The organism is Pseudomonas ogarae (genome assembly GCF_014268695.2).
GTDB lineage: Bacteria > Pseudomonadota > Gammaproteobacteria > Pseudomonadales > Pseudomonadaceae > Aquipseudomonas > Aquipseudomonas kilonensis.
On the sequence record NZ_CP077086.1, the window covers coordinates 2,602,031 to 2,717,373 of the forward strand.

At 58.2% G+C, this 115,343-nt stretch carries 98 protein-coding genes, 1 tRNA gene and 3 pseudogenes (1 of these 102 cut by a window edge); 53 read left to right on the forward strand and 49 right to left on the reverse strand.

The window, feature by feature from the left end; translation table 11 throughout:
- From HU749_RS11580 to HU749_RS11635, 12 genes are all read left to right on the forward strand, one after another.
- On the forward strand, nt 1-1,313 hold the 3' portion of the coding sequence (locus HU749_RS11580) for a phospholipase D-like domain-containing protein (protein ID WP_095963081.1). The gene continues 334 nt to the left of window position 1, outside the view; 1,313 of the gene's 1,647 nt are visible here — the last part of the coding sequence; the start codon falls outside the window, past its left edge; it ends in the stop codon at nt 1,311-1,313.
- Between the two features lie 66 nt (nt 1,314-1,379).
- On the forward strand, nt 1,380-1,628 hold the full coding sequence (locus tag HU749_RS11585) for a type II toxin-antitoxin system Phd/YefM family antitoxin (RefSeq protein ID WP_024616638.1): 249 nt from the start codon (nt 1,380-1,382) through the stop codon (nt 1,626-1,628).
- Nucleotides 1,618-1,899 carry a type II toxin-antitoxin system RelE family toxin gene (locus HU749_RS11590; protein WP_186650661.1) on the forward strand — a complete coding sequence of 94 codons (282 nt, stop codon included), beginning with the start codon at nt 1,618-1,620 and terminating at the stop codon, nt 1,897-1,899. The genes HU749_RS11585 and HU749_RS11590 overlap by 11 nt, the downstream gene beginning before the upstream one ends.
- Before the next feature lie 108 nt (nt 1,900-2,007).
- Complete coding sequence (locus HU749_RS11595) at nt 2,008-2,349, forward strand: YdcA family protein (protein ID WP_079302489.1); 342 nt, start codon at nt 2,008-2,010, stop codon at nt 2,347-2,349.
- 338 nt (nt 2,350-2,687) lie between these two features.
- Nucleotides 2,688-3,536 (forward strand): transporter substrate-binding protein, encoded by an 849-nt coding sequence (locus HU749_RS11600; protein ID WP_003200222.1) that lies wholly within the window; start codon nt 2,688-2,690, stop codon nt 3,534-3,536.
- A 54-nt stretch (nt 3,537-3,590) separates the two neighbouring features.
- Complete coding sequence (locus HU749_RS11605) at nt 3,591-4,253, forward strand: amino acid ABC transporter permease (RefSeq protein ID WP_186650663.1); 663 nt, start codon at nt 3,591-3,593, stop codon at nt 4,251-4,253.
- A gap of 9 nt (nt 4,254-4,262) precedes the next feature.
- Nucleotides 4,263-4,925 (forward strand): amino acid ABC transporter permease, encoded by a 663-nt coding sequence (locus HU749_RS11610; protein ID WP_186650665.1) that lies wholly within the window; start codon nt 4,263-4,265, stop codon nt 4,923-4,925.
- Complete coding sequence (locus tag HU749_RS11615) at nt 4,922-5,728, forward strand: amino acid ABC transporter ATP-binding protein (protein WP_046062045.1); 807 nt, start codon at nt 4,922-4,924, stop codon at nt 5,726-5,728. Before HU749_RS11610 ends, HU749_RS11615 begins: the two co-directional genes overlap by 4 nt.
- A gap of 39 nt (nt 5,729-5,767) precedes the next feature.
- Nucleotides 5,768-6,154, forward strand: a complete 387-nt coding sequence (locus tag HU749_RS11620; protein ID WP_134923748.1) for a RidA family protein — start codon at nt 5,768-5,770, stop codon at nt 6,152-6,154.
- Nucleotides 6,155-6,354: 200 nt separating this feature from the next.
- The gene (locus HU749_RS11625) at nt 6,355-7,119 is read left to right on the forward strand and encodes an IclR family transcriptional regulator (protein WP_186650667.1); all 765 of its coding nucleotides are present in this window, start codon (nt 6,355-6,357) and stop codon (nt 7,117-7,119) included.
- A 40-nt stretch (nt 7,120-7,159) separates the two neighbouring features.
- A complete protein-coding gene (locus tag HU749_RS11630; RefSeq protein ID WP_186650669.1) occupies nt 7,160-8,377 on the forward strand; it encodes an amino acid deaminase in 1,218 nt (405 codons plus the stop codon).
- Nucleotides 8,378-8,531: 154 nt separating this feature from the next.
- Nucleotides 8,532-9,449 carry a sugar kinase gene (locus HU749_RS11635; protein WP_186650671.1) on the forward strand — a complete coding sequence of 306 codons (918 nt, stop codon included), beginning with the start codon at nt 8,532-8,534 and terminating at the stop codon, nt 9,447-9,449.
- 154 nt (nt 9,450-9,603) lie between these two features.
- On the opposite strand, the gene HU749_RS11640 is transcribed toward HU749_RS11635, so the two are convergent.
- Complete coding sequence (locus HU749_RS11640; RefSeq protein ID WP_003182808.1) at nt 9,604-9,879, reverse strand: peptidylprolyl isomerase; 276 nt, start codon at nt 9,877-9,879, stop codon at nt 9,604-9,606.
- Nucleotides 9,880-9,927: 48 nt separating this feature from the next.
- Nucleotides 9,928-12,465, reverse strand: coding sequence for a PAS domain-containing hybrid sensor histidine kinase/response regulator family protein (locus HU749_RS11645; RefSeq protein WP_079302495.1), 2,538 nt, complete (start codon nt 12,463-12,465; stop codon nt 9,928-9,930).
- A gap of 132 nt (nt 12,466-12,597) precedes the next feature.
- Between HU749_RS11645 and HU749_RS11650 the strand changes: the two genes are divergently transcribed.
- Nucleotides 12,598-13,716, forward strand: a complete 1,119-nt coding sequence (locus tag HU749_RS11650) for a PilT/PilU family type 4a pilus ATPase (protein ID WP_079302516.1) — start codon at nt 12,598-12,600, stop codon at nt 13,714-13,716.
- Between the two features lie 112 nt (nt 13,717-13,828).
- Here HU749_RS11650 and HU749_RS11655 read toward each other — a convergent pair whose 3' ends face one another.
- The 10 genes from HU749_RS11655 to HU749_RS11700 all read right to left on the reverse strand — a co-directional run bounded on the left by HU749_RS11655 (nt 13,829) and on the right by HU749_RS11700 (nt 27,110).
- Nucleotides 13,829-15,784: an acetoacetate--CoA ligase gene (locus tag HU749_RS11655; RefSeq protein WP_079302496.1), complete on the reverse strand. Its 1,956-nt coding sequence runs from the start codon at nt 15,782-15,784 to the stop codon at nt 13,829-13,831.
- Nucleotides 15,785-16,011: 227 nt separating this feature from the next.
- Entirely contained in the window at nt 16,012-16,788 is a 777-nt protein-coding gene (locus HU749_RS11660) for a 3-hydroxybutyrate dehydrogenase (RefSeq protein ID WP_186650673.1), read from the reverse strand.
- Nucleotides 16,789-16,795: 7 nt separating this feature from the next.
- Nucleotides 16,796-18,187, reverse strand: a complete 1,392-nt coding sequence (locus HU749_RS11665) for a GntP family permease (RefSeq protein WP_014338695.1) — start codon at nt 18,185-18,187, stop codon at nt 16,796-16,798.
- Between the two features lie 302 nt (nt 18,188-18,489).
- Nucleotides 18,490-19,905 carry a sigma-54 interaction domain-containing protein gene (locus HU749_RS11670; RefSeq protein ID WP_046062039.1) on the reverse strand — a complete coding sequence of 472 codons (1,416 nt, stop codon included), beginning with the start codon at nt 19,903-19,905 and terminating at the stop codon, nt 18,490-18,492.
- A 144-nt stretch (nt 19,906-20,049) separates the two neighbouring features.
- On the reverse strand, nt 20,050-21,630 hold the full coding sequence (locus tag HU749_RS11675) for an ABC transporter ATP-binding protein (RefSeq protein WP_079302517.1): 1,581 nt from the start codon (nt 21,628-21,630) through the stop codon (nt 20,050-20,052).
- A 25-nt stretch (nt 21,631-21,655) separates the two neighbouring features.
- On the reverse strand, nt 21,656-22,678 hold the full coding sequence (locus HU749_RS11680; RefSeq protein ID WP_014338698.1) for an ABC transporter permease: 1,023 nt from the start codon (nt 22,676-22,678) through the stop codon (nt 21,656-21,658).
- The gene (locus HU749_RS11685; RefSeq protein WP_046062038.1) at nt 22,678-23,736 is read right to left on the reverse strand and encodes a microcin C ABC transporter permease YejB; all 1,059 of its coding nucleotides are present in this window, start codon (nt 23,734-23,736) and stop codon (nt 22,678-22,680) included. The genes HU749_RS11680 and HU749_RS11685 overlap by 1 nt, the downstream gene beginning before the upstream one ends.
- On the reverse strand, nt 23,736-25,604 hold the full coding sequence (locus HU749_RS11690; protein WP_186650675.1) for an extracellular solute-binding protein: 1,869 nt from the start codon (nt 25,602-25,604) through the stop codon (nt 23,736-23,738). Before HU749_RS11690 ends, HU749_RS11685 begins: the two co-directional genes overlap by 1 nt.
- A 258-nt stretch (nt 25,605-25,862) precedes the next feature.
- A complete protein-coding gene (locus HU749_RS11695) occupies nt 25,863-26,144 on the reverse strand; it encodes a peptidylprolyl isomerase (protein ID WP_003200262.1) in 282 nt (93 codons plus the stop codon).
- Between the two features lie 96 nt (nt 26,145-26,240).
- Nucleotides 26,241-27,110 carry an esterase/lipase family protein gene (locus HU749_RS11700; RefSeq protein ID WP_046062134.1) on the reverse strand — a complete coding sequence of 290 codons (870 nt, stop codon included), beginning with the start codon at nt 27,108-27,110 and terminating at the stop codon, nt 26,241-26,243.
- Between the two features lie 323 nt (nt 27,111-27,433).
- Here HU749_RS11700 and HU749_RS11705 point away from each other — a divergent pair, with 323 nt between their 5' ends.
- Nucleotides 27,434-28,495 carry a hypothetical protein gene (locus HU749_RS11705; RefSeq protein WP_225919155.1) on the forward strand — a complete coding sequence of 354 codons (1,062 nt, stop codon included), beginning with the start codon at nt 27,434-27,436 and terminating at the stop codon, nt 28,493-28,495.
- 159 nt (nt 28,496-28,654) lie between these two features.
- Here HU749_RS11705 and HU749_RS11710 read toward each other — a convergent pair whose 3' ends face one another.
- Nucleotides 28,655-29,725: a 3-deoxy-7-phosphoheptulonate synthase gene (locus HU749_RS11710; protein ID WP_186650677.1), complete on the reverse strand. Its 1,071-nt coding sequence runs from the start codon at nt 29,723-29,725 to the stop codon at nt 28,655-28,657.
- Between the two features lie 616 nt (nt 29,726-30,341).
- Here HU749_RS11710 and HU749_RS11715 point away from each other — a divergent pair.
- The 7 genes and pseudogenes from HU749_RS11715 (at nt 30,342) to HU749_RS11745 (ending at nt 36,935) form a co-directional block, all read left to right on the forward strand.
- On the forward strand, nt 30,342-31,103 hold the full coding sequence (locus HU749_RS11715) for a carbon-nitrogen hydrolase family protein (RefSeq protein ID WP_186650679.1): 762 nt from the start codon (nt 30,342-30,344) through the stop codon (nt 31,101-31,103).
- Between the two features lie 7 nt (nt 31,104-31,110).
- Nucleotides 31,111-31,545 carry a GNAT family N-acetyltransferase gene (locus tag HU749_RS11720; protein ID WP_186650681.1) on the forward strand — a complete coding sequence of 145 codons (435 nt, stop codon included), beginning with the start codon at nt 31,111-31,113 and terminating at the stop codon, nt 31,543-31,545.
- A gap of 126 nt (nt 31,546-31,671) precedes the next feature.
- A pseudogene (gacA, locus tag HU749_RS11725) lies at nt 31,672-32,313 on the forward strand (response regulator transcription factor GacA).
- Between the two features lie 2 nt (nt 32,314-32,315).
- On the forward strand, nt 32,316-34,139 hold the full coding sequence (uvrC, locus tag HU749_RS11730) for an excinuclease ABC subunit UvrC (RefSeq protein WP_013692725.1): 1,824 nt from the start codon (nt 32,316-32,318) through the stop codon (nt 34,137-34,139).
- 32 nt (nt 34,140-34,171) lie between these two features.
- A complete protein-coding gene (pgsA, locus tag HU749_RS11735) occupies nt 34,172-34,732 on the forward strand; it encodes a CDP-diacylglycerol--glycerol-3-phosphate 3-phosphatidyltransferase (RefSeq protein WP_014338708.1) in 561 nt (186 codons plus the stop codon).
- Between the two features lie 63 nt (nt 34,733-34,795).
- Nucleotides 34,796-34,871, forward strand: a tRNA-Gly gene (locus HU749_RS11740).
- A gap of 222 nt (nt 34,872-35,093) precedes the next feature.
- Nucleotides 35,094-36,935, forward strand: a complete 1,842-nt coding sequence (locus HU749_RS11745; RefSeq protein ID WP_186650683.1) for a tyrosine-type recombinase/integrase — start codon at nt 35,094-35,096, stop codon at nt 36,933-36,935.
- Between the two features lie 389 nt (nt 36,936-37,324).
- Here the strand turns inward: HU749_RS11745 and HU749_RS11750 are convergent, their stop codons facing one another.
- The 5 genes from HU749_RS11750 to HU749_RS11770 form a co-directional block, all read right to left on the reverse strand.
- On the reverse strand, nt 37,325-38,005 hold the full coding sequence (locus HU749_RS11750; RefSeq protein WP_079302504.1) for a class I SAM-dependent methyltransferase: 681 nt from the start codon (nt 38,003-38,005) through the stop codon (nt 37,325-37,327).
- A gap of 714 nt (nt 38,006-38,719) precedes the next feature.
- Nucleotides 38,720-39,010 carry a hypothetical protein gene (locus tag HU749_RS11755; protein ID WP_013692777.1) on the reverse strand — a complete coding sequence of 97 codons (291 nt, stop codon included), beginning with the start codon at nt 39,008-39,010 and terminating at the stop codon, nt 38,720-38,722.
- A gap of 68 nt (nt 39,011-39,078) precedes the next feature.
- A complete protein-coding gene (locus HU749_RS11760; RefSeq protein WP_060738042.1) occupies nt 39,079-40,380 on the reverse strand; it encodes an NAD(P)/FAD-dependent oxidoreductase in 1,302 nt (433 codons plus the stop codon).
- Nucleotides 40,381-40,391: 11 nt separating this feature from the next.
- Nucleotides 40,392-41,135 carry an HAD-IA family hydrolase gene (locus HU749_RS11765; protein WP_079302505.1) on the reverse strand — a complete coding sequence of 248 codons (744 nt, stop codon included), beginning with the start codon at nt 41,133-41,135 and terminating at the stop codon, nt 40,392-40,394.
- Nucleotides 41,136-41,283: 148 nt separating this feature from the next.
- Complete coding sequence (locus tag HU749_RS11770; RefSeq protein WP_079302506.1) at nt 41,284-42,147, reverse strand: glycine betaine ABC transporter substrate-binding protein; 864 nt, start codon at nt 42,145-42,147, stop codon at nt 41,284-41,286.
- Nucleotides 42,148-42,315: 168 nt separating this feature from the next.
- On the opposite strand from HU749_RS11770, the pseudogene HU749_RS29585 reads away from it, so the two are divergent.
- Together HU749_RS29585 and HU749_RS11775 are read left to right on the forward strand one after the other, a co-directional pair.
- Nucleotides 42,316-42,465, forward strand: a pseudogene (locus HU749_RS29585) (LysR family transcriptional regulator); the annotation flags it as partial.
- Nucleotides 42,466-42,552: 87 nt separating this feature from the next.
- Entirely contained in the window at nt 42,553-43,233 is a 681-nt protein-coding gene (locus tag HU749_RS11775; protein ID WP_223473194.1) for a LysR substrate-binding domain-containing protein, read from the forward strand.
- A 208-nt stretch (nt 43,234-43,441) separates the two neighbouring features.
- On the opposite strand, the gene HU749_RS11780 is transcribed toward HU749_RS11775, so the two are convergent.
- Together HU749_RS11780 and HU749_RS11785 are read right to left on the reverse strand one after the other, a co-directional pair.
- Nucleotides 43,442-44,356, reverse strand: coding sequence for a carbohydrate kinase family protein (locus HU749_RS11780; protein ID WP_041931136.1), 915 nt, complete (start codon nt 44,354-44,356; stop codon nt 43,442-43,444).
- A gap of 61 nt (nt 44,357-44,417) precedes the next feature.
- Entirely contained in the window at nt 44,418-45,368 is a 951-nt protein-coding gene (locus HU749_RS11785; RefSeq protein ID WP_013692783.1) for an AraC family transcriptional regulator, read from the reverse strand.
- Nucleotides 45,369-45,660: 292 nt separating this feature from the next.
- On the opposite strand from HU749_RS11785, the gene HU749_RS11790 reads away from it, so the two are divergent.
- Genes HU749_RS11790 through HU749_RS11810 form a run of 5 tightly spaced genes read left to right on the forward strand, consistent with a single transcriptional unit; the run spans nt 45,661 to nt 50,787 of the window.
- A complete protein-coding gene (locus tag HU749_RS11790) occupies nt 45,661-46,971 on the forward strand; it encodes an ABC transporter substrate-binding protein (RefSeq protein WP_079302507.1) in 1,311 nt (436 codons plus the stop codon).
- Nucleotides 46,972-47,030: 59 nt separating this feature from the next.
- Entirely contained in the window at nt 47,031-47,957 is a 927-nt protein-coding gene (locus HU749_RS11795; RefSeq protein ID WP_186650685.1) for a carbohydrate ABC transporter permease, read from the forward strand.
- 10 nt (nt 47,958-47,967) lie between these two features.
- Nucleotides 47,968-48,801, forward strand: a complete 834-nt coding sequence (locus HU749_RS11800) for a carbohydrate ABC transporter permease (protein ID WP_013692786.1) — start codon at nt 47,968-47,970, stop codon at nt 48,799-48,801.
- A 57-nt stretch (nt 48,802-48,858) separates the two neighbouring features.
- Nucleotides 48,859-49,956, forward strand: a complete 1,098-nt coding sequence (locus HU749_RS11805; protein ID WP_013692787.1) for an ABC transporter ATP-binding protein — start codon at nt 48,859-48,861, stop codon at nt 49,954-49,956.
- 57 nt (nt 49,957-50,013) lie between these two features.
- On the forward strand, nt 50,014-50,787 hold the full coding sequence (locus HU749_RS11810; RefSeq protein ID WP_013692788.1) for an L-iditol 2-dehydrogenase: 774 nt from the start codon (nt 50,014-50,016) through the stop codon (nt 50,785-50,787).
- A gap of 189 nt (nt 50,788-50,976) precedes the next feature.
- Here the strand turns inward: HU749_RS11810 and HU749_RS11815 are convergent, their stop codons facing one another.
- The 4 genes from HU749_RS11815 to HU749_RS11830 all read right to left on the reverse strand — a co-directional run bounded on the left by HU749_RS11815 (nt 50,977) and on the right by HU749_RS11830 (nt 55,086).
- Complete coding sequence (locus HU749_RS11815; protein ID WP_176167048.1) at nt 50,977-51,693, reverse strand: NADPH-dependent F420 reductase; 717 nt, start codon at nt 51,691-51,693, stop codon at nt 50,977-50,979.
- Nucleotides 51,690-52,931, reverse strand: coding sequence for an NTP/NDP exchange transporter (locus HU749_RS11820; RefSeq protein ID WP_225919158.1), 1,242 nt, complete (start codon nt 52,929-52,931; stop codon nt 51,690-51,692). The genes HU749_RS11815 and HU749_RS11820 overlap by 4 nt, the downstream gene beginning before the upstream one ends.
- 78 nt (nt 52,932-53,009) lie before the next feature.
- A complete protein-coding gene (locus HU749_RS11825) occupies nt 53,010-54,173 on the reverse strand; it encodes an MBL fold metallo-hydrolase (protein ID WP_223473159.1) in 1,164 nt (387 codons plus the stop codon).
- A 22-nt stretch (nt 54,174-54,195) separates the two neighbouring features.
- The gene (locus tag HU749_RS11830) at nt 54,196-55,086 is read right to left on the reverse strand and encodes an SDR family NAD(P)-dependent oxidoreductase (protein ID WP_186650687.1); all 891 of its coding nucleotides are present in this window, start codon (nt 55,084-55,086) and stop codon (nt 54,196-54,198) included.
- A gap of 188 nt (nt 55,087-55,274) precedes the next feature.
- Here HU749_RS11830 and HU749_RS11835 point away from each other — a divergent pair, with 188 nt between their 5' ends.
- The 7 genes from HU749_RS11835 to adeC all read left to right on the forward strand — a co-directional run bounded on the left by HU749_RS11835 (nt 55,275) and on the right by adeC (nt 65,074).
- Nucleotides 55,275-56,162, forward strand: coding sequence for a LysR family transcriptional regulator (locus HU749_RS11835; protein ID WP_013692793.1), 888 nt, complete (start codon nt 55,275-55,277; stop codon nt 56,160-56,162).
- Nucleotides 56,163-56,322: 160 nt separating this feature from the next.
- Nucleotides 56,323-56,676 (forward strand): cyclophilin-like fold protein, encoded by a 354-nt coding sequence (locus tag HU749_RS11840; RefSeq protein WP_079302510.1) that lies wholly within the window; start codon nt 56,323-56,325, stop codon nt 56,674-56,676.
- A 102-nt stretch (nt 56,677-56,778) separates the two neighbouring features.
- Nucleotides 56,779-57,684 carry a LysR family transcriptional regulator gene (locus HU749_RS11845; protein ID WP_013692795.1) on the forward strand — a complete coding sequence of 302 codons (906 nt, stop codon included), beginning with the start codon at nt 56,779-56,781 and terminating at the stop codon, nt 57,682-57,684.
- 51 nt (nt 57,685-57,735) lie between these two features.
- A complete protein-coding gene (locus HU749_RS11850) occupies nt 57,736-58,914 on the forward strand; it encodes an XdhC family protein (protein WP_079302520.1) in 1,179 nt (392 codons plus the stop codon).
- 431 nt (nt 58,915-59,345) lie between these two features.
- Nucleotides 59,346-60,494 (forward strand): efflux RND transporter periplasmic adaptor subunit, encoded by a 1,149-nt coding sequence (locus tag HU749_RS11855; RefSeq protein ID WP_186650697.1) that lies wholly within the window; start codon nt 59,346-59,348, stop codon nt 60,492-60,494.
- Nucleotides 60,495-60,497: 3 nt separating this feature from the next.
- Complete coding sequence (locus HU749_RS11860; RefSeq protein ID WP_186650689.1) at nt 60,498-63,653, forward strand: efflux RND transporter permease subunit; 3,156 nt, start codon at nt 60,498-60,500, stop codon at nt 63,651-63,653.
- Nucleotides 63,650-65,074 carry an AdeC/AdeK/OprM family multidrug efflux complex outer membrane factor gene (gene adeC, locus HU749_RS11865; protein WP_186650691.1) on the forward strand — a complete coding sequence of 475 codons (1,425 nt, stop codon included), beginning with the start codon at nt 63,650-63,652 and terminating at the stop codon, nt 65,072-65,074. The genes HU749_RS11860 and adeC overlap by 4 nt, the downstream gene beginning before the upstream one ends.
- A gap of 122 nt (nt 65,075-65,196) precedes the next feature.
- On the opposite strand, the gene HU749_RS11870 is transcribed toward adeC, so the two are convergent.
- The 12 genes from HU749_RS11870 to HU749_RS11925 all read right to left on the reverse strand — a co-directional run bounded on the left by HU749_RS11870 (nt 65,197) and on the right by HU749_RS11925 (nt 78,555).
- Nucleotides 65,197-65,592, reverse strand: a complete 396-nt coding sequence (locus HU749_RS11870; RefSeq protein ID WP_013692800.1) for a PA0061/PA0062 family lipoprotein — start codon at nt 65,590-65,592, stop codon at nt 65,197-65,199.
- Between the two features lie 393 nt (nt 65,593-65,985).
- Complete coding sequence (gene pqqE, locus HU749_RS11875; protein WP_217870571.1) at nt 65,986-67,155, reverse strand: pyrroloquinoline quinone biosynthesis protein PqqE; 1,170 nt, start codon at nt 67,153-67,155, stop codon at nt 65,986-65,988.
- A complete protein-coding gene (gene pqqD / locus HU749_RS11880; protein WP_014340539.1) occupies nt 67,127-67,402 on the reverse strand; it encodes a pyrroloquinoline quinone biosynthesis peptide chaperone PqqD in 276 nt (91 codons plus the stop codon). The genes pqqE and pqqD overlap by 29 nt, the downstream gene beginning before the upstream one ends.
- Entirely contained in the window at nt 67,399-68,151 is a 753-nt protein-coding gene (gene pqqC / locus HU749_RS11885; RefSeq protein ID WP_217870573.1) for a pyrroloquinoline-quinone synthase PqqC, read from the reverse strand. The genes pqqD and pqqC overlap by 4 nt, the downstream gene beginning before the upstream one ends.
- Nucleotides 68,152-68,162: 11 nt before the next feature.
- The gene (gene pqqB, locus HU749_RS11890; RefSeq protein ID WP_217870575.1) at nt 68,163-69,074 is read right to left on the reverse strand and encodes a pyrroloquinoline quinone biosynthesis protein PqqB; all 912 of its coding nucleotides are present in this window, start codon (nt 69,072-69,074) and stop codon (nt 68,163-68,165) included.
- Nucleotides 69,075-69,146: 72 nt separating this feature from the next.
- Nucleotides 69,147-69,221, reverse strand: coding sequence for a pyrroloquinoline quinone precursor peptide PqqA (pqqA, locus tag HU749_RS11895; protein WP_020295432.1), 75 nt, complete (start codon nt 69,219-69,221; stop codon nt 69,147-69,149).
- A gap of 323 nt (nt 69,222-69,544) precedes the next feature.
- The gene (locus tag HU749_RS11900; protein WP_186652237.1) at nt 69,545-70,873 is read right to left on the reverse strand and encodes a carbohydrate porin; all 1,329 of its coding nucleotides are present in this window, start codon (nt 70,871-70,873) and stop codon (nt 69,545-69,547) included.
- 325 nt (nt 70,874-71,198) lie between these two features.
- Nucleotides 71,199-72,356, reverse strand: coding sequence for a tricarballylate utilization 4Fe-4S protein TcuB (gene tcuB / locus HU749_RS11905; protein ID WP_013692805.1), 1,158 nt, complete (start codon nt 72,354-72,356; stop codon nt 71,199-71,201).
- Nucleotides 72,343-73,797, reverse strand: coding sequence for an FAD-dependent tricarballylate dehydrogenase TcuA (tcuA, locus tag HU749_RS11910; RefSeq protein ID WP_186652239.1), 1,455 nt, complete (start codon nt 73,795-73,797; stop codon nt 72,343-72,345). The genes tcuB and tcuA overlap by 14 nt, the downstream gene beginning before the upstream one ends.
- Before the next feature lie 321 nt (nt 73,798-74,118).
- Nucleotides 74,119-76,554, reverse strand: a complete 2,436-nt coding sequence (locus HU749_RS11915) for a pyrroloquinoline quinone-dependent dehydrogenase (RefSeq protein WP_186652241.1) — start codon at nt 76,552-76,554, stop codon at nt 74,119-74,121.
- Between the two features lie 58 nt (nt 76,555-76,612).
- On the reverse strand, nt 76,613-77,854 hold the full coding sequence (locus HU749_RS11920; protein WP_013692808.1) for an SMP-30/gluconolactonase/LRE family protein: 1,242 nt from the start codon (nt 77,852-77,854) through the stop codon (nt 76,613-76,615).
- Between the two features lie 143 nt (nt 77,855-77,997).
- The gene (locus HU749_RS11925) at nt 77,998-78,555 is read right to left on the reverse strand and encodes a hypothetical protein (protein WP_013692809.1); all 558 of its coding nucleotides are present in this window, start codon (nt 78,553-78,555) and stop codon (nt 77,998-78,000) included.
- A gap of 555 nt (nt 78,556-79,110) precedes the next feature.
- Between HU749_RS11925 and HU749_RS11930 the strand changes: the two genes are divergently transcribed.
- From HU749_RS11930 to HU749_RS11955, 6 genes are all read left to right on the forward strand, one after another.
- On the forward strand, nt 79,111-81,225 hold the full coding sequence (locus tag HU749_RS11930; RefSeq protein ID WP_186652243.1) for an acetate--CoA ligase family protein: 2,115 nt from the start codon (nt 79,111-79,113) through the stop codon (nt 81,223-81,225).
- Between the two features lie 68 nt (nt 81,226-81,293).
- Nucleotides 81,294-82,334, forward strand: coding sequence for a CDP-6-deoxy-delta-3,4-glucoseen reductase (locus tag HU749_RS11935; RefSeq protein WP_186652245.1), 1,041 nt, complete (start codon nt 81,294-81,296; stop codon nt 82,332-82,334).
- 49 nt (nt 82,335-82,383) lie between these two features.
- On the forward strand, nt 82,384-83,121 hold the full coding sequence (locus HU749_RS11940; protein WP_041931140.1) for an enoyl-CoA hydratase/isomerase family protein: 738 nt from the start codon (nt 82,384-82,386) through the stop codon (nt 83,119-83,121).
- A 63-nt stretch (nt 83,122-83,184) separates the two neighbouring features.
- On the forward strand, nt 83,185-83,979 hold the full coding sequence (locus tag HU749_RS11945; RefSeq protein WP_013692813.1) for an enoyl-CoA hydratase/isomerase family protein: 795 nt from the start codon (nt 83,185-83,187) through the stop codon (nt 83,977-83,979).
- A gap of 55 nt (nt 83,980-84,034) precedes the next feature.
- Nucleotides 84,035-84,967, forward strand: coding sequence for a LysR family transcriptional regulator (locus tag HU749_RS11950; protein WP_013692814.1), 933 nt, complete (start codon nt 84,035-84,037; stop codon nt 84,965-84,967).
- Between the two features lie 193 nt (nt 84,968-85,160).
- Nucleotides 85,161-85,913 carry an IclR family transcriptional regulator gene (locus tag HU749_RS11955; RefSeq protein WP_013692815.1) on the forward strand — a complete coding sequence of 251 codons (753 nt, stop codon included), beginning with the start codon at nt 85,161-85,163 and terminating at the stop codon, nt 85,911-85,913.
- A 121-nt stretch (nt 85,914-86,034) separates the two neighbouring features.
- Here HU749_RS11955 and HU749_RS29590 read toward each other — a convergent pair whose 3' ends face one another.
- The 6 genes and pseudogenes from HU749_RS29590 to HU749_RS11980 all read right to left on the reverse strand — a co-directional run bounded on the left by HU749_RS29590 (nt 86,035) and on the right by HU749_RS11980 (nt 93,295).
- Nucleotides 86,035-86,802, reverse strand: a complete 768-nt coding sequence (locus HU749_RS29590; RefSeq protein ID WP_371856347.1) for a methyl-accepting chemotaxis protein — start codon at nt 86,800-86,802, stop codon at nt 86,035-86,037.
- Nucleotides 86,803-86,889: 87 nt separating this feature from the next.
- Nucleotides 86,890-87,999 (reverse strand): annotated as a pseudogene (locus HU749_RS29595) (cache domain-containing sensor histidine kinase); the annotation flags it as partial.
- 161 nt (nt 88,000-88,160) lie between these two features.
- Nucleotides 88,161-89,531 (reverse strand): MFS transporter, encoded by a 1,371-nt coding sequence (locus tag HU749_RS11965; protein WP_013692817.1) that lies wholly within the window; start codon nt 89,529-89,531, stop codon nt 88,161-88,163.
- A gap of 423 nt (nt 89,532-89,954) precedes the next feature.
- On the reverse strand, nt 89,955-91,289 hold the full coding sequence (locus tag HU749_RS11970) for an NAD(P)-dependent oxidoreductase (protein ID WP_013692818.1): 1,335 nt from the start codon (nt 91,287-91,289) through the stop codon (nt 89,955-89,957).
- A 110-nt stretch (nt 91,290-91,399) separates the two neighbouring features.
- Nucleotides 91,400-92,176, reverse strand: a complete 777-nt coding sequence (locus tag HU749_RS11975) for an SDR family oxidoreductase (protein WP_095058152.1) — start codon at nt 92,174-92,176, stop codon at nt 91,400-91,402.
- Nucleotides 92,177-92,179: 3 nt separating this feature from the next.
- Nucleotides 92,180-93,295, reverse strand: a complete 1,116-nt coding sequence (locus HU749_RS11980) for a CapA family protein (RefSeq protein ID WP_186652247.1) — start codon at nt 93,293-93,295, stop codon at nt 92,180-92,182.
- A 361-nt stretch (nt 93,296-93,656) separates the two neighbouring features.
- On the opposite strand from HU749_RS11980, the gene HU749_RS11985 reads away from it, so the two are divergent.
- Nucleotides 93,657-94,496, forward strand: coding sequence for an SDR family NAD(P)-dependent oxidoreductase (locus tag HU749_RS11985; protein WP_013692821.1), 840 nt, complete (start codon nt 93,657-93,659; stop codon nt 94,494-94,496).
- Nucleotides 94,497-94,548: 52 nt separating this feature from the next.
- Here the strand turns inward: HU749_RS11985 and HU749_RS11990 are convergent, their stop codons facing one another.
- The 3 genes from HU749_RS11990 to HU749_RS12000 are packed head-to-tail and all read right to left on the reverse strand — an operon-like array spanning nt 94,549 to nt 97,309.
- Nucleotides 94,549-95,721: a lactonase family protein gene (locus HU749_RS11990; RefSeq protein ID WP_079302880.1), complete on the reverse strand. Its 1,173-nt coding sequence runs from the start codon at nt 95,719-95,721 to the stop codon at nt 94,549-94,551.
- A complete protein-coding gene (locus HU749_RS11995; RefSeq protein ID WP_013692823.1) occupies nt 95,722-96,135 on the reverse strand; it encodes a Zn-ribbon domain-containing OB-fold protein in 414 nt (137 codons plus the stop codon).
- Between the two features lie 4 nt (nt 96,136-96,139).
- Nucleotides 96,140-97,309, reverse strand: coding sequence for a thiolase family protein (locus tag HU749_RS12000; RefSeq protein ID WP_013692824.1), 1,170 nt, complete (start codon nt 97,307-97,309; stop codon nt 96,140-96,142).
- 282 nt (nt 97,310-97,591) lie between these two features.
- On the opposite strand from HU749_RS12000, the gene HU749_RS12005 reads away from it, so the two are divergent.
- The 7 genes from HU749_RS12005 (at nt 97,592) to HU749_RS12035 (ending at nt 105,553) form a co-directional block, all read left to right on the forward strand.
- Nucleotides 97,592-99,703 (forward strand): 3-hydroxyacyl-CoA dehydrogenase NAD-binding domain-containing protein, encoded by a 2,112-nt coding sequence (locus tag HU749_RS12005; RefSeq protein WP_079302879.1) that lies wholly within the window; start codon nt 97,592-97,594, stop codon nt 99,701-99,703.
- A 184-nt stretch (nt 99,704-99,887) separates the two neighbouring features.
- Nucleotides 99,888-100,067 (forward strand): rubredoxin, encoded by a 180-nt coding sequence (locus HU749_RS12010; protein ID WP_343226763.1) that lies wholly within the window; start codon nt 99,888-99,890, stop codon nt 100,065-100,067.
- A gap of 87 nt (nt 100,068-100,154) precedes the next feature.
- Nucleotides 100,155-101,627, forward strand: a complete 1,473-nt coding sequence (locus HU749_RS12015; protein WP_079302878.1) for an NAD-dependent succinate-semialdehyde dehydrogenase — start codon at nt 100,155-100,157, stop codon at nt 101,625-101,627.
- A 205-nt stretch (nt 101,628-101,832) separates the two neighbouring features.
- Nucleotides 101,833-102,993, forward strand: a complete 1,161-nt coding sequence (locus tag HU749_RS12020) for an MFS transporter (RefSeq protein WP_186652249.1) — start codon at nt 101,833-101,835, stop codon at nt 102,991-102,993.
- 462 nt (nt 102,994-103,455) lie between these two features.
- On the forward strand, nt 103,456-103,773 hold the full coding sequence (locus tag HU749_RS12025) for an antibiotic biosynthesis monooxygenase family protein (protein WP_013692829.1): 318 nt from the start codon (nt 103,456-103,458) through the stop codon (nt 103,771-103,773).
- A complete protein-coding gene (locus HU749_RS12030; protein WP_013692830.1) occupies nt 103,763-104,047 on the forward strand; it encodes a LysR family transcriptional regulator in 285 nt (94 codons plus the stop codon). The genes HU749_RS12025 and HU749_RS12030 overlap by 11 nt, the downstream gene beginning before the upstream one ends.
- Before the next feature lie 477 nt (nt 104,048-104,524).
- The gene (locus HU749_RS12035; RefSeq protein ID WP_139381092.1) at nt 104,525-105,553 is read left to right on the forward strand and encodes an alpha/beta hydrolase; all 1,029 of its coding nucleotides are present in this window, start codon (nt 104,525-104,527) and stop codon (nt 105,551-105,553) included.
- Between the two features lie 167 nt (nt 105,554-105,720).
- Here the strand turns inward: HU749_RS12035 and HU749_RS12040 are convergent, their stop codons facing one another.
- Together HU749_RS12040 and HU749_RS12045 are read right to left on the reverse strand one after the other, a co-directional pair.
- Nucleotides 105,721-106,626 carry a LysR family transcriptional regulator gene (locus tag HU749_RS12040; protein WP_079302874.1) on the reverse strand — a complete coding sequence of 302 codons (906 nt, stop codon included), beginning with the start codon at nt 106,624-106,626 and terminating at the stop codon, nt 105,721-105,723.
- 171 nt (nt 106,627-106,797) lie between these two features.
- On the reverse strand, nt 106,798-107,880 hold the full coding sequence (locus tag HU749_RS12045) for an AbrB family transcriptional regulator (protein WP_079302873.1): 1,083 nt from the start codon (nt 107,878-107,880) through the stop codon (nt 106,798-106,800).
- A gap of 129 nt (nt 107,881-108,009) precedes the next feature.
- On the opposite strand from HU749_RS12045, the gene HU749_RS12050 reads away from it, so the two are divergent.
- Nucleotides 108,010-108,906: a LysR family transcriptional regulator gene (locus HU749_RS12050; RefSeq protein WP_186652251.1), complete on the forward strand. Its 897-nt coding sequence runs from the start codon at nt 108,010-108,012 to the stop codon at nt 108,904-108,906.
- 32 nt (nt 108,907-108,938) lie between these two features.
- Here HU749_RS12050 and HU749_RS12055 read toward each other — a convergent pair whose 3' ends face one another.
- Nucleotides 108,939-110,135: an MFS transporter gene (locus HU749_RS12055; RefSeq protein WP_176167050.1), complete on the reverse strand. Its 1,197-nt coding sequence runs from the start codon at nt 110,133-110,135 to the stop codon at nt 108,939-108,941.
- Nucleotides 110,136-110,386: 251 nt separating this feature from the next.
- Nucleotides 110,387-111,280 carry a LysR family transcriptional regulator gene (locus HU749_RS12060; protein WP_079302871.1) on the reverse strand — a complete coding sequence of 298 codons (894 nt, stop codon included), beginning with the start codon at nt 111,278-111,280 and terminating at the stop codon, nt 110,387-110,389.
- A gap of 189 nt (nt 111,281-111,469) precedes the next feature.
- Between HU749_RS12060 and HU749_RS12065 the strand changes: the two genes are divergently transcribed.
- The 3 genes from HU749_RS12065 (at nt 111,470) to HU749_RS12075 (ending at nt 115,325) form a co-directional block, all read left to right on the forward strand.
- Nucleotides 111,470-112,144, forward strand: a complete 675-nt coding sequence (locus HU749_RS12065) for an NADPH-dependent F420 reductase (protein WP_079302870.1) — start codon at nt 111,470-111,472, stop codon at nt 112,142-112,144.
- A gap of 16 nt (nt 112,145-112,160) precedes the next feature.
- The gene (locus HU749_RS12070) at nt 112,161-113,801 is read left to right on the forward strand and encodes a GMC family oxidoreductase (RefSeq protein WP_079302869.1); all 1,641 of its coding nucleotides are present in this window, start codon (nt 112,161-112,163) and stop codon (nt 113,799-113,801) included.
- Between the two features lie 72 nt (nt 113,802-113,873).
- A complete protein-coding gene (locus HU749_RS12075) occupies nt 113,874-115,325 on the forward strand; it encodes an aldehyde dehydrogenase family protein (protein WP_079302868.1) in 1,452 nt (483 codons plus the stop codon).
- Nucleotides 115,326-115,343: the final 18 nt, after the last annotated feature.

Sequence of the window (115,343 nt, forward strand, 5' to 3'; positions counted from 1 at the left end):
TGGGCGAATCCCTGGCCGTCACCGTCACCAGCGATGACGGGCAGCCGGCCAACCAGCGGGTGATCTTCAACCGTGCCGTGGCCGCCAGCCAGGCGTTCCAGCGCAAGTTTCCTGAAGTGGACGCGCTGATCGGCGCCAACAAGCACCTGTCCATCGATGACTGGCCCGACGCCCCGCGTCGCTGGTTGGAAAATGGCCTGCTGGGGCGCCTGACCGGTTTTATCGATCGGGCACTGGATGCCCACTGGGCCCTGGACGTCGCCATTTATGAATACGAACTGCCGGTGATCGTCGATGCGGTGACTGCCGCTCACGCTCGCGGCGCCCAAGTACGAGTGCTGTACCACGCCGAGCCGGGCGACGACACCACGGCGCGTAACGAAGCCAGCCTCGAAAAAATGCCAGCAGCCAACAAGCGCGGACGAGTCACCCATAACATTTTCCACAACAAGTTCATTGTGCTGAGCAAGGTGGATGGCAACGGTTCCTTGCAACCAGAGGCGGTGCTGTGCGGCAGCACCAACTTCACCGCCAACGGTGTCTACCGCCAGGCCAACGTGGTCCATGTGCTGGACGACCCTCGGGTGAGCGGCAGCTACTTCCAGGTGTTCGAGCAGATCTGGGCCGAACCCCAGGACGTCGGTGCCACTCGCCAGTGGCTGACCGACAACAATGCCATGGATCCGCAGGAGGCATTGTTCGCCGGATTCTCGCCGCGCACCGGGGAGGGCGACCTGGATCGCTTCGTCGACATCATCAAGGGCGCGCGAAAGGACCTGTTGTTCGTCACCGCCTTTGTGTTGCCCGAGCGCATCCTCGACGCCTTGCTCGGCGCACCCAATGACGACGTGTTGCGCTATGGCCTGCAAAACACCAAGAGCCGCATCACCGGCTTTCACGCCGACCGCACCGCCGAATTCGCCGCCACCGCGTTGCTCAACACCGGTCTTGAAGGCTGGCTGCGGGAAAACATGAAAGGCCAGAAGGGCAACCTGCTGGTGCACACCAAAGCCATCGTCACCGACTTCACCAGCGACACGCCGACCATCCTCAGCGGCAGCCACAACCTGAGCGCCGCGGCCAGCAGCGGCAACGACGAGAATTACCTGATCATCCAGGGCGACACCGACCTGGCCGACCGTTACGGGTTGGAACTGTTGCGCTTTTATGAGCATTACCGCTTTCGCTACTTCGCGAAAAAGCTCGCCCTCAAGCAGGTCAAGCCACTGGCGGTGGATGACAGCTGGAGTGATGACTATTACCGCGAGGGGGATTTGCGGATGTTATCCAGGGTGAGGTTTTGCGGGCGTTGAACGGTGGTAAGAGATGTTTTAGGGTGCTATTTTTAGTGCCATTAAGAGTGCTTAAGGACTCATCTCATGACACATATCGTGCTTTCTCAGGTTGTAGCCAGTATTTCCGAGCTTAAGAAAAATCCGATGGGCACTGTCGCTGCCGGGGGAGGGTTATCTGTAGCGATCCTCAACCGCAACGAGCCGGCTTTTTATTGCGTCCCTGCTAGGGAGTATGAAGCCATGATGGATCGGCTTGAAGACATGGAGTTGGTCGCTCTCTGCCGCGAGCGTGAAAATGATCCAACGATCAAGGTTTCTCTTGATGACCTATGAGTTGGAGTTTTCCGATAAGGCATGGAAGGAATGGCAAAAGCTGGGAGCAACACTCAAGGAGCAATTCAAGAAAAAGCTTGAAGAGCGACTGGTAAATCCGCATGTCCAGGCAGACCGACTGCACGGATTGGGCAATGCCTATAAAATCAAGTTGCGTAACGCCGGCTATCGATTGGTTTATCGGGTAGTAGATGATTTGCTGGTTGTCACGGTAATCGCAGTGGGTAAGCGCGAGCGCGGCCAAGTGTATGACGAGGCTGCCAAGCGATAAAATAGACACCCCTTGCGGGATGTTATCCAGGGTGAGGTTTTGCGGGCGTTAGGTGCCGTAGATTATCCGGTGCTAGCATAGGGCCATCTAATCAGCCTGGAAGCTGCCATGAAGCGCTGTCACGGAACGTCCGCCTTACTTCGCGCCTGTGTCGCGATCCTGTTGTTGGCCCTGGGCACTTCGGCCCTTGCCGCCAATCAACCGTGTTCCGGGCGCAAGGGCGGGATTGCCGGGTGTGACGGCGATACCTTCCTGTGCAATGACGGTTCCATCAGTGCTTCGAAGAAGTCCTGTTCCGCTGTGCTGGGGCTTCGGAACGAGGCCCGGCCGCAGCCGTTGCTCAAGTCCGCCGACGGTTGCCAGTGCGGCAGTGGCAATTACTGCGTTGGTCCCCGGGGCGGGGTCTATTGCCTCACGCCTGGTGGCAACAAGAGCTACAAGCGCAAATAGACCAGGCACCCCGCCGAACCATTGTGGGAGCGAGCTTGCTCGCTCCCACAGGGTATCCATTTATACATTCCAGAGTGGCTCCGTTTCGGTGCGCCGGGGGTGCCGAGTACCCGGTTTTGGGGCCTTGTTACCCGTGCGTCGTGGCCAACGGTAGCAACAGCGTTCGCACATGGACGCCACCGTCCGGGGCGCCTGTTTTCCCCATCTCCCTGATTTCCCTCAATTTCCATTTTTCTCTCCCAGGGCCGTCGAGCCTGTGGCACACTTTCTGCTGTCTATTCCGTTGTTACATACCATGTTCCGGTATAGCGGAATAAACTCATTCTGGAGTGCTTGCCATGCAACGCCGACCTTCCTTGTTCAAAGCGTGTGTTTTTCTCTTCGCGGCCACGACGGCTGCCATGGGGGTCGCTCAGGCGGCCGACAGCAAGCTGGACAGCGTGCTGCAGCGGGGGAAATTGATCGTGGGCACGGGCAGTACCAATGCGCCGTGGCACTTCCAGGGAGCGGATGGCAAGTTGCAGGGCTTTGATATCGATATCGCGCGGATGGTCGCCAAGGGCCTGTTCAACGACCCGGAGAAAGTCGAGTTCGTGGTGCAGTCGTCCGATGCGCGCATACCCAACCTGTTGACCGACAAGGTCGACATGAGCTGCCAGTTCATCACCGTCACCGCCAGCCGCGCCCAACAAGTGGCGTTCACCCTGCCGTACTACCGTGAAGGCGTGGGTCTGCTGCTGCCGGCCAACAGCAAGTACAAGGAAATCGAAGACCTCAAGGCCGCCGGCGACGGTGTCACCGTGGCGGTGCTGCAGAACGTCTACGCCGAGGAACTGGTGCACCAGGCGCTGCCCAAGGCCAAGGTCGACCAGTACGACAGCGTCGACCTGATGTACCAGGCGGTGAACTCCGGTCGTGCCGATGCCGCCGCCACCGACCAGTCCTCGGTCAAGTACCTGATGGTGCAGAACCCTGGCCGCTACCGCAGCCCGGCCTATGCCTGGAGCCCGCAAACCTACGCTTGTGCGGTCAAGCGCGGCGACCAGGACTGGCTGAACTTCGTCAACACCACCTTGCATGAAGCCATGACCGGCGTGGAGTTCCCCACCTATGCGGCCTCCTTCAAGCAGTGGTTCGGTGTCGAGCTGCCGTCGCCAGCGATCGGTTTCCCTGTTGAATTCAAATGACCCTGTGAGCCCGGGGCGCCACTTGCGGGCGCTCCGTCGAAGGTACTGCCGACCATGAATTATCAGTTGAACTTTGCCGCCGTCTGGCGCGATTTCGACACCCTGCTGGCGGGGCTTGGCCTTGGGCTTTCCCTGGCGCTGGTGTCGATCGCCATCGGTTGCGTGATCGGCCTGGCGATGGCGTTCGCGTTGCTGAGCAAACATCGGGTCCTGCGGGTGCTGGCGTCGGTGTATGTCACGGTGATCCGCAATACGCCGATCCTGGTGTTGATCCTGCTGATCTACTTCGCCTTGCCGAGCCTGGGCATCCGCCTGGACAAGCTGCCGTCGTTCGTCATCACCCTCTCGCTGTACGCCGGGGCCTACCTGACCGAAGTGTTTCGCGGCGGGTTGTTGAGCATTCACAAGGGACAGCGTGAAGCCGGGCTGGCCATCGGCCTGGGCGAGTGGCAGGTGAAGGCCTACGTCACCGTGCCGGTGATGCTGCGCAACGTGTTGCCGGCCTTGTCGAACAACTTCATTTCGCTGTTCAAGGACACCTCCCTGGCGGCGGCGATTGCCGTGCCGGAGCTGACCTATTACGCCCGCAAGATCAACGTGGAGAGCTACCGGGTGATCGAAACCTGGCTGGTGACCACGGCCCTGTATGTCGCGGCCTGTTACCTCATTGCCATGCTGCTGCGGTATTTCGAGCTGCGCCTGGCGATCCGCCGTTAGGAGTGTCCCATGTACGAATCACCCAGTTGGTTGCATGAGTTATGGGTTGCCCGCGAGACCCTGTGGGCCGGCTTCCTGACCAGTGTGCAGTGTTCGCTGCTGGCGATTGTGTTGGGTACGCTGATCGGCCTGGTTGCCGGGCTCGTGCTGACCTATGGCCGGACCTGGATGCGCGCGCCGTTTCGCTTCTACGTCGACCTGATTCGCGGCACGCCGGTGTTCGTGCTGGTGCTGGCCTGCTTCTACATGGCCCCGGCCCTGGGCTGGCAGATCGGCGCGTTCCAGGCCGGCGTGCTGGGCTTGACGCTGTTTTGTGGCTCCCATGTGGCCGAGATCGTGCGCGGGGCCTTGCAGGCATTGCCCCGTGGGCAGATGGAAGCGAGCCAGGCCATTGGCCTGACGTTCTTCCAGGCGCTGGTTTATGTGCTGTTGCCCCAGGCGTTGCGGCAGATCCTGCCGACCTGGGTCAATTCCTCCACGGAAATCGTCAAGGCCTCGACCCTGCTGTCGGTGATCGGCGTTGCCGAACTGCTGCTCAGCACCCAGCAGATCATCGCCCGGACCTTCATGACCCTGGAGTTTTACCTGTTCGCCGGTTTTCTCTTTTTCATCATCAATTACGCCATCGAATTGCTCGGGCGACACATTGAAAAGCGGGTGGCCTTGCCATGACTGACGTCTCGAATCTTTCCAACACAAATCTCTCCAACGCCCAGCCGCTGCTGGACATTCGCGGCCTGCGCAAACAATACGGCCCGCTGGAAGTGCTCAAGGGCGTGGACCTGAGCATGCAGCGCGGCAACGTGGTCACGCTGATCGGCTCCAGCGGTTCGGGCAAGACCACGCTGCTGCGCTGCATCAACATGCTGGAGGAATTCCAGGGCGGGCAGATTGTGCTCGACGGCGAGTCCATCGGTTACGACGACATCGACGGCAAGCGCGTGCGCCACGCCGAAAAAGTCATCGCCCGGCACCGGGCCATGACCGGCATGGCCTTCCAGCAATTCAATCTGTTCCCGCATTTGACCGCGTTGCAGAACGTGACCCTGGGCCTGCTCAAAGTGAAAAAGCTGCCCAAGGACGAGGCGGTGGCCCTGGCCGAGAAATGGCTGGAGCGGGTGGGCTTGTTGGAGCGGCGCGATCACTTTCCCGGCCAGTTGTCTGGTGGTCAGCAGCAACGCGTGGCGATTGCCCGGGCGATTGCCATGAACCCCAGCCTGATGCTGTTCGACGAAGTCACCTCGGCCCTGGACCCGGAACTGGTTGGCGAGGTGCTGAACGTGATCAAGGGCCTGGCAGAGGACGGCATGACCATGCTGCTGGTGACCCACGAAATGCGCTTTGCCTTCGAGGTCTCCGACAAGATCGTGTTCATGAACCAGGGCCGCATCGAAGAGCAGGGGCCGCCGAAGGAATTGTTCGAACGGCCACAGTCGCCACGCCTGGCGGAATTTCTCAAGAACACGCGTTTTTAATCCATTCAGCTTTCAATCGATTCAAGAAGGAGATAACCCATGAGCATTACGCGCTACGGCACCGGCAGCACCGCAGGTGGAGGTCAGCCTCGGCCATTTGCCCGCGCCGTGGAAGCCGATGGCTGGCTGCACGTGTCCGGCCAGGTGCCGGCGGTGAACGGCGAGATCATTGTCGGCGGGATCGTCGAGCAGACCCACCAGACCATGAAGAACCTGGTCGCCATTCTCGAGGAGGCCGGATACGGCCTGGAAGATGTGGTGCGCTGCGGTGTGTGGCTGGAAGACCCGCGGGATTTCTGGAGTTTCAACAAGGTCTTCGGCGAGTACTTCAGCCCGGAACACGCCCCGGCCCGAGCCTGCGTGCAGGCGAGCATGATGGTCGATTGCAAGGTCGAGATCGATTGCGTCGCCTACAAGAAAAAGTGATCACCTGTGGCGAGGGGATTTATCCCCGTTGGGCTGCGAAGCGGCCCCAATGAGCTTGATCGCAGCCCAACCTGACACCCCGCAGTGGCTTGTTGGGGACTGCTTTGCAGTCCAGCGGGGATAAATCCCCTCGCCACAAGGAGCTGTGGTCAGCTTGTAGTCTGGTTAAACTCCCGGCCAACTGAATGGGAACCAAAGACATGACCGAAGACACCATCAAACGCCGGGCCCGGGGACTGGATCGGGCGTTCGATATCCTCGATTTCCTCAAGGAAGTCGGCCAGCCGCTGCGCCCGAACGATATTGCCAGCGGCATCGGCAGCCCCAAGTCCACGGTCTATGAACTGGTGGCGTCGCTGCTGGAGCGGCGCATCCTCGAGCCGGTGGGCAAGGACGGCCATGTCTACCTGGGCCGCCAGTTGTATTTTCTCGGGCAGGCGCACCTGCGGCATTTCGACCTGAGCCGCGAGGCAGACCAGGCCTTGCAGGAGATCGTGCGCCAGACTCGGGAAACGGCGCAGATGTGCCTGCTCAACGGGCGCAAATACACCGTCGCGCTGATGAAGGAAGGCGAGCGGCATTTCCGCATTTCATCGGACATCGGTGAAAACGCGCCGATCCCGTGGACGGCGTCCGGGCGTCTGTTGCTGGCGCATTTGAGTGACCAGCAGATCGTCGACCTGATCGACCCCGAGGACTTCATCCTGCCGGATGGCGAGCGCCTGCCCCTGGAGCAATTTCTCAAGGAAATCCGCCAGGCCGGCCTCGATGGGTTTTTCTCCTTCGACAGTGTCGCCGACACCTTCACCCATTGCTTCGCCGCACCGGTCAAAGACCCGAATGGCGTGGCCATCGCCACCCTGTGCATCGTCGCCCCTCGTGCCGACGCCAAGAACAATTACGCCGACTACCGCCGGGTGCTGATCGAAAGCGCCAACCACCTGGCCCGTCGTATCAATGAATAGACAGCCACGGCACTAGCGGCCGCGTGCGAGGAGTTCGAACATGCCTTCCGCCATCCTTAATGCCGGCGTCGAGAAGGGCGCCGCCACCGTCGGCGCCCACCTGCTACGGGACGTCAGCCTGCCGGCGCTGGTGCTGCATCGCGCGGCGCTGGAGCACAACATCCGCTGGATGCAGGATTTCGTCACCCGCAGCGGTGCCGAACTGGCGCCCCACGGCAAGACCAGCATGACCCCGGCGCTGTTTCGCCGGCAACTGGAGGCCGGCGCCTGGGGCCTGACCCTCGCCAGCGCCGTGCAGACCCGTGCCGCTTACGCCCATGGCGTGCGCCGGGTGTTGATGGCCAACCAATTGGTGGGCACGCCGAACATGGCGCTGATTGCCGATTTGCTCGCCGACCCGGCGTTCGAATTCCACTGCCTGATCGATCATCCGGACAACGTCGCTGACCTGGGCGCTTACTTCGCCTCTCGCGGCGTACGGCTCAATGTGATGATCGAGTACGGCGTGGTCGGTGGCCGGTGTGGCTGCCGGACCGAAGCCGAGGTGTTGGTCCTGGCCGAGGCGATCCAGGCGCAACCGGCGCTGGCGTTGACCGGCATCGAAGGCTACGAAGGGGTGATCCACGGTGACCACGCCATCAGTGGCATTCGTGCGTTCGCGGCGTCCCTGGTGCGGTTGGCGGTGCAGTTGCAGGACAACGGCGCGTTCGCCATCGACAAACCGATCATCACCGCCTCGGGGTCGGCCTGGTATGACCTGATCGCCGAATCCTTCGAAGCCCAGAATGCCCACGGGCGTTTCCTCAGCGTGTTGCGCCCCGGCAGCTACGTGGCCCATGACCATGGCATCTACAAAGAGGCGCAGTGCTGCGTGCTGGAGCGCCGCAGCGACCTGCACGAAGGCCTGCGCCCGGCCCTGGAAGTCTGGGCCCATGTGCAATCGCTGCCGGAGCCGGGCTTCGCGGTGATCGCCCTGGGCAAGCGCGACGTGGCCTACGACGCTGGCTTGCCGGTGCCGCTCAAGCGCTACCAGCCCGGATCGGACTCGCTGGCGGGTGACGATGTGAGTGGCTGCAAGGTGACGGCGGTGATGGACCAGCATGCGTTCATGACCGTGGCGGCGGGGGTTGAGTTGCGTGTGGGCGACATCATTTCGTTTGGTACTTCACACCCGTGCCTGACGTTCGACAAGTGGCGGGTGGGGTGCCTGGTGGATGAGCAGTTGCGGGTGGTGGAGAGCATGGAGACGTGTTTCTAGCCTTTAGACCGAGTCGCGGCTATCGCGGGCAAGCCTTGCTCCCACACTGATCGACTGTGAACACAAAATGGGTGTTTACCCAAGATCCTCTGTGGGAGCAAGGCTTGCCCGCGATAGCGACCTTCCAGACACCGCTGAATTATCAGGATCATCCATGAGCAACCCCAAACCCCGCATCGCCCTGATCGGCGAATGCATGATCGAACTGCAACAACGCGCCGACGGCAGCCTCCTGCAAAGCTTCGGCGGCGACACCCTGAACACGGCGGTGTACCTGGCCCGCGCCTTGGGCGACAGGGGCGCGGTGGATTACGTCACCGCCCTGGGCGACGACAGCTTCAGTGATGCCATGTGCGCAAGCTGGGCCGCGGAGAACATCGGGCTGCAACGGGTCCAGCGCTTGCCTGGACGCCTGCCAGGTTTGTATTGTATCCAGACCGATGCGGCGGGTGAGCGGCGCTTCCTCTACTGGCGCAACGAGGCGGCGGTGCGCGATTGTTTTACCACCCCGACCGCCGGGCCGATCCTGGCCGCGTTGCTGGATTACGATGTGCTGTATTTCAGTGGCGTGACCCTGGCGGTACTCGGCGAGCAGGGGCGCGGCAAACTCATCGAAACCCTGGTCGAAGCCCGTCGACGCGGGGCGCTGGTGGTGTTCGACAATAACTTCCGGCCCAGGCTCTGGGCCTCGATCGAAGCGGCGCGGACGGCGTATCGCAGCGTCTTGCCCTATGTGGAGCTGGCGCTGCTGACCGTAGAGGATGAACAGGCATTGTTCGGTCATGCCGACAGCGAGGCGGTGTTCGCCGCCTATGCGCAGCTCGGCACGCCCGAGGTGGTGCTCAAGCGCGGTGCCGAGGCCTGCCTGATTCGTTGCGATGGCCAGTCCTATGAGGTGCCGGCCCTGCGGGTCGAGCGCGTCGTGGACACCACGGCGGCGGGGGATTCCTTCAGCGCCGCGTACCTGGCGAGTCGTTTGCTGGGCGGCAGCCCGGTGGAAGCGGCCGAGGCAGGGCACCGGTTGGCGAGCCGGGTGATCCAGGTGCCGGGGGCGTTGATGCCCAAGGACTGACTGGGGGTTCGATGTGCCTGTGGGAGCAAAGCTTGCTCGCGATGAACGATAACGCGGAAGTTCTGAAGAACTGCGGCGCCTGGATCGCGAGCAAGCTTTGCTCCCACAGGCAAGCTTTGTTTACACAGACAGGCTTCGCTGACAAAGTGACCGATCAGTCCCGGTAGAACACCTGCACCAGGTGATAGCCGAACTTGCTCTTGATCGGCCCATGCACCACCCGCAGCGGCTTCTTGAAAATCACCGCATCGATCACCCCGACCATCTGCCCCGGCCTTACTTCACCCAAATCGCCGCCGCGTTTGCCCGAAGGGCAGGTGGAGTATTTCTTGGCCAGCACGTCGAAAGCTTCGCCCTTGGCGATGCGTTGCTTGAGCTGTTCGGCTTCTTCGGCGGTTTTCACCAGGATATGGCGGGCTTGGGCTTTCATTGTTGCGGTGACCTGAACGGTGCGACGGGGCGGCGATTATGCCTCAAGTCAGTTGCCATGGTTGATCATCGTCCGAATCTTGTTGGCCAGCAGATCGAGGGAGAAGGGCTTGGCGACCATGTCCATGCCCTGGTCGAGGAACCCCTGGCGTTCGGCGGCTTTCTGCGCGTAACCGGTCATGAACAGCACCTTCAGCCCCGGGCGGTGCTGGCGGGCGATTTCCGCCAGTTGCCGGCCATTCATGCCTGGCAGCCCGACATCGGTCACCAACAGGTCAATGCGCTGGTCCGATTCCAGCACTGGAAGCGCGGTCACGGCGTCCCGGGCTTCCAGGGCGGTGTAGCCCAGGGCCTGCAACAGGTCGAGCACCAGCATACGCACGGCGGGTTCATCCTCTACCAACAACACGGTTTCCCCGGCGATGGCCGGCGGTACGTCGACTGTCTCGGGCGTCTCGGGTGGTTGGGCCGACGAAACGTGCAAGCGCGGCAGGTACAACTGCACCCGCGTGCCTTGGCCCGGCACACTGTCGAGGTTGAGGTGCCCACCCGACTGCTGGGCAAAACCGTAGATCATCGACAAACCCAGGCCGGTGCCCTGGCCGATGGGCTTGGTGGTGAAGAACGGATCGAAGGCCTTGGCCAGTACGGCGGGGGTCATGCCGCTGCCGTTGTCGCTGACGGCGATCATCACGTAGTCCCCGGCCTTGACCGGCTCCAGGCTGTTGATGTCCGTACCGTCGAGATAGACATTGGCGGTTTCGACGATCAGTTCGCCGCCCTCGGGCATGGCATCGCGGGCGTTGATCACCAGGTTGAGCAGGGCGTTTTCCAACTGGCTGGCGTCGGTGTTGACGGGCCACAGTTCGCTGGCCAGTTGCAGCCGCAGTCCGATGTGATCGCCGGTGGTGCGGCTCAGCAGGTCTTCAAGCGAGTGCACCAGGTCATTGGCGTCCAGCGGTTTGCGGTCCAGGGACTGGCGTCGGGAAAAAGCCAGCAGCCGATGGGTCAGGGCCGCGGCGCGGTTGGCCGAGGACACCGCCGCTTCGGTGAAGCGCCCGATCTCTTCCGTGCGACCAGCGGCAATGTAGCGTTGCATCAGGTCGAGGCTGCCGAGGATGCCGGTGAGCATGTTGTTGAAGTCATGGGCAATGCCGCCGGTGAGCTGGCCCACGGCTTCCATTTTCTGCGCATGACGCAGGGCTTCTTCGGCGCGCTCGCGTTCGAACATCTCGCTTTGCAGCCGGTGATTGGCTTCGGCCAGTTGCTGGGTGCGGGCGATGACCCGTTCTTCCAGTGTTTCGTTGAGATTGCGCAGAGCTTCCTCGGTTTTCCGGCTCTCGGTTTCGTCGATCACGAAGATGTAGAAACCGTTCACCGCACCGTCCGCCCCGTGGCGGGGCAGGTAGTTGATCAGCGAATGGCGTGGGCGCCCGTCGCGATGGTCCATCTGCACGGTGAAGCTGCACGGCTTGCCGGCCAGGGCGTCGGCGATCTGTTGGGCGCGGGCGGCATAGGCCTCTTCGCCGAGCACTTCGCTGATGGTCTTGCCGTAGAGCTCCTGCGGGGTCAGGCCGTACCAGTCCAGGTAGGCGCTGTTGTTCAGCCGGAAACGCTCTTCGCGGTCCACGTAGCTGATGAGGATCGGCATGGCGTTGATGATCAGCTGCAGCTCGGTCTGGCTCTGGCGCAGGGCTTGCTCGGTGCGCTTGCGTTCGGTCAGGTCCAGGGCCGCGCCGAGAAAGCGCTTGGGTCGGCCGTGGCGATCCTTGTAGCAACGGCCGCGCACGTACACCCAGCGCAACTCATCGTCGGGCTGCAACAGCCGGTATTCCTCGGCGTATTCGGTACCATGGGTGATGCAGTGCTTGATGCTGCGGGCAACCATCGCCCGGTCCTCGGGGTGCACGCCTTCGAGATAGGCGCTGATGGGCAACTGGCGCGACAGGCTGGGATCGACGCCATGCAAGAGGGCGAAATGGGCGTCGGCAATAAAGCGGTCTTCGCTGATGTCCCAGTCCCAGGTGCCCAGCCCATCGGCGGCGGCCAGCGCCAGTTGCAAGCGCTCCTCGCTTTCGTGCTGGGCCTTGAGGCTGGCCTCGGAGCGGCGTTCGAACTCCATGGCCAGGCGTCGTCGTTCGCTGGTTTCGATGGCGGTGACCAGGATGCCGGCGACGCCGCCGCTTTCGTCACGCACCGGGCTGTAGGTCAGGTCCAGCCAGACATCGCAGAGACGGCCGGCGAAGGGCACGCGCCATTGCTGGTCGCGGCAGGTGTGCGTCTGGCCTTGCAACACGCTGTGATAAACCCCTTCGGTCGCACTCTTGAGTTCAGGCCATGCTGTGTGGGTCGGTCGGCCGAACGCCCGGGGGTGCTTGTCACCGGCCAGTCGGCCGAAGGCGTCGTTGTAGAGATGGGACAGTTGCGGTCCCCACAGCAAGGCCATCGCCATGGGCGAATGGAGCATGATGTCCACGGCGGTGCGCAGGCTCTGGGGCCAGTTTTGGGCAGCACCCAGCGGGGTCTGGGCCCAGTCCACCTGGCTGATCAGGCGTTGCGTATCGCTGCCGGTGGGTGTCGCGTTCATCACGGGATCCCTGGCTGTCGTGTCTGTGCCACGGCGTCGACTATCCTCAGAAGAGGGTACATGCGGGTGGGTCTGAAGGGTTTCATGTTCGGCTCAGCTTGTTTCATTGATGTCTCGCGGAAGTTTCAGTCCATGGAAATCGATCCGTTGTTGCGAATCCTGGCGAGCCAGAATGGTTCCGACCTTTACATGTCCACGGGTGCGCCACCGTGCGCGCGTTTCGAGGGCGTGATCAAGCCCTTGGGAAACGAGGCGTTCAAGGTCGGTGACATTGCCCGGCTCGCCGAGTCTCTGATGGACGCCGAACAGCGCCTTGAGTTCGATCGGGAGTTGGAAATGAACCTGGCGATCTCCCTGGCCGGCGTCGGGCGGTTCCGGGTCAATATCTTCAAGCAGCGCAATGACGTGTCCATGGTGATCCGCAACGTCAAGCTGGACATCCCGCGCTTCGAAGACCTGAAACTGCCTCGGGTGCTGTTGGACACCATCATGCAGAAACAGGGGTTGATGCTGTTCGTCGGTGCCACCGGCTCGGGCAAGTCGACCTCCTTGGCGGCGCTGATCGATTACCGCAATCGCAACAGCAGCGGTCACATCATCACCATCGAGGACCCGGTGGAGTATATCCATCGGCACAAGAAATCCATCATCAATCAACGGGAAGTCGGTGTCGACACCCGCAGTTTTCATGCGGCGCTGAAAAACACCCTGCGCCAGGCGCCGGACGTGGTGCTGATCGGCGAAATCCGCGATCGGGAAACCATGGAGCATGCCTTGGCGTTTGCCGACACTGGGCACTTGGTGATTTCCACCTTGCATGCCCACAACGCCAACCAGGCCCTGGACCGGGTGATCAATTTCTTTCCGGAGGAGCGTCGGCCGCAGTTGCTCAATGACCTGGGCAACAACCTCAAGGCGTTCGTCTCCCAGCGCCTGGTGCGTACCCGCACTGGCCAGCGGCGGGCGGCGGTGGAGGTCATGCTGGGCTCGCCGACGGTGGCGGACCTGATCCGGCGCAACGAGCTCGGCGAGCTCAAGGGCATCATGGAGAAGTCAGAGGAGTCGGGGATGCAAACCTTCGATCACGCGCTGTTCAACCTGGTGGTCGAAGGCGCCATCGATGAGGAAGAAGCGCTGAAAAATGCTGACTCGGCGAACAACCTGCGGTTGCGTTTGAAGTTGCATAGCGAGTCGGGGGCGGCGGCGCCACCGGTCGATCCGGCGGCGGGTGAGTGGGGGCTTATGGATTGAGTACTTCTGTGGGAACAACACTTGTGGAAGCTAAGCCTGTGATGAGCTTTGCTCCCACAGACCTGGCTCCCACAAGTGTTTTTGCTCCCCACAGGTCTGAGGCCTGCTCAGTTCAAGTAGCCAGCTCCGGCCGATCCCGAAACTGCTCCAAAGCCCCAGGGTTGGCCAGGGCATCGGTGTTCTTCACCGCCTCGCCATGCACCACATTGCGCACTGCCAGCTCCACCACCTTGCCGCTGATGGTTCGCGGAATATCATTGACCGCGAGGATCTTCGCCGGCACATGACGCGGTGTGGTGTTGGCCCGGATGACCTGGCGGATCCGTTGCTCCAGGGCTTTATCCAGCGTCACGCCATCGCGCAGGCGCACGAACAGTACCACCCGGACATCGCCTTGCCATTGCTGGCCGATGGCAACACTGTCCAGCACCTGCTCGACTTTTTCCACCTGCCGATAGATTTCCGCCGTGCCGATGCGCACGCCGCCGGGGTTGAGCACGGCGTCGGAGCGTCCGTGGATCAGGAAACCGCCGTGGGGCAGTTCTTCGGCGTAGTCACCTTGGGCCCACACGCCGGCAAACTGGGCGAAGTAGGACGCGCGGAGTTTTTCCTGCCGAGGGTCGTTCCACAAACCAATGGGCATTGCCGGGAAATGCCGGGTGCACACCAACTCACCTTTTTCACCGATGACCGGGTTGCCGGCCTCGTTCCAGACCTGCACGGCCATGCCCAGGCTCTTGCCCTGCATCTCACCCCGGCGCACCGGCGACAGTGGGTTGCCGTTGACGAAGCAGGACACAATGTCGGTGCCGCCGGACATCGAGGCCAGGCAAACATCGGCCTTGATGTCGCGGTACACGTAATCGTAGCTATGGGGCGCCAGTGCCGAACCGGTGGAGAGCAGGGTTTTCAGGCTGTCCAAACGGTGCGTCTGGCGGGGCTTGAGGCCCTCGCTTTCCAGGGCGGCGAGGAACTTGGGGCTGGTGCCGAAGACGCTGATGCGCTGCTGATCGATCAGGTCCAGCAAGCGCTCGGGGCCGGGGTGGAACGGCGAACCATCGTAGAGCACCACCGTGCTGCCCACAGCGAGGGCCGACACCAGCCAGTTCCACATCATCCAACCGCAGGTCGTGTAGTAGAACAGCCGATCCTCGGGCCCGAGGTCGACGTGCAGGCCATGTTCCTTGACGTGTTGCAGCAGCACGCCACCGGTGCCATGGACGATGCACTTCGGCACCCCGGTCGTGCCACTGGAATACAGGATGTACAGCGGGTGGTCGAAGGGCACGCTGACGAACGCCGGTTCGCCACCGCTTTGATAAAAGTCGTTCCACAGCGCGACAGCGGCCGAGGTCTTGAAGTCCTCGACGCGGGCGTCAGGCTGCGCATAAGGCAGCACGATCAGTTGCTGCAGCGACGGTAGCCGTTCGAGGATTTCATTGACCTTGGCCTGCTGGTCGATGACCTTGCCAGCGTAGCGATAACCGGCGCAGGTGATCAGCACCTTGGGTTCGATCTGGCCGAACCGGTCGATGACACCTTGGGTGCCGAAGTCCGGTGACGAGCACGACCAGATAGCGCCCAGGCTGGTGGTGGCGAGCATGCCGACCAGGGTCTGCCAGGTATTGGGCAGGCAAGCGGCGACTCGATCGCCCTGGGTGACGCCAGCGGCTTTCAGGCTTGTTTGCAGGCCAGCGACATGGGCGGCGAGTTCGGCCCAGGTCAGTTGTTCCTGGCCGCCGTTTTCGTCGAGCGCCACCACCGCGACGGCGTCATCGCGGCGGCGCAGCAGATGTTCGGCGAAGTTCAGCGTGGCGCCAGGGAACCACTGGGCGCTGGGCATTTGCGAACCTTCCACCAATACCGCGTCGGGGGCGTGGTGAAAGCGAATCTCGAAGAAATCGACTATAGCCTGCCAGAAGGCTTCGCGCTGGTCGATGCTCCAGGCGTGCAGGGTGGGGTAGTCGTGCAGTTGCAGGTGATGTCGCGCGTTGACGAACTGGCGAAAGGCGTTCATGCGCGACTGGGCGATGCGTTCGGGGCTGGGTTGCCAGAGGATGTCGGACATGGGGTGCCTCTTGTTTTTTCGGGCTTATAAACATTGCAGCACAAGGCGCACTTTGTGGCGAGGGAGCAAGCGGTGAAACGGTGCTTCCTGTAGCCAGCTCGCTTCTGTGGCGAGGGAGCTTGCTCCCGCTGGACTGCGAAGCAGACCCAATAGGCGGCCGCTACGCAGCCGAGCGGGAGCAAGCTCCCTCGCCACAAAGAGCGCTTTCACCACACAAGGTTGCGAATTTACTGAGCCAACCACCCACCATCGATATTCCACGCCGCGCCGCGCACCTGGCTGCCGGCTTCGCTGCACAGGAACAGCACCAGTTCCCCCAGTTGCGGTGGGGTGACGAATTCCAGGGACGGCTGTTTCTCGGCCAGCAGGTCATGCTGTGCCTGTTGCGGATCGACGCCGGCGGCAATGCGATCATCGATCTGTTTTTGCACCAGCGGCGTCAGCACCCAGCCCGGGCAGATGGCGTTGCAGGTCACGTTGCTGGTGGCGGTTTCCAGGCCGACCACCTTGGTCAGGCCGATCACCCCATGCTTGGCCGCGACATACGCCGCCTTGCCCACCGAGCCGACCTGGCCGTGCACCGAGGCGACGTTGATAATCCGCCCCCAGCCCTTGGCACGCATGCCCGGCAGGCTCAGGCGGGTGGCGTGGAACACCGAGGACAGGTTGATGGCAATGATCGAGTCCCAGCGCTCCACCGGGAAATCTTCCACGGCGGCCACGTGCTGGATTCCGGCGTTGTTCACCAGGATGTCCACGCCGCCGAACTCGCGCTCGGCGTAGGCGAGCATGTCGGCGATCTGCGCTGGGTCGCTGACATCGGCTGGATGATGACCGACCTTGCCGCCGAACTGTTGCACCTCGGCGATCACCGCCGAGGCATCGCCAAAGCCGTTGAGGATCAGGTTGGCCCCGGCCTTGGCCAGGCTCAGGGCAATGCCCAGGCCGATGCCGCTGGTAGAACCGGTGACCAGGGCGGTCTTGCCCGAAAGAGGGGTTGTCATGGGAACCTCACACAATGCCAGTGGCGTAGAACACACCGATCACGAAGAACACCGCGAGGGTCTTGATCAGCGTAATGCAGAAAATGTCTTTGTAGGCTTCGCGGTGGGTCAGCCCGGTCACCGCCAGCAGGGTAATCACCGCGCCGTTGTGGGGCAGGGTGTCCATGCCGCCGCTGGCCATGGCGGCCACCCGGTGCAACACCTCCAGAGGAATGTTGGCAGCGTGGGCGGCGCTGATAAAGGTTTCCGACATCGCCGCCAGGGCGATGCTCATGCCACCCGAGGCGGAACCGGTGATGCCCGCCAGCAGCGTGACGGTCACGGCTTCGTTGACCAGTGGGTTGGGAATGCTCTTGAGCCAATCGGCCAGTACCAGGAAGCCCGGCAAGGAGGCGATGACCGCGCCGAAACCGTATTCCGACGCAGTGTTCATTGCCGCCAGCAACGCACCGCCCACGGCGCTCTTGCTGCCTTCGGCCAGTTTGCTGCGAATGGCCCGGAAACCGAATATCAGGACCATGATGATGCCCACCAGCAATGCCGCCTGCACCGCCCAGATCGCGGTGAGCTTGGCGATGTCGCTGGTCACTGGCGTGGCCATGCCCGGCAGCGCCAGGCTGTGGGTCTTGCCATACCACTGGGGAATCCACTGGGTGAACAACAGGTTCATGAGCCCAACCGCCAGCAGCGGCGAAACGGCGATCCAGGGGTTTGGCAGCTTGATGTCTTCGGCGGTTTCCGGCTCGTTGCGCAACTCGGTGCCGTAGCCTTCGCCCACGCGCTGGGCCTTGTTGCGCTGGCGTTGCAGGAACAGCATGCCGAGGCTGAACACGAAGATCGTACCGATCACGCCCAGCCACGGTGCGGCCCAGGCGGTGGTGTTGAAGAACGTGCTGGGGATGATGTTCTGGATCTGCGGCGTGCCGGGCAGGGCGTCCATGGTGAACGAGAACGCGCCGAGGGCGATGGTGGCCGGAATCAGGCGCTTGGGGATATTGCTCTGGCGGAACATCTCGGCGGCGAACGGGTACACCGCGAACACCACGACGAACAGCGACACACCGCCATAGGTCAGCAAGGCACAGACCAGCACGATCACCAGCATGGCCTGGCGCGTCCCCAGCAAGCGAATCGCCGCGGCGACGATGGAGCGGGAGAACCCCGACAGCTCGATCAGCTTGCCGAACACCGCGCCGAGCAGGAACACCGGGAAATACAGTTTGATGAAGCCGACCATTTTTTCCATGAACACCCCGGTAAAGGCCGGGGCGACGGCGGACGGGTCGGTGAGCAGGACGGCGCCGAGGGCGGCGATGGGGGCAAAGAGGATAACGCTGTAGCCACGGTAGGCGGCGACCATCAACAGCGTGAGGGCTGCCAAGGCAATGATCACACTCATGGTGTGTCTCCTGGATTGTTATTGTTGTGGTGAAGCTGTGGAGGGGGCTTTAGCGAGTTTTGTGCCATGTGTGTAACTAGTTGAAATATAAAGAAATTATTTGGAGCTGTAGGGCGGGAATGAGAGGTTTGTCTCTGTTTTGAGATTTGTGTGGGGCGTGCAGGCCTCATCGCGAGCAAGCTCGCTCCCACAGTTGACCGCGTACTTCAGAGGAACCCCAATCTCCTGTGGGAGCGAGCTTGCTCGCGATGAGCGCAAAGCGCTCCAGAAGTGCAAGTCTATATTTTGAGAATAAAGTCTCTCTATTGAGACTCGGCAATCCCCAACGCCACCATTTTCTTGTACAGCGTCGACCGTCCCAACCCCAACCGCTCGGCCGCTTCAACCACTTTGCCCCCGCATTGCACGAGGGTGGTTTCGATCAACTGCCGGTCGAAGCGTGCCCGGGCTTCGCTGAAAGTTTCTTGCGGCAGCGGTTCCAGGCTCGGGCTTGCCGTGTGGGTTACCGGTATGAACGTGCCGATGGCGGCGCGGATGTCCGCCGCTGTGAGCACCAGGTCATCACTGAGCAGCGCGGCCCGTTCCAGCACATTGCGCAGTTCGCGGATGTTGCCCGGCCAGGCGTGTTGCCGTAGCAGGTCGAGGGCGGCGTGGTTCAGTTCGTGCTGGCTGCGCAGTTCTTCAAGGATCGCTTCACTCAGGGCCGGCAAATCATCCAGGCGTTCGCGCAACGGCGGGACCTGGATCGGCAGCACGTTGAGGCGGTAATACAGGTCGGCGCGGAACTCTCCGCGCTTGATCGCTGCTTCCAGATCCATGGAGGTGGCGGCGATTATTCGCACGTCGCTTTGCAGCACCTCATTGGAGCCCACCGGTTCGTATTCCTTTTCCTGGAGCACGCGCAGCAGTTTGCTTTGCAGCGGCAGCGGCATGTCGCCAATCTCGTCGAGGAACAGCGTGCCGCCCTGGGCAATCTGCAGTTTGCCGGCGCGGCCCTTGCGGTCGGCCCCGGTAAACGCCCCGGGGGCGGTGCCGAAGAATTCGGCTTCCAGCAGCGACTCGGGAATTGCCGCGCTGTTGATGCTGACGAACGCCTTGTGCGCCCGCGGCGAAGCACTGTGGATGGCCTGGGCCAGCAGTTCCTTGCCGGTGCCGGTTTCGCCGAGCAGCAGCACCGGCGAATCGGCGCTGGCGCTGCGCCGGGCACGGCGCTTGACCTCAAGGCCGGCGTTGCTGGTGCCAATGAAATGGGCAAAGTTGTACTTGGTCTGGCGCGCCCGCAGCAGCGAGCGGGTGGAGGCCAGTTCTTCCTGCATGCTCAGGTAGCGCTTGAGCATCGGGGACAGGCTGCGCAATTCATCGAACAAGGCAAAGCCGATGGCACCGATTACCGCACCTGCGCTGTCGTGGATCGGCAGGCGCATCACCACCAGGGGCTCCTTGGGCGTGTCCTGCATGTCCAGCAGGATCGGGCGCCCGGTGCGCACCACTTCACGCAACAGGCTGCCGGGAATCACGCTTTCGCACGCCCGGCCAATCGCCTCCTGCGCCGAGTTCAGGCCGAAGCGGCGGGCGTAGCGTTCGTTCATCCAGACGATATTCGCATCACGGTCGACAATCACCGTGCCTTCGCTGGACTGCTCGATGATCTCGAACAACGAACGGATCGCCAGCGTGCGGACGCGCTTGTAATCCTTGAGGCTTTCGGTGGGGTTCATGGTCGGGTCCGGATTGTGTGTTGCCTGTCAGGTCCTCATCGCGAGCAAGCTCGCTCCCACAGTTGATCTTCAGTGCGACGCAGACCACTGTGGGAGCGAGCTTGCTCGCGATGAGGGCGACACGAAGCTACGTCATGCGCCGCATTATGCCCACCCCGGATGCGCTGCCGCCAACAACTCCTTGGTATAGGGATGCTGGGGCGAGTCGAACACGTCATGGCTGGCGCCTTGCTCGACCACTTTGCCGTCCTTGATCACGATCATGTCGTGGGCCAAGGCACGGACCACCGCCAGGTCGTGGCTGATGAACAGATAGGTCAAGTCGTACTTCTCCTGGAGCTGGCGGAGCAGGGCGACGACTTGTTTCTGTACGGTGCGATCCAGTGCCGAGGTGGGTTCGTCCAGCAAAATCAACGCTGGCTTGAGCACCAACGCCCGGGCGATGGCGATGCGCTGGCGCTGGCCGCCGGAGAATTCGTGGGGGTAGCGATGACGGGTCGAAGGGTCGAGGCCGACCTCCTTGAGGGCCTGGATCACCCGGGCTTCACATTGTTCGGCGCTGGAAGGCTGGTGGACCTCGAGACCTTCGCTGATGATCTGCTGTACCGACATGCGCGGGCTGAGGCTGCCGAACGGGTCCTGGAACACCACCTGCATCTGCTTGCGCCATGGCCGCAGTGCCTTGTGCGACAGCTGATCGAGGGCCTGGCCCTGGAAGCGGATGCTGCCTTCGGAGTCGATCAGGCGCAGGATCGCCTGGCCGAGCGTGGACTTGCCGGAACCGGATTCGCCGACGATGCCCAGGGTCTTGCCGCGCTGGATGCTCAGGCTGATGCCGTCCACGGCGCGCAAGTATTCCTTGCGCCGGAACAGCCCGCCGCCCAAGGGAAAACTCACGCGCAGGTCCTGCACTTGCAACACATTTTCGCGCTCGTCCCGGGGCAGGGCTTCGCCTTCCGGTTCGGCGTGCAACAGCTCGCAGCTGTAGGGATGTTTCGGTGTGCTGAACAGGGTTTCGCAAGGTGCCTGTTCGACGATTTCCCCTGCCTTCATCACGCACACCCGTTGGGCGATGCTGCGCACCAGGTTGAGGTCGTGGCTGATCAGCAGCAAGGACATGCCGAGCCGTTGCTGCAAGGACTTGAGCAGCAGCAGGATCTTGCGCTGCACGGTCACGTCCAGCGCGGTGGTCGGTTCGTCGGCAATCAACAGCTCCGGCTCACAGGCCAGGGCCATGGCGATCATCACCCGTTGGCGCTGGCCGCCGGACAGTTGATGGGGATAGGCCTTGAGGCGTTCGGCGGGTTTCTGGATGCCCACCAGGGCCAGCAGTTCCAGGATGCGCTGGCGCGCCGCTTTGCCGCCCAGGCCCCGGTGCAGCATCAGGGTTTCACCGATCTGCTTCTCGACGCTGTGCAGCGGGTTCAGCGAGGTCATCGGCTCCTGGAAGATCATCGCGATCCGGTTACCGCGCAACTCCCGCAGGGCCGTGGGATCGGCACCCAGCAGTTCCTGGCCGCGATAGCGAATGCTGCCGGTGGTGCGGGCTTCGGTCTCGGGCAGCAATTGCAGGATCGAGTGGGCCGTCACCGACTTGCCGGAGCCGGACTCGCCCACCAGGGCCAGGCATTCGCCGGGGCGGATGTCCAGGCACAGGTTGCGCACCACCGTCTGGTCGTTGAAGGCCACGCTCAGGTCGCGGATTTCGATCAGGTTGTCGCTCATCTCAAGGTTCTGCTTCATGGCCGTTTCATGATCGTGGGTCGAACGCGTCTCGCAACGCCTCGCCGATAAACACCAGTAGAGAAAGAATCAGCGCCAGGGTGAAAAACGCCGTCAATCCCAGCCACGGCGCTTGCAGGTTTTGCTTACCCTGGGCGATCAGTTCCCCCAGCGACGCGCTGCCGGCCGGCATGCCGAAACCGAGGAAGTCCAGGGCTGTGAGGGTGGAGATCGCCCCGGTGAGGATGAAGGGCAGGTAGCTCAGGGTGGCGTTCATCGCGTTGGGCAGGATATGCCGCACGATCACCTTGCGGTCCGACAAGCCCAGGGCCCGGGCGGCTTTCACGTATTCCAGGTTGCGTCCGCGCAGGAACTCGGCGCGAACCACGTCCACCAGGGCCAGCCAGGAAAACAGCGCCATGATCCCCAGCAGCCACCAGAAGTTCGGCTCCACGAAGCCGGACAGGATGATCAGCAAGTAGAGCACCGGCAGCCCGGACCAGACTTCCAGCAAGCGTTGCCCGAGCAAATCCACCCAGCCACCGTAGTACCCCTGCAATGCCCCGGCGGCGATGCCGATCAGCGCGCTGATGGCGGTCAGGGCCAGGGCGAACAGGATCGACACCCGCGCGCCGAAGATCACCCGGGCCAGCACGTCCCGGGACTGGTCATCGGTGCCCAGCCAGTTCACGGTCGAGGGTGGGCTCGGGGCCGGCTGGTTGAGGTCGTAATTGGGTGTGTCGTCGCTGAACGGGATCGGTGGAAACCACAGCCAGCCGCCGTCCTTATGGATCAGGTTCTGCACGTAGCTGCTGCGGTAGTCGGCCTGGAACGGCAGTTGCCCACCAAATTCCTGTTCGGTATGGCGCTTGAACACCGGGAAATACAGCGAACCCTGGTAGCTGACCACCAGCGGCTTGTCATTGGCGATCAGCTCGCCGCCCAGGCTCAGGATGAACAGGCCGATGAACAGCCACAGCGACCACCAGCCCCGACGGTTTTTCCTGAAACGTTCGAAGCGCCGGCGGCCCAAGGGGGAAAACTTGAACATCAGGCGTTCCTCGCGGCGAAGTCGATGCGCGGGTCCACCAGGGTGTAGCAGAGGTCGCCGACGAGTTTGATCAGCAGACCGAACAACGTGAAGATGAACAGCGAGCCGAACACCACCGGATAATCCCGGGACACCGCGGCCTCGTAGCTCATGCGTCCGAGGCCGTCGAGGGAAAAAATTACCTCGATCAGCAAGGAACCGGCGAAGAACACGCTGATGAACGCCTGGGGAATACCCGATACCACCAGCAGCATCGCGTTGCGGAACACGTGGCCGTACAGCACCCGGCGTTCGCTCATGCCCTTGGCCCGCGCGGTGACCACGTACTGGCGGGTGATCTCATTGAGAAACGAGTTCTTGGTCAGGATCGTCAGGGTGGCGAAGCCGCCGATCACCAGCGACGTGACCGGCAGCACCAGATGCCAGAAGTAGTCGGCGATCTTGCCCAGCGTCGACAGTGACTCGAAGTTATCCGATACCAGCCCGCGCACCGGAAACCAGTTCAGCGAGGTGCCGCCGGCGAACACCACGATCAGGAACATCGCGAAGAGGAACGCCGGCATCGCATAACCAATGATGATCGCCGTGCTGCTCCACACATCGAATGCCGAGCCGTGACGCACCGCCTTGCGGATGCCCAGGGGGATCGACACCAGGTACGTGATCAGCGTCGCCCAGAGCCCGAGGGAAATGGTCACCGGCATCTTTTCCAGGATCAGATCAGTGACCGTCGCGCCGCGGAAGAAACTTTTGCCGAAGTCGAGGCGGGCGTAACTGCTGAGCATCAGCCACAGGCGTTCGTGGGCCGGTTTATCGAAGCCGTATTGTTTCTCGATGTCCTTGATCAGTTGCGGATCCAGGCCGCGACTGGCGCGGGAGCTGCCGGTCATGGCATTGCCCGAACCGCCGACACTGGCGCCGCCAATGCCTTGCAGTTGGGCGATGGCCTGTTCCACCGGCCCGCCGGGCGCGGCCTGCACGATGACGAAGTTCACCAACAGAATAATCACCAGGGTCGGAATGATCAGCAGCAGGCGCCGTGCGATATAAGCCCACATCAATGCCGCCCTCCGGGTGTGCCACGCCTGATGAGTTCGGCGCGCATCTGCTCGTTGGTCAACGGAGTGGTGCTCACTTCCCACCAGCTTTCGATGGCTTCGTCATTACTGGCCTGTACTTTCGGGATGCCGAAGCGGTTCCACCACACGGTCGAGCTGCCTGGCGGGTAATAGTTGGGGATCCAGTAGTAATTCCATTGCAGCACCCGGTCCAGGGCGTGGGCATGGCGCAGCATGTCGGCTTGGGTGGTGGCCTTGACCAGCCCGTCGATCAGCGTGTCCACCGCCGGGTTCTTCAAGGCCATGTAGTTGTTGGCCCCCGGATCGTTGGCGGCCGCCGAGCCAAAGTAATTGTAGAGTTCCATGCCCGGTGATGTGCTGACGGGGTAGCCGGTGATGATCATGTCGTAGTCGCGGCTCATCAGGCGATTGACGTACTGGGACGCGTCGATGCGGCGGATGTTCATGTCGATGCCGATTTGCGCCAAGGTTCGTTTATAGGGCAGCAGCAGGCGGTCGATACCGTTCTGGCTGTTCAGGAACGTGAAGCTCAGCGGCTCGCCCTCGGCATTCACCAAGCGGTCGCCGTCGGGTTTCCAGCCGGCCTGTTCCAGCAGCGCCAGGGCTTGCAGTTGCTTGTCGCGGATCACGCCGCTGCCGTCGGTTTTCGGAGCCTGGAAGACTTGGGTGAAGACTTCGTCGGGAATCTGCCCGCGCAAGGGCTCGAGAATCGCCCGTTCACCGGCATCGGGCAGTTCCCGGGCGGCAAGGTCAGTGTTGGAAAAGTAACTCTGCTGACGCACATAGACGTTGCGCATCATCTGGCGGTTGCTCCATTCGAAGTCCCAGAGCAGGGCCAGGGCCTGGCGCACCCGCCGGTCCTGGAATTGCGGTTTTTGCAGGTTGAAGACGAAACCCTGGGCGCTCTGGGGGGCTTGGGTGGCCAGGTGGGCCTTTTGCAGGCGACCATCCTGCAGGGCCGGGCCGTCATAGCCGATGGAATAGCCGGTGGCGGAGAATTCGCGGTTGTAGTCATAGGCGCCGCCGCGCAGCACCTGGCGGGCGACGTCGGTGTCGCCAAAATACTCGATGCTGAAATGATCGAAATTGTAGAGCCCACGACTGACCGGCAAGTCCTTGCCCCACCAATCGGCATTGCGCTTGAAGGTAATGCTGCGCCCGGAATCGACCTTGCTCACCCGGTAGGGGCCACTGCCCAGTGGCGCCTCGTAGCCGCCGCCGTTGGCGAAGTCGCGGGTCTTCCACCAATGTTCGGGAAAGACCGGCAAGGTGGCGATGTCCAGGGGCAGGGTGCGGCTTTCGTTGTTCTTGAAATTGAAGCGCACGGTGCGCTCGTCCTCGACCACGACGTCCTTGACCGCCGCGAACTGGGTGCGATAACGCAGGCTGCCCTGGGTCATCAACAGCTCGAAACTGTAGCGCACATCCTGGGCGGTAATGGGCTTGCCATCGGCGAAGCGCGCCTTGGGGTTCAGGTAGAAACGCAGGGACAGGCCATCGTCGGCGCGCTCCATCTTCTGCGCCACCAGGCCGTAGACGGTATAGGGCTCATCCAGCGAGCGCTGGGCCAGTGGCGAATACAGCAGGCCATCGATCTGGCTGACGCCGATGCCTTTGTCGATATACGGCAGCACATGGTCGAAGTGGCCGATCTCGATGGCCGAGCGGCGCATGGTCCCGCCTTTGGGGGCCTGTGGATTGGTGTAGGCGAAGTGGCCGAAGCCTTCGGCGTATTTGGCCGGTTCGCCATAGACAGTCAGGGCATGCTGCGGTGCTGCATCGACGCCGACGGCGCCTGTCAGCAGGACCACGGCAGTCAATAGCAGGGAAGGGAACGCCAGTCGCATTGTCAGCCTTAAAGCCGGGTGATCGATGACACGATTTGTACGCGAGCGGCGCCTGGATCGCCAGTCCTTGTGGAGAAGGGATTTATCTGTGGGAGCAAGACCTGTGGGAGCAAGGCTTGCCCGCGATGGCCGCGCCACGGTCCAACAGCTAAGCCGCGTTATCGTTCATCGCGGGCAAGCCTTGCTCCCACAGCGGGGATAAATCCCCTCGCCACAATGAATCACATCACCCTTGAGTGAAGGGTATCTGTACCGGAATCAGTCCTGACGGCTGGTGACTTCCAGCAGGTGGTAGCCGAACTGGGTCTTGACCGGGCCCTGGACCACATTGATCGGTGCGCTGAACACCACGGTGTCGAATTCCTTGACCATCTGGCCCGGGCCGAACGAGCCCAGGTCGCCGCCCTGACGGCTGGACGGGCAGGAGGAGTTGGCTTTGGCAACTTCGGCGAAATCGGCGCCGGCTTCGATCTGGGCCTTGAGTTCGTTGCACTTGTCTTCGGTGGAAACCAGGATGTGGCGGGCAGTGGCTTTGGCCATGGGGGAAATTCCTTTCGCTGTATTTAAAGGTGTTGAGCCTACCGGATTCATTAACGGGTTGTTGTCAAAATTGCGTCAAAACCTTGGGCCCGGCGATCAAAGGCCGGCTTTGCGCAGGCGTTCGGCGTGGCGCAGGTAAAGCTCTGTGGGGTCTGTACCCTTGCGTAACGTGGTGCCTCCTGGGTTGATGGACTCTATGTGGTCCATTGGATAGTCGGAACGAATGACCTTGCCCAGGTGCGAACTGAAGCGTCCGACCAGGCCGTCGTTCTGTTCGGCTTCAGTGATGAAGTATCCGGAAAAGGCGCGGCAGAAAGCCTGCAAAGGCTCCGATGCTTCCCCCGTTGCCTCTGGCAACGTACCGCTCCATGAGTAGTAGCGCACGCCATTGACCCGGTCCGGGCCGTTCCCACCCCAGTGCTTCGGCAGGCCTTGGGGGTATTTGTCGTTGAAGGCACCCACGCCCTCAGTAGTCAACGTCGCCAGCGCGGCGACGGCGGTGGGCGATAGCTGCGCCTGCCCGTCAAGCAGCGAGATGAAATCGGCGAACAGTGTGGCGACGCCTTTTGCCACATGCCCTGGCAACCGTCCGGGGGTAAGGGCCTTGCGCAGGAAATCGGCCAGTTCGGATCCATGGTTGGGACCGCTGACCGACGTGACCGAGGCCACTTTTTCGGGGGCCAGCGCGGCGGCATACCGGGCGGCCAGCGCACCCTGGCTGTGGCCGATCAAGTTGACCCGGGCGGCACCGGTGCCGGCCAGGACCCGATCGATCTGCACCAGCAGTTGTTCGCCCCTGGCCTCGTTGCAATGGGTGGCCGACAGGTACGGGATGAACACCCGGGCACCGCCTGCGCGCAGGGCTTGTTTGATGCCATGGAAAAGTTCGAAGCCGCCGATCCTGTCAAACCCGAACAACCCATGGACCAACAGGATGGGAAATTGAGTGGTTGCATTCCGTTGCATGTTCGTACCTTTTTCGAAGAGGTTCACGATGAGTTTGCGACCTCACTCTAATCCAGGCCTGTAATGGGCGGTGTAGGAAGAAACCGCTCTGAACTGGGGAAACCGGAATAGAAAAAGTGGGAAGAATGGGAAATAGTCCGGCGCTGGCTAAAGGTATAGGAAGTCTCCTATAACCCGAGTCGTTTGCAGCTACAGCTTTGAACGCCAGGGACCACGGTCGTTGTCGTCTTGTCCGGCTGTGGGTTTGGCGCGAGCGGGTTTTAATGGCTCCATCGAGCACCGTTATGCAAACGGTGCCTTCATCCAAGGACTGGAGCCTGTACATGATCACTTACCCCTCCCTTCAACGATCCCGTTCAACCTCAGGAGCAAGGCTGCCGCCGCCGGTCCTGGCAGCGGCCAGGGACGGGGTGATCGACCCCGCGTGGCGCAAGGCCGTCGTTACCGTCAAGCCTTATCCAATGATGGCGTGCGGGGATGAGGTGCTGCTGCGTTGGCATGGACTCAACAACGAGGGAGAGCCCTACCGACATGAAGTGGCCGGGTTCGTCACGGAGCGGCAAGTAGGGCGAGACGTCGTGTTCGTCGTGCGCGAACCGCATATCGCCGAGTTGGACGGTGGCTCGCTGGAGCTCTCCTACCAGGTGACGGGCAAACAGTTGCCGGCCACCCTGGTTTCGCAACACCTGCAACTGGACATCGGCGATGTATCACCGCAACTGCTGCCTGCCATTGCCAACGATGCGGTCGGTGGCAGCCTTGATCCGAGTCGGGTACCTGACGGAACGTGGGTGACGATTCGGCCCTACGCCAGGATGGCGGTCGGCGATCGATTGATCCTGACGGCCAGCAAGGACTCCAACGCGCTTTGGCGCGATGTGCTGGAGATAGAAGCCCATGCGGTTGGTCGTGAGGTGTCGCTCTGGGTCGATCATTCGCTGATCGCTCCCCATGTAGGGCACAACCTGGCCTTGGCCTATGTCGTCAGGCGCGGACATTCGGTGCGCCGCGCCGAGCCCTTGTCGTTGCACATCGGTCCTCTGCTGCGTCCTGCGTTGAAGGCACCCAGGATCCGGGAGATGAACGACGGGTGGCTGGATGTCGACGATTTGCAAGAGGGGGTGACAATTGTCATCGATGATCCCGGGCTTGAGGCGGGCGAACTGGTCTGGTTGCAATGCAATGGGAACTCGTCTTATGTCCGTGAGCGCGAAATCACCGAGGCCACGGCAGGCCAACCGCTCGCTTTTTTGATTCCTGCGGCGTATTGGCAGGATCAAGGCGAGAGATCGGTGAGCGTGTTCTATCAGGTTGAGCGCCTGGATGACGTCAGCCAGCGGTCCGAGTGGGTGACGGTCCAGGTTCGTTCCAAGGCGCCGGGCTGAGCGAAGCCCGGCACAACCTCTGTGGGAGCAAGCTTGCTCGCGATGACAGTGTTTCAGGCAACATTAATGCTGGCTGAACTGACGCTATCGCGAGCAAGCTCGCTCCCACAAAGGGGCCCACGCCGACCCCAGGTTCCAGGGGAAGGTGGGTTCGGGACCTCAGGCTGGCAATTGCAGCTTGCGATGGGCTTCACGCAACAGCTGCTCGGTGGACTCCCAGCCCAGGCAACCGTCGGTGACCGATACGCCGTAGCGCATCGACGGGCCCAGCGGCTGGCAGCCTTCGAACAGATGGCTTTCGAGCATCATGCCGATCAGGGCGCGGTTCCCTTGCAGCCGTTGTTCCAGCACGTCGTTGAACACCTGCGGTTGGCGCAGCGGGTCTTTGCCGCTGTTGGCGTGGCTGCAGTCCACCATGATCCGGGCCGGTATCTTGAGGCGGGTCAGGTCGTGGTGTATCTGCGTGACGCTCTGCTGGTCGTAGTTCGGCCCGCGATGGCCGCCGCGCAGCACCAGGTGGGTGTCGGGGTTGCCCGACGTCTGGATGATCGCCGGATGCCCCTGGCTGTCCACGCCGAAATGCCGATGGGGATGGGCGGCAGAGCGCATGGCATCGCAGGCAATGCCAACCCCGCCGTCGGTGCCGTTCTTGAACCCCACGGGCATGCCCAGGCCGCTGGCCATTTCCCGATGGATCTGCGATTCGGTGGTGCGTGCACCGATGGCGACCCAACTGAGCAGGTCATCGAAGTAGCTGGCGGCCATGGGTTGCAACAGTTCGGTGGCGACGGGCAAGCCCAGTTGCAATATTTCGCGCATCAGTTCCCGGGACAAGGTCAGGCCGGCGGCTATGTCGTCGCTGCCATCCAGGCCAGGATCGTAGGCCAGGCCTTTCCAGCCTACGGTTGTGCGGGGCTTTTCCACGTAGGCGCGCATGACCAGCAGCATGCTGTCGCGCACTTCATGGGCCACGCGAGCCAGGTTGGCGGCGTATTCGAGGGCGGATTTCGGGTCGTGGATCGAGCAGGGACCGACGATGACCAGCAGGCGGGAGTCCTCACCGTCGAGGATCGCGCGGATGGCCTGGCGATGGGCGCTCACTTGGTGGCTCAAGGCGGTGCTGAGCGGCAATTGGTGCTTGAGTTGCAACGAGCTCGGCAGACGCAGGGTCAGGGCTTCGTTGGCAGGGTTGAGCGTGGACAGCGGCAAAGCGGAGACGGACGAATTCATGATTTGGCTTCCTGGACGGGTAGCGGGTTCATTCCCGCGCGCCGGTCCTAGTGGGGTGTTCGACAATTGGCCGGATTGGCCCGCAATTGAGGCTTGCCACCGGTTGGTGACCGATCGGAGGCGGCAGGCTGTCCCGAGCGGTGGCTGGTAAATCGCCAGGCGGAAAAACTGTCGTGACGGTAATAAGTGGCGTAGTTCATGGCTCAATCCTCAAGTTGTCTGGTGCTGCAAATGTGTGGGGCCTGAAAAAACAAAACCCCCGGTCGGGAGGCCGACCGGGGGTTTGGAAAACTCTGGAAGGCGACCCGTTTAAAGTGGGCGCCGGTTGGGTATCAGGCGCGCCAGTGGCTAAACCAATACCCAAAATAAAAGCTGACCGGAGTTTGAACACTGTTCGCCCGGGCAGCCGCAACCGAGCGCGGGGCGCTGGCGGTTTGAAGCGGTGAGAGGGCGTTGAACATGGTCTGTCTCCGATGAATGGCCCTGAGCTTACTTGAGGACGGTGCGCCGGTTCAATCAGAAAATTCTATCGAGGGCATGCAATTGTTCGCCCCAGCTTGAGTCCGCTGGGCTTTATGACAAACTTCAGGTTTGCAGTGCCTCCCAAGGATGACCCATGACCGCTCCAGCCTTCGCCGCCGCCCAGTCGATCTCCATCGCGGGGGATGTTCGCGCCAACCTCGTGCGTCATCAGCATTTCATGCAGGCGGCCGCTGAACAGGGCGTGCAGTTGCTAGTGTTTCCTGAGCTGTCACTCACCGGTTACGAACGCGGCCTGGCGGCGGATCTGGCCATCCTGCCGGAGGATGCCGTATTGCAACCGCTGCGCGACTTGGCCCGCGAACTCGGCCTGACAGCGGTGGTGGGCATGCCGATTCGCCTGTCGGCGGACGCCCCGGTGTTGATCGGTGCGTTGGTCCTTGGCGCTGACGGTTCCCTCGGGGTGTACAGCAAGCAGCATCTGCACGCTGGGGAAGAAGTCGCCTTCGCCCCGGGGCATGGCGGCTCGATACTGGCGATGGGGCAGGATTGCATCGCCCTGGTGGTATGCGCCGATTTTTCCCACGCCAGCCATGCTGCCGCGGCAGCCGGGCAGGGCGCTACGCTATATGCGGCGGGGGTGTTGATCACCGAGGGTGGTTACGTGCCCGATACGGCATTGCTGCAAGGCTATGCCCGGCAGCATGCCATGACCGTGCTGATGGCCAATCATGGCGGCGCCACCGGAGGCTGGGAATCGGCTGGCCGCAGTGCGATCTGGGGCCCGGACGGTGCGCTGCTCGTGGCCGCTCCAGGCACGGGCGAGCTGTTGGTGATCGCCCGCCGCGATGTCAACGGCTGGGCTGGGCAGGTCGTGCCGGTGGCAACGCCCGTATGAGGTTTTCATGAGCTTCGAGTGGCGTGCCGCAACGGCCGGGGACATGGACTTCGCCCGGCAACTGACCTGCGACAACATGCTTGCTTATTATCTCAAGCATGATTTGCTCTGGCAGGACGAAGCATTCGATCTGGCCTGGATCATTCGCCAGAACTGGATAATCAGTCGTGAAGGCCAGGCGCTGGGCTTCGTCAGCCTCAGCCGCGACGCCCGGGCGCTGTACATCCGGGAATTGCAGATAGATAAAGCGTTTCGTGGGCAGGGCGCGGGTACCTGGGCGATCGGACAGGTTTGGGACCTGGTGGGGCTGGAACGTCGGCCGGCGCTGCGTCTGACGGTGTTCAAGGATAATCCGGCCAGGGCCCTGTACGAACGCATGGGCCTGCGGGTCGTGGGCGAGGATGAGTGTTTCCTGAGGATGCAGCGAGACGCCGGTGCTTGAAGCCTCGGACGTTGTGTCAATAAAGATGTGTTGTAACTTTTATCTGTCCCTTTGCGCTAGGTCTGCTGGATGCTTTTTGCTAAGGTGTTGTGCAACCCAAATAAGACCAAATCGTGAGGTGTCTGCTTGATTAGGGTGTTAGTGGTCGATGACCATGATCTCGTCCGTACGGGCATTACACGAATGCTGGCTGACATCGACGGCCTGCAGGTAGTTGGCCAGGCTGAATCCGGGGAAGAATCCCTGATCAAGGCGCGTGAATTGAAGCCCGACGTGGTGTTGATGGACGTCAAGATGCCTGGCATCGGCGGCCTTGAAGCCACGCGCAAGCTGTTGCGCAGTCACCCGGACATCAAGGTGGTCGCGGTGACCGTGTGCGAAGAGGATCCGTTCCCCACTCGGCTGTTGCAGGCGGGCGCGGCGGGCTACCTCACCAAGGGCGCTGGCTTGAACGAGATGGTCCAGGCCATTCGTCTGGTTTTTGCCGGGCAACGCTACATCAGCCCGCAAATCGCCCAGCAATTGGCGATCAAGTCGTTCCAGCCAACCAACGATTCTCCCTTCGATGCGCTGTCGGAGCGGGAAATCTAGATTGCCCTGATGATTGTCGGTTGCCAGAAGGTGCAGATCATCTCCGACAAGCTGTGCCTGTCGCCCAAAACCGTCAACACCTACCGCTATCGTATCTTCGAGAAGCTTTCGATCAGCAGTGACGTCGAATTGACACTGTTGGCGGTGCGCCACGGCATGGTCGATGCCAGCGCCTGAAAATGACTGATCTGTTTGATCCAAGCGCGTTCCTGTCCACTTGCAGCGGTCGCCCCGGCGTGTACCGCATGTTCGACGGCGACGCACGCCTGCTTTATGTCGGCAAGGCCAAGAACCTCAAGAAGCGCCTGGCCAGTTACTTTCGCAAGACCGGCCTCGCGCCGAAGACTGCCGCCCTGGTGGGGCGCATCGCGCAAATCGAAACGACGATCACCGCCAATGAAACCGAGGCGCTGCTGCTTGAGCAGACGCTGATCAAGGAATGGCGCCCGCCGTACAACATCCTGCTGCGCGACGACAAATCCTACCCCTACGTGTTTCTGTCCGACGGGGCCTTTCCGCGCCTGAGCATTCATCGGGGTGCCAAAAAGGCCAAGGGTCGGTATTTCGGTCCTTATCCCAGCGCCGGGGCGATTCGTGAAAGCCTCAGCCTGCTGCAGAAGACCTTTTTCGTTCGCCAGTGTGAAGACAGCTACTACAAGAACCGTACCCGGCCCTGCCTGCAATACCAGATCAAACGCTGCAAGGCGCCTTGCGTGGGGTTTGTCGAGCCGCAGGTCTACGCCGAGGACGTGCGTCACTCGGTGATGTTCCTGGAGGGCCGCAGCAATGCGCTGACCGATGAACTGTCGGCAGCCATGGAGGACGCGGCGGTCAACCTTGAGTTCGAGCGGGCCGCCGAGCTGCGCGACCAGATCAGCCTGCTGCGCCGCGTGCAGGACCAGCAAAGCATGGAAGGGGGCAGTGGTGATGTCGATGTGATCGCTGCGTTCATCAACCCGGGCGGCGCTTGCGTGCATTTGATCAGCGTGCGCGGCGGTCGTGTGCTGGGCAGCAAGAACTTCTTTCCCCAAGTGGGTATCGAGGAGGACGTGGCTGAGGTCATGGCGGCGTTTCTGGGCCAGTACTACATCAGCAGCCCGGAACGCGACTTGCCTGCCGAGTTGATCGTCAACGTGGTCCACGAGGATTTCCCGGCTCTGATCGAAGCCATCGATAAGCTTCGCGGTCGTGAACTGACCATCAGCCACCGCGTTCGTGGCACCCGTGCCCGTTGGCAGCAACTGGCCGTGACCAACGCCGAACAGGCCCTCGGCGCGCGCCTGGCCAACCGTCAACACGTCGCAGCGCGGTTCGAGGCCCTGGCCGATGTCCTCAACCTGGACGAGCCGCCGCAACGGCTGGAGTGCTACGACATCAGCCATTCCAGTGGCGAGGCAACCGTGGCGTCCTGCGTGGTGTTCGGTCCGGAAGGCCCGATCAAGTCCGATTACCGCCGGTACAACATCGAAGGCGTCACGCCCGGCGATGACTACGCGGCCATGCACCAGGCATTGATGCGGCGTTTCGGCAAGCTCAAGGACGGGGAGGGCAAGTTGCCAGACATCCTCCTGGTGGACGGTGGCAAGGGCCAATTGTCCATGGCCCGCGATGTGCTCAATGAGCTGATGGTGCCCGACCTGATCCTGCTGGGCGTGGCCAAGGGCGCGACGCGCAAGGCCGGCTTCGAGACCTTGTACCTGAACGACGCAGCCCATGAGTTCACCCTCAAGGGCGATTCGCCAGCGTTGCACCTGATCCAGCAGATCCGTGACGAAGCCCACCGTTTCGCCATCACCGGACACCGTGCCCGCCGTGGCAAGACGCGCCGGACGTCTACACTGGAAGGTGTGGCAGGCGTCGGCCCGACGCGCCGTCGCGACTTGTTGAAACATTTTGGTGGATTGCAGGAACTGTCTCGTGCCAGCATCGAGGAGATAGCCAAAGCACCCGGTATCAGTAAAAAGCTCGCTGAGTCGATTTATGCAAACCTGCACAGCGAGTAGAATGCCCGTCAACCTTGTAGCCAGTTGTGCCGATGAATATCCCAAATCTGATTACCGTTCTACGCGTCCTGCTCATTCCGATCTTCATTTTGCTGTTCTATTTGCCGTACCACTGGAGCTACGTGGCCTCCGCCTCGGTCTTTGCCTTCGCCGCAGCGACGGACTGGCTGGATGGTTACCTGGCTCGACGCCTGGAGCAGAGCACGCCGTTCGGTGCCTTCCTCGACCCGGTGGCCGACAAGCTGATGGTCGCGGTGGCCTTGGTGCTGCTGGTACAGGAACACGGCAACCTCTGGCTCACCTTGCCGGCGGCGGTGATCATCGGCCGCGAAATCGTCGTCTCGGCGCTGCGTGAGTGGATGGCCGAGCTGGGCGCCCGCGCCCAGGTCGCCGTGTCGAACCTGGGCAAATGGAAAACCGCCGCGCAGATGCTGGCGCTGGTGATCCTGCTGGCCAACCCTTCGGACTTCAGCTTCTGGGTGCTGTTGGGTTACGGACTGCTGCTGGTTTCCGCGGGCCTGACGCTGTGGTCGATGGTCCAATACCTGCGCGCCGCCTGGCCGCATCTGCGGACAGATGTAGAGCCGAAATAAAACTTTTTTGAATCAAGGGGTTGACGGCGTAATCTGAATCTATAGAATGCGCCACACCAAGACGCGGGAATAGCTCAGTTGGTAGAGCACGACCTTGCCAAGGTCGGGGTCGCGAGTTCGAGTCTCGTTTCCCGCTCCAAATATTGCGCTACAGAGTTCCACTGAATTCTGTAAGTGATTGAAATCAGGGCCTTTAGGCCCTTTTTTCGTTCCAGCGGGAACCACTGAAATCCAGCACTATCCGGTGCGTTTAAGTCCAGAATTGAGTCCAGGATTCTGACGAGCACTGAATCGGTTAAATGCTGGAGCAGATTGTGTAGCGAGATGAGCATCTGGCCCTGACTCTGTTCAGGAGCTCGCGATGGCACTCTCAGAAATGACAGTTCGACATGCCCGAATCACCGGTAATGACTACACCCTCGGCGACAGTGATGGTCTCACACTCAATGTGACGGCCAGAGGCGGAAAAGTCTGGCTCTTCCGTTACTACTGGGCAGGCAAGCAGAAGCGCATGTCGCTCGGTAGTTACCCCCAAATTGGGCTTAAAGAAGCCCGTACCCGTCGTGATGAAGCACGGGCCTTGGTTGCCCAAGGCATCAATCCCTATGAGCATCGCAAACAACAGCGTCTTGCTGTTCATGCTGCGAAGGAGCACACCTTCGAGGCTGTGTTCAATCAGTGGGTGGAGTTCCGCAGGCTGAGCCTGAAGGAAGGGCGTCAAAGCACGCTCTCGCAGATATTGAGAATCTTCAATAAAGACGTCCTGCCCAGCCTGGGCGGGCGGTCTATCTACGATATCAATCGTCACGATCTGCTGGATTTACTGAGCAGGATCGAACAGCGCAAGGCTTTAACGACCGCCGAAAAATGTCGGACCTGGTTCAACCAATTGTTCCGTTATGCGTTGGTGAAAATCGAGGGACTGGAACACAACCCGGCTTCAGACCTTGATGTGGTCGCACTCCCCAAACCGCCTGTTACGCACAACCCATTTCTTCGTATGGACGAGCTTCCGGGATTGATGGCTGCTCTTCGAAATTACGGTGGCGCCAACCAAACTCGGCTTGGTCTTCGGTTGTTGCTGCTGACCGGGGTCCGCACGGGCGAATTGCGGCTGGCAACACCCGATCAGTTCGATCTGGAGAAGCGCTTGTGGATCATACCGGCGGAAGTGGTGAAACAACTTCAGCTAGCGATGCGGAAGCCAGGTAAACAGACCCAAAATGTACCGCCTTATATCGTGCCGCTGTCGGTTCAGGCGCTGGAGATCGTGCGTCACTTGCAGGACCAGGTTGTCCCTGCGCAACGCTACTTGTTTGCGCATCGAAGCGACCTCAGCAAGCGCATCAGTGAGAACACGCTGAATGGCGCGCTACGCCGAATGGGGTACGCCGATCAACTCACCGGTCATGGCATGAGGGCGACGATCTCGACGGCGCTGAACGAGATCGGCTACCCGAAGGTGTGGGTGGATGCTCAGCTTTCTCATGCGGATCCGGACAAGGTGAGTGCGGCCTACAATCACGCGGAATATGTCGAGCAGCGCCGGACCATGATGCAGGACTGGGCGAATCGTCTGGACCTTTGGGGGCAGGGACAACTGAAAGCGGCAAGTTCTCCGCTGACCATTCGTTTAGAGGGCGCAGCTTCATTACCTTCGTTGGAAAGCGCGAATGCAAACGCCGTTCTGTACAGCGGTGGCTTCCCAGAGACGACTGTCCCAGCCTCCAAAACGTCCGTCAGCAACGAACCGGTCCTTAACGCTGCTCAGTATTCACCAGTCCTACCTGCTCCTACGCAGACTGAACAGCTGCGCGACCCCCAAGTATCTGAAATACAACGCCAGCGCGCCGAGATGCTAGCTACCTATGAAGCTTCGAGTAATTTGGCACTGTTTGTCTTCGCCAAACTGGCAGGCAAATCCAGAGATCAGATCAACCGAGATATCAAGGCTCGGCGCCTGCTATCCCTGAGTCTGGGGAATCGCGGTCAGCGTATTCCCGATTGGCAGCTTGATCCACTGCGGCACAAGTTGGTACTTGCTGCGTTAGCGCGGTTTCCGGATGTCGATGCATGGAGGCTTTATGGCGCCCTTTGTAAGCCTCATGAGCGATTAAAAGGTCGCGCGCCAATCGATGTGCTTACTACGGAGAATTTCGATGTGACCGCACAAATCGTTTGCAGTGCGCTGGGTTCAAGCTGAGGTGCTGTCTTTTTGCTGTGATAATGGATGTCGCTGCTTGCTTGGGTCCATCTAGCTCGGGCTGCCGTAAATGCGTGAACTTCACGCGTTGCCTGAGGTGCGGCGGAGATGTTCGGCAAGAGGCTCCCCCCGAGGCCTCTATGCGCTGTCCGGTAATCCAGCCGTTACCTTCCCAGGTCTTTCGACCTATGATGAAACCGTCTTCGCCCACGCTGGCGGCAATTCGCTCGTAATGGTTGCTAATCGTTCGCTCACTGTCTCCGTTGGGGAGAAATGTCCATCGGAAAGACACGAGGCGCCCATCCACGGAGCTGATCATGTGGCCTATGATTCGAGGGGGCGTAAACTATAAACACCATCAAGTGAATACGCGGCCGATAGCCATCCTATTATTTTTTGCGCAAAACATACACTCGCCACATGGCGTAGAACGGTATGAAGTCCAGGGATTTCTGAACACGGAAACCGACTTGTTCAAACTCTGCCTCGACAGTAGTAGCCGGTAACACGAACCGATTTTGGTAACCTTCCTGTTCTCCTTTGTTGCGACGACGCACTTCGGTACGCTTGCGTTTCCAAGCCTTGAAGTTCCCGTCCACCCATAGTGAGATAATTACGCTGTCGCGAGTAACGCGTTGAAACTCACGCAGTATCGCGAGTCTGTGCTCAGGGGCGCCGATGTGGTGCATCAAGCGCATGCAGAATATGTTGTCAACCGCGTTGTCCGGTAAATCGATAGCAAAGGCAGAGGTCTGCAACGGGCGAACCCGTTTCACCACTTCCGCCGGTTGGGCGATGGTTGCGACCTTCAACATCGACTCAGAATTGTCTGCGCCGATGATCACGCGACCAGGCTTTTGCGCCAGTAACGGCCAGAAACGCCCGGCCCCACACGGCAAGTCCAGCACCAAGCCAGGCTCGCCAGCGGCGACCAACGCACTACGTGCCAATTGCTCGTCGCGTTTGTGGGATAAACGGCGGGCCAGATTGTCCTTATGCTTGAGTAAATAACTCTGCGCGTGCTTATCGTCGTACTTTTCGGAAAATTCAAGCTTGATCGGATCGGGCATCAATGGGGCTCCATTTGTTGCGGCGAATAATTCCAGAGGGTATGAACTGTAATCCTCATTCTGACTTGGTGCGGTCATGGCTCTGGCTGGGGGGGCTGCTTGACTATGGGAGCTTTCAGGTCAATCAAACAACCTTATGGCTTCTATCAGAATGGGCGTGGAGCCTATTGACGATGACGCAGGGGCTGCGTAACCGTGGCGTGATTTTACGACAGGGATGACGAAGAGCTAGCTGCGTGATCGCATATAACCATGAGCTGTATTGATGGCTGGGCGTCAATAACACCATCGCGTTGCTGGGGGTGACTGATAACTCTCATTTATGGCTTCAATCGCTGCGATGTACTTCAAGTTTTACTGTCAGCTGATACCTGCTTGCTGAGAATCAATTTTGGCGATGTCAGCTTTGAAAGAAAGGCGGCTTTTGACGTCGACAGACGGAGTAAGCAAGAGATCTGACGAATAAGGGGTTGGCAGTTGGGGCCGGTACACTGCTTTTAACCTTCTGGTTTTTCCCGCACGGAGCAGGCCTGGCCTTGGTCCTGACCGACCGAATGCCTTACGTTCCCCCACTTGATCAACTTGAGCATTAAACGACGCTACGACGTGGCGTGACCAGAGAGCACATGCTCACTGGGCTCTATGAGAAAATCTTGAGCGCCAAATGACTTTTGCCAATTCCTAGAGCGGTCAATGGCGAGATTATCTATGTATTCATTTGTCTGACTTCGCTTTAAAACTCTGGCTCGTGACACCGTCCGCAGGACGACGTTGATTCGCGCAGGGCAGCAACCCGCGGTGCTCCCAGAGCTTCAATATGGCGTCCATGCAGGCGCTACTTGCTCGCGCCAGCTGGCTCGGATCTTCAGCTTCCAATAATTCGCACATCAACCTGCGAATGTAACTGGCCAGCCACATGGCGAGAGGGTCATCCCGGCACTTCGATAGTTTGGTCGATAATTCCCGGCCTAGTTTCAAGCATTGAATTTCATTCTCCAACAGCATGGCAGTATCACTCCTTCCGGACCGAGGCTGTGTAGCGGCCTGGGACTGTCATTTCTTTCGGGATACGCTCAGCGTCCGATGGCGTCCAAAAACTGATACCAACCGGCGACCATTCGAACCACGGGTACTCGCAGCGAATAAAAAGGTATACGGCGTATTTTGTCCGCCCACATCAACCCCAATTCTGGCTTCCGCCCAACAATGACATCTGCGACATGCTTACCGATGTATGAGGACATGGCCACTCCCGTGCCGTTGTAACCCATGGCATAGACCACGCGGTCATCAATCCGTCCGACGTGCGGCACACTGTCAATTGTGAGCGCCACTAGCCCCGACCAACGATGGGTGATGGTCGCCCGGGCGAGTAGGGGAAACTGCTTGACCATCGCTTCGTGCAAGGCATTGAAAGCCGCCTCGGAGTCATCCGTGCCGAACGCACCGCGACCGCCGTACAACAGACGGTCCTCGGCCATCCGAAACCAGCGCATCATCCGCCGCGTTTCGGTGTAGCTGCGGCCGTGGCGCAACAACTCCAGCTGCGGGCCGGTGAGAGGCTCGGTGGCCAGCATCGCCGAACGAAAAGGCACGACCGATTTGCGCACAGGCGCAGTAGCTGGCGTTAGGCTCGAGTAACCGTTAGTAGCCAACACGACTTGCTTGGCACGGACAGTGCCAGTAGGTGTCTCCACCCTGACGCCCGTCCCCATCCGCCGAATGCCCATGACGGGCGCTCCCTCATGGATACTGACTCCCGCCGCGCTCACACCGTCGGCCAACCCCCGGACGAAGTTCAATGGGTGTAACAAGCCTCCACCTCTGTCGAGGACGCCGCCGACAAAATCGCCAGAGCCGGTTTCCTCCTGCATCTGACCGGCGCAAAGCACTTCGAAGGAGCTATCCCCCAAATGCTCATGCAACCACTGCGCCTCCCGCACACAGTAGTCCAGCGTGGCCTCGTTGTGCGCGCAATGCAGGCTGCCGCTACGCCGATATTGCGCCGCTTCCAGCGAATAAACCGCCACCAGCTCCTCAAGGTGTTCCACCGACTCAAGGGATAGACGACGCATAGTCTGAGCCATCTCCAGTCCGTATCGCGCCGCCACCTTGCTCAGCGAGATACGATACTTGGCCGACACCACGCCACCATTTCGACCGCTCGCCCCCCAGCCGATGCGACTGGCTTCCAGCACCACTGTTGCCAGCCCTTTTTTCGCCAAATAATGCGCCGTGGACAACCCGGTATAGCCTCCCCCCACCACGACCACGTCATAGCTTCGATCACCTTCCAGCGCTGGAAATGACGGAGCGTCAACGGCCGTGGATTGCCACAGTGAAGCAATATCGGCTGCAAAAGGACTGACGGCCATGGCTCGCTTCCTCAGGAATATTTCATGGCTGGGTTGCTCAACTCGGCTTCCACTGCGTCAGCCAGCTCTTTCATTGAGTGGAAGTGGAAGTCGGGTTGAGTGACCTTTTCAGGCACGGGCGTGGCGCCATAGCCCAGGATGTCGTGACGACGTTCGATCCAGCAAGTGGTATAGCCCGCCTCGTGCGCCACACCGATGTCGTGATACTGGCTCTGAGCGACATGCAAAATGTCACATTTCTGGAAACCTGAAGCTGACTGACGTCCTTGGTTGTAAGCGAAATACAGTGGGTCGGGCTTATGTACGCCGGTCTCTTCGCTGGTGAGCGAGTCATGGAACGGATAGCCCAGGGTGAATTGGTAAGCGGAGAAGGAAGTGCGATCGACGTTGGTCATGGCGACTAGACGGAAATGCTTGCGCAGGCGAGCCAGGGCATCCACGGAATCGGCAAAGGCTGGCCAGGAGACCACTGAAGCCTGAAAGCGATCACCGGCGGCCTTATCGCTGATCAGTCCCAATTCGGCTGCGAACTTTTGATAAATATCGCTCATGGTGTACATGAATCGATTGGGAGCACGCATGTCGCCGCGGTACACGTCATCTGCGGTTTTGTAAGCGTCGAAAATGGCGTCGTCAGAAACGTTATAGGCTTCAGGTCCGCCGATACTGCGTACGGCCGCCAAGATGCCGGCTTCGAAATTGATCAGGGTGCCTACTACGTCAAAGGTCAGGACTTTGAAATCAGTCAGTTTCATTGCGGTTCTCCAGGGTGTTTTATTAGTTAAATGGCAATTCAGCAAATGACGGGCACACATCGGCGCACAGGCGGGTTGCCGCATGCGGTGGATCAGGTTCAGGTAGTGGGATAAAACGCAGCGTTTGAAACTGGACGCAAATGTCAGGTCACTGGAACATGGCAGCGAAGCGTGTGCGGTTCTTCAAGTAGTAAGCGTTCACTACTTCATCGACCGAACTATCCTTGGCTTGCATCTGCATGGTTTCCAGATCGTTCAAAGGCAACGTGTAATGCTCGAGGAAGGTGGCGATCTTCGGCTCGTCCGCCTTGAAGCCCAGGCGGGAAACCACGTGGATATGCTCAGTACCGCCGAAAATGTTCTTCGAGTCGACGAGATAGCGCAATTTCCATTTAGCAAACATCCAGTGCGGGTTCCAGGCGTTGATGATCGACCATTTGTCACGGGACTGATCCCGCGCTAATTCCGAGAGCATGCCTGCTTCGGAGGAAGCAACCAGCTTGTAGTCTTTGAGGCCATATTCGGCGATGGCCTTTTCGGACAGTTTGTATTGCCCATTTCCCGCTCCTGCCGACAGGATTCGGTTGCCGAATTTCGCCGCAATGCCCGGCTTGTTCAGGTCTTCAATACTGGACACCTCACTGGCCGGAATGCTGTCTGGAATCGCCCAGCCAATCTTGCCGTCGTACACGGTCCCCAAGTCTTCAACTTGAGAGCTGTACTTGTCCCAGAAGGTTTTGTGCGCCCCTGGCAGCCAGACCATTGGAATGAAGTCGACGCTCTTGTTGGCTAATGCCTGGAATTGGATGCCCAGGTCGGCCATGACGAGTTTGACCGGATGGCCAGTCACGTCTTCGATCGCCTTGGCGGCCAGTTTTGCAGTGATTTCTGCATCTGCCCAGTTGATCCAGCCGATACGGATCGGTGCCTGCTCGGCGGAGACCGGCAGTACCTGCAAAAGGGAAAGCGCCAAGCCTCCCATCAGAACCTTGAATGTGTGCACCAAGCGCATTTGCGTCTCTCCTGAAATTACGATAAAGCTTAGGTAATGGAATAGAGGCAGATCAATACTGGTCATCGCAGACATGGACGGTCGTATACGCCGGCCTGGTTGCCATATGGCCATGATTCTGCGGGCAGAACAAACAACTAATTCACGACCTTTGGATAACTTTTTGTAATGGAAAAGCTTCGGCGGCGCCTTCCTCCTCTCAACGGTCTTGTGGTGTTCGAAGCCGCTGCGCGGCTGCTGAGTTTTACTGCGGCGGCCCATGAAATATGTATTACTCAGGCGGCCGTTAGCCGGCAAATTCGGCTCGTAGAAGAGTTTCTCGGTCACGAGCTATTCGTGCGTGAACACCGTCGGGTCAGCCTTACCCCTTCTGGGAGGCGTCTGTATGCAGCGGTGGATCAAGGAATGGAGCGCATTGCCCAGGCAGCCAGTGATATCCGCAGCGGCACGCAGGAGGCGTTGACGATCACGGCCACCATTGGCTTATCGACCTATTGGCTGATGCCCCACTTGGAGGCCTTTCAGGCCGAGCACCCTGAGGTGGCGATCCGGTTGCTGGCGCTGGACCGGGAGGTGGATTTACGCGAGGAACAAATTGACGTGGCCTTCACCTGCGGCGATGAGGGGCAGTCGCAGCATATTCGCATGACCCGCCTATTCGATGAAAATATGGTGCCGCTGTGTAGCCCTGGCTACCTCGCTGGGCGCCAGATCAAGAACTTGCAGCAACTGGTGGGGGAGCGTTTGTTGCACTTGGACCACGAACACTGGCGCGGCTTCAACTGGCCAGTGGTGGACTGGTCCACCTGGCTCAACCAGATGGGCTATGAAGGCCCGTTGCCGCCCTCGCGCATGGCCTACAATAACTACGCGCAGCAGATTCAGGCGACCCTGGATGGGCGCGGCATAGGGCTGGCATGCATCGGTATGCTCAAGACGTATCTGGACAGTGGCCAATTGGTGCAGCCCCTGGCATTGGAGCACAGAACCGCGCGTGGTTATTACATGGCGGTTAATCAGGCCAGCACTAACGAGGCGGCTTTGCAGGTATTTCTGGAGTGGTGGGAACGCTCAGTGGTGATCTGAACAAGCATTGGGCGAAACAGGTGGCCGCTTAGAAGCAACAGCCCTGGCAAAACGCTCTGGACGGCTGCCTGGCACGAACAGTGCGCTTCGAATGATTTTGGATTAAACGCCCCGTGCAGGGGGGGTAGTCGTCATCCGGGATCTAAAGTCCATCCAGTGCTTCTTGAGTCCCGCCTTCCTGACAAAATGGCGGTACGCAATGCGAACTTCAGCGCTGATGTTGCATGCGGTTTGACAGCAAATCCTCCACCTCTTCACGACTAGGCGCGTAAGCCCCGGCATGCGAGCAAGACACCGAGGCACAAGCAGCGGAGAACTCCAATCGTGCATGGGGCTCTTGGATGCCTAACAACGTCGAGGCCAGCCATCCGGCCATACTCGAATCGCCAGCACCCACCGTATCAGCGACCTCAACGGCGATCGCGGGCTGTTCAAACTTCACGTCGGCAGCATACAACGCCATACCTTTCGCTCCACGGGTGAAAAGAATCTGCGCACTAGCATTCATCGTCCGCAACGTGTGAAGCGCCTGTTCTTCGTTCAATCCAGGGTATATCTGGCGAAGATCTTCATCCGAGAGCTTGATGATGTCTGCAAGCTCCACCATGGCCGGGAAAGTCAGCTCGCGGTAGCGGGTGTCCATCAGGTTGCGCCAGTTCGGGTCATAGCTGATCAGCTTGTCTTCTTCCTTCACCCTCCTGGCCACCTCAACAAGCCTGTCCCCCAATGGCTGACGGGCAAGGCTGATACAGCTGAAGTGACAGAGTCGAGCGGCATCCAACCAACCTGCCGGGAGTTGGTCCACATCAAAAAGTAGATCGGCCTCGCCCGCAAAGAAATACCGGGGAGGGTGGCTGGAGGGCACGATAGCTACCAGAGGGTCAGCGTCAACTCTCTGGAGGAATCTCATGTCCAGGCCGGCAGACTTCGATTGCTGTGCGAGCTCATCGCCCAATGAGTCGGTACTGATCGAGCCGGCGAATGCAGTGGGCACGCCGAGGCGGCTCATTGCGCGGGCCACGTTCCAGGGCGCGCCACCTGGATAGCCCTGCCACCGTCCGGGCGAGTGTTGAACCACGTCGGTCAGTGCTTCACCAAACACAACAACGCTCGGCAATTGCATATTCATTCTCTCTTGTATCGGGCTGGGGACACTATCGTGCGTCACATCGACAGGCGCGGTCTCACCGCACCTGCGTGATCGGTAGCGATGGGTGAAGACTGTCTCGGTTGAAGAGCTTCACGGCAGTAGTACGCCGGTAGTCGCTCGGGGTCTGATGCATTTCATGACGGAAGTGGCGATTGAAATTGGAGACGTTTTCGTAGCCTACCTCGAAGCAGATTTCGGCGACCGAGAGCTGTGTCTGGACGAGTAGCCGACATGCACGCTGGATGCGCAGCTTGCGCATCAGGTCCATGAATCCGTGGCCAGTGATTCGTTTGAAAAAGCGTGAAAAACCGGCCTCGCTCATCCCAACTCGCTCGGCGATGACAGATAGCCGGACGTCAGACGTGAGCTCATTGATCAAGTAGTCGAATGCCTGATTAATTCGCTCCGAGCTGCGCTCGTTCAACGAAGGCGAGTAGCAGGCGCTGGCCAATACCCGAATTTCGCGCTTTGGCGCCCTTGCGAGGGTGCCTATCAATTGCAGGAACATGATCAGGCGCTGAAGTCCCGTCGCCTCGCCGATTCTCTCAAGCAGCAAAGCGGCCTCGACGGCCGTCCCCCCAGTAAACTCGATCCCACGTTGTGCCAGCTCAAATAGCGTTTTCAGCTCTGATAGCTCAGGTAATGAACCTTGGAGGTCGAGCAGGGCAGCACCGTCAAACTGCAGAACCACGTCGCGGCCTACGAGCTGTTCCCCCGGCGCGATATCTCCCATCCAATCATGGGGAAGACCTGGGCCAATCAGTGCGACATGTCCTGCGGTGAAGGGCCCGATGTAATCCCCAGCCAAAAGCTTGCCACTTCCTTGTCGAATCAGGTGGATTTCATATTCCGGATGGTGGTTCCAGCGGGCGAGGGCGTATGGATAGTCGTGCTCGTACCATCGAAAGCTCTGATCGGGTTCAGGAAGGATGACTTCAAGGTCGGCTGGTCGGTGCTCGAACAAAGCAGCGCGGTTATCAGGCATCTCGTGCCCCTTTTTATAGTTATGCGGTGGATCGAATGCGCCAACCATACGCCGAATTCGTCCGGGGCTGCTAGCCCAACTATTGCAGCTTGTTGATACTTTTTTAACCCTCGTGGCCGCCGGTTGTCGCGATCAAAAAAGTATCGGTTCGGCGTCCGCGATTCGTTTGAGGGCGGGGCGGGTAGGTGGTCTAATCAATTCGCCCACCACTGCAATGCGGTCTTGTTTTGCTCACAAGTGGTGAACAACAACAATAATAGCTCCGGTCATCTGGCTTGGAGTGGAGAGCCCCATGAAGATTACGAATGCGCTAATTCTTTCTACTGGTCTGTCATTCGCCCTTGCCAGCCATGCCGCTGAGACGCTGACCATCGCGACGGTCAACAACGGTGACATGATCCGAATGCAACGGCTATCCAAGGTCTTCGAGCAGCAGCATCCCGACATCAAACTGAACTGGGTCGTGCTCGAAGAGAACGTTCTGCGTCAGCGCCTGACCACTGACATTGCCACTCAAGGTGGTCAGTTCGACGTGTTGACGATTGGCACCTACGAGACCCCGATGTGGGGTGCTAAGAGCTGGCTAGAGCCGATGAAGGACCTCCCGGCCGGCTACGACGTCGACGATATCTTTCCTGCCGTGCGTCAGGGCCTTTCCGTTAACGATACGCTCTACGCACTGCCGTTCTACGGCGAAAGCACCATCACGTACTACCGCACCGACCTGTTCAAGGCTGCAGGGCTGACGATGCCGGGGCAGCCGACCTGGTCGCAACTGGGCGAGTTCGCTGCCAAGCTCAATGATCCTTCGAAGGATCAATATGGCATGTGCTTGCGTGGCAAAGCTGGCTGGGGCGAAAACATGGCCTTGCTTACCACGATGGCCAACGCCTTCGGGGCGCGCTGGTTCGATGAGAGATGGCAGCCTGAACTCAATGGTCCTGAGTGGAAGGCAGCAGCGACGTTTTATGTTGATACCCTGAAGAAATACGGCCCTCCGGGAGTATCCAGTAACGGGTTCAACGAAACACTGGCCCTTTTCAACAGTGGAAAATGCGCGATTTGGGTTGATGCAAGCGTGGCTGGATCTTTCACCACCGATAAGGAGCAGAGCCGGGTGGTGGACAGCGTAGGTTTCGCTCCTGCGCCTATTGAGGTTACCGACAAGGGGTCCTCATGGTTGTACGCCTGGTCATTGGCAATTCCTGCCACCTCCAAGCACAAAGAGGCCGCCAAATCGTTCGTCACCTGGGCCACCTCCAAAGAGTACATCCAGCTAGTTACCGATAAGGATGGCATCACGAACGTGCCACCCGGTACACGCATCTCGACCTACAGTGACGCTTACCTCAAGGCCGCGCCGTTTGCTCAGGTAACGTTGCAAATGATGAAGCACGCTGACCCGTCGCAGCCTTCAGCCAAACCTGTTCCGTACGTGGGCATTCAATACGTGGTGATCCCCGAGTTTCAGTCGATCGGTACATCGGTAGGCAAGCTTTTCTCCGCAGCATTGACAGGACAAATGTCGGTTGAGCAAGCGCTGGCTTCTGCCCAGTCCACAACCGAGCGCGAGATGAAGCGTGCGGGCTATCCCAAAAAATAAATAGCCCCTTACCTCCGCCGGCTTAGCGCCGGCGGTCACAGCCGCACAGGTAAATAATCATGAACACGTCCATTATTCGAGCCCAGCTTGCGGCCTCGGCGCCATCACGCGCACGCCGTTTGATCAATCCAGGATGGTTTCTGGTGTCGCCATCGGTTGCACTTTTGTTGCTCTGGATGATCGTGCCGCTGGCCATGACCGTTTATTTTTCGGTGATCCGGTACAACCTGCTCAATCCAGGGGAAAACGAGTTCGTTGGCCTGGAGAACTTTGCCTATTTCGTGACAGATTCGGGTTTTCTTCCCGGAGCGCTTAACACGTTGATATTGGTGGGCAGCGTGTTGCTGATCAGCGTGATTTTTGGTGTCTTGATTGCAGCCTTGCTTGAGGCAAGCGAGTTCTTTGGACGCGGCATAGTCAGGGTGCTGCTCATTTCGCCGTTTTTTATCATGCCGACCGTGGGTTCGCTGATCTTCAAGAACCTGATCTTCCACCCTGTCTCCGGGATCCTCGCGGCGGTATGGAAGTTCTTCGGGGCACAGCCCGTCGATTGGCTAGCTCATTACCCACTCTTCTCGATCATCGTCATTGTTTCCTGGCAGTGGCTGCCTTTTGCGATCTTGTTGCTGATGACAGCCATGCAGTCGCTCGATCAAGAGCAGAAAGAGGCCGCTCGATTGGATGGGGCGGGTGCCCTGGCCATCTTCTGGCATCTGACCCTGCCACATTTGGCCAGGCCCATCGCGGTGGTGGTGATGATCGAGACGATTTTCCTGCTGTCGGTATTTGCAGAAATCTTCACCACGACAAATGGCGGACCTGGGGTCGCTTCGACCAACCTCGCCTATCTGATCTACAACCAGGCGCTGGTGCAGTTCGATGTGGGCATGGCCTCGGCCGGTGGCCTGATTGCGGTGGTGATCGCTAACATCGCGGCGATTGTGCTGGTGCGCATGATTGGCAAGAACCTGACCGACAAAGCCTGAGGACAACGCCATGATGACGCTTAAACAATCCCGGTCTCTGCAAAGCGTACTGCTCGGCACCTTGGCCTGGGTCACCGCTTTGCTGTTGTTCTTTCCGATCTTTTGGATGGTGCTTACCAGTTTCAAGACCGAGATCGACGCTTTCGCTACGCCGCCACAGTTCATCTTCATGCCTACGCTGGAGAATTACTTGCACATCCAGGAGCGCAGTGACTACTTCCACTTTGCGTGGAACTCGGTGCTGATCTCCTTCTCCGCTACAGCGTTGTGCATGCTGATCGCGGTGCCGGCGGCCTACTCGATGGCGTTCTATGAGACCAAGCGCACTAAGCAGACGCTGCTTTGGATGCTATCGACCAAGATGCTTCCTCCAGTTGGGGTGCTCATGCCTATCTACCTTCTGGCGAAGGGGGCGGGGTTGCTGGACACCCGGATCGCGCTGATCGTGATCTACACCCTGATCAACCTGCCCATCGTGGTATGGATGATTTACACGTACTTCAAAGACATCCCCCGGGAGATTCTGGAGGCGGCCAGGCTGGACGGCGCGACCCTGGGGCAGGAGATGCTGCGCGTGCTGCTGCCCATCAGCAAGGGTGGGCTGGCCTCGACCATGCTGCTGTCGATGATCCTGTGCTGGAACGAGGCCTTCTGGTCGCTCAACCTGACGAGCTCCAGCGCCGCACCTCTGACCGCGCTGATCGCTTCCTACTCGAGCCCTGAGGGTCTGTTCTGGGCGAAGCTTTCCGCGGTTTCCACATTGGCCTGCGCACCTATCTTGATCTTCGGCTGGATCAGTCAGAAGCAATTGGTTCGTGGGCTGTCCTTTGGCGCCGTCAAATGACGACGCCGAGCATTCAATGATTTCGCGAAGGCTCCAATTTCATACAGGACTTTACGCATGGCCACTTTGAAAATAGAAAATCTCAAGAAAGGTTTCGAGGGACTGTCCATCATCAAGGGCATCGATCTCGAGGTTAAGGATAAGGAATTTGTGGTGTTCGTAGGGCCGTCGGGGTGTGGCAAGTCGACCCTGTTGCGCCTGATTGCAGGTTTGGAAGACGTCACGAGCGGCACGATCGAGCTCGACGGCCGAGACATCACTGAGGTGACTCCTGCCAAACGAGACCTGGCCATGGTATTCCAGACCTATGCTCTGTATCCGCACATGACGGTACGCAAGAATTTGTCATTTGCCTTGGATCTGGCAGGTGAGAAGAAGCCGGATGTGGAAAGGAAGGTCGCCGAGGCCGCAAGGATTCTCGAACTTGGTTCTCTGCTCGACCGCAAGCCTAAGCAGTTGTCAGGTGGTCAGCGCCAACGAGTCGCTATTGGGCGTGCGATTGTCCGAAACCCGAAAATTTTCCTTTTCGATGAGCCACTGTCGAACCTTGATGCTGCGCTGCGTGTACAAACGCGCTTGGAGCTGTCCCGACTGCATAAGGAGCTGCAGGCGACCATGATCTACGTGACCCATGACCAGGTCGAAGCCATGACGCTCGCCACCAAGGTCGTTGTGCTTAACGCTGGGCGGATCGAGCAGATTGGTTCGCCGCTCGAGCTCTACCATCACCCTGCCAACCTGTTCGTTGCCGGCTTCCTTGGGACACCAAAAATGGGATTCTTGCAGGCGACTGTGCATGCCGTGCATGCATCGGGGGTGGAGGTTAGATTCGCCTCTGGAACCACTTTGCTCATTCCACGCGACAGCAGTGCGTTGTCGGTCGGGCAATCCGTGACGATCGGGATACGGCCGGAGCATTTGACCCTGGGCGCTGAAGGCCAAGTGCCAGTCACGACGGATGTCACCGAGCGCCTGGGCAGCGATACCTTCTGCCACGTGAATGTCGATTCAGGAGAAAGCCTGACGGTACGTGTCCAGGGGGATTGCGAAGTGCCGTACGCCGCCCGGCGTTATCTCACCCTCGATGTCGCTCATTGCCATCTATTTGATGAGAGCGGTCTTTCGGTAAGCCCTGCGGCATCACGCGCGGCCTGACTTCCATCACGCGCGCTCTTTCGATGAAGCGCGCCACGAACCACAAAGGTAGATTCAATGAAACGTCTCGAAGGTAAAAGCGCTTTGATCACTGGTTCCGCGCGCGGTATTGGACGCTCGTTTGCCCAGGCCTATATCGGTGAAGGCGCTACGGTCGCTATCGCCGACATCAATTTGGAAAGAGCTCAAGCGACGGCCTCCGAGCTTGGGCCGCAAGCTTACGCGGTGGAGATGGACGTTACCCGCCAGGCGTCCATTGATGCAGCGATCGCCGAGGTCGTTGCCCACGCAGGAAAGCTGGACATCCTTGTGAACAATGCGGCGTTGTTCGATCTTGCACCGATCACCGAGATCACTCGGGAAAGCTACGACAAGCTTTTTGCAATCAATGTCAGCGGGACGCTGTTCACGCTTCAGGCAGCGGCGAAGCAGATGATCAGTCAGGGGCATGGCGGTAAGATCATCAACATGGCCAGCCAGGCGGGTCGCCGCGGTGAGGCGTTGGTAGGCGTCTACTGCGCCACCAAGGCGGCCGTCATCAGCCTTACACAGTCTGCTGGCCTTAACCTCATCAAGCACAAAATCAATGTCAATGCGATTGCCCCGGGGGTTGTCGATGGCGAACACTGGGACGGTGTCGACGCGCTCTTTGCCAAACACGAGAACCGCCCCCTGGGTGAGAAAAAGCGGCTCGTCGGCCTTGAGGTTCCGTATGGAAGAATGGGGACGGCAGAGGATCTGGTAGGAATGGCAATTTTCCTGGCGGGCTCGGAGAGCGATTACATCGTTGCACAAACGTACAACGTTGATGGCGGGAACTGGATGAGCTGAGTGCAGGAGGGGGGGGCGGGTGACAGGAGAGCGGCACATTTTCCGATCACCCGGCGGTTCGATTCAGCTTCCTCGCGATCACACTGCCCGACTCATGAGAGCCTGGCAGTTTGATCCACCGGCCGATTGTTGGGGTGGGAGCTAGCAGCAAGGTTTCTTGCTTATCTGCGCGGCCACCAGAACTCTGCACTACAGGCCGAGGAGGCGGCGCAGTTCCGGTGCGGTCAGATGGGCGCGGAAACCCGGCCTGCCCGGCTGGAACGAGGCGGAGGCAGCCAGGTTGCCCACGACGACTGGGTCGCAACCAGCATCGCGTACCAGGTCGGCGGCGACCCGCAAGGCCTCGGCGTCATCTCCTGCGACGGGCATGCCAATGCGCCCGCCCGCTCGTGAGGCAGACATTGCCACCACGGTGGCATCGACGGCACTGAATGCGCGCACCAGTCGCGCGCCGATCATGTACTTCGCGACGGTTTCAGCAACGCCCAGGTTGTGCGCTTCGCGGTATACATCGCTGCTGCTTGTGCCCCAAGGATTGGTGGAGTCCAGAACGATCTTGCCGCGGTAGGCACTGTGCAGGTCTCGCCCGACCTGGGGCAGCGCTTCAAACGGAATAGCCAACAGAAGCACGGTGCCGAATTCCGCTGCCGCCATCGGCAGGCCGACCGAAGCGCGTGGCCCTAACGCCTCAACCATGTCTTGCAATTGCTCTGGATGGCGGGAAGAGAACATGACCTCATGTCCAGCCTCGACCCACAGCCGACCTACCGTGCCGCCCAGCGATCCGCTACCGATCACGCCGATGCGGGTTGGCGCGACCGCAAAGGCGCGACTCGCGGGGATGAGCCAAGGCAGAGCGGCCAATACGCCAAGGGATTTCACTATGGAGCGGCGGGTAGACTTCATGTCCTGTCCTCAATCAATGATGGTGAGACCGTAGCATCGCGCTGTTCCTGCTTCAGGTGGGTTCGTCCCAACCAGACACTCAAGCCCAGCCAGATAGCTGAGAGGGGGACCGAGATCATGGGAATCTGCGCCAGGGTCAGGCCAAGGCCCATCAGGCTTGCGTATCCCCAACTGGCGATTTGGTCACCGCCACGATAAACGACCGTGTCGATGAAGTTCTTGGCTTTGTAGCGATCTTCACGTGTGCTGGAGGTAAACAGGATTTCCCTGGCGGGTCTGGCCAGTGCGAAGTTCGCTACCCGGCGGGCGACCTGCGCGGCCACGATGACTGCGACGCTAGGGCTGGCGGCCAAGGCAGCGAAGCCGAACAGGCTGACCAGCGGCAGGACACACAGCGTTGCCACGATGCCCGCGGTGGCGATCATCCTGCCGGTGATGAACAGCTGGAATACCAGTGTGATCGCATTGACGATCAGGTCGATATTGGCAAAGAACGCCGTGCGGGCGGCACGATCAGGGAACGAGGACTCGGCGATGCTGGCCTGCTGAAAATACAAGAAAGTCGACGTGACCGAGTACAGCAGAATGAATAGTGCCAACCCGACCAAGTAGGGCGAACGCAACGTGTGGACCATGCCGGTAAAGATGCCGCCACCCAAGGGCTGGTCCGGGTTTTCCTTGAGCGTAGTGTGGCTGAACATCGGAGCAAGGCGAGATAAACGGCGTGATGCAAGTACCGCCACTTCCAGAAACAGGATGGCAATCACCATCAGCCAGGAGCGGTCCAACTGTTGGATCAGGCTGGAAGTGATAGCCGAGCCCAAGAGGCCGCCAATCGTTGCTCCTGCCGCGAGTAGCCCGAACAGCCGTTTGCCCTGCTCGCTGTCGAAGATATCCACCATGAAGGACCAGAACACCGAGACGACGAACAGGTTAAAGACCGAGACCCAGATGAAAAAGGCACGTCCCAGCCACACCTGCCACTGTGGATCGGCGAGATGCAGCAGCAGTGCAAACAACATCAGGTTGGCAGCGAAGAAGCGATAGGCCACGACGATGAACTGCTTGCGTGGCAGTTTGCGCACGGCCAGCGCGAACAGCGGGCTGGCTACCAGCATCGCCAACAACGTACCAGTGAATAGCCAGGGCAAGTTCTGGACCCCGCCGGCCACACCGAGTTCGTCGCGGATCGGTCGCAACAGGTAATACGCCAGAAATAGCGCGATGACGTAGAGCATCGACCACAGGACTGCGGGTGCTTCTTCGGGGCGCACCTTGGCCTGGCGCTGCAACAGCGATAAGGGAGATTGCACGACTTACTCCTCCCTGGCTCCAGCCGCGAGCTGAGGCGGAGTCTTCGCTGCGTCGTCTTCCCACCATGCCGTGAACGACTGCGCACGGCCGTCAAGGTAGACCGTGCGGCCGATTTCGGGCGTCCACAGCGCGAAGGTTTGCCCCTGACTGGCGACTTGCATGCGCTTGAACGGATCATCCCAATCGTGAGGGGCGATGGAGAAGCGGCCCACATGCGTCTGCATCAGCACTCGGGCGCGCAGGTCCTTGGCTGCCTGCGCGGCCTGTTCCGGATTCATGTGGACGTTCGCCCAGCGCGGATCGTACTGACCGGCATCAATGGCGACATAGTCGAACGGACCCAGCCGCTGGCCGATCTCGGCAAAGTGCGGGCCATAACCCGAGTCGCCACTGAAAAACAACCGCTGCTCAGGAGATACAAGTGCAAAGCCGACCCACAGCGACTGATCGCGGGTAAAGGTGCGTCCAGAGTAGTGTCGAGCTGTGGTGACGTGGACTCTGACGTTCGGTGTCAGCGCGATGACTTCGTTCCAGTCGGCTTCACGTACGACTCCCATGTCGTAGCCCCAGCGCTCGAAATGCGTGCCTACACCCAACCCCACGATAACCTTTCTGACTTTGGGCTGAAGCGCCTGAACGGTTGGATAGTCCAAGTGATCGTAATGATCGTGGCTGATCAACAAAGCGTCGATCTCGGGTATGTCATCGGCCGTGTAGAGGCTGGTGCCCTCGAATGCCTTGTTCACTCCGGGGATCGGCGCGGCGTAAGTGCTGAACACCGGATCGATCAGGATGCGTTGTCCGCCCAGTTGCACGAAGTAGGAGGAATGGCCCAGCCAAACGACTATATCCTGTGTAGGGTCGAGTGCTTTGAGGTCGGTCTTGACGGCGGGAATCGGGCTTGGCGGTCGAGGCTGCCCCTCTTGCCCGAAAAGGGTCTGCATCCACATCGATATCTCGGATTGGTCCGTGGTCTTCATGGGCGTGTCGATCTGGTTGCGGAACACTCCGTCGGCATGATTGGGCGAATGTTCGATGCGCGTCAGCCGCTCGCCGCTGGGCAGCTCGCCGAAGACCGGCTGCTGTAAATAGGCGAAGGCGCCAACGATGCCTAGCAGAGCGATACCAACAACGGCCATGAGAAGACGACCCCAGATTAATTTCATGCAGTAGTTACCGTGGAGGTGGTCACGACAGGTTCGTGCCACTGGAGTGCGTGAGTTCAGCCAGCAGCAAGTCTTGGAATCGGGAGTCTTGGACCGCGGAATGCGGCTGTTCGCGCCGCTGATGGTGCCAATAGCCGCCGCTGGTGAGTGCCTCAGGGTCATTGCTGGTGGCAAGCCATTCCTGGGTCAGGTGTCCGAGGCGCAGGTCGTCAGGTGCGTTGCGACCTCCCATCTTCGTTGGGACCCAGCCCGGATCGACCGCATTACTGAGGACGTCGGGGTACAACCGCGCAACGGCTGCTGCGAGTGCGGTTACAAAGAGTTTGCTGTCCGAATAGCTGCCTGTGGGGGTGCTGCCCGACCAGTCCAATCCCGTCAGGCTGGCTCGTCCCCCCCTATGCATGCTGCTGCTCAGGTAGATCAGACGCTTGGGGCGCTGAATCAGGGCCGTGAGCATATAGGGGGCGACGACGTTGACGACTAGCAGTTGCGCCCCGCTGAGGATGCCAGCGTTGTGAACAATGGCATCCATCGCGCCGATGGCATTGACCTGACGGGCAAGGTCGCGAACCTGTTCAAGATCGCCCAAGTCGCCGACTGTCGCGATGGCGCCCTGGTCCACCAGTTCTTGCACGGCAGACAACCGGGCAGGGGAGCGCACATGCACGACAACCTCGTGGCCTTGGGCAAGGAGGGTCTTGGCGGTGGCATGGCCCAGTCCATCGGCCGAGCCGGTAATGAATACGCGGGCTTTGCCGCTTGCATTGTTGTCCCGTTGTGCGTTGGACGTGGGAGCCTCCCTTCGGGAATTGGTTGGGGTCTCTGCCCAGGATGCCGTTGCTTCCAGAAGTGAGCCTGCGATCAACGCCGAACCCAGTCCGGCGCCTCTGATGAGAAAGTCTCTACGATCCATGCACGTCCCCTCGGGTCACTTCGCGCCTCTCGTCCCAAGCGCCATGGCGATCGCTCGCGCTGAATACAACGAAGGGTTGGTTAAAAAGAGGTTGTTAATGTAACCGGCCCCCTTCGGCGCCACTAGCTAATCAGTCCTTAAAGGGGCTATAAGGCCTGCTAATTAATGATTTATGAGAGACTTGGGCGATGGTCAGACGTAACCTCAATGATCTCTTATCGTTCGTAACGATTGCCCGTGAAGGCAGCTTCACGCGGGCAGCTTCCGTACTGGGCGTGACTCAATCTGCCCTCAGCCAGGCAATGAGCGGGTTAGAGGCCAGGCTGGAGATTCGCTTGCTTACACGAACCACCCGTAGCGTATCGCCTACGGCAGCGGGCGAGCGTTTACTAAAAGCCATTGGTCATCGCTTTGACGAAATCGAGGCAGAACTCGACGAACTGACCGAGATGCGCGATAAACCCGCCGGCACCGTGCGCATCACCTGTGGTGAGCACATTCTTCGAGCACATTTGCTTCCCAAGCTCACGCCGCTTTTGCTCGATTATCCGGATATCAAGATAGAGTTCGATATCAATTATGGTTTTCGAGACATCGTCGCCGACCGTTTCGATGCAGGCGTGCGTATGGGCGATACCATCGACAAGGATATGGTTGCGGTACCCATCGGTCCTCAACTGCGCATGGCCGCTGCGGCTTCCCCGACGTATTTCGAAAGGCATCCAACGCCCAAAAATCCACGAGACCTGCTAAAGCACAGTTGTATCAATCAGCGTATGCAAACAGCAGGGGGGCTATACGTTTGGGAGTTTGAGCGTCGTGGCCAACCGTTAAATGTACGAGTGGATGGCCAGCTCGTTTTCAACACCTCTCCCAGCATGGTGGATGCAGCCTTGGCCGGCCTGGGCATCGCCTATCTTCCTGAAGAAGAATTCGCACCGCATCTGGAAAATGGCCGCCTGGTTCGGGTGCTGGAAGATTGGTGTGCTCCCTTCCCGGGGTACCATCTGTATTACCCAAGTCGCAGGCAGCCGTCGCGGGCCTTCACGCTGGTTATGAATGCACTGCGTGTGTAAGGACGATTGATAAATCTCATTCATGACTTCAATCGCTGCGAGGTATTTCAGTTTTTCTGTCAGCTGATACCTTCTGGCGGGAAAGTAATTTGGCTGTCAGATCAATTCGGGTCGGGGGTAGGGCGTGCCCCGCAGCCCATCGGAGCAAAGTGGAGCAACTATGAAAATACGCATCGATGTTTCAGGCGGTCCGGTTACGGCAACGCTCGACAACAACGATTCCTCCATAGATTTCGTTAAACAGCTGCCGATGAAACTGACACTGGACGACTACGCCTCGACCGAGAAGATCAGCGTACTGCCCGAGCCATTATCGACACAGGGCGCGCCAGCTGGGTTCACGCCTTCGGCGGGTGACATTGCCTTCTATGCGCCTTGGGGAAATCTCGCCATTTTTCATAAAGGGTTCAAGTATTCGAGCGACCTTATCAAACTCGGCAGGATTGATTCCGGCCTGGGAATACTCGCGCGTCCTGGGTCCCTTGAAGTAACGATCACCTTGGTTGATGAGTGATACCCCAAAACAGTCAGAACCACGCCGGCAAAAACTGTCTGTGGCGCAGGGGGCGGGAGAGGTCCTTTCGTTCATACGTTTCACACCAATGGCAGAGAACTCATGCAGCTGACTCGTGCCAACTTTGGCGATTTTATCTACTTTTTAGCTGTCGCCCGCCATTCCAGCTTCAGTCGTGCGGGTGTTGAAGTAGGGATAAGTGCATCTGCGCTGAGTCATGCGATCAAGGGGCTGGAAGCGAGATTGGGGGTTCGTTTGCTCAATCGCACGACCCGCAGCGTCACCCTGACGGCAGCCGGTGAGGAGCTGCTGGCATTGATAAGCGAACCTGTCGACAAAATCGACCAGGCCATTGAGTTGTTGAATAAGTTCCGTGATGAGCCCACTGGTCGTATACGGCTGAATGTTTTCAGTGACGCGGCGCTCCTTTTGTTGGCACCCGTTTTATCGACATTTGCTCATCGCTATCCCGATATCGAAGTGGAAGTCTCAACCACCAACAGTATGGTGGACATTGTTGAAGGAGGCTTCGACGCTGGGATCAGGTATGGCGCTACCGTACCTGAAGGCATGATTGCCCAAAGCCTTTCCCCCCCTGTTCGATGGGTCGTGGTAGGAACCCCCGATTACCTCGACCGATGTGGCATGCCGCTGCACCCCGAGGATTTGAAACAGCACAGTTGTTTAAGGTTTCGGCTAGGCAACGGCCGGATGTACAACTGGGAGTTTGAGAAAGAGGGTGAAAAATTAGAGATCCCAGTGTCCGGTAATGTCGTGCTGGATGAGACGCGGATGATGCTCGCCATGGTCACCCAGGGCGCCGGGCTGACTTATTGTGCCGAACCCATTGTCGCGCCGCTTATAGCAGAAGGAACGTTACAAGTGGTTTTGGAGGATTGGGTCAGTGTCGGTCCAGGCTTCCATATCTATTACTCAAGCTACCGGCAGGTGCCGATCACGCTACGTTTGCTGATCGACTTGATCAGAGAGTTGCGCCCGCTTGGATAGTTGGCGATCGACAGCGACTTCGCCGGATTCGCTTTGGGAGAGATATCTGATATGTCCAGTTTGAACGCATTGCTCGATGCCATCCAGGCCGAGCAGAACGAGGGTCGAGAGTCTGTACTCGCCACCGTTGTGAAAGTCGAGGGTTCGGCGTATCGCCGTCCGGGGGCGCGCATGCTCGTTTCACAATATGGACGTCCGGAGGGCACTATCAGTGGTGGCTGTCTGGAGGCTGATGTGGTGCGAAAGGCTTGGTGGCTAAGTGAGTCGGGCCCTGTGATTCGTAGCTACAGCACGGCCGAGGCCACAGACGAAGAGGGCGGTGAAGAGTCCCTTGGTTTCGGGCTGGGCTGCAACGGCAAGGTGTATGTGTTGTTTGAGCGAATACCCGCTACAAAGCAATGCGCTGTGCTTGATGCGTTACGCAAAGTAAGAAACAACCAGAGACCCGTGGCGATCGCAACGGTAATAGCGGGCTCACGCAATAGCCGTGCAGATGTTGGAGACCGTGTGTTCCTGGAATCTGGCGCAGCGCCCTTCGGGGGACTCTACCATCCTGCACTGAACGAGCGAATTACCGCTGATCTGCGTCTCACATTGGACCAGCAAAAATCTACGCGGCAACGCTATACCGAAGGCTACGCAGAGGTAGAGGTTTTTCTAGAATACGTCGCGCCACCACCGCGTCTGATGATCTTTGGGGCGGGCCATGATGCGCAGCCGTTGGTACGGATCGCAAAAATCTTGGGGTGGCATGTCACCGTTGTTGATAGTCGCCCACATTTTGCCCGTCCGGAACGTTTTCCCGAAGCGGATCGGGTGTTGAGCGCCGATATAGGCGGGCCTTTCGAATTTCGAAAGTTCGTGGAGGGGGCGTGTGTGGCGGTAATGTCCCATAGCCTGAGCCAGGATGCGCATTGGTTGAAAGGCGCGTTACAAGGTAATCCCCGTTACATCGGTCAGCTCGGGCCGCGTGATCGGACCGAGCGTCTGCTTGATGAAATAACGCGACAGACAAACAGCCTGCCTGCGCTGGACCGATTGCACTATCCAATGGGTTTGGATTTGGGTGGGGACACCCCGGAAAGTGTAGCGATGGCGGTGCTTGGGGAGATGCAGGCCTTCCTGAATGGGCGAGCGGGTGGAAGTCTGAAGTTGCGGACGTCAACGATCCACGAAACTTGTCAGCTTGAGCCCAGATTTTCCCGTGAGTTATCCATGGCAGAGTCGTAGAGGACTTGAGTTGGAAGGTCCTGCGGGATATGAGCCTCGCCGATGCGCCGCACGCATTAGAGGCCAAAGCTGATAAAAACTCACTAATCGAAATACTGTCCTCCGTTAATCACTGGATATAGAGCATTTAGAGTAATCTGCAAAATTCTGAAACCATTTTATTGCTGAATATCACTCATTGGTGATTTCAGTAAAGTCGGGCTAATCCTCAGGCCCCTCGATTGTTAGCATGCCTACATAACAATCCAATGCGCAGCGCATTGGCTCATCGGGTTTATTAACCCGGTCAATAAGCTTGATCTTCGCACCGCGCCTCTTGCGCGTACTTGCCGAACTCTTTCTCCCCATTGCCGTCAGCCGCTGTTTCAGCCTGTGCTGCGGCAGTTTGCAAACTCATGCGCGCATTTTTCAGCGCGATGTTCGAGGACTTTATGCCATTCAAGCCTATCTTTCCTGCCTTGGTGACCGCCATTGCTTTTGCCACGATGCTCAGTGGATGCAACAAGGAGCAGGCTGCTGCTACCCCGGCGCAAGCCCCTCAAGTCAGTGTGGTGACCCTGAAACCTCAGGCGGTGACCTTGTTCAACGACCTGCCCGGGCGTACCAGTGCCTACCGCCTTGCTGAGGTTCGGCCGCAGGTGGATGGCATCGTCCTGAAACGCTTGTTCAAGGAAGGCGCAGATATCAAGGCTGGTCAGCAGCTTTATCAGATCGATCCATCAACTTACGAGGTGACGCTCGCCAGTGCGCAGGCCAGTTTGGAGCAATCTCGTTCGCTGACCACCCGGTATCGGCAACTGATCGATGAGCAGGCGGTGAGCAAGCAGGAGTATGACACTGCTCGATCTCAGCAGATGCAGGCAGAGGCACAAGTCAAGGGCGCCCAGATCAATCTGAGATATACCAAAATGTTCGCGCCCATCAGCGGGCGAATTGGACGTTCGGCTGTGACCGAAGGTGCGCTAGTTTCTAATGGTCAAGCAGCCCCTCTTGCGATTATCCAGCAACTCGACCCCATTTATGTCGATGTCACTCAGCCTTATGGCGAGGTGCTCAAACTGCGTCGGGCTCTTGAAAGCGGGCAGTTGCAGAAAACTGCTGATAAGGCTGCGAAAGTCAGCCTGACACTTCAGGACGGTAGCCAGTACCCGCTGCAGGGTTCGCTGGAGTTTTCAGAAGTCTCGGTCGACGAAGCAACCGGCTCGGTCACCCTGCGCGCCGTGTTCCCCAACCCCGATCACTTGCTGCTGCCCGGGATTTTTGTGCATGCGCGGTTGCAGGAGGGGGTCGCCGAGCAGGCCATTCTTGCTCCACAGATTGGTGTGACCCGGGATCTCAAGGCCACCCCGACCGCCATGGTCGTTACCGCCGATAACAAAGTCGAGCAACGCCAGCTCAAGGTTGGCCGCACCGTCGGTGCGAATGTGCTGGTGGAAAGCGGTTTGAGCGCCGGAGACAAAATCATCGTCGAAGGGCTTCAGTTCATTAAGCCGGGGAGCTCCGTGGTCGCTCAGGAAGCGATGACAGATGAGGCGAACAGAGCCCCTGTAGCGGTAAACACCAGAGCTAAGTCGGAGTAGATGATGTCGAAGTATTTTATTGATAGACCGATCTTCGCGTGGGTGCTTGCGCTGATCATCATGCTCGTTGGGGCATTGTCGATCCTCAATTTGCCGATCAATCAATATCCTGACATCGCACCACCCGCTGTCGCGATTCAGGTTTCTTACCCCGGTGCTTCCGCGCAGACAGTGCAAGATACCGTTGTGCAAGTAATCGAGCAGCAGATGAACGGCATCGACAATCTGCGCTACATCTCTTCGGAGAGTAATGCCGATGGCAGCATGCGAATCATCGTGACCTTCAACCAGGGTACCAACCCGGATATTGCCCAGGTTCAGGTGCAGAACAAGCTGAACCTGGCCACGCCACTGTTGCCGCGTGAAGTGCAGCAGCAAGGCCTTCGCGTCACAAAATTCCAACAGAATTTCATGATGTTCATCGGTCTGGTTTCCACCGATGGAAAACACACCAAGGAGGATCTATCCAACTACATCGTCTCAAACATCCAGGACCCGATTTCGAGGACTTCAGGTGTCGGTGACTTTCAGATTTGGGGCACGCAATACGCCATGCGAGTCTGGCTGGACCCGGCCAAACTGAACCAGTTCCAGTTGACACCAGTCGACGTGACCGAGGCGATTGAGGCGCAGAACGTACAGGTAGCTTCGGGCACGATCGGTGGTCTTCCTGCGCGCAAAGGTACGGTGTTTACCGCAACTATCATCGGCAAGACGCGACTGCAGACCTCCGAGCAATTTGGTGACATTTTGCTTAAGGTCAATAGCGACGGCTCCCAGGTGCGCCTGAGTGATGTGGCTGATATCAGTTTGGGCGGTGAAAACTACAGCATCAACGCCCAAGCCAATGGCAAGCCTGCCTCGGGTATCGCCATCCGCTTGGCCACAGGCGCCAACGCCCTTGATACCGCCAAGGCGATTCGCGCCACGGTCGACCGACTGAAACCATTCTTCCCGGCCGGAATTGAAGCGGTGTACCCGTATGACACGACGCCGGTGGTCACCGAATCCATCAGCGGAGTGATGCATACACTGGGCGAGGCGGTGGTTCTGGTCTTTCTGGTCATGCTGCTGTTTTTGCAAAATCTGCGCGCCACCATCATTACGACTTTGACAGTGCCCGTTGTGTTGTTAGGTACCTTCGGCGTCCTTGCCGCGGCCGGCTTCTCTATCAATACCTTGACCATGTTCGGCATGATCCTGGCGATTGGATTACTCGTCGACGATGCGATTGTGGTGGTTGAAAACGTCGAACGGGTGATGGCGGAGGAGCACCTGTCACCCAGGGAGGCCACGCGCAAATCGATGGGGCAGATCCAGGGAGCGCTTGTGGGTATTGCCTTGGTGCTTTCGGCGGTGCTGTTGCCCATGGCTTTCTTTGGTGGCTCCACTGGCGTGATCTACCGGCAGTTCTCGATCACTATCGTATCGGCCATGGCGCTTTCGGTATTTGTTGCTTTGGTATTCACCCCGGCGCTTTGCGCCACGCTGCTCAAGCCAATCGATCCGACAAAACACGGTCAGCCCAAGCGCGGTTTCTTTGGATGGTTCAACAGACGGTTCGATGCCTGCGTCAACGGATATGAGCAGGGCGTAGGCCAGATCATCCGGCATAGGGTGCCGGGCTTTATGGTTTACCTGGTAATCGTCGCCGGCACGATCTGGATGTTCGCCCGGATACCGACCTCGTTCCTGCCCGATGAAGACCAGGGTTTGATTTTCACGCAGGTGCAGACGCCGGCCAACAGCTCGGCTGAGAGCACGCAAAAAGTGCTTGATCGCATGACTCAATACCTGCTGGACAAAGAGCACGGAGAAGGTAAAGCCGTTGCTACAGTGTTCACTGTTAACGGCTTCAACTTTGCGGGCCGCGGGCAGAATTCAGGGATCGCGTTCGTCAACCTGAAGCCATGGGATGAACGAGACAGTGACAATACTGTGTTCAAAATTGCCCAGCGTGCCCAGCAAGAGTTCCTAAAGTACCGAGACGCCCTGGTATATGCGGTGGTTCCGCCATCGGTACTGGAGTTGGGTAACGCCACCGGCTTCGATTTCTACCTGCAGGACCAGGATAGCGTGGGCCATCAAAAACTCATGGAAGCGCGCGGCAAGTTTCTTGAGCTGGCTGCCCAGAGCCCGGTCCTCGCCGGTGTTCGCCCAAACGGCTTGGCCGACGAGCCACAGTACCACCTGACCATCGACGACGAGCGCGCGCGGGCGATGGGTATTTCTCTGGCCGATATCAACACCACGCTGTCAGTGGCATACGGCAGTAGTTATGTGAACGATTTCGTTGATCGCGGCCGAGTTAAGCGGGTGTACGTACAGGGCCAGCCTGACTCGCGCAGCACCGCAGAGGATCTGAGTAAATGGTTCGTGCGTAACAACCAGGGTCAGATGGTCCCGTTCTCGGCATTTGCGAGTGCCGAGTGGATCTTCGGCTCACCAAAACTGTCGCGCTACAACGGCGTTCCTGCCGAGCAAATTCTCGGGACTCCCGCCCCGGGTTACAGCTCTGGCCAGGCGATGGCGGAGGTCGAGCGAATTGCAGAACAACTGCCGCCCGGCGTAGGCATCTCTTTTACCGGGTTGTCCTATGAAGAGCGTCTTTCAGGGTCACAAGCGCCGGCTCTGTATGCGCTGTCGATTCTCGTCGTGTTTCTATGTCTGGCGGCACTCTATGAAAGCTGGTCGATCCCGATTGCGGTCATCTTGGTCGTGCCTCTTGGGGTAATCGGCGCGCTAATGGCCACGGCATTGCGGGGGCTGTCCAACGACGTGTTCTTCCAAGTGGGTCTGTTGGTGACGGTGGGGTTGGCGGCGAAGAATGCGATCCTGATCGTCGAGTTTGCCAAGGAATTGAATGAAAAAGGTACACCGTTGCTGGAAGCGACGGTCGAGGCTTGTCGTATGCGTCTGCGTCCGATCGTGATGACGTCCTTGGCATTCATTCTCGGCGTGCTGCCTCTGACCATTTCCAGCGGAGCCGGCTCTGGCAGTCAACACGCCATCGGCACGGGGGTGATCGGCGGCATGATAACGGCCACCGTTCTGGCGATTTTTTGGGTTCCCCTGTTCTTCGTTTCCGTTTCAACCTTGTTTAAAGGCAGCCGCAAGAAGCAGGACGAAACTGCTATGCGTGAGGAGGCAGGCCAATGACTCGCTCTTTAATCGGTCTCGCGATCAGCGCCGCTGTTCTGACTGGTTGCTCACTGATCCCTGAGTATCAGCGACCGCAGGCTCCAGTTGCGGCGCAATATCCGCAGGGTCCTGCCTATCAGGCAACCAACGCTGCCGACCAGGCCGCTGTGGAGCAGGGGTGGCGCGAGTTTTTCCACGATCCGGCATTGCAGCGATTGATCCAGACCGCCTTGATCAATAATCGTGACCTGAAGGTCGCGGCACTGAACGTTGAGGCGTACCGGGCGCAGTACCGAATCCAGAGAGCTGACCTGTTTCCGGCGATTGGCGCCAACGCCAGCGGAACACGGCAGCGACTGCCGAGCGCTCAGACGCAGTCCGGTCAGGCCAGTATTTCCAGCCAATATGACGTCAACCTGGGAATCAGTTCGTACGAGTTAGATCTGTTTGGTCGCATCGCCAGTCTCAGCCAGCAGGCACTGGAAACTTATCTGTCTACCGCCCAGGCCCGACGCTCGACCCAGATCAGCATCGTTTCGAGCGTGGCCAATGCCTACCTCACCTGGCAAGCTGACCGTGAATTGCTCAAGCTCACCGAGAATACATTGGGCGCCTATGAAGAGAGCTTGCGTCTGACCGCTCGGAGCAATCAGGTGGGTGTGGCTTCGGCGCTTGATCTCGCACAGGCGCGTACCTCGGTGCAAGGTGCGCGGGCGAGCCTGGCAAACTACCAGCGCCGAGTAGCCGAAGACGAGAATGCGTTGGTGCTTCTTCTTGGCACAGGACTGCCCGCCGATTTACCGGAGCCGCAGTCCTTGTATGGCGATCTGCTCGCCAACGTACCGGCCGGTCTGCCCAGTGATTTACTCGCCCGTCGCCCCGATATCCTTGCCGCCGAGCATTCGCTTTTGGCCGCTAACGCCAACATCGGCGCGGCGCGGGCGGCATTTTTCCCCAGCATCAGCCTTACGGCAAATGCCGGCACCTCGAGCGCGAATCTGGATGGGTTGTTCAAGAGCGGCTCAGGCAGCTGGACGTTTACCCCTACCATCAGCTTGCCGATTTTCAACGCAGGCGCGTTACGCGCCAGCCTGAATTACTCGGAGATTCAGAAAGATATTGGCGTGGCCAACTACGAGAAAGCTATCCAGACCGCCTTCCAGGAAGTCTCCGACGGATTGACCGCACGTAAAACCTACGTCGATCAGTTGCAGGCACAGAGTGACCTCGTCAACGCCAGCCAGGATTACTATCGGCTTGCCGAGCGTCGTTATCGAATCGGCGTGGACAGCAACCTGACCTTTTTGGACGCGCAGCGCTCGCTATTTAGCAACCAACAAAGGCTGATCAACGATCGCCTTGCGCAGTTGCAGGCTGAAGTGAACCTGTATCGTGCACTGGGTGGCGGATGGGACGAGCGGGGCGTGCACAAACTCTGAGGACGACGACTAAACAAAAACGCCCGGCGATAGGCCGGGCGTTTTGTATTAGCAGTGAATGACACTATCATAATATTACGTGCTGAGTGGTGACGCCGCGCTGTCATTTACACGGCGGTTAATTACAAGCAGGGCATCTTGTCAGTTTGAGCCAAGGTGTTACCTTTACTGTCCATAAGTTCAATTTTTACCTCTTTCCCCGCACTACTTTCCATCAAGGTGTAACGTTCATTCGGTAAAAAATTGTCATAGGACAGGGTGGCAACACAGCGGTGTTGGCTTTCCTGGTAGCCCTTGGTAACTACCCCAACTTCCATCGTATGCGCCCCTGGCGATACTTTGAAATAAGTCAGGTTCTCTGCGCGTTGCGTATCCAGGCGTCTGGCCAGCATTTCATCACCGACCTGCTCGTGAAGGTTGACAATGGATTCGCCATCCTTAAGTGTCGGAAGTTCAGTTGCACAGCCAGCCAGGCCGGTGATTAAAATGATGGAAGCTGTTAGTTTTGCAAGGTTCATAAATGTCCTGAATTTTTTGGGGGTCCAAGAATAGCTATAAGCTTGTTCTGAACCGTCAAATAGGGAAGGTTTAAATAAGCTGTTTCAGCCTAATAACGCATTGGCTTGGGAGCGTGCAGATGACGCAAGATGATCGAGGACGGCAAGGACTAAGATGCCTACTCGATATCTGGAATGATTTTGTTGTCGGTATGGGGATATTCTACAGGCTATTTTTTAATTGATTAGCCTGTGAGCTATTGATGCAGTGCTGAGCTTTATTCACCAATGATGCGCTATCTGCGACGCCGAGAACTTGAATCCCTCAGGTGTCGCACGTGGTATTTGCTGCGTGTCGGACGTTACCGTTCGAATCGATCGTCGATCAGTCAGTCATTTCTGTCGCTGAGACGATCAGCCCTTAACGATGAGGCGCGAGTTTCGTTCATTGCGAAAGGCCAATTGTTCGATGGTTTGCGTGGCGTGCTCGGCGTCTTCGCGAGCCTTGAGAATCACGCCGTGATGTTCGGACTTGCTGCACACCGGGTCGGCGTTGCTGGCGTCGCCTGTGAGCATGAATGCCTGGCAGCGGCAGCCGCCGAAGTCCTTTTCTTTTTCATCGCAGGATCGGCACGGTTCGGGCATCCAGTCATAGCCGCGGAAGCGGTTGAAGCCGAACGAGTCGTACCAGATGTGCTGCATGCTGTGGTCGCGCACGTTGGGAAATTGCACCGGCAGCTGGCGGGCACCGTGACAGGGCAATGCCGTGCCGTCCGGCGTGACGGTGAGGAAAATGCTGCCCCAGCCGTTCATGCAGCCCTTGGGGCGTTCTTCGTAGTAGTCCGGCGTGACGAAGATCAGCTTGCACGGATTGCCTTGCGCTTCCAGCTTGGCGCGGTATTCGTTGGTGACACGCTCGGCGCGTACCAGTTGCTCCCGGGTGGGCAGCAGGCCGACGCGGTTGAGCTGCGCCCAGCCATAGAACTGGCACGTGGCGAGCTCGACGAAGTCGGCTTCCAGGGCGATGCACAGCTCGATGATGCGATCGATCTTGTCGATGTTGTGCCGATGGGTCACGAAGTTCAGCACCATCGGATAACCGTGGGCCTTTACCGCCCGGGCCATTTCCAGTTTTTGCGCGAAGGCTTTCTTCGAACCGGCCAGGAGGTTGTTCACCTGCTCGTCGCTGGCCTGGAAACTGATCTGGATATGGTCCAGGCCGGCCTTCTTGAAGTCGCTGATTTTCTGCTCGGTCAAGCCGATGCCGGAGGTGATCAGGTTGGTATAGAAACCCAGCCGGCGTGCCTCGCCGATCAACTCGGCCAGGTCCTGGCGCACCAACGGCTCGCCGCCGGAAAAGCCCAGCTGCGCGGCGCCCATCTCGCGGGCTTCGCGAAAGACCTTGAACCATTGTTCGGTGCTCAGCTCCTTGCCTTGCTCGGCAAAGTCCAGCGGGTTGGAGCAGTACGGGCATTGCAGCGGGCAACGATAGGTCAGCTCCGCCAGCAACCACAGCGGCAAGCCGACTTCAGGCTTGGGCGGCAGACCCGTGTTCTCAGGCAAGTTCGATCCAGTGCTGTGCACGGGCGACCTCCATGAATTGCTCGATGTCGTCACCGAGTTCCGGCACGTCGGGAAACTGCTTCGCCAACTCGCCGATGATGGCCGCGACATCCCGTTCACCATCGATCAGGCCACCGATCAGCGCAGCGCTGTCATTCAGCTTGATCATGCCTTCAGGATAGAGCAGCACGTGACCTTTCTGGGCCGGTTCGTACTGGAAGCGATAGCCGGGGCGCCAGCGCGGGGTTTTGCTGCGGTCGAAACTCATAAGGTGATCCCTTTGTGCCACACCCGTTGCCCGGTCACGCTGTGGTAGGGCGGGCGGTTCAATTCATAGGCCATGCTCATGGCGTCGAGCATGCTCCAGAGGATGTCCAGTTTGAACTGGAGAATCTCCAGCATGCGTTCCTGCCCTGCGCGGGTGGTGTAGTGCTGCAAGGTGATCGCCAAGCCATGCTCCACGTCGCGCCGAGCCTGGCCTAAGCGGGTGCGGAAATATTCGTAGCCGGTCGGGTCGATCCACGGGTAATGCTGCGGCCAACTATCCAGGCGCGATTGATGGATCTGCGGAGCGAACAGTTCGGTCAACGAGCTGCTGGCCGCTTCCTGCCAACTGGCCCGGCGGGCGAAATTGACGTAGGCGTCTACGGCGAAGCGCACGCCCGGCAGCACCAACTCCTGGGAACGCAACTGGTCGGGGTCCAGGCCCACCGCCTGGCCCAGCCGCAGCCAGGCTTCGATGCCGCCGTCTTCGCCGGGCGCGCCGTCATGGTCGAGCAGGCGCTGGATCCACTCGCGGCGGATCTCCCGGTCCGGGCAGTTGGCCAGGATCGCGGCATCCTTGAGCGGGATGTTCACTTGGTAATAGAAGCGGTTCGCGACCCAGCCCTGGATCTGCTCGCGAGTGGCACGGCCTTCATACATCGCCACGTGGTACGGGTGATGGATATGGTAGAAGGAGCCCTTGGCGCGCAAGGCTGCTTCAAATTCTGCGGTGGTCAATGGCGTGTCAGTCATTTCGGGCGCTCCTACAGTTCGATGCTCATGCCGTCGTAAGCGACTTCGACATTGCGTCGCACCAACTCGGCCCGCTCGGGTGAATCCTCGTCCAGGATCGGGTTGGTGTTGTTGATATGAATAAGGACCTTGCGCTGCTCTGGCAGCCGCTCCAGTACTTCAAGCATGCCGCCAGGGCCATTCTGGGCCAGGTGGCCCATTTCCCGGCCAGTTCGGGTGCCGACGCCACGGCGCTGCATTTCATCGTCGTCCCACATCGTACCGTCCACCAGCAGACAATCGCTGCCGGCCATGATCTCCAACAACGACTCGTCGACCTTGCCCAGGCCCGGGGCATAGAACAGCTTGCCACTCGTGCGCAGGTCTTCGACGATCAACCCGATGTTGTCGCCCGGGTGCGGGTCGAAGCGATGCGGTGAATAGGGTGGTGCGGCGCTGCGCAGGGGCAGTGGGGTGAAGCGCAGGTTCGGGCAGGCGGCGATGGTGAAGCTCTGGTCGAGTTCAATGCGATTCCAACTCAACCCGCCGTTCCAGTGGGTCAGCATGTTGAACAGCGGAAAGCCCGTGCTCAGGTCTTCATGGACCATGTCGGTGCACCAGACTTGATGCGGGCAACCTTCGCGCAGGCTGAGCAGACCGGTGATGTGGTCGATCTGGCTGTCCATCAGGATGATCGCGCCAATGCCGGTGTCGCGCAGGGCCCGGCCCGGCTGCATCGGGGCAAACGCCTGGAGCTGGGCGCGAATGTCCGGAGAGGCGTTGCACAGCACCCAGTTCACACCGTCATCGGACAGGGCGATGGACGACTGGGTACGCGCCTGGGCCCGCAGGCTACCGTTGCGAAAACCTGCGCAATTGGCGCAGTTGCAGTTCCACTGGGGGAAACCGCCACCGGCGGCAGAACCTAGTATCTGGACGAACATGGTTGCTCCATCATTCTGGAACCGAAAATAAAACGCCTCGGCAGGCCGAGGCGCTGTCCATCAGGTACAAACTTAACGGTTTGCGAAGTACATGGTGACTTCAAAACCGATACGCAGGTCGGTGTAAGCAGGTTTGGACCAAGACATGAAAGTACTCCTATCAAGTGATGAGACGTTTGTCAGGTACATATTTCTGAGTTTGGTTGGGATCATTTTGCAGCGTTCCAAGGCGCGCCCAACCCACGACGCCGTGTTTCGGTTGTCATACCTCGTCTTTTGCTGCCGGACGATCGGATAACAGGACGGCTTCAGGAAACTGCTCCAAGTACGAGAACGAGTGACTCGACAATTTAGCAACCAGGGCAGCGAAGCACTTCGCGAACGATTGAACTCGATTCTGCAGGGCACAAAATGTCATTGTCGTGCTCTCCCATGTTTGTACGAAAATAAAGTGCATTGGGAGAACCCCCTTACAGGCTGGTCTCGAATTTCAAACCGGCCACCCACGCATCCCTGACCTCGCTGACTCCGCCAGGATTGCCTACAAATTGCAGGTTGGGGCGCACGGTCAGCCACTTGGTCACGCCAAAGCCATAGTAAATTTCCATGTTGGTTTCTGAGCTTTGTGTCGGTGTGTAGCGGGGGTCGTCATAATCGCTGACACCCGCCCGGTCATTCAGTTGTTGCTGATGATCTGTGAAGCGGTTATTCACATGGAGACTGGCGATGGCGACGCCGATTTCGTCATTCGGGCGAGATTTGAAGGGGGCCGTGTAGTAAGCGCCTACTTGCGCATAACGATCGATCATATTGGTGGCTTTGTCATGCACGGTAGCATAGGCAAACACCGTCAGCCCGCGAGCGGCGAAGTCCGGATCTTTCCAGACTTGTTGTTGCCCGGCAATCCATGCGCCATGTTTGCTGTCGCGGGATTTTGCTATGCCGTTTTCTTCTGTGTTGACGTCGTTCGCGTCACGGCTGCTGTAATACGCCCCTACGCGATATTCCCCTGGCAGCCGTCCGGCTCCCAGCGACGTGGTATGGACCAGCTCGACAGGTACCAAGGTACCCTCATTGCCGCTGCCGCTGAGTTTGAAGCCGTTACCTATTTCCAGGTAGGAAGGGTTCTGCTCGTACGCACCGATCTGCGCATAAGTGTTATCGCTCAACGCGACCTTTATGCGGCCCGCCCATTGAGTGATTGGCCAGTTATAAATGATATCGCCGGCCCAGTTACCCGGCTGCGCGCCGCAGAATGCCAAGTTCTGGAATTTGCAGGGAAAGCTGCCGAAGTCCTCGCCAAAGTTCATGCGACCCAGTTTGATATCCAGCCCGCCGTCAAAGAACTTCTGACGATACCAGAGTTGCGTAAGCCGCCAGGTCTGGCCGCGCCCGTATACCTCTTGAACCTGACTGATGCCGCCCACCCGAGGATCGGTGATGACATCATTGGTGAGATTGCGCCCGTTACGATCCGATATCGTGAATTGAAAATCAGCGCCTTCCCAACCGAGTATTTTCTCAAGGTCAAAATTGCTCATCAGTGCAAGTTGGTCGGTATACCGCGCCGTGGTGTGCGAGTCGTAGCCACCGGCCAGATTCGTCGCGGCGTCGCCCGTGTAGAGCACATTAAAGGTATAACCTTTTTCCAGCAATTCTGTGCGTAGGCCGCCCCAGTCTCCCAACATCCAAGGGGACTCAGGACTGAAGGCTTCTTGTGCATGACTGTTGGCCGCTCCGCAAAGCAGCAACAATGCGATGGAAGTATTAAGCGTGTTGCAGTTCAAATGAGTGGTCATGATGATCTCTGCTTTTGTTTTTATAGTTAGATAATCGAACACGTCTTCAGATTGATCTTCCGCCCGGAAGAGCATTAAAGAATGTCTGCAACGGGTTGATCCCAGCGAAGAACGACTGGAGTCTGGGTTTGTAAAGGCGTCGAGCTTGACGTGACACACGGTAAGTTGATGAGAAGACGGGACCTAACTCATGCCTCGTCTGTTCTTGCGAAACAGCTCGGTAATTTATTTGAGCATCGGTAATGCTCTCCTTGTGATTGCCATGAAGGTTGCTTTCAACTTAGCGGTGCCGATGATGCCGTCGGTACGCTCTTGAAAATACCGGTCATTCGCCGGCCGCACTGATCGGGTTGGGTTGGCGTTTTTCAATGGTGTATTTCAGCAACGCAGCGCTGCGGAATATGCCGTGGGCGAATTTGCTATAGGGCATGGTCAGAAAGAAAGCCATGACCAGACCCAGGTGGATCGCAAGCAATAAGCCCAACGCGCTGGTTTCGCGCCCGGCAAGCAATGCAAGACCGCTAGCGCTGACCAGGAACAGAAGCGCGATGAAGCCACGATCCATCGGTTTCTGATTCTCGTCCCCTTGTTGCGGGTTACGCCGCAGATTCATCCAGAGCAAACCTGCTGGGCCGATCAGCAGACCTACGCCACCGAAAATGCCGAGTAGCACTGGCAGGCTTAAAACCGGGTAGGGGGCCGACCAATCCAGCAAAAAATGATAGAGAGTGGCAACGCCTGTGGCTGCGAAGCACAGCATGAACCCATAGAAGGTGAGGTGGTGAAAGCGGCGGCGCCATAGGGTGAATGCGTCGTCGGCGTTGTTGCAGCCTTCCCCATGTCCGCCGTCCAGGTACTTGAGTTGTGCGACGTTGGCGCCGGCCTCCAGTGCTGCACTGGCTTTCAACGGCAGAGGTGCCTCGGCGGGTGAGATTTCGCGCCAGAATCGACGCACGCCGATACCCAGGGCCAACACGGCAAAACCGAACACCGCGCTGAACATCAGTGCCAACGTGTTGTGTGGAAAAATCCCGTAGAAGTTACCGCCTGGCATGGCAACGAACAGGTTGCCCATGATCATCAAGGTAAGCGACAGGAACAGCGCCAACCCAGCGCCTGAAGCCAGCCCCAAGGTAAGGCCGTTGCGTTGGTACAATTTACCCAGTGGCTGCGGCCAGGCGTAATTGGTGTAGGTTTCCAGCCGTACCTTGGCCATGGCTTTGGGTACGTTGACTGCAAATTCGTGCGGGGCAGCGTATTGGCAGGCCGACAGGCACGCGCCGCAGTTGTGGCAAAGGTTCGCCAAGTAATGAATGTCGGCCTGACCGAATTCCAGATGCCGGGTCATTGCGGGGAATACGGCACAGAAACCTTCGCAATAGCGGCAGGCATTACAAATGGTCATCTGCCGTTCGACTTCGGTTTCCTGCAGGTTGAGGACCGGGATCAGTTGGCTGGATACCTGGGGATCAAACAGCTGCATATTGAAGCTCCGAGTTCACAGGAGAAAGACCAAACCCCGCACAAAGCGCGGCCTGTACGCCGGCGATTCGTCCGAAGGCGGTACCGATGGCCATGCCAATACCCGCGGTATAACCCTTGCCCAGTACGTTGCCAGCCATCATTTCTCCGGCGACAAACAGGTTCGGGCTGGCCTTGCCATCAAAGTGCACGGCGGCCGTTTCGTCGGTCGCCAAGCCGAGATAGGTAAAGGTGACACCTGGCTTGAGGGGGTAGGCGTAGTAGGGTGGTTTGGTGAGCGGCCTTGCCCAGTGAGTCTTGGCGGGAGCAAGCCCTTCGGTATGGCAGTCATCGAGCGTGGTGTGGTCGAACGTGCCGACATGGCAAGCGTTGTTGTAGTCTTCGATGGTTTTAACGAACTGCGTTTGCGGCAAGTTCAACAGGCGAGCAAGTTCTGGCAACGTCCGTGCTGTGGTTCCAGGGAACACCGGCGGCATGAAGCGGCCAAGTGCCTGTTGGTCGATAATCGAGTAGGCCTGCTGGTTGGGTTGTCCTGCAACGAGACGGCCCCAGATCGCATAACGTTTGGGCCAGAAATCCTCACCCTCATCGTAAAACCGTTCGCCATCGCGGTTGACAACCACGCCCAGGGATACGCAGTCGATGCGGGTACAGATACCGCCGTCGTAAAGCGGAGCCCGTGCGTCGATGGCCACCATATGCGCCTGAGTCGGGTCGCCGACTGCATCGGCGCCAAGATCGAGCATCCGTCGCAACAACACACCAGTATTGAAGCGGGTGCCGCGAATCAGGAAGTTGTCCGATGGCCATTCACCGCGCTCGTTTTGCCCCCAAGCTTCCCGTAGCCATTCGCGGTTGGATTCAAACCCGCCAGCAGCCAAGACGCAGGCGCGTGCTTCGATACGCTCCGCTGGCAATCGTTGTCCATCTACCTCGCGTTCGGCCAGGTGAGCTGCGACGAAAGCACCGTTTTCCAGTTCTATGTTAGTGACCTGAGCGTCATAACGGATCTTCACGCCCAGGCGTTCGGCGCTGCGAAAGTAGGCATTGACCAGTGCCTTTCCGCCGCCCATGAAAAACGCGTTGGTGCGAGCCACATGAAGAGCACCCGACAAGGGCGGCTGAAAGTGCACGCCATGTGAACGCATCCAATCACGGCAAGATGACGAGGCACGAATGGCGATGCGCGCCAGTTTCTCGTTGGTAAGGCCACCGGTGACTTTAAGCAGATCCTGCCAATATTCTTCTTCGGGATAGGCATCGACCAGCACATCCTGAGGCGCATCGTGCATGCAGCGCAGGTTGCGCGTGTGCTGCGAATTTCCGCCGCGCCATACTTTCGGCGAGCCTTCCAGCAGCATTACGCTGGCGCCTGCCTCTCGTGCCATCAATGCGGCACATAACGCAGCGTTGCCGCCACCTATCACCAGAACGTCGACCATCGTATCTCCTCGATTCACTGGCAGGGCGAAGTGACTGCCGCCAGTGGATTAACCATAGGGATGGGCTCATCGCGGCGAAAGGCGGATTTAGAGGTGAGGGCTTCAGTTTTAGTGAAGGGTGATGTTTCTGTGCAGAGGGGTATGTGGCAGGAATTACCACGCTCCCAGAAATACAAAGCGCCCGATGCAAGTGCATCGGGCGCTTTGATATTGAAATGGATATAGCCCATTTCAAAGACAGGCAGATTTGCCCAATCCAAGACTTTGGAGACAGGTCACGATGGACTGGCTCCTTAGTCGATCAGCTATTGTCAGCAGCGATCACTTGCTGTCTGGAATTGCAAAGGCAACCAGCTTCGAACCAGGCTTCGTACGATAATGCGGACGCCCACCCTCGGCGACCACCACAAATTGCCTTCCGCTGACCGGACTGCGGTAGGTCATGGGCGTGGCATTGGCGCTGGTGGCCAGACGACTGCTCCACAGCTCCCGGCCGGTGGCTGCATCCAGGGCACGGAACGTATGCTCTGCTGCACCGCCGATAAATACCAGGCCGCCACGGGTCGTCACGGCGCCACCGGCGGTCGGTGTACCGATCGGGATGGAAACCAGGGTCGGCAGACCGAACGGACCAATGTCACGCGGTGAGCCGAATGGCTTGGACCAGATGAGCTTGCCACTGACAAGATCAACAGCGCCAATCAGGCCCCAAGGTGGCGCATTGCAAGGAATGCCAAGCTGCGAAAGGAAGTTGACCCGATAAGCGCCGTATGGCGTGTCAAGCATAGGCTGCTCTGCTTGTCCCCCTGCGTCCAGACCAGGTGCAATCTTGAAATTGCGTTGTGTTGCTTCTTCGCGTGTTACCAATTCGATTCGGTCAGGGACCTGAGTCCAGTTGACGATCATCAGCCCGCGATCAACGTCCAGCGAGATGCCATTCCAGTTCACACCACCCATTGAACCGGGATCGATCAAGACATTCTTGTCGAGCGTGATGGGCGTGAATTGGCCCTCGTAGCGCGATTGTTTGAACATGATCCGGCAAACCATTTGGTCGATCGGCGTCGCACCCCACATGTCTTTTTCGCGCAGTTGAGGCCCCCTGAAAGCAGGGAGCTCGACAGAGGCAGGTTGGGTAGGGGACAGCCATTCGCCTTTGGCAATGTCACGCTGAGGCACAGGCTGTTCTTCCACCGCCTTGATCGGTTCGCCAGTCTCGCGGTCGAGCACGAAAATTTCGCCGCGCTTGGTCGGTTGGATCAGTGCTGGCCGCATGCCCTTTGCGGTAGGCCAATTCAACAGAGTGGGCTGAGAAGCGACGTCATAATCCCAGATGTCGTGGTGCGTGGCCTGGAATTTCCAGCGCAGTCGACCCGTCTCCGCGTCGAGAGCGATCACCGCACTGGAGATATCCTCGTCATAGGGACGGCGCTGCCCACCGTAAGCATCAGGTGTCGCGTTGCCCACTGGCAAATAGACGAGACCGAGCTTCTCATCCGCGCTGATGGGGGCCCAGCTGTTGGGCGTGGAAGGCGTGTAATACTGCCCTTCAGGTGGCAGGCCGAGACGATTCGGCGCGCCGGCATCAAAGGCCCAGGCGAGTTCGCCTGTCACCGCATCAAACGCCCTGATGACGCCGGACGGACCACCCCAATATTGCCCGTCGGGAATGCCACCACCGACGACAATCTTGCCGCGGATAACTTGCGGTGCCGAGCTGACGTAGAACAAGCCATGTGGGTAAGGTGCGACGCCCTTTGTCAGATCGACCGCGCCGTTGTTACCAAACCCTGGGCAATATTCACCGGTTTTCGCATCCAGTGCCACCAGCGTGGGGTTGTGGCTGGGGGCGTAGATGCGCTCTGAGCAAAAACCATTGGCGTCGGGCACTTTGTAGTACGCCACACCCCGACAAGGTTTGCCCGACTGCGGTACGCCGTTGGAAATGTCGCGGCGCCACAATTCTTTGCCGGTTTCCGCATCGAATGCATGGATACCGTTATTGCCATCACACGCGTACAGGGAACTACCCATCATGATGGGGGTGCCTTCGATGGCGTTGAGATCGCCGTTCACCGGTGCCATGTCGGCTTCCCAGACTTTGACCAGCTTCGAGACGTTGGTTGTGTCAATGTCTGCTAGCGGACTGAAGCGGGTTCCACCCTGGTCGTTGCCGTAGGCTTGCCAGTCGGTACGTTCGTTGTTGGCCATTGATTCAGGCAGTTTCGCTGGCGCCTGCGATTGCAAGCCGCGTCTCAACATCGGAAAGTCCGGTGCGTCAGGTCCGAAAGCGTGACTGACGCTCCCCAAGGCGATTGCAGCGACCAGGCCGCCGGCAAACGATGGCCAGCCGCGCGGAAGCTTCCGGGTGTTCGGCGCAGGCGTGAGTCGGGTGAAATGCGGTAGCAGAAGAACTGCGCCGAGAACGAACGGACCAATGAGCCGGGGCGCCAGTTGCCAACCGTTAAAACCCACCTCCCACAAACTCCAGGCCGTGGTCCAGACCAGCATTGCGGCATAGACCCAAACCCCTCGCGCATCACCGCGCCAGAGAAATACACCGCTTGTGATGAAGGCCAGCCCGGTGATCAGGTAGTACGCAGAACCTGCGTCCGCAACCAAGATGACACCGCCAATGGAAAGGGCCAGGCCGAGTATCAGTAATACAATGGCAAAGATACGACATACCCATCGCGAAGCTTTTGTCGTATCGCGCTTGGCATTCAAAGAGTCAGGCTCTGCGCCAATAGGGGTCATAAGGGTTTCTCCATGTGATCAATAGGACACACGTGTTGGGAACAAGCATTGAGGCGGCTCATTTGAATGACGCCGGAGGCAAGCCATGGGTGAACACCTTGGCACTGAATATTGTCGCTCCTTGCCCCTTATCTCCATCACTGGTGACGGAGTACAAGGTGTTCGTATTGGGATCAATGGCGAGGCTAGTCGATAGCAGGTTGTGCCCTTGTTCGCGCCCCGGCAGCAGCACCTGACCAATCGGGATACCGATCTGGTTAAAGACCATTACACGACCTTGCCCATAGATCGCCACATAGACATTGCCATCGGCGTCGACCCGCATCGAATCGGGGGAGGGCCCCGTGAAACGGTAGGGGATGGACGAACTGATGGTGGCGATGGTAGTAGCGTTGGCCAGGTCGATGCGATGCAGAAGGTTGCGGCCAAATTCGGTTGCCCACAGCGTTTTTCCGTCTGGACTTAGCGTAACGCCGTTGGCCATCGAGAGATGCGGCAAGACGACAACGGGAGGCGAAAGATCGGGAGAAACGTAATAGATCCCGCCCTTTGGCTCGGTCGAGATACCTTTGAAATCACTGAAGTAGAAACCGCCCTGTTTGTTGAACGCCAAGTCATTGGGCATGAATCCGGCGTCTTGCGCGATGATGGTTTGCATTCCCGTGCCATCGGGTTTGACCGCGAAAATCGCGCCGAGGTTGCGGTTCAGATCGAGAGCCGCGATGAACAGACGTCCGTCGGGATGAAATGCCAGTCCGCCAGGGGAGAGGTTCTCTATCGTGGCTACGATTGAAAGCTGTTTGGTCGGCGAGAGGCGAAGTACGCGTTTACCCGAAACATCACAGAAAAGCAGGTTGCCCTCGCGGTCAAATATGGCGCCTTCCAGTATCCGTCCTTCGTTGGATGCTTTGAACCAGGTTTGAGCAGTAACCGTTGGAAGGCCTCGTTCCGATACCGGGATGGGTACTGGGCCTTGGGTCTGCTTGTCGTAGGCCAATGCTGAAGAGGGGGGGAGTGGCCCGGCGTATGCGCCTGTAGCGACGCTGGCGGCGCCAATGGCCAGACAGGCCAGCAGGCTGCGGAGCTGGAGTTTTTTGAGCGCTCCATGAACACTGGTGCTTTTTCTATCCGAATGTTTCCTACAGACATGAATGCTTGTCGTGTTTATCGCTGTGTGCGGTGCAGGCATGTCGAGTTGTGTCAGCGTGGGTAAAGCGGTCGTAGCGAATAGCCGGCTGGGGGGCGCGCCGGATATCGGCACGACCAGCCCTTTGAAATTGAACGTTACGCCAATGCTCATAACGAACTCCATTGTGCAAAGCCTTTTACTCCCCCTCAGGGGCGTAGACTTGTTTATTGTTTGATAGGGTGAAGCTGTATTTCTTACGCGTTAACGTTGGGCACACGACCAGCGAGTGTCAGTCCGCCGGAGGGGCCCCTACTTCAAATCTCTTCCCGGGGGTACTGGAGCACGAGGACCTCGGCACCTTGGTCGCCTGCTTGGATCTCGAACTTTTCCTCAGTTGATTCCACGACGATCATGGACCAGAGAGGAAGCTCCTCTTCGCCATGCAGCACGCTGCCGTTTCCGACGAAAACGTAATAACCCGATGCAATACCAGGGGGCGGACCGTCCACCTTCATACCAGCGCCCAATCGTAATACCTGAGCGCGCAGGCCATCTGCCTCATCTTCAAAAAGCAGTTCCCAACTCGCTTCTTCGCGGGCCTGCATCACAGGGGCAATGGAGAACTTGATGGGCTCGGACGTCAGGTGCCGGCGTTTGCTGGGACGCAGTTGTTCCCGGTAGCCAGGTTCACTCAAATAGACCGGTTGGGAGTTTCCGGTGTACATCCGCATGGCGACGAAGGACAGCCCTTGCGGGCCCGCCACGATCGGACCGTAAGCCGTGTGATGGTCTTTGAACTGGACGGTGAGCGGTTCCAGCACCTGACCGCGATTACCCAGTGTGCCACTGCCAGCGATGAACAACTGAAACATCGACACCCCGTGGAAATGGGGCACTACTGCTTCGTGTGCTCTGAGTTCAGACATTGTCGCCTGAGGGCCTGGGGCCCGCCCTTGAGAGCTCCGCGGGCCAAAGAAGGTCGTTCCCCAATGCTGGTTTCCGGTACCGGGCGAAACGATAACGCTCCGATTTGCAAGGGCGTCTGCCCCACTGCGCGTGTAAATCATCACCAATGCTCCTATTGAATCTGCATGTATGCAGGACAAATCAACCGTCCATACGAGGCCGTAGCGTGCCCTCGGTCGACGCAAAATCATACTAGCATGTGTTTTGATAATTAGCACAAGTTTCAATAGGTGAAACTTGTGAGTGGCAGATTCGTGCTGAGTTAGCGCCGGTGCAAGCTTGTGTAAGATGGTGTTTGTGGTTTCATTCATTGAAACCTATTCCAAAAATAATTGACTTTCGTCTGGCTGCGGACGACAGTGCACCGTGGCAGCTCTGCTTTTGGGGAGAGCAGAGAAACGACTGCATCTCTTTACCTCGTCTCCCGATTTTCGATAGCGATCAAGGGCTTCAGTACCGATATGAATAATTACAAAAACTTGCTTGAACCACGTTCGATTGCGGTTGTAGGCGTGTCGGAGGATGCGGGACGTCCCGGCTCTCAGGCCGTAAGAGCTCTGATGAGCAATGGATACACCGGCGCGATCTATCCGGTGAATCCCAAATACGAAACCTTTGAAGGTTTGAAGTGCTATGGGTCCGTTGCCGATATCGAAGGCGACGTCGACCTCGTGGTGGTTGGCGTTCCTGCGCAGGGCGTTTTAGCCGTGCTGGAATCGAGTGCGCAGAAGAAGGTTCCTTTTGCGGTGGTTCTGAGCGGTGGCTTTCGAGAGAGCGGTCCGGAAGGGATTCTCCGTGAGGAGAAAATGCTCGTGATTGCCCGGGCGGCGGGCATGCGTATTATCGGGCCCAACTGCCTCGGTTTCGCCAACATCCATTCTCGTGTCTACGCCGCATTCGGCAGCATTACGCGTGAACCGAAACTCGAGAAAGGGTCGGTATCGCTGGTGACGCAGAGTGGGGGATTCGGCTACAGCATCGCCCTTGCATGTGCCGAAGCCGGTATTGGTTTCCGGCATGTCATCGCGACGGGCAACGAAAGCGATGTCAACACGGTACAGCTCATTGAGGCGCTGCTTGATGATGACGAGACACACACCATCGTCGCCTATATCGAGGGAACCAATGACGGTCGTGCGCTGTTGGAAATCGGCCGCAAGGCTACGGCGCGCGGCAAGCCGATCCTGCTGTGGAAGGGGGGCGTCACCGAGCAGGGCGCACTAGCGGCCGCATCGCATACCGCCAGCATGACGGGTGTCTATGATTTCTATCGTGCCCTGTTCAAGCAAACGGGGATCGTCGAGATCAGAGAGATCCATGAAGCAGTGGATTTCCTCAAGGCATTGGAAAGCAAAAAATACCCGGACAATGGGGGTGTCGCGGTGATGGGGGTATCGGGCGGGTCTGCGATTGTATTCGCAGATGCGGGTGAGCCTGAAGGTCTGACCTTGTGTGAACTTGGTAACGATACCCAGCAAAAGCTGCTGGCGGTCGTACCTAACATCGGGGCCGTCCATAATCCAATCGACCTTACCGCAGGGTATTTTTCAGCGGCCAATGCGCAGAAGTTGGAAGCCGCTGTAAGCGCGACGCTTGAAGACCCTGCCGTAGGATCGCTTTGCATTAACCTGGCAACCACAGGCGCCTCTGGCAGCCTGGCGGCAGCCCAGGTATTGGCCCGAATTGCCGCGTCGGCGTCGAAGCCGATCCTGGTTTTTTCCTCAGCCCCCAGCGTTCAGGTTGCAGAGGCGCTGCGTGTATTCGCTGATGCGGGAATTCCGGTGTTGCCTTCGCCGTCGCGAGCCGCCAAAGCTATCGCAATGCTGATGCGATTCAAGCGGACTCAATCGCGCATTTTGCAGATGCAAGAGGATGAGGGGCTCAAAGTAGAGCGAGCTTCTGTACCGCTTAGCACCGCCGTTGGCAGTCGGGCATCGTTGTCCGAGGTCGAGTCCAAGGAAATGCTGCGTTCCATCGGTATCCCCGTCACAACCGACCTGATCGTGAAGGGTTTTGACGCTGCGCTGTTCGACAAAGTCAAAGCGCCCCTAGTCGTCAAGATTGTCTCTGCGGACATTGCGCACAAAACCGAAATAGGCGGCGTAAAGGTCGGCATTCGGACAGCCCAGGAACTGGAGTCAGCGATCGAGCAGGTGTTAGCCAACGCGCAACGGCATGTGCCTGCCGCCCACATTGAAGGTGTCCTCGTTTCCGAGATGGTGACAGGTGGCTTCGAACTGATTGCCGGGGTGGTCAAGGATCCTTCATTTGGCCCAGTGGTGGTAGTCGGCGCAGGTGGGATTTATGCGGAAGTACTGAAGGATTCCGCGTGTCGAATCGCCCCTTTCGGCGTGCCAACCGCTATGGAAATGCTCGATGAATTGCAATGCAGCGTGATCATGAACGGGGTTCGGGGCGCGCCTCCCCTTGACGTCGATGCTGTTGCCCGCGCGTTGGTGGCGTTATCGCAGTTTGCCTGGGAGCAGCGCAGCGATATAGCCGAAATCGACATCAATCCAATGTTTGTATTGCCGCACGGTGTGATTGCCGCGGACGCCTTGATTGTGCGCGGTTAATGAACCGCCCCCAAGCTTGTCGCGAGAAAGAGCAATGTACAAAACATTCTGTAAAGGGGTGAATCGCTATGAATGACAGTCTGTCCGCCACATTGACGCATCGGGTCAATGTGAAGCCTATCGACCGCACGTTCGAGGTGCAGCAAGACGATACGATACTTGCTGCCGCCCTCAAAAGCGGGTGTCAACTGCCCTACAGTTGTCAAAATGGCATCTGCGGAACCTGTCGGGCCAAAGTACTCGACGGGGTGGTCGATCATGCGGAGTCCAGCATGGCGATACTTTCCAGCGAGGACCGGCAGCAGGGATACGCGCTCCTGTGCCAGGCAAAGGCTTTAACCGCATTGACGATCGCCTGCGAGGTGGTGGAAGCAACACAAGACATCCCTATTCGACGGCTTGTTTCCCGTGTCGATCGTCTCGAGCGCCTGGCCGAGGATGTGATGAGAATTCGCCTGCGCCTCCCTGCCAAGGAGTCTTTCAGGTTTTTGCCTGGGCAATATATCAACGTCGTGATGCCAGGCGGTATTCGTCGCAGTTTGTCGCTGGCAAATGTGCCCGACGACAACGTGTTGGAATTGCATCTCAGGAATTACGGTGGCCCGTTTAGCCAACACGTTTTCAATGTCATGAAAGAAAACGACCTGGTGCGCCTTGAAGGCCCACTAGGTACTTTTTTTGTGCGTGAAGACAGTAGCAAACCAATGGTCTTCGTTGCCAGCGGCACAGGGTTCGCACCGATCAAAGCCATGATTGAGCGTGAACTTGAAAAAGCATCGAGTCGTGAAATAACTCTCTATTGGGGCGGGCGAAGGGCTTCGGATCTGTATTTGAGTTCCGTTGCCGAGGCTTGGACGAAAAGTCACAACGTCACGTTCATACCTGTCCTGTCAGAAGCGCACCCCGACGACCTATGGGAAGGTCGGGTCGGCTTTGTTCACCGTGCAGTCATGGAAGATTACGAGGATCTTTCCCAACATCAGGTCTATGCCTGTGGAGCGCCCGTCGTCGTGCAATCGGCAAGGCAGGATTTTGTGACATTACGCAACCTCCCCGAGGAAGAGTTTTTCGCGGACATGTTTGTGTCGGGACAAAAGACTCCCCAGTAGAACTCGTGTCGTGTGTCTCGATGAAATAACAACAAGCACGTAGAGGAAGATGTCCGTGGATGAACTAGCCAGCGAGTTGACGGTTGAGCGACATGAGTCGCTCCTGTGGATCACTCTTAATCGTGTCGCCAAGGCGAATGCGATGACGGTGGATATGATGGAGCGTGTGACGGCTGCACTGCAGGCGGCCACTGATGACCCGCAGATAAACGCGGTGATGTTGACCGGGTCTGGTGAGCGCGTGTTCTGCGCAGGGGTCGATATTCGTGAACAACCGGCGGACGGTGATACGGCACGCCAGCGTGAACGAAGGTCGTTAGCGTTGGCGGCGCTGCAGGACGCCGTGATGGACTGTCCCAAGCCAGTTGTCACAGTGCTCAATGGTACCGCGACGGGAGGTGGCGCGATGCTTGCGCTCTTGGCGGATGCCTGTGTCGCGGTCGATACCGCGAAACTGTCGCTGCCCGAAATTGATTTGGGTATCGCCACCTTCTCGGGTGCGAACATTTTAGAGGTCATCGGCGGACGCGCTTTGGCGCTTGATCTGATTCAGAGCGGCAGGGCGATGAAGGCTACCGAAGCATTGGCGAGAGGGCTGGTCCGCGAGGTAGCCCTGCGAGACGAACTCCATTTGAAAGCTTCGGCGCTGGGGCAGGCGTTGGGGGCAAAGAACCCGCGCACGTTTGCCGAAAACAAGCGGTGGCTCAATCGTTCGCTGAGAGCTGCATTGTTGCAGGCTCGGGACGAGCATGCACGACACCGTGCACTGGCTCAGGCCGAGCAATAGCGCAGCGGGCAACGAGTGTGGTTTTGCACGGGCGGCGTGTCCATATCGAACTGAGGGAATATGATGTCTGATCTAGAAGTCAGTACCGTTGGCCGGGTCATGGTAGCCAAGCTAAACCGGCCCGAAAAAAAGAACGCCTTGAGCGAGAGCATGCTGGATTCACTTCGCACTGCATTGCTGGCTGCCGATGAAAATGATGACATCGGTTGTTTCGTCATCACCGGTGCCGGTGATGCATTCTGCTCCGGAGGCGACCTGGGCCGTCGGGCCGCCGAAAGCGCAGAGGGGGATCCAACGCCGCTCGAGCGTAAAATCAGATTGCAAAAAGTCACCCACCAGGTGGCATTAGCGATCGAGAGCTTTGAAAAGCCACTCATTGCGGCGGTAAACGGCGCGGCGGTGGGGGCGGGCATGGATCTTTCGTTGCAGTGCGATATGCGTTTCGCATCAGAGTCGGCTCGATTTGCTGAGGCTTATATTCGTGTTGGCCTGATCCCTGGAAATGGCGGTTGCTATTTGCTGCCGCGCATAGTCGGTACCGCGAAAGCCCTGGAATTATTATGGACGGGCGATTTCGTCAGTGCTGAGGAGGCGTTGGCATTGGGCATCGTCAACCGAGTATTCAGTGATGACGAGCTCATGCAGCAAACGCTGGATTTTGCTACACGCCTGGCGGATGGCCCTCCCATCCAGCAACGCAGCATAAAGAAGCTGCTATACCAATCGCTGCGGACCGATTTACGGACGAGCTTGGAGTCGGTGGCTGCGCAGATGGCCGTGGTGCAATCCACGGATGATTACAAGGAGGCCATCAAAGCTTACAAGGAAAAAAGGAAACCGCGTTTTATCGGCAAATAGCGTGTCGTGCCTGGACCGACCGGTCCAGGCATCGTTGTGATAGTGGAGGTGTCCGATGGAACTGCGTCAACTGCGCTACTTTGTCCGGGTAGTTGAGTGTGGAAGCATGGGGCGAGCAGCGCTTGAACTCGATGTTGTCACCTCGGCCCTCAGTCAACAAATCAGTCGACTGGAGAATGAACTGTCCGTTCGGTTGCTGCTAAGAAAGAAGAGCGGCGTGCAGCCCACCAGCGCCGGATTGGCATTCTGGCATCGAGCACAACTGGTGTTGCGCAACGCAGAGGATGCGGCCCACGCGGCCAGGACTGGACGGTTCGCCGGGCATGTCACGGTGGGATTGGCTCCATCCACCTCAGGCGTCGTTGCACTGCCGTTCATGGAGGCGATGCGAGAGCGATACCCGGATATTTCCCTTCGTATTGTCGAGGCGTTATCGGGCAACCTGGAGCGGATGCTGAGTGCTAGACAGATCGATCTTGCGATATTGTTTGGCGCTGATCATGGGCGCAGATTCAGCACTCAACCGCTGGTAAATGAACGTCTTTTCGCTATTTCCGCAGCTGACTTTTCCCTGGTCCGCAAGAGTGAATCGCTGTCAATCAGTGAGCTTTCCAACGTCCCCCTTATATTGCCCGGCAGTACGCACGGCCTCAGGGCGCTGATAAACAATGCTTTTGAAAGAGAAGGCTGCACGATGAACGTCATCGCGGAAATCGACGGGCTTGCGATACTCATGGACGCGGTGGGGGCGGGCTTGGGGATGACGGTGCAACCTAGCGCGGCACTTGCAAGGCATGATAAAGACCGTTTCGATACGGTACCCATTTCCGAGTTCAATTTTACCCGCTTGAATCAAGTCGCCAGTTTGTCGGACGATGAGTTGTCGCCGGCGGGTTTGGCAGCACGTGTTGTTTTGGCTGACGTCGTTCGCACGTTGGTTTCGGATAAACGTTGGCTGGGCACGCAACTGGTAACGGTGCCCGACTGAACAAGGCGCGGTCGCCAGCCGTCTCGATGTGCCTCCGTTCTCGAGTTCGGTGGGTGGAACTGAAGTTGGCGAGTGAAATAGCGTCATGCTAGTATGTTATTTTGAGACTGATTCTCGTTTGTTGGCGAATGAAGCATTTCGTGTCGAGGAGGATCGTTACGATCAACGATTTTGATGGGGTTTTTCAAGAATGATGCGCTCTGTGCAACGTATCTTGGCAGTTTTCGAAAGCTTTAGTTCAGACCGCAGCAGCCTTACGCTTCAAGACATTGCAGACCGTATCGAGCTACCGAAGTCGACGACGTTTCGTATTGTCCAGAGTCTTGAAAAGGCTGGCTACCTGGTACGTCTTGAGCAGCAATATTGCTTGTCCTTCCGGTTCACGCGCTTGGCTGGCCTGGTAAAAAGTACCCTGGGTATTCGTGAGATCGCTCGACCTGTATTGCAAGAGCTCGCTGAGCAGACTGAAGAAACAGTCTCCATCCATGCGGTGAGTGATCGCAATCGAGTCTGTCTCGACTCGGTCACGACCAGCTCGGCACCGTTGCGCGCGGTGGTCCAGGCGGGTGAACAGATTCCCTTGTTGGTAGGGTCTGCTTCAAAGGTCTTGATGGCCTATATGCCCAAAGCCCAGCTCACCCCGTTAGTCAAAAATGTTGCCAAAGCGACGAAGCGCACCAATGGCGCGGTGCTTGAAGAGTTCGCCATGATCCGGGAGCAGGGTTATGCCGTTTCCCATGGCGAACGGCTGTTAGGCATCTCGGCGATCTCGGTACCCATCAAGGACGTCAATCAAGAAGTGCACTATTGCTTGTCGGTGGGGGCACCGACTGTCCGAATGAACATGAATGAAAAGGAGTTTATCGAGTTGGCAGTCAAAGGTGCCGAAGTCATATCGCGACAATTCGGTGGAGAGGTGGCCTTGCCCGCCCCTACATCCGACTGATGATGTGCGCCTGACCTCAAGCCTGGATGTCTTGACATTGGCTCATCGCGAGAACGAAACGCTCCGCTGGTCACTTCCATGCGAAGGGACCAGTTGGGACTTCCAGGCGAACGACGACGGTTCACGATTTGAAGCGTCCCACCAGACCGTTCAGTTCATCTGACAGACTCGACAACTTGCCGGAGTCATCCTGTGCAGAGTTGGCCAAGCTCTCCACCAGCCGAGCCTCGTCATAAATCTGCTGGATATGCCGATTGATCTCTTCGGCCACGCTATGCTGCTCTTCAGCGGCGGCGGATATCTGCAGGTTTTGATCCCTTATTTCATTGACCGACAATTGGATGCCTTCAAAGCTGTCCCGGGTGCTTTCGATGGACGACACACTGGCTCGCGAAAGCTCAAGGCAACTTCCCATTTTGCCCATCACCTCCTGGGTCTTGCTGCCTAGGGCGCCGAGCAGTTGCTCGATTTCGCCGGTCGAATCGGATGTGCGTTTGGCCAGTGCTCTGACTTCATCTGCCACCACTGCAAATCCTCGACCTTGATCACCCGCCCTGGCGGCTTCGATGGCTGCATTCAGGGCCAGCAGATTGGTTTGCTCGGCAATGGCGCGAATGGTGCCAAGGATCTGGTTGATGCTGCGGCTGCCGGCTTCGAGCTCTGTCATGGACTGCGACGACTCGGTCAGACGGCGTCCCAGGCGATTCACGTTGTCCGTGGTGATCTCGATCTGCTGCTTGCCCTCCGCCACACGGCGATGTCCGTTCTCGGCGGACTCTGCTGCGCCGCTGCATGAGCGGGCCACCTCATTGGCGGTTGCGACCATCTCGTTGAACGCGGTCGACACTAATTCCACCGCTTCGCGCTGTCTTCCGGCGGCCTCGTTCATGTTGTTGGCAACCTCGCTGTTAACCCTCGAGGCATTTTGCAGATTGCTCGATGCGGCGCCGATGTGTTGGATCAACTGACGTATGGCGGTGAGAAACTTATTGAACCAGCCTGCCAGCTCAGCGGTTTCGTCGTTACCCTGAAACTCTAGTTCGCGACGCAGATCTCCCTCGCCCTGTGCGATCGATTGCAGTCCGGTGCTGACCTGGCTGATGGGTTTGACGATGGACTTGGAAAATGCCACGGCGACCAGGGCAAAAATGACTGTCAATCCTCCCACGATGAGGGCGGTGAGGTAGGTCATGCGAGTGGCCGCGCTCATGACTTCACTGCGCTCGATCAAGCCGATATAGCGCCAGCCAAGATCAGGCGACGTCCAGACGTTGGCCATGTAAGGGATCCCATTGAGTTCAACCTCGGTTGATCCCTGCGGGATGGCGGCCAACTTTGCATAGGCCTCGCCCAGGTCCTTGAGCGGCTTGAAGCTATGCGTCGTGTTGCGGGGGTCTACCAGGACGATTCCGTCCTCGATCAACATCACGTAGCCGCTTTCGCCAAGCTTGATGCTTTTGACCAGCTCGGTGAGGTTTTTCAAAGACACGTTCACGGCTAACACACCTTTGACGATGCCATCGCTCGTGATCATTGCCCTGGCTGTCCCCACCAGTGCTGCATCTTCCTTACCGTAATCATAGGCTGGATAAAAAGCGGGTGTTCGTACGGTTTTTCCAGGGCTCGCCATCGCCGCTTTATACCAAGGGCGTGAACGCGGATCGTAGTTGGCCAGCTGAGGATCATCTGGCCATTTGGCATAGGAGCCGTCCTCCAGGCCGATGGAGAGAATCGCCGCGGACGGGTGGGCCGCACCGTAATGCGCAAACCTTTCGATCAGTTGCTGGGCCGCAGGAGGCAATGGCCGGCTGGCGGCATCGCCGGTCTGGTAGTTCTTCAGCGCGCCAACCGATACATAAACTGGATCGGTTGCCATTTGATCCACATTTTGCTGGCTGGCGTCGAAAAACTGGCGAATGTTGCCATCGATCTGACGTATTTCCCGCGTACTGCCATCCATAAACTGATCAACTGCCAGCGTTCGTGTGTTAGTCACCGAAATCACTGCGACCAAGCTCACGGGTATAAACGCGACCAATACGAACGTCAGCACAAGCTTGTTTTTTATTTTCATTGTTAAGCCCATAAACAGGGAGGACGGGCAAACGGCCAATTTGGAGCGGTAGTCGCCTTTACACCCGATCCTGTTCGGGTGCGATATGTTCGGCGGCTCAGCCGATGAGGCGGACTGTTTTCAGTCCGCGCACATCTTGAGCCGCTCAGCGATCAGTTGACTGCAAAAAAGGGTTATGTAGAAAGCTCTTGCCGCATTGCTTTCTGGGGCTGCGGCAATTCACTCGCCTTGTTGCTTGTCTTGTTGCCCACCGAGGTGCGCAGGTTTATTCCACGAGTCTCAGGAACAAACTGAGTTGTGATCAGACAGAGCACGGCAATCAACGTGACGTAAAAGGCCGGCGCCAGCGGGGAGCCAAACGCCTGGGACAGGTACGCAGCGATCAATGGGCACGTTCCGCCGAACATCGCGACACTTGTCTGATAGGAAATGGCGTGTCCGGTTGCACGGAACGATGTCGGGAAAAATTCCGCTGCGGCCACAAAGCTGGCTGCCCCATAAATCCCCAATCCGGCAGCGAGGAGTGTTTGCCCGGCCACAGCGCTAGCGAAGGAACCCGAGGCAGCCAAGTACATGGCCGGATATGCCGAGAGTGCTATCCATGCCGCACCAAATGTCAGTACTCGCTTGCGGCCAAACCGATCGCTCAATAAACCTCCTAACGGAAGTAGGGCTGAAAGTACGATGACGGCGATGGCGTTTGAGATCAAAGCCGAGGTGGAATCCAGCTTCCCGACCTCAATTAGAAAGGTGTACATAAAGCCGAGCAATAGGTAAGCCCCTACCGAAAAAACCGGTTGGACCATGAACACGTGCAACATACCCCTCAATCCACCGCAGCGAATGGCCGCTATCAGCGGATTTTTTTTGATTTTGCTGGCTTTACTGGCCTGGCGGGCTTGCTTGTACTCTTCAGGCTCATCGATGTTGCGGCGCAACCAGAACCCGACAACTCCGATAATGCCTCCAAGAAGGAAAGGGATGCGCCACGCCCAGTCTGAATACGCTTGATCCCCCGCTCCAAGCTGGAGTGCGACGACCAAACCAGCCACGACGGCGTTGGGCAGGTGAGAGAAAATCAGCGTGAAGCCAAGCCAGTATCCTCTGCGGTTTTCCGGTGCCGACTCGACGATGTAGCTGGTCGAGCCGGTCGTTTCGCCACCCAGTGCCAAGCCTTGTGCGATTCGACAGAGCAACAGCAGTAACGGTGCGGCGATCCCGATGGTTGCATAGGTCGGAAGCAGCCCGATGATCGCGGTGCCTAGTGCCATGAGCCAAACGGTCATCGCCATGACCCTGATACGGCCAAGGCGGTCCGCCAGATAGCCAAACATCAAGCCACCCAGGGGGCGGGCTACGAAGGCTACTGCATAGACTGCGAACGTGCTCAGAAGCGCGGCAGTTCGATCTGAGCCGGGAAAAAAATGAACGGATAAAATGGGTATTGAGAACCCGAATACAGCGAAATCGTAGATCTCACCGAAGTTCCCGATAGCGCCAGCGGCTAGCGATCGCCGAGAGCTGGTCGTTTTCGTCTTCGTCATGCGTCTTCTCCTGTGACAGGATGGTTTTTATTAGTTGATGCAAAGCTGATGCATCAAGACTGCAGGATGAAACAGTGTTGCTTCGCCATCAGGCCTTAGAGATGTTCGAGGCGTGGATCAATGTTGCATTTTCGCCAGATGAATCTTGGTGGTCAGCGAGCGTAATGTTTGTGAAAAGCGTTTCTGCGATGACGCAATCCGCTAACGAAGGTTATGTTAGAAAGACGCGTGTTGCTGGGGTTTAAAAGCAATACGCGTTCACTATTTGTTAATAGGTTGGCGAGGTTTGCCGGACCAGGCAGGTAGCCGAGCGTGGGCTTGTTTCCTGCAGAAGGTGCCGCTGGCTTACCGCCGCATCGGGACAGATTTTGGTTTTCATATAGACCTCGATCGATTCCACGCTCACTATTCGTGAGCCGCCAATCAATTGCAGTTGGAGGAGGGCTTGAACTGAACCGCGGAAATAGAGCTGTAGAACGTGCTCAAGTCTTTTATCGGGACTGGATCGCTGATCTGATGATCCGCTTGCTCGAAGAGGCTTCGTGCAGCATTGGCGATCAACATGGGAGCTCCAAGATCATTGCCGCGCAAACAGGCCGCTTTGAGGATGGTTTTTTCGCTCGAGAGTGCCGTGTTGTCCAGGGGGGGACTGGATAACAGTTGGTTATAAATAGAGCGAGAGGATTCACTCCATCCCGATGTCTTTTCCAGGACCTGTGCCATGTCTTCCAATGCCAGCCCATATCGCAGGCCTGCCGCCGTGCATTCATAAGTAATCGCGCTGCATAGCGATGCGATCGCACCTGTGACCAACTCGATGGCGTCACCTTCAGGGCACGCTTGAGGGGCGCCATCCGTGGTCAGCTTCACGGCGTCGCCGTCGTACAGTTTTGTCGCCGCCATGCTTTCGATGAGCCCGACCATGTCTTCGAGCTGCGCAGTTGGCCCCAGGGTGTTGGTTCCGATTTGCAACAATGCCCTGACCAGAGCGGTTAGTGGCATCGGGACATCCCTGGACATTCCCAGCGCGACGGCTTGATCGACGTCTTTGAGCATCAATGCGAGGGCGAAATTGGTGGAGGGTTTTCCCTGGGCAAGCGCGGGTAGCATTCTGTCTGTGGTTTGATTTCGCGCTTTGTTGCGGTTCAACACGTCCGCCATCAGGGGCAGTGACAGGCCGGCTTTTTTGCCCATGGCCACGACCTCAAGGGTCCCGAGTCGACAGCCAGCATTCATGGCGTTGTTGACCATTTTCATGGCTTGGCCGTCGCCGACCCTGTCGCCACAACGATAAATCGTTTGGGTAATAACTTGTAAAACGGGGAGGGCACGCTCGTAAACCGTATCCGAGCCCGCAACCATCAGCGTGGCTTTGCCTTCGGCAACGACCAGAGGACTTGCAGACACCGCAGCATCCATCATGTCGATACCGCGTTCGGTCAGTTCTTCGGCCATACGTCTGGTCTCGCCCGGGATGCCACTTGTTTGATCAATGATCAGCGTCCCCGGCACCAATCCGGCCGCGAGGCCGTTTGGACCGAACAGCGCAGACCTGACGTCCGAGCTGCGTGGCAGGCACAGGAAGATGACGTCACACCGGCGAGCCAGGTCGGCCGCCGTGGGCGCGACGTCAGCGCCCAGTTTCTTGAATGTGTCGACGGCGGCCGTGTTGATATCCCACACGCATAACGAGTGAGACAGGAATCGACGAGCGAGTTGACTGCCGAGGGCACCGAGCCCGATGTATCCGATTTTCATTGCCTGTCGCCTCTCTTGTGACCATTCAACCGACGCATGCGACGTATAGGGGGAATGGTGCAGATACTGTTATTGTTCTTGGGGTGTGATGAGAGCGTATTGCCTGATTGCTAAAGCAATGAACCGATCATGCCGCCATCAACGCTAATGCTCGATCCAGTGATGAAACCCGCCTGTGTGGATGCGAGAAACGCGACCACGCCACAGACCTCGTCTTGTTCCCCCATGCGGCCGAGCGGCGTAAGCTTGCGGCGTGCTTCTGCCTGCTCCGGGGTGTACGCGGCGGTGCCGGTGCGGTGCGATGTGTCGATCAATGCTGGCGCTACACAATTGACAGTGATGCCGCAAGAGCCCACCTCGTTGGCGAGATGTTTCATGTACGCGGTGACGCCTGCGCGAAAAACGGTTGAAAGGCTATGGTGCGGCATGGGTTGCTTCACCGATGCCGAGGTAATGGCGATGACGCGACCCCATTGCTTCTTGAGCATCTGAGGAACCATTTCCTTGGCGACCTGGATGGTCCCCCAGAGTTGATTTTGATAGGCCTCTTGCCACCGTTCCTCTTCCGTTTCGTCGAGCGTCGCCCGCAGCGGATTGGGGGCTCGTCCCGTGTTCAGGACGAGGATGTCGGTGCCGTTGAATGTAGCGTTCACCGTGTCGGCGAGGCGCTTTACATCAGCGGCGACGCGCATGTCGCCGGCAATGGCGACTGCACGCACGCCATGCTTTGCCGTTATTTCCTGGGCGATGGCGGCCAGTTTGTCCGCTGAACGTGCAAACAGCACCACATGAACGCCCTCGGCTGCCAATGCGTGGGCAATGTTCTTGCCTAAACCTGCGCTGGCGGCGGTGATGACTGCCACTTTTCCGTTGATCTTCAGGTCCATGATTTACTCCGACACGATGATTTCATTGCCTTCGACGCTAAATCGATGGGGCATGTCTTCGGAGGCCCATTCCAAGTAGGAAAGCACTTCCTGGAATCGAGGATCGTCGTGATTCAGCACTTCAGGCCGATACCGTGCGTCCATGACCATCGGAAGGAACGAAACCTTTTGTATACCGTTTTTGGTCGCCACTGCTTTGGCGAGCAAGCTCAACGTACAGGCCTTGCCGTAGGGCATGAAAGGATATTCGGGATCGAGGTCCGCGTGATTGCGAACCGCACCGTGAGACCAGGCGGGCTCGCTCCATGAAGGCGCGGGAAACGACTTGGTCATTGCGAACACGCCGAGACTGTAGAAGACGGCTTTGCCCTTATACATCTCGATCGCTTTGGGAATATGCGGTGCGTGGCACACCACCATATCTGCACCTGCATCAATGGCAGCATGGGCTACGGTCACCTGGTAATCGGAGATCACGCGCGGCAGCCGGATGACGCCGGAATGAAAAGCCAGGATAACGACGTCTACCTCACCTTTTAGCTTCTTGATGTCCTCGACCAGGTTCGCCAGGTCGCTGGAGTCAGGTTCCGTGCGAATGCGAACGGGCTGGTGGGGACCTCGTGTTTCATAGGAGGTATCGACCTTGATACTGGTCACGCCAGGTTTTTGCAGTCCTGCCTCGCTGCCGGCAGGACCGAGCGAGGTATAGCCCAAGTAACCGACCTTGATGCCGTCGTGTTCAATGATGGCTGGACGTCGTGCTTCTTCCAGATCCCGACCTGCGCCTGTCACCTGGATGCCGCGCGAGACAAAAAAGTCCCGGGTATCCACGAGGGCATCCGGGCCGCTGTCGTAGCTGTGATTGTTTGCCAGAGTCACCGCGTCGAACCTGCCATTGGTGAAAATAGCAGCCATTTCAACGGGCTGACCGACTTGAGGGGCATGGTCTGCGCGCACGGTGCGATCCGAGTAGGTGCGCATGCAGTTGATGAAACGCATATCGGCCGAGGCAAGAGTCGGCAGGACGAGTTCTGTGTACCCCTCCACCGGGAAGCCGTCTTTCGCTCCATGCGTGGGGCCGCAGTCCCCGCCGATCAGTATGGTGGCGTTCGATGTCATTTTTCCCTCCTATTATTTTTGTGGGAAATTTATGGTTTCGATCAATGAAACAGATGCTGCTAGATAGAACTAATAATAGCACCGCGAAAACGGCATGACCACGATTTGTACAGGCATCATGTTGTTGGATAAAGAGTCAGTCTGGATTTTCGTGGTTCTGATGATTGGAACAGGTATCGATAATAAGAACATGTGATAGTATCGATTTTGACATCCGTCCGGGCGCAGGCGTTACCTACCTGACCGTCTCTATGGCAGGTCGAGGGTCGACACCTGTTCAGGAAAACGACGTTGGTGCCAGTCTACTATTTGAAATTATCAGTTAGTTCAATCGCTTACATGAAAATAAGAGAGGGCGGAAATGGCAAGCTCACTGGATCAAACGCAGGGGCACACACCGGCAGGGCGGCTTGCCGGGAAAGTTGCTGTTGTTATTGGTGCTGGACAAAGTCCGGGCGAAGGCATGGGTAACGGTCGAGCGGCGGCCATTCGATTTGCGCGTGAAGGGGCGCACGTCCTGGCCGTTGATCGGCAAATCGAGTCCGCTGAGGAAACTGCGGCGATGATCATTCAGGAGGGCGGTTCCGCTGCAGCATTTTCTGCGGATGTGACCCGGGAACACGAGTTGGCCCTTGCCATGCAGATGGCAAAAAAACGTTGGGGGTCCCTGGATGTCCTGCACAACAATGTGGGGGTCAGCCTCGCCGGTGGTGACGGCGACTTGATGGACATCACCGAAGATCAGTTCGATAACATTTGCCGTATCAATCTTCGCGGTACCGTCTTTGCTTGTAAGCACGCAGTAGCAATCATGCGTGAACAAGGGGGCGGGGTTATCGTCAATGTGTCATCCGCGGCGGCATTGGGTAAGTATCCCTACGTAACGTACAAGGCTACAAAAGCGGGTGTCATTGCTTTCACCGAGCAGTTGGCGCTTCAAAATGCCCCTTATGGGATCAGGGCGAACTGCATCCTGCCAGGCTTGATCTCGACGCCGATGGCGGTCGAGGCGCGTATTCAAGCGTGGAACCAGACGCGTGAGCAGGTCAGCGCGGAGCGCAACGCCAAGGTGCCGCTCGGCCGCCAGGGAACCGCTTGGGATGTTGCGAACGCGGCCCTGTTTCTTGCGTCCGATGAAGCCAATTTCATCACGGGTATCTCGTTGGCGGTGGACGGCGGCCGGTTGCTCAATCGTATTTAATCGTAGTCCCCCACTGCTGGCAGTGGGGGACCATCGGCGCATTACCGCTCAATCAACGTAGCCCGACAATACCCATCCAGTACTGAAGTTGATTTCCTGACGTCTCGACATCAACGCTTCGAGCGTACTTGAGATGCCCGTCATCACCTATCCGGAATATCGACAGTGTCGCGGGCGTTACAGTCAGCCCTTTTTCATCATCGTATGCGGCCAAGGCCTTGATACTCGCCGTGACGAGCAAGCGGCCACTGGGATCACAGGCAAATGTTCGGACGTGAAAGGAACGAGTGTCCACATGCTGAACAAGTGTGGGCTCGCCTGTTTCAGGGTTGATAGCGTAGACGGCTATGTTGTTTTCACCTCCGGAGAACACTGGGTGCCCCTGGTGGGAGTGCGTCGCATCTGCGCGATTTACCAGGTAAACAAACTTCCCGCTTGGATGGACATGGATTGCACCGGCGAGTTGTCGCGGGTGCACGTGCTCAGGGGTTCGCAGCGTTCCCCGCGTGAAGGCTGGCTCGGCCTCGATCCGGTCACCGTCATGTCGGAACATGTAGAGACGGTTGGTTCGCTCGTCGGCTGCGTAAAGCCATGGATGCGTCGGATGAAAGTCGACATGCCGCGGGCCGAAGTCATGGCCATGATTCGGCGCAACCACATCGCTCATTTGGAGATGCTCTTCAGTTAGCCGAAATGAACGGAGTGCCCCGGGATCTTCCAGCTTGTCTGTCGTTGCGTTATTGCCGCGGTCAACTACCAGGACGTGTTTGGCGGATGGATAAAACATGACCTGGTGCGGATAGACCCCAAAGTCGGTGTTCGGATCCTGAGGCAGGCAGCTGCCAATTGTGCAGTCTGCGTTGATGCGGTGCACAGTCAATGAGCCGCGCTTGAAATTGTGGGCATTGACGATAAATCGTCCCAGGGGGTCGATACACAGATGTACCGCTCGGTAGGGAAGTCGCGTAGGTAAGCCGTGAGTGTTGAGTTGCCCGTCAGGTCCCAACGAGTAAGCGCTGACGTGATTGTGATGGGACTCCACCCTCGGGCCACCGTCGCTTGTTGAGACATACAGGAAGCCGCCGGATGGATGAGGCCATGCGTATTGCACCTTTGAGGCCACAGTGACGCTTTCCATCCTGTGGAGCGTTGCGCTGTCTACGTCAATCATATAGCGCGTGATGACATCATCTACGGCGCTGTAGAGTACGGCGCGGCTGCTCATTCAAGCCTCCGAATGGTCAATTGTGAACATGGGAACGGACATGCCGCTTTCTGATTCTTTAAACGCGACCCTGACCCGCTGCCCGATGCGAACACTGTCCAGATCAACATCGACAATGTTCGTAAGCATCATCAGTCCCTCGTCGAGGCGCACATAGGCAATGCAGTACGGTGCTGATGCGCCACGTCTTGTGATGCTGAAGGTGTAGATCGTCCCGGTCCCGCTTGCAGTGATCCATTCGACATCGGTGCTCCAGCAAAACGGGCACAACGCACGAGGATAATGATGCGGTTGATGGCAGGCATTGCAGCTCTTCAAGAGCAGGCGCCCCTCGGCCGCAGCGTCGAAATAGGGTTCATCACCAGGGTTCAGGATAGGGTCGCTGATGGGGCGTTCTGTGTAGGGGGTCGACATGTTTTTACTCCCTTTCCATGATGACGGTGGCTGCACCGTGCCGATGACCTATCGCGCCGCCGATGCCGGTGGCGAGGGCTAGCGAACAGTTGGGAACTTGCACCTTTGGATGAGCCTCGCCTCGAAGCTGTCGTACGGCTTCGATTATTTTTGTGATCCCGCCGCGATTGGCGGGATGGTTATTGCACAGGCCGCCGCCATCGGTGTTGAACGGCAACTTGCCGATGCCCGAAATAAGGTTGCCGTCCGACACGAATTTTCCGCCTTCGCCTTTTTTGCAGAATCCCAGGTCTTCAAGTTGCAGGATGACGGTGATGGTGAAGCTGTCATAGATGGAGGCGTACTGGATGTCGGCCGGCGTCACACCTGCCTCTTCGAAAGCTCGAGGGCCGGTCCACGCGGCGCCGGTATAGCTCAAGTCGAGGCGTCCACCCATCTGGTGTTTAGTGGATTCACCGCAGCCAAGTATCCGTACGCGTGGTCTGTTGAGGGCCTTCGCAATTTCCGGGCGGGCAACGATAACTGCGCCGCCGCCGTCGCTCACGACGCAGGAATCGAGACGCCGCAGCGGGTCAGAAATCATCGGCGATGCCAATACATCTTCGACCGAGACCACTTTGCGCAACATCGCCAGAGGGTTGTGTTGCGCATGATGAGAGGCAGCGACCTTGACCCAGGCCAGTTGCTCGCTGGTTGTGCCGTACTCATGCATGTGGCGCATCGCACACATGGCATAGAGGTTCAACGTGACTGGGTTATAGGGCATCTCGAATGGCGCGTCCGGTAGATTGACTCCTCGTACGCGCGCCTGTATCCCAGAGATACCTTCAGAGTTGGGGCGACCGGCCAGCGTAATCAGCGCCACGTTGCATCTGCCCGCTGCTATTGATTCTGCAGCGTGGGCGATATGGGCGAGATAAGAGCATCCTCCCATATCGGTCGAATCGACATGCCTCAGCTTGTCCAGATTCAGGTAGTTGGCCATCGACCATACGTTCCCGCCGGGTGCATCGCCCGCGCAGAAATATCCGTCGATGTCGTCTTTGCTTAATCCCGCGTCTTCAATTGCTCCTTTCGCCGCCTCCGCATGTAGCTGTGCCACCGAATGGTGGGGGGCCTTGCGTAGGGGGTGCTCATACGCTCCGACGATGTATGCCCTGCCTTTTATTGTCATCTCTAGGGTTTCCTCAGTGCATGAAGATGAAGCTCGAATGTGCTTTCCGGTACCTTCGTTCAGGGAGATCGGTCCAGCGTCAAAGGCTAAAGTAGCACGGCGCAAAGTTCCGATCAGTGAAATCTGTGCTGATTATCAAAACTCATGCTACCATCGATTCAACGTTGTTTGGAGCGCGGGATGGCGCTGCACTCAAATTTCCGGGCCAAACCAGGATGCTCATTGGATGCGAGCGGTCGCAGGGTAGGGGCAGGCCTTATTTTTTTGAGACAGGAAGATGAGATGAGCGAAAGCCTGATGGTCAGTTACGAAGTCGAAGGCGTTGTGGCCGTAATCACAGTCAACAATCCGCCCGTCAACGCCCTGACTCCCGAGATGAGAGGGAGCATCATTGACGCCGTTGCCCATGCGAACGCCGACCCGGCTGTCGCGGCGATCGTGTTGATGGGGGGCGGTCAGAATTTCATCGCGGGTGCTGATATTCGACAGTTTGGCAAGGCGAGAACAATCACTACCCGCATGAGCGCCGCGGCACTTGACGCCAGCGCCAAGCCGACTGTCGCGGCTATTCATGGATATGCGCTGGGAGGCGGTCTCGAGCACGCCCTCGCTTGCCATTACCGGATTGCATTGCCCGCAGCCAAGCTCGGATTGCCCGAGGTCGCTCTCGGGTTGATACCGGGAGGCGGCGGTACGCAGCGCTTGCCGAGGCTGGTCGGGGCTGCCGTAGCCACCGATTTGCTCGTCTCAAGCCGCCATGTCCATGCCGTCGAAGCATTGAAGATCGGGCTTATCTCCCAGATTGTTCCAGGAACACAAAGCCAAGAGCTTCGTGATGCCGCCGTAAGCTATGCAAAGGCCGTGGCGCAGGCTCAACCGCAGCGCGTACGCGATTTGGTGCTCGAACCGATGGATGCGACAACCATGGATGTGCTGCAAGCGGCACGCCGCGAAGCAGCCAAAAAGTCTCCTCACAACAAAGCGCCACAGTACGCGATCGACTGTATCGAAGCAGCTTTCAGCCTGTCGTTTGATGAGGCTCTAGAGGTTGAGAGCCGCTTGTTTTCTGAGCTGGAGGGGTCTGATGTTGCCAAGGCACTTCGCTATGCATTTTTTGCTGAGCGTGAGGCTGCCAAGGTTCCGGATGCGCCCCCGGGTTTCAAGCCTGCTGGTGTGACGTCCGCTGCGGTGATCGGCGCGGGAACAATGGGCGCGGGTATTGCCATTTGCTTCGCTGACGCAGGCATTGTGGTGAAGCTCCTGGAAGCGAGTGCCGAAGCACTGGACAGGGGCCTGCAGCGCATACGTGACATCTACGCCGTAAAGGTCAAGCGCGGACGCATGACCGTGGAAGAGATGGATGCGTGCCTTCAGTTTGTCCAGCCTGTCTCCCACTACGAAGAAATCGGCGACTGCGATGTCGTGGTTGAAGCGGTGTTTGAACGGATAGATTTGAAGAAGGACGTATTCACCAAGCTCGATGCCGTGATGAAGCCTGGCGCGCTGTTGCTGACGAACTCTTCCGCGATTGATATCAACGTCATGGCCAACATGACAGGCCGACCGCAGTACGTCGCCGGCGCTCATTTCTTCGCTCCCGCGAACGCGATGAAACTGTGCGAAATCGTGAAGGGTGATCAAACCTCGATCGAGACAGTTGTGCGGGCCATGAAGATGGGCCGCGATCTTAAAAAAGTCTGTGCGGTCTCCGGGACGTGCGATGGCTTCGCGGCAAATCGCAGTCGCGCGCCGCTGGTCACGGAAATGATGCTACTGCTTGAGGAGGGAGCACGCCCTGAGCAGATCGACAGGGTCATGGTTGAATTTGGCTATCCGATGGGACCGTTCGCAGTGAGCGATCTGTCCGGTCTCGATGTCAGCTATGACACGCGCAAGCGTCGCGCGGCAGCTGACCCTCAATACAGGAAGCTCCATGTCCCGGATCGGATGGTCGAGCTGGGCCGCAAGGGCCAGAAAAATGGGGCCGGGTGGTATCGCTATGAAGAAGGTGACCGCACACCTCGTCACGATGAAGACGTGATGCGGATCATCGCGACCGTCGCCCATGAGCTTGGCACGCCTCAGCGTACCTTTACCGACAGTGAAATCCTCAAACGTCTGTTATTCGCCTCGATCAACGAGGCCTGCAAGATCCTGGATGAAGGCAAGGCATATCGAGCCAGTGACATTGATGTCATGTGGTTGTACGGCTTTGGATTTCCTCGCCATCGAGGAGGGCTGCTGTACTGGGCTGACACGATCGGGGCCACGGAAATCCATCTGCAAGTGCAGCAATGGCATGAGCAATACGGCAGGCGTTGGGCACCTAGTCCGCTGCTGTCGAAAGCTGCCAATGAAGGGCTGTCCCTGAGAGAGCTGAAATCAGTCATATGAAAAGCACGGCAATGGCAACCATGGCCGCGTGCGGCCGGTAACAGCTGTTCTGGCAAAGTGAAAGCAACGCCCTGGTTGCTGTCCCCCAAGGGTTACGAAACGCTTCCCATGGTCGGCAAAGGGGCCAACAAGTAGAAAATGAAACGGAAGAAAAATAATGAGCAATGACACGTCCACACAAGCCTTGTCCGAGGGCGAATTCAAAATTTGGCAATGCATTTTATGCGGTTTCATGTATGACGAAGCCGAAGGTATTCCGGAAGAGGGCATACCTGCTGGAACTCGGTGGGAAGATGTTCCCCAGGATTGGATTTGCCCTGAGTGTTCGGCGACGAAGCTGGACTTCGAGATGGTCGAGATTTGATTAATTGCCTTTCCGGCACAGTGTTTTTTCGGTGATTGAGGGCGATATCAACCGAGCCCCTTGGCGCCAAATGTAGAGGGAATTCAGATGTCCATTGAAACCAATAATAATGTCATCGCCGACGCTGACCATCCGCGCGTAGGCCTCTTCATCGACGGTGAATGGATTTTCGACCGCCCCTCTTGCTTTGAAGTGTTGGACCCCAGCACCGAAGCATCGCTCACCAGCGTTCCCGGGGCCACGACCGCTGACCTGAAACGCGTGTTGGCCGCCGCTGAGCGGGGGTTCAAAATCTGGCGGGACACACCACCGGCTGAGCGGAATATCATCATCAGTCGTGCCATCGCAGGCGTGCGTTCACGTTCCGAAGAAATCGCGCAGATCATCACCCGAGAGAACGGCAAATTAATTGCAGATGCGCGTGCGGAGGTGGAGCGTTCGGCGAGCTTCTTCGATTGGGACATGGCACAGGCCCTGCGAGCCTACGGGACCATCGTTCCGGGCGAAGCCCAAATGCAGAAATCGATTCTTCGTCAGCCAATTGGTCCAGTCGCAGCGTTCACGCCATGGAATGTGCCGCTAAGCGCACCGTCGCGAAAAATCAGCGGTGCACTGTGCGCCGGGTGCTCCATCATTTTGAAAGCCCCAGAAGAAACCCCTGGCGCGGCAGTAGCAATGGTTCAGTGCTTCGAGCGAGCCGGTTTGCCTAAGGGCGTATTGAATCTGGTGTTTGGCAACCCGGCGCTAGTGTCTTCGACCCTGATCGAGTCGCCAGTGACCCGCATGGTGACCTTGACGGGGTCGGTGGCAGTCGGCAAGCACTTGAGCCAACTGGCGGGTGCGGCCATGAAGCCGGTGCTGATGGAACTCGGCGGCCATGCCCCGGTCATCGTTTGCGAAGGGGTCAATGCCGCGGAAATCGGCAAGATGGCACTCAAGAGCAAAATTCGGATCAACGCTCAGTGGTGCGCTGCGCCAGGTCGCTTCCTGGTACACGAGAGTATCTACGACGAATTCGTAGCGGCGTTTGTGGCAACCGCCGATCAAGTACGTGTGGCCAATGGCATGGATACGAACGCTGACATGGGGCCGGTTACCAGTGGCCGGCGTCTCGCCGCGATGCAGCATTTTGTCGATGACGCATTGGGCCGTGGCGGCAAGGTTGCCGTGGGCGGGCATCGCGTGGGTGAGCGTGGCTATTATTTTGCCCCGACGCTGCTGGTCGACACCCCGCTGGATTGCGCCATCATGACCGATGAGCCTTTTGGTCCGGTCGCTGTCGCGGTTCGTTTCTCGACCCTTGATGAGGCCATCGAGATTTCCAACAGTCTATCCGTGGGCTTGGCTGCTTTTGCGTTCACCAATTCACTTGAAGAAGCTGAACAACTGAGTCGTGAGCTGGATGTAGGGGTCCTGTCTATCAACCATTTCGGTGCGCCGGATCCTGATACACCGTTTGGCGGTGTGAAGGACAGTGGTATTGGAAGAGAAGGAGGGCCCTGGAGCCTGGACTCCTACATGGTCAGCAAGACCGTGCTACAGAAAACTGCTCGCGTCTGACTCGGTGCCCCCAGTTCCCGTGACGGGAGTTGGGGGCTTTGGCTTTATTCGATGATCAAGGCCAATCCAGTGACCACTTGGATTCATAGGAGCATTCACTGAGGCAGGCATTTCCTGAAGCAGCTTCCTGCTAACGTCGGAGTTTTTTTGATGCGTAAGGCATCAGCGCGCTTCGCAAGAACGCATCCGACTAAGGAGTCTGCCCATGAGTGCCAATAATGGTCGCCTGCCTATGATCGGGCTACTTGCCCTGTCCACTACAGCGTTTCTCACCATTCTGACCGAGACGATGCCAGCAGCGGTTCTGCCTGCGATGTCGGAGAGCCTTGAACAGCCCCCCGCTGGTATCGGTTTATTGGTTTCCATCTATGCATTAGCCTCCGCTGCAGCCGCAATTCCCGTTGTGGCGCTCACTCGAAGTCTGCCTCGCAAATCGTTGTACATCATGCTCGTGCTGAGCTTTGCAATGGCTAACGGTATTACCGCCATCTCGACGTCTTATGCGCTGACGGTCGCGTCACGGGTGGTGGCTGGCCTGGCCGCAGGAGTTGTCTGGCCGGTCATCTGTGGTTATGCCATCCGCTTGGTCGATCGCAAAGACATGGGACGGGCTGTCGCGATTACCCTGGCGGGGAGTACCGTGGCCATGGTCGCCGGTTTGCCCTTGGGTAGCATGCTGGGTTCATTGCTTGGATGGCGTTTCAGCTATGGATTGCTTTCGCTGCTCGCGCTACTTGTCATCGTTTGGGTTTTGCTAGTCGTGCCGCCCATGCCGGGAGAGGGGCGCAAGGAAGGCACTTCGATTCATGACGTCATTCGCACCCCGGGGTTGAGAGTGATCTTGCTGTCGGCTTTTTGCGCGATCCTGGCTCATTACACGCTGTACACCTACATGGCGCCGCTCGCGGAAAAAACCAGGCTGTCAGGCGGGACCGCTCAGGGTCTGTTTCTGTTCGGTACGGGTGCCATCCTGGGCGTACTGATCGCCGGACGTTTCGTCGATACAAGGCTGCGGCTCATAGCGACCACCGCGTTGACGTGCACGGCTGTGACGATGGTTGTGCTGATAGCGGCTCCGTATCAAATGATCGCTTCGGCTGCGATATTTGTGTGGGGGGCTTCGTTCGGCGGCATGCCTACTGTTTTTCAATCAGCGACGGGGCGGGTGGCAGAAGATAATGCGGAGCTGGCAACGGCGATATTGACGACCATCTACAACTTGGGGATTTTTGGCGGAGGTGCCGTAGGTGGTTTGCTCCTAAGCTACTTCGGGATAGTAAGTCTCTCGGGGTTTGCGCTGCTCATCGTTAGCGCTTCCCTCGTGGTGGTCATGGGAGGGAGCTGTCACGCCTTTCCACGGCAGTAAATTATTGCGGGATATATCTCCCTGGAAGAGCGCGCGGCGTAGATGCAATCCTCACGACCGCGTTTCATGGCTGCCAAAAGCTCAGTCGGCATTCACCGGATCGCGACCCGACGATGTTCAAGTGATGCCATTCTGTTTATCGCGATAGCTCTTAACTCTTTGTTTTCATAGGTGCCTTCTTGATTCGGCGATATCTGTCTTTGCAGGACGTGCCGCTCATGGCTTAGCCACCGTTGTTCAACGGGACTCGTGGTGGCGTAGTTCAAGCACGAGCACTGTTGAGAAAAGCTCATTAGCGTATCAACCAGGTGCCGTATAGCCATGGGGCCATTGCCGGGGCTAGGTTTGTCTCGCTGGTGCAGCAGAAATGCTTTCGTTGGATGCGGGACTTGATCGCGCGCAACACAGGCATTGCACGCAGTTGTCATTTAATTTTATTACCCAAGCAAAGCAGGGCTGGATATGAATATCGCCGCAGTTAATACCTTGGAGATTCGGGTGATCGAAGAGGTTGACCAACACTTTGAACAGCGTTTGAAGGCGTACGCGGAGACCTTTGAAAAAGTACACGGATGCCTGGGGTATAGCGTGATGCGCAGCTCCCGCGATCCTGGTTTGTGGGTCTTCAGTGGCTACTGGAGCGCTGCATCGATGATGACTGAGCACTTTGAAAGTGAGTCGATGACGGCGTTGGTCAATCATTTGGTAACGTCATGTTCCAACCTGACGTTTGCCAGTTTCACGCCCCTAATCGGAAGGGGGCCGCACGATGAAGCTTGATGAAGCGCTATTTACGGCGATCGATCTCAATGCCTTGTTCATTCTCTTGGTGGTCTATCGCGAGCGAGGCGTGACGCGGGCAGCCGAACGACTAAACGTAAAGCAGCCAGCGGTGAGCAATACGCTGGCGAAGCTGCGCGTTCACTTTAAAGACCCCTTGTTCATCCGACGTTCCAGGACGCTGGTGCCCACGGCCAAGGCCAACGAAATCGTACGGGGGTTGGCGCCGGCATTGATGAGGATCCAGGACGTTATACGCCCCTTGGAAGGATGATCGGCAACGCTAGTCTGAACCTGGTGTGGAGCAATCGACGATTAGGTCTGCATTATTCTGTTACATTGATGGTTGGGCGCAGTGGGGAGTCGAGGCTTTTTCGTCGTTGATTAACGGAGCAATTTAATGAGCGTCCCGTTCTCCGTGGGTATGCTCTGAGCTGTAGCTAAGAAAATTATCAGCGCACCAGCTCTTAGCCTCAAATAATCCAGCAGCTATTAATTACTTTTGTGCATGGCTCCATTCAATTGGATGTGGTGTTTTCTAGGTCGCGCCTCGAATACATTGACCTCGACGAATTGATCCTTTGTGGGCTTAGACGTAATGCCATGAAGGGTAGTGCCCGGCGTCAAAGCCCAATGCTCCGTTCAGCGCAGTTGGCCAGCTAGATTTGATTCCACTGGCGTTCATCGAGCCTGGGCCTAGCCGCAGTCGTTCTGGATGTCCACACATCGGTTCTTAATTAGGAACAACACCATGAAGAAATTATTTTTTACGCTGGCCCTGCTGGCTAGTTCGTTTACCGCGGTGGCAGCCGATATGTCCAACGGCGCGAACAACTTTTTCAAGAGTGATAAGGTGACTGAGCAGAAGGTATCCTTCAATAATCAGTACCGAATGAAAGTCGTCGGGAACCTGTATGTCCCGAAAAATTTGAATAAGGCCAACAAAAGCCCTGCGATTGTCATTGGCCACCCGATGGGAGCGGTCAAAGAGCAAAGCTCAAACCTTTACGCTCAGAAACTCGCTGAACAAGGCTTTGTGACCCTTGCTATAGACCAATCGTTCTGGGGCGAAAGCGAGGGGCAACCGCGTAACGCCGTGGCGCCGGATATTTACTCCGAAGCGTTCAGCGCAGCGGTAGATTACCTGGGAACCCAGTCGTATATCGATCGTAACCGCATCGGCGTTCTCGGTATCTGTGGCAGCGGCAGCTTTGTCATCAGTGCGGCAAAAATCGACCCTCGGATGAAGGCGATTGCCACCGTCAGTATGTATGACATGGGCGCAGCCAACCGCGACGCACTCAAGCACTCGCAAACAATTGAACAGCGTAAGCAAATCATCGCGGAAGCGGCTGAACAGCGCTATGCGGAGTTCACCGGTGGCGAGACCAAGTACACCGGCGGCACCGTGCATAAACTGGACGCGAACACCCATCCCATCCAGCGCGAATTCTTCGATTTCTATCGTACGCCTCGCGGTGAGTTCACTCCGGCCGGATCCTCGCCTGACGTGACGACACATCCAACGCTGACCAGCAACGTGAAGTTCATGAACTTCTATCCGTTCAACGATATCGCGTCGATTTCGCCTCGTCCTATGCTGTTCATCGCTGGCTCTGAAGCACACTCGCTGGAATTCAGCCAAGAAGCTTTCAAACTGGCGGGTGAGCCTAAGGAATTGTTCATCGTGCCAGGCGCGGGCCATGTGGACTTGTATGATCGGGTGGACCTGATTCCGTTCGATAAGCTGACTTCTTTCTTTCGAACCAACCTGAAGTAACCCATCTTTGAAGCCGCAACTGCCCGGTTTGCACAGGATGTTGTGGCTTCAAGTCTGAACGTAGGTCGTAGTGCGCATCGCTCGACTTGCCCTTGGCGGGACGTTCATCCCTTGAGTCTTCATGGCTCTTTCAGGCCCTGCACGCTGTGCAGGGCCTTTTTTTTCTGTCATGACTCGTGGCGCAACGCGGCGATCAATAACGTCATAGCCCCTGAGGGTTGCCGACGGCTTGGGTAATAGAGATGAAGTCCTGTCCATAGTGGGCACCAGTCTTTCAGTACCGCAATCAGGTGGCCGGCCTTGACGTAGGGCTCGGCGATGTCTTCAGGTACATAGGCGATACCCAAGCCCGCAATGGCTGCGTCAAGGCAATCATAAATGCTGTTGTAAATCAGCTGACCGTCAACCCGTATGTTCAACTGCCGACCATCTTCCCCGAACTCCCAAGGCCACAATCCACCATGGGTGGGAAGACGCAGATTGATGCAATTGTGCTGCATCAGGTCTTCGGGCGTCTCTGGTTCAGGGCGACTGGCGAAGTAGCGCCTGGTCGCTACTGCGGTAAATCGCATGTCAGGACCGATGCGTACGGCGATCATGTCCTGGGCCACCGCCTCACCCAATCGGACGCCGGCATCGAAACGATCTGCAGCGATGTCGATGAGTCCATTGTCCGCGAACAGCTCGACTTTTATCCCAGGGTATTTCGGCAGAAATTTCTTCAACTTTGGCGAGATGATCGATCGAATGGCGTGATCCGATGCGGTGATGCGTACCGTCCCGGTAGGACTTTCGCCCAACTCCGACAGCGCCAGTAGTTCAGTGTCGATCTCTTCGAAGCGCGGGCCGACAGTTGCCAGTAACCGTTCACCAGCTTCCGTTGGCGAGACTGAGCGGGAGTTGCGCGCAAGCAAGCGCGTGCCCAGATTGCGCTCCAGTGAGCTGACAGCATGGCTGACCGCCGATTGAGACAGGCCGAGGTGTGCTGCTGCTCGAGTAAAACTCTTTTCGCGGGCGACGGCAATAAAGGCCATCAACCCACCAAAGGATTGCTTAAGGATGTCATCTTGCATGGCTTGAATGATCTTCGTGAGTGCGCATGAACAATAACATTCCGGTGCGGGGTACGTAGAGTTTACTGAGGAGTTTGCTAGCGATGGTGAGCGACAGGGAAGCATCGTCGAGAGGGGCCCTCGCAGCGCAGGCCTGCTCTCGGCCATGGGACATTTGCGGTGTGGCTTAGCCTATGACGTTATCTGGCGGTGCTCAGACAAGCGAATGATTAGTCGCGCCACAAAAGCCCCTGTCAGGATGACCGCAAACAACCGCAAGGTCTGCATTGCCAGGACCAGTCCCACGTCGGAATGCGTGTCCACCGCGATGATCGCCATCGTGTCGAGCCCGCCCGGGCTGGTGGCCAGGTAAATCGAGAGAAAGTCCCTGTCCGATATTGAGGCCAATAGCCAGGCAGATAGTGCGCACAGCGCGATCAAAATCGTCGCCCCCATTATCATCGCCGGCAGGCGCCGCCAGACATACCCTATCGTTGGGCGGTCAAAGCGCAAACCGACGTAGCAACCCAGTGCGCCGTAAGCAGTAGCGAGGAGCCAGTCAGGTAGCGTTATGTGCAACAGACCGCTGATTTGCAACGCGCCACCCAGCAGCAACGGCATGAGCAGCGCCCCGGCGGGCACTCGATTGCCCAGGGCAACACCGGCAAGCAGCGTGGCGATGGTCAGCCCTAGATTCAGAAGCCCGAAGCTTTGCGGCTCGACGTTTGTAACGTGCGTTTCGCCCCCGGTCGGAGCACCGACCCAGTGGCTCACCAGTGCGCCGATCATCACCACGCACACGACTCGTACGTACTGCATGGTGGCGACCACTCGCGAATCGGCGCCGTACTCATCCGCCATCGAGACCATCGCCGAGGCAGCGCCTGGAGCCGTTCCCCATGCGGCGGTGCTGGCCGGAATGCCTGCCCATACCAAGGCGAGCCCAACCAGAGCACTGAGGCAAACCGTTGCAGCGGTTGCCAGCAGCATCATCGGCCAGGACTGGGCCATCGAGAGAAGCATTGCCAGCGTCATGGAGTGCGCCGCCAGAATGCCTACGCAACCCTGACCCAGTTTGAAGGCATAGGGATGGAGCTGGATGCCAGCACCGAAGGTGCCAAATACGATGGCGACCATCATGGGCCCCAGGAACTGGCCGGCTGGCACCCCCAGGAACTTAAGCAACTGACCGACTGCTCCAGCCACTAGCGCAAGCGCCAACCATTTGAATGGAGCGGGGTAGGCATGTAGAGAAAATCTGGCAGAAGAAGACAAGAGTCGTGCTCCAATCGCTGGTCGCCTTGAGGGCGTGGCATCGCTATCGATGTGCTGATAATTATTGATAGCGTGTTTGATAAAGTCTATTTTCTAATATCGATTGATTGATAACTTTGGTTGATAGATATGGATCTGCGTGACCTTGCCTATTTTGAAGTCATCGCCGAGCTGGGCCATCTGGGCAGGGCTGCACAAAAGCTCAACCGCAGTCAGCCGGCGCTGACTAAAAGCATCCAACGACTTGAGGAGTCGCTAGGTGCCCGGCTGTTCGAACGCGACGGGCGTCGGATCAAGCTGACGGCAGTGGGGGAGTTGCTGAAGGTGCGTGGCAAACAGCTGCAGCAGAGCGTTGCCGAAACCCAGCGAGAGATACGTGATGTTGCCAACGGGGTGATGGGCAATATTCGCCTGGGCTGCGCTGCTTCCATGGCTGATCACCTACTCCCGCACCTGACCGCGACTCTGCTTTCACGTGCGCCGCAGATCACCTTGAACCTGGTGATCGGGCAGGACGACTTACTGCGCGAATCGCTTTTTTCCGGGCGGCTGGACATGGTGATCTGCCCGCAGTACGAAGCAGATCCTTTGTTGGAGTTTCATGCGTTGTTTGACGATGAGGCGGTAGTGGTCGCCAGCCGTCACCATCCGCTGTTCAGCGTAGGTTATGAGTTGCGCGACTTGTGTCAGTACCGGTGGGTGCTGCCGGCCACCGCCGTGCCGGCCCGGCGCTGGATAGACAATGCGTTTCAGTCCAGAGACCTGCCTTTGCCTCAGGTGCAGATCGAAACGACCTCGATTTCCTTGCTGCCACGCCTGATTGGTGAAACCAACCTGCTCAGCTTTCTGGCCCGGAAGACTCTCGAAGACGTAAAGGGTGTGACGCACCTTCGGGAGATCAAGCTCAAGGAAACAACAATGAAACGCACGATTGTCGTTTTCGTGCGAACCGGCGCCTATTTGTCGCCGGCGGCGCAAGTACTGCTGAATGTGCTTAAAGACGATGCACCGCTGTTATTGAGGTAGCGGATGCATAGCGACGGCTTGGGCGCAAGAGGCTATCGGGCGGGCGTGGACTGGGTAAGCCGCCCGCCATTCCCAACGACTAACGCTGCCAGGATGAGCAATACGCTGCCGCCAATCAGCGGGGCTGTCACCGATACATGATCTAGCAAGCTGCCACCGAAAGCGCCTCCGACCATGATCGCCATCTGGATAGCTGCAACCATCAGTCCACCGCCAGTTTCGGGCTCATCGCTTACCTCTTTGGCGAGCCAGGTCGACCAGCACACTGGGATGGCCGAGTACAACATCCCCCAGGCAAACATCATGATGGCGGCGGCTGCGAAACTGTAGCCCAGCTCGGCCAGAGCCACCGTCATGACAGCCAACGCCACCGGAAGCCAGCGCAACAATTGGAAGAGGAATTGTTTTTCCAGCAGTCGGCTGACGATGTACGTACCACCGAAACCGGCTATGCCCAGGCTCAACAACAAAACCGACAGTTGAGTGGAGCCGACGCCAGTAACCTGTTCGAGAAATGGCCGCAAATAAGTGAAAGCGGTGAACGTACCACCAAACGTCAGCATGGCGGCCAGCAGACCGAACATGACGTTCCGCCGTTTCAGCACCCCGAACAGCCTGGAAAGGGGAATGGTTTTTTCTGGCTGCATTGCGGGCAAGCTTTTGTATTGCCAGATCACGTTAATGATGACAATCGGTACAAGCGCCGCGAACACAAAGCGCCACCCCAGATGACCTCCCACATAGGCCCCAATGGGTGCGGCAAACGCAGCGGCCACTGAGTGGCCCATATAGATCATGCCCAAGGCTTTGGACACAGCCTCCTCCGGGACTATCCGAAGCACAGTGGCGGTGGACAATGCCCAGAAACCACCGATTGCGACGCCTAGAAAAGCTCTGGCGATCATCAACCAAGTGAAGCCCGGCGCCAAAGCGATGACCACTAGCGAAATGAGCATCAGCAGGGTCATCGAGACCAGGACATGACGTCGATCGAAGCGTCCAGCGATAGAGGCTATGCAAAGACTTGCCACCACCGCAAAGAAGCCGGAAATGGAAATGGCCTGGCCAGCCATGCCTTGTGAGGTGTGAAGGTCGTTGGCGATGGGCGTCAGGAGGCTCACCGGCATGAATTCTGCGGCGATCAGCAGAGCTACGCAGAGTGTCAAAGACCCCACGGCGCTCCAGATCCGGCTGTCAATCTGGGCCGTATTCAAAGTTGAGGTAGTCATCGGTGTTCCTGTGAAATAGCCAACACATGACGCCCTCGACATCTAGGGGCACCGTGCGAATGGACGAATAATGAAAGGGAAATAACCAGGGGGCGACCCCAGCGGGCGATGGGACACTGCCTCATCGCGACTTGCTTGAGACGAAATGATAGGGGGCTAAGGATGATCTGTAATGATCTGAATCCGAAAGCGCCTATGAATGATGGCGAATAATTCAGATGCGAAAAAGAAAGGGCTCAGAGCACCGGTGACTATCCGGGGTACCGTAACTCATCGATCAGGACCTGCATTGCCCGGGACTTCTCGCGCTCGCTGGAGTAGTAAAGGTGCAGTCCCGGGAATGTTCTCCACCAGGCTTGCATGACAGGAACCAGAGTGCCGTCAACCAGATGGGGATGGGCGATGTCCTCGGGAACATAGGCCAGTCCGAAACCCGATACAGCGGCATCCAAAATCTGATTGATGCCGTTGAATACGAGTCTGCCTTTGACTCTCGTATTGATCTCCTGGCCGTCCTTTTCCAGCTCCCACGCGTACAGGCCGCCACGTGTCGGCAGGCGCATGTTTATGCATTCATGTGCCATGAGGTCCTGAGGTCTGGTGGGCATGGCACGAGACTCCATGTAGGACGGAGCGCCCACCATGACAAAGCGCATGTCGGGAGCGATACGAACGGCTTCGATCCCGTTTGCTAACCCGTCCCCGAGCCGGATGCCAAAGTCGAAATGGTCGGCCACGATGTCCGTCAAGCCATAGTCGATAACCACTTCTACGCTGATTTGCGGGTACTTTGGCAGGGCTTTCGCCAATTTCGGCCAAAGCACGGTTTCAATGACATGGTCGGTTGCCGTGATGCGAATGTTACCGGCGGGGGTGTCGCCAAGTTCAGCCACGGCAATCAGTTCGGTCTCGATTTCCCGCAACCGCGGTTCCACGGTATGGAGCAGACGTTCACCGGCCTCGGTGACGGATACGCTACGGGTCGTTCGCGTGAGAAGACGTACGCCGACCCGAGCCTCCAATCTCTGGATGCTATGACTGAGCATCGATTGAGAGATTCCCAGCTGGGAGGCCGCCCGCGTGAAACTTTGCTCTCGTGCAACCGCAATGAGCGCAAGCAGGTCGCTGTAGTGTTCCTTTGCCATTCATCATTCTCTACGTGGGGGCGGATACTGTATCAGCTCAAGCACCCGCTCCAAGAATCTATGTTCATGAGTCGGTCATGACAATCGTGGAGAGGATTAATCAGTTTTGATCATACCTCTATTCGCCGTCGCGCCTTTCACTCGAGCGTCATCCGTGTTTTTAATCGAAAAAATAACAAGAGGCCTTTCATGAAAATCGGAATTCTTGGCTCCGGCCGAATGGGTAGTCATCTGGGCACCATGTTTGCCCGGGTTGGCCATGAGGTCTCCTTCAGTTACTCGCGTAGTCAGCAGAAACTTGCCGATCTGGCTGCGTCGGCAGGCAAGAATGCACAGGCCAGCACGCCGGCAGAGGCGGCCTTCAACGCTGACTTGGTCCTCTTGGCCGTGCATTGGCTTCAAGTGCCTGACGTCCTCAGCCAAGTGGATGACTTGAGCGGAAAAATCGTCATGACCTGCTGCAATCCTTTAAACGCAGAGGACACCGAGCTTGTCATCGGCCACACGATGTCCGGTGCGGAAACGCTGGCACAGATGATTCCTGGGGCCCATGTCGTCGCGGCCTTCCAGTCGACGCCCAGTGAGGTGCTGTTCGATGTGTTCGCGGCCAGAGGCGAGGCGCTACGTCCTAGTTTGATCTTCTGTGGCGATGACGAAGCCAGCAAAGCCAAAGTTGCGGATCTTATCAGTCAGGTGGGGTTTGATCCGGTGGACACAGGCGCTCTGAAGGTTGCCCGTTATATAGAGCCTTTTGCGATGCTCTCTGCAGTGTTGGCCTACGAAACGGACCAGGGGCCCGAATGGGCTTATCGCTTCGAGCGTTTTGACCGGCTGTTCAAAGGCACTTCCCGCGTCGGGAAATAGCGCGAGGAGTTGGGCAATGCAGATTTATGACTACATCGTGGTTGGCGCTGGTTCTTCGGGTTGTCCAGTTGCGCGCGGCTTGTCTGATGATCCCCGGAACAACATCCTGCTCATCGAAGCGGGACCTGCTTCAGATCGTTTCTGGGTTAACACGCCTGCGGGAATGGGCAAGCTCTATTTCAATAAATCATTGAACTGGAATTTCCGCACCTCGCCAATGGAGAAGCTTCAAGGGCGTCAGATGTACTGGCCTAGGGGCAAATTGCTCGGTGGATCCAGTTCCATCAACGGCATGGTATTCATCCGCGGTCACCAAAAGGATTTTGACGGCTGGCGTGCCTTGGGCAACCCAGGCTGGGGGTATGAAGATGTCTTGCCGTATTTCAAAAAGATGGAGCACTTCGAGCGGGGCGGCGATGAATATCGCGGAGCGAATGGTCCGCTGTGGATCAGTGATCCGGTCGTCAAGGAAAAGAGTAGCTACGATTTTATAGAGGCCGCTAACCGTATCGGTATCCCGGTGACCGAGGACATGAACGGCGCCTTGCACGATGGCGTAGGTTTCATGCAGCACAACATCCAGGATGGGCAACGGATGTCGACTTATCGGGCATTTATCGAGCCGGTCATCGAACGGCCGAACCTGACGGTTAGAACCGGATGCGAACTGCAGCGCGTTTTATTCGAGGGGCGCATCGCTGTCGGTATAGAGGTTCTGAAGAGTGGCCGTTTGGAGCGTATCTATGCGGCACGCGAAGTAATTCTGTCAGCAGGCTCGCTGAAGACCCCGCAGATGCTGATGCTGTCGGGCATCGGCCCAAGGTCTGAACTGGAAAAGCACGCAATTCCCGAAGTTCTGAACTCCCCGGGAGTAGGGCAAAACCTGCAGGATCATTTTTATATTCACACAGCGTTCCGCTGCACCCCAGACAGCTCGTACAACGCCAACCTCGTAGGCTTGCGCAAGTATTGGGAAGGCTTTCGTTACCTGATGACCCGCAAAGGTTATCTTGCCCTTGGCTCTTCCCAGGTCGCGGCGTTCGTTAAAAGTAGTCCGGACGAGGACTATGCTGATCTCCAAATCAGCTTTCGGCCCATGACCTTTCAATACTTCCCCGACGGCACGGTTGACGTTGAAAAGCATCCTGGGCTCGGGGTGTCGGTCTATCAGTTGCGTCCCAGCACCACGGGATCAGTGACGCTGCGCTCGACCATCCCGTCGGACCCGGCCGATTACACACCAAATTTCCTGAGCAGTGATTACGACATCAATGCCGTGATCAGTGGTGTGCGTTGGATACGCAAAATCATGAACAGCGAGCCCATCAAGTCCCGCGTGGTTTCGGAACAATTGCCGGGCCCGCACATTCGTACCGATGAAGATATCTACAACTATTTGGTCGAAACCGGTAATTCGGCCCACCACCAGGGCGGCACCTGCAAGATGGGTAACGACGCCATGGCGGTGGTGGACGAACGACTGCGTGTCCGCGGTATCGAGCGACTGCGGGTGGTGGATGCCTCGATCATGCCATTCATCACGTCGGGCAACACCAATGCACCGTCGATCATGATCGGTGTGAAAGCCGCCGACCTGATTCGTGAAGATGCAATGGCTCGCCGGACAAGCAGTTCGCCGGTCGAAACTGTTGGTTGAATCGGCGGGTACCTTGTTGCCGCGTGTCACGAAAATCCTCACCGAATAACAACAACTGGAGGCACCAGCAAGATGCACGATTACGCGAAGTTTTATATCGACGGTGAATGGGTAGAGGCCGCGACCTCCCAGCGCCAGGAATTGATTGATCCGACTACCGAAGAAGCGTTTGCCACGGTCGCCATGGCGACCGTTGAAGAGGTGGACACTGCCGTGGCCGCAGCTCGGCGTGCATTCAAAAGCTATTCGCAGTCTTCCCTCGATGAGCGTTACGACCTGATCAACCGTATCATCGAAGCCTACGAATTGCGCGCCGATGATTTTGTACAGGCCATTGCGCAAGAGGTGGGTATTCCCTGCAGCGCCCGTGCTCAGGTCATGGGGCCAATCGAACATATGAAGGTCGCTCGCGACCTGTTGAAAACGTACGAGTTCGAGGCTCGAATTGGCAATACGATCGTTCGCCGTGAACCTCTGGGTGTCTGCGCACTGATCTCGCCTTGGAACTGGCCGATCCAGACAACCGTCATCAAGCTGATCTATGCGCTGGCCGCCGGTTGTACAGTCGTATCCAAGTCCAGTATCAACTCTCCGGTCAGCGCTATTTTGCTGACAGAGGTGCTGGATGCCGCGGGCGTACCCAAGGGCGTTTTCAACATGCTCAACGGCTCGGGGCGAGTGATTGGCGAGGCGATGTCGAGGCATCCCGATGTCGACATGGTTTCCTTCACGGGCTCGACCGGTGCCGGTGCGCAGGTAGGCGAGGCAGCTGCACGCACCATCAAGCGCGTGTGTCTGGAACTGGGCGGGAAGTCGGCGAATATCGTGCTGCGAGACGCCGATCTGGAAAAGGCCGCGCGCTGGAACATTCAGCGCGGCTTCTTTAATACTGGACAATCCTGCCACGCGCCGAGTCGCATGCTGGTGCATGAAAGCCAGGTAGAGCAGATCATTCCGTTCCTGGTTGACGAAGCAAACCGATTCCGTCTCGGAGACCCGCGAGATCCCGCCACGACCATGGGGCCGATTGTCAGCCGGGCACAATTCAACAGCATCCAGCGTCACATACAGTCGGGCATCGATGAGGGTGCACGGCTGATTGTTGGCGGACTGGGGCGCCCCGAAGGCTTCGAACGTGGCTTTTTCACCCGTCCGACCGTGTTCGTCGATGTGACGCCGGAGATGACTATTTGCCGGGAAGAGATTTTCGGGCCGATCTTGGTGGTGGTGCCTTATTCCACCGAGGCGCAGGCATTGGAAATAGCCAATGACTCGCCTTATGGGTTGGGTGGCTATGTATTCGGTGGGGACCGGCGCAAGGCGTATGAGTTCGCCAGCGGCCTGCGTGCCGGGCGTGTTTGTTTTAACGGGGCGCCGACTAACTCGCTGACGCCTATGGGTGGTTACAAGGAATCCGGCATTGGCCGCTCGATGGGTGTTTTCGGGTTGCAAGAGTATCTGGAAATCAAATCGGTCTATGGCTTTGACGAGGAAGCCGCAGCACTGCCGTCGTTGAAGGCCTGATACGACTATCCAAGACCA

Excerpts from the sequence above, each read along its gene's own strand:
- HU749_RS11585 (WP_024616638.1), top strand. The coding sequence starts at position 1,380 with ATGACACATATCGTGCTTTCTCAGGTTGTAGCCAGTATTTCCGAGCTT.
- HU749_RS12075 (WP_079302868.1), top strand. The coding sequence starts at position 113,874 with ATGCACGATTACGCGAAGTTTTATATCGACGGTGAATGGGTAGAGGCC.
- HU749_RS12050 (WP_186652251.1), top strand. The coding sequence starts at position 108,010 with ATGGATCTGCGTGACCTTGCCTATTTTGAAGTCATCGCCGAGCTGGGC.
- HU749_RS11635 (WP_186650671.1), top strand. The coding sequence starts at position 8,532 with ATGAGCAACCCCAAACCCCGCATCGCCCTGATCGGCGAATGCATGATC.
- HU749_RS11930 (WP_186652243.1), top strand. The coding sequence starts at position 79,111 with ATGAATAATTACAAAAACTTGCTTGAACCACGTTCGATTGCGGTTGTA.
- HU749_RS11710 (WP_186650677.1), bottom strand. The coding sequence starts at position 29,725 with ATGAATTCGTCCGTCTCCGCTTTGCCGCTGTCCACGCTCAACCCTGCC.
- pqqB (WP_217870575.1), bottom strand. The coding sequence starts at position 69,074 with ATGTTCGTCCAGATACTAGGTTCTGCCGCCGGTGGCGGTTTCCCCCAG.
- HU749_RS11970 (WP_013692818.1), bottom strand. The coding sequence starts at position 91,289 with ATGAAAATCGGATACATCGGGCTCGGTGCCCTCGGCAGTCAACTCGCT.
- HU749_RS12020 (WP_186652249.1), top strand. The coding sequence starts at position 101,833 with ATGAGTGCCAATAATGGTCGCCTGCCTATGATCGGGCTACTTGCCCTG.
- HU749_RS11825 (WP_223473159.1), bottom strand. The coding sequence starts at position 54,173 with ATGAAATTAATCTGGGGTCGTCTTCTCATGGCCGTTGTTGGTATCGCT.
- tcuB (WP_013692805.1), bottom strand. The coding sequence starts at position 72,356 with ATGCAGCTGTTTGATCCCCAGGTATCCAGCCAACTGATCCCGGTCCTC.
- pqqD (WP_014340539.1), bottom strand. The coding sequence starts at position 67,402 with ATGAGTTTCGACCGCAGCAAAACCCCGCGCTGGCGCCCCGGCTATCGC.
- HU749_RS11720 (WP_186650681.1), top strand. The coding sequence starts at position 31,111 with ATGAGCTTCGAGTGGCGTGCCGCAACGGCCGGGGACATGGACTTCGCC.
- HU749_RS11660 (WP_186650673.1), bottom strand. The coding sequence starts at position 16,788 with ATGACAACCCCTCTTTCGGGCAAGACCGCCCTGGTCACCGGTTCTACC.
- HU749_RS12060 (WP_079302871.1), bottom strand. The coding sequence starts at position 111,280 with ATGGCAAAGGAACACTACAGCGACCTGCTTGCGCTCATTGCGGTTGCA.
- HU749_RS11755 (WP_013692777.1), bottom strand. The coding sequence starts at position 39,010 with ATGCTGTTGGAGAATGAAATTCAATGCTTGAAACTAGGCCGGGAATTA.
- HU749_RS11620 (WP_134923748.1), top strand. The coding sequence starts at position 5,768 with ATGAGCATTACGCGCTACGGCACCGGCAGCACCGCAGGTGGAGGTCAG.
- HU749_RS11645 (WP_079302495.1), bottom strand. The coding sequence starts at position 12,465 with ATGAACGCGACACCCACCGGCAGCGATACGCAACGCCTGATCAGCCAG.
- HU749_RS11600 (WP_003200222.1), top strand. The coding sequence starts at position 2,688 with ATGCAACGCCGACCTTCCTTGTTCAAAGCGTGTGTTTTTCTCTTCGCG.
- HU749_RS11750 (WP_079302504.1), bottom strand. The coding sequence starts at position 38,005 with ATGCCCGATCCGATCAAGCTTGAATTTTCCGAAAAGTACGACGATAAG.
- HU749_RS11680 (WP_014338698.1), bottom strand. The coding sequence starts at position 22,678 with ATGTTCAAGTTTTCCCCCTTGGGCCGCCGGCGCTTCGAACGTTTCAGG.
- HU749_RS12065 (WP_079302870.1), top strand. The coding sequence starts at position 111,470 with ATGAAAATCGGAATTCTTGGCTCCGGCCGAATGGGTAGTCATCTGGGC.
- HU749_RS11855 (WP_186650697.1), top strand. The coding sequence starts at position 59,346 with ATGCCATTCAAGCCTATCTTTCCTGCCTTGGTGACCGCCATTGCTTTT.
- HU749_RS11800 (WP_013692786.1), top strand. The coding sequence starts at position 47,968 with ATGATGACGCTTAAACAATCCCGGTCTCTGCAAAGCGTACTGCTCGGC.
- HU749_RS11670 (WP_046062039.1), bottom strand. The coding sequence starts at position 19,905 with ATGAACCCCACCGAAAGCCTCAAGGATTACAAGCGCGTCCGCACGCTG.
- HU749_RS11845 (WP_013692795.1), top strand. The coding sequence starts at position 56,779 with ATGCAGCTGACTCGTGCCAACTTTGGCGATTTTATCTACTTTTTAGCT.
- HU749_RS11715 (WP_186650679.1), top strand. The coding sequence starts at position 30,342 with ATGACCGCTCCAGCCTTCGCCGCCGCCCAGTCGATCTCCATCGCGGGG.
- HU749_RS11915 (WP_186652241.1), bottom strand. The coding sequence starts at position 76,554 with ATGACCCCTATTGGCGCAGAGCCTGACTCTTTGAATGCCAAGCGCGAT.
- HU749_RS12025 (WP_013692829.1), top strand. The coding sequence starts at position 103,456 with ATGAATATCGCCGCAGTTAATACCTTGGAGATTCGGGTGATCGAAGAG.
- HU749_RS11780 (WP_041931136.1), bottom strand. The coding sequence starts at position 44,356 with ATGCAATTGCCGAGCGTTGTTGTGTTTGGTGAAGCACTGACCGACGTG.
- pqqC (WP_217870573.1), bottom strand. The coding sequence starts at position 68,151 with ATGACTGACACGCCATTGACCACCGCAGAATTTGAAGCAGCCTTGCGC.
- HU749_RS11975 (WP_095058152.1), bottom strand. The coding sequence starts at position 92,176 with ATGGACCTGAAGATCAACGGAAAAGTGGCAGTCATCACCGCCGCCAGC.
- pgsA (WP_014338708.1), top strand. The coding sequence starts at position 34,172 with ATGAATATCCCAAATCTGATTACCGTTCTACGCGTCCTGCTCATTCCG.
- HU749_RS11835 (WP_013692793.1), top strand. The coding sequence starts at position 55,275 with ATGGTCAGACGTAACCTCAATGATCTCTTATCGTTCGTAACGATTGCC.
- HU749_RS12070 (WP_079302869.1), top strand. The coding sequence starts at position 112,161 with ATGCAGATTTATGACTACATCGTGGTTGGCGCTGGTTCTTCGGGTTGT.
- tcuA (WP_186652239.1), bottom strand. The coding sequence starts at position 73,797 with ATGGTCGACGTTCTGGTGATAGGTGGCGGCAACGCTGCGTTATGTGCC.
- HU749_RS11990 (WP_079302880.1), bottom strand. The coding sequence starts at position 95,721 with ATGAGCAGCCGCGCCGTACTCTACAGCGCCGTAGATGATGTCATCACG.
- HU749_RS12030 (WP_013692830.1), top strand. The coding sequence starts at position 103,763 with ATGAAGCTTGATGAAGCGCTATTTACGGCGATCGATCTCAATGCCTTG.
- HU749_RS11675 (WP_079302517.1), bottom strand. The coding sequence starts at position 21,630 with ATGAGCGACAACCTGATCGAAATCCGCGACCTGAGCGTGGCCTTCAAC.
- HU749_RS11625 (WP_186650667.1), top strand. The coding sequence starts at position 6,355 with ATGACCGAAGACACCATCAAACGCCGGGCCCGGGGACTGGATCGGGCG.
- HU749_RS11950 (WP_013692814.1), top strand. The coding sequence starts at position 84,035 with ATGGAACTGCGTCAACTGCGCTACTTTGTCCGGGTAGTTGAGTGTGGA.
- adeC (WP_186650691.1), top strand. The coding sequence starts at position 63,650 with ATGACTCGCTCTTTAATCGGTCTCGCGATCAGCGCCGCTGTTCTGACT.
- HU749_RS12035 (WP_139381092.1), top strand. The coding sequence starts at position 104,525 with ATGAAGAAATTATTTTTTACGCTGGCCCTGCTGGCTAGTTCGTTTACC.
- HU749_RS11925 (WP_013692809.1), bottom strand. The coding sequence starts at position 78,555 with ATGTTTCAGTTGTTCATCGCTGGCAGTGGCACACTGGGTAATCGCGGT.
- HU749_RS11830 (WP_186650687.1), bottom strand. The coding sequence starts at position 55,086 with ATGGATCGTAGAGACTTTCTCATCAGAGGCGCCGGACTGGGTTCGGCG.
- HU749_RS11985 (WP_013692821.1), top strand. The coding sequence starts at position 93,657 with ATGGCAAGCTCACTGGATCAAACGCAGGGGCACACACCGGCAGGGCGG.
- HU749_RS29590 (WP_371856347.1), bottom strand. The coding sequence starts at position 86,802 with ATGAACGAGGCCGCCGGAAGACAGCGCGAAGCGGTGGAATTAGTGTCG.
- HU749_RS11610 (WP_186650665.1), top strand. The coding sequence starts at position 4,263 with ATGTACGAATCACCCAGTTGGTTGCATGAGTTATGGGTTGCCCGCGAG.
- HU749_RS11685 (WP_046062038.1), bottom strand. The coding sequence starts at position 23,736 with ATGTGGGCTTATATCGCACGGCGCCTGCTGCTGATCATTCCGACCCTG.
- HU749_RS12015 (WP_079302878.1), top strand. The coding sequence starts at position 100,155 with ATGTCCATTGAAACCAATAATAATGTCATCGCCGACGCTGACCATCCG.
- HU749_RS11840 (WP_079302510.1), top strand. The coding sequence starts at position 56,323 with ATGAAAATACGCATCGATGTTTCAGGCGGTCCGGTTACGGCAACGCTC.
- HU749_RS11605 (WP_186650663.1), top strand. The coding sequence starts at position 3,591 with ATGAATTATCAGTTGAACTTTGCCGCCGTCTGGCGCGATTTCGACACC.
- HU749_RS11765 (WP_079302505.1), bottom strand. The coding sequence starts at position 41,135 with ATGAAACTGACTGATTTCAAAGTCCTGACCTTTGACGTAGTAGGCACC.
- HU749_RS11590 (WP_186650661.1), top strand. The coding sequence starts at position 1,618 with ATGACCTATGAGTTGGAGTTTTCCGATAAGGCATGGAAGGAATGGCAA.
- HU749_RS11705 (WP_225919155.1), top strand. The coding sequence starts at position 27,434 with ATGATCACTTACCCCTCCCTTCAACGATCCCGTTCAACCTCAGGAGCA.
- HU749_RS11640 (WP_003182808.1), bottom strand. The coding sequence starts at position 9,879 with ATGAAAGCCCAAGCCCGCCATATCCTGGTGAAAACCGCCGAAGAAGCC.
- HU749_RS11690 (WP_186650675.1), bottom strand. The coding sequence starts at position 25,604 with ATGCGACTGGCGTTCCCTTCCCTGCTATTGACTGCCGTGGTCCTGCTG.
- HU749_RS11810 (WP_013692788.1), top strand. The coding sequence starts at position 50,014 with ATGAAACGTCTCGAAGGTAAAAGCGCTTTGATCACTGGTTCCGCGCGC.
- HU749_RS11630 (WP_186650669.1), top strand. The coding sequence starts at position 7,160 with ATGCCTTCCGCCATCCTTAATGCCGGCGTCGAGAAGGGCGCCGCCACC.
- HU749_RS11920 (WP_013692808.1), bottom strand. The coding sequence starts at position 77,854 with ATGAGCATTGGCGTAACGTTCAATTTCAAAGGGCTGGTCGTGCCGATA.
- HU749_RS11790 (WP_079302507.1), top strand. The coding sequence starts at position 45,661 with ATGAAGATTACGAATGCGCTAATTCTTTCTACTGGTCTGTCATTCGCC.
- HU749_RS11860 (WP_186650689.1), top strand. The coding sequence starts at position 60,498 with ATGTCGAAGTATTTTATTGATAGACCGATCTTCGCGTGGGTGCTTGCG.
- HU749_RS11820 (WP_225919158.1), bottom strand. The coding sequence starts at position 52,931 with ATGCTCTACGTCATCGCGCTATTTCTGGCGTATTACCTGTTGCGACCG.
- HU749_RS11655 (WP_079302496.1), bottom strand. The coding sequence starts at position 15,784 with ATGTCCGACATCCTCTGGCAACCCAGCCCCGAACGCATCGCCCAGTCG.
- HU749_RS11770 (WP_079302506.1), bottom strand. The coding sequence starts at position 42,147 with ATGCGCTTGGTGCACACATTCAAGGTTCTGATGGGAGGCTTGGCGCTT.
- HU749_RS11870 (WP_013692800.1), bottom strand. The coding sequence starts at position 65,592 with ATGAACCTTGCAAAACTAACAGCTTCCATCATTTTAATCACCGGCCTG.
- HU749_RS11700 (WP_046062134.1), bottom strand. The coding sequence starts at position 27,110 with ATGCAACGGAATGCAACCACTCAATTTCCCATCCTGTTGGTCCATGGG.
- HU749_RS11850 (WP_079302520.1), top strand. The coding sequence starts at position 57,736 with ATGTCCAGTTTGAACGCATTGCTCGATGCCATCCAGGCCGAGCAGAAC.
- HU749_RS12000 (WP_013692824.1), bottom strand. The coding sequence starts at position 97,309 with ATGACAATAAAAGGCAGGGCATACATCGTCGGAGCGTATGAGCACCCC.
- HU749_RS11995 (WP_013692823.1), bottom strand. The coding sequence starts at position 96,135 with ATGTCGACCCCCTACACAGAACGCCCCATCAGCGACCCTATCCTGAAC.
- HU749_RS11665 (WP_014338695.1), bottom strand. The coding sequence starts at position 18,187 with ATGAGTGTGATCATTGCCTTGGCAGCCCTCACGCTGTTGATGGTCGCC.
- HU749_RS11745 (WP_186650683.1), top strand. The coding sequence starts at position 35,094 with ATGGCACTCTCAGAAATGACAGTTCGACATGCCCGAATCACCGGTAAT.
- HU749_RS11940 (WP_041931140.1), top strand. The coding sequence starts at position 82,384 with ATGTCCGTGGATGAACTAGCCAGCGAGTTGACGGTTGAGCGACATGAG.
- HU749_RS11795 (WP_186650685.1), top strand. The coding sequence starts at position 47,031 with ATGAACACGTCCATTATTCGAGCCCAGCTTGCGGCCTCGGCGCCATCA.
- HU749_RS11785 (WP_013692783.1), bottom strand. The coding sequence starts at position 45,368 with ATGCCTGATAACCGCGCTGCTTTGTTCGAGCACCGACCAGCCGACCTT.
- HU749_RS11935 (WP_186652245.1), top strand. The coding sequence starts at position 81,294 with ATGAATGACAGTCTGTCCGCCACATTGACGCATCGGGTCAATGTGAAG.
- HU749_RS11965 (WP_013692817.1), bottom strand. The coding sequence starts at position 89,531 with ATGACGAAGACGAAAACGACCAGCTCTCGGCGATCGCTAGCCGCTGGC.
- HU749_RS11650 (WP_079302516.1), top strand. The coding sequence starts at position 12,598 with ATGGAAATCGATCCGTTGTTGCGAATCCTGGCGAGCCAGAATGGTTCC.
- HU749_RS12040 (WP_079302874.1), bottom strand. The coding sequence starts at position 106,626 with ATGCAAGATGACATCCTTAAGCAATCCTTTGGTGGGTTGATGGCCTTT.
- HU749_RS11615 (WP_046062045.1), top strand. The coding sequence starts at position 4,922 with ATGACTGACGTCTCGAATCTTTCCAACACAAATCTCTCCAACGCCCAG.
- HU749_RS11695 (WP_003200262.1), bottom strand. The coding sequence starts at position 26,144 with ATGGCCAAAGCCACTGCCCGCCACATCCTGGTTTCCACCGAAGACAAG.
- uvrC (WP_013692725.1), top strand. The coding sequence starts at position 32,316 with ATGACTGATCTGTTTGATCCAAGCGCGTTCCTGTCCACTTGCAGCGGT.
- HU749_RS12005 (WP_079302879.1), top strand. The coding sequence starts at position 97,592 with ATGAGCGAAAGCCTGATGGTCAGTTACGAAGTCGAAGGCGTTGTGGCC.
- HU749_RS11775 (WP_223473194.1), top strand. The coding sequence starts at position 42,553 with ATGGAGCGCATTGCCCAGGCAGCCAGTGATATCCGCAGCGGCACGCAG.
- HU749_RS11955 (WP_013692815.1), top strand. The coding sequence starts at position 85,161 with ATGCGCTCTGTGCAACGTATCTTGGCAGTTTTCGAAAGCTTTAGTTCA.
- HU749_RS11805 (WP_013692787.1), top strand. The coding sequence starts at position 48,859 with ATGGCCACTTTGAAAATAGAAAATCTCAAGAAAGGTTTCGAGGGACTG.
- HU749_RS11760 (WP_060738042.1), bottom strand. The coding sequence starts at position 40,380 with ATGGCCGTCAGTCCTTTTGCAGCCGATATTGCTTCACTGTGGCAATCC.
- HU749_RS11980 (WP_186652247.1), bottom strand. The coding sequence starts at position 93,295 with ATGACATCGAACGCCACCATACTGATCGGCGGGGACTGCGGCCCCACG.
- HU749_RS11595 (WP_079302489.1), top strand. The coding sequence starts at position 2,008 with ATGAAGCGCTGTCACGGAACGTCCGCCTTACTTCGCGCCTGTGTCGCG.
- HU749_RS12055 (WP_176167050.1), bottom strand. The coding sequence starts at position 110,135 with ATGACTACCTCAACTTTGAATACGGCCCAGATTGACAGCCGGATCTGG.
- HU749_RS11900 (WP_186652237.1), bottom strand. The coding sequence starts at position 70,873 with ATGACCACTCATTTGAACTGCAACACGCTTAATACTTCCATCGCATTG.
- HU749_RS11815 (WP_176167048.1), bottom strand. The coding sequence starts at position 51,693 with ATGAAGTCTACCCGCCGCTCCATAGTGAAATCCCTTGGCGTATTGGCC.
- HU749_RS11945 (WP_013692813.1), top strand. The coding sequence starts at position 83,185 with ATGTCTGATCTAGAAGTCAGTACCGTTGGCCGGGTCATGGTAGCCAAG.